This is a genomic window from Oceanobacillus sp. E9, assembly GCF_001741975.1.
Taxonomy (GTDB): Bacteria; Bacillota; Bacilli; order Bacillales; family Amphibacillaceae; genus Oceanobacillus; species Oceanobacillus kimchii.
Window position 1 is genome coordinate 576,715 of record NZ_LSNA01000005.1, and the last position, 94,484, is coordinate 671,198.

Genomic DNA, 94,484 nt, shown 5'->3' on the forward strand with positions numbered 1-94,484 from the left:
ATTCAAAAGATAATCAATTAGATAAAATTAGCGAATATGTAAAACAGAAATTTTCAAATGAGACTACTGGTCATGATTATTTTCATTTAGAACGAGTAGTGAAAAATGCGAATAAAATCGCTATAGAAGAGGATGCCAATCTATTTATAACCATGGCAGCTGCATGGCTTCATGATATAGCTGATCATAAATTAACCACTAATCCAAAAAAAGAATTAAATGAGCTTTTACAGTTCCTTAAACAATTAGGATTACAACATTCTCAAATTGAAGCTATAATGATGATTATCGATACTACTTCATATTCTAAAGGCGTTATACCAACTACTATAGAAGGAAAAATAGTTCAAGATGCTGATCGATTAGACGCACTCGGCGCAATTGGCATAGCTAGAGCATTTGCATATGGAGGTTCGAAGCAGCGTACTATTTATGAACCAACAAAATCAACTGGTTCTACCATTCACCATTTTTACGAGAAATTACTGTTATTACAAGATTCGATGCATACAAATACAGGTAGAATGATAGCAGCAGAGCGTCATCAATACATCGAAAACTTCCTAAATCAATTCTACAAAGAATGGGAAGGGGAGTAACCTTTTACCTTTAGATACGTTTTGCACCAATATACCTCTCTTCCCAGTATGGATTGGATAACTCGGTAATAACTACGCCACTAGATGAACCTGCATGAATAAATTTTCCATCGCCAATATAAATACCTGCATGAGATGGTCCTGAGTGTGTGGTTGAAAAAAATACGATATCACCAATTGAAGGACTGTCAACAGGAGAACTAAAATTCCATATCTCGCTAACCGTTCTAGGGATTACGATATCATTACTTTCATAGACATATTGAATGAAACCACTACAATCAAAACCTCCAGGCCCGTCACCACCATAAACATAAGGGGTCCCGACTAAAGATTTAGCAGCTTTAATAACAGGCTGTTTATTTCCACTTACTTCGAGTTGTTTCGAGTAGTAGGGATCCTGACTCTTCTCTTCGGCTGACTCATTATTATTTTCAGTATTGGATGATTCATCACTCTCAATTGTTTCTACATTTGAACTTTGGGAATCTTCTTCTATAGTTGATGACTCCAAAGCAAAATAGATTTCTTGAATCCTTTCCTCTTGTTGTGTACTTACTAATGATAAGTCATAATCTTTCTCTACGCTAACTAGAGCATCATGGGTTAAAGGGCCATAAATACCATCTATTTCACCTGAATAATAATCCAGAGTAACTAACGCCTTTTGGACTTCTTTTATTTCACCTGACTTCATTCCTGGTTGAATAGAGTTTATTTTATCTTCAATTATAGAAAGAGAATCTGCTTTTTTCATTTCTTCTAATTCAGTAATACTAAGTGCATCATTAAATCCTTCATCATCTATTTGATAAGCTATTTGATCTAGAGTAATACTATATTGTTCCGTGTTCCAATTTTCACCAAACCAAATATCTTCTTTTTTTATTAATGCATTCGATGTTTCAATATGATCACCGCTTTGTACGACTTGTTCAGATATTTCTGTATCGGCTGGTAATCCAGTCATCGCAACAAATGGTTGACTAGCAACATATGTATATACAATAGAATTTTTTATTATTTGTTCTAAAGTGGTATTCAAATTTGAGAACCTCCTTTGAAAAACCTAGCTTTACTCTAGTTTTATGTCCAAATCTAAGAGCTTATGTTTTACGTTTATGTAACAAAAGAGGACTAGTTTCTGTTATAATTAAATCATTTAAGAAGTAATAATCTATATTTCCAATATTGTTAGGAGAGATTACAATGCAAGGTGAACAAGCATACTTAAATTTGTGTAGACAAATATTTGAGACTGGAGAACAACGTGGAGATCGAACCAATACAGGGACACATTCTATATTCGGACATCAAATTCGATTTGATTTAAATAAGGGATTTCCTCTTCTAACGACGAAACGTGTTCCATTCCGTTTAGTTGCAAGTGAACTACTTTGGTTTATAAAAGGTGATACGAATATTCGTTATTTATTAAAACACAATAATAATATTTGGAATGAATGGGCTTTTGAAAAATGGATAAATAGTGCTGATTATCATGGTCCTGATATGACGAATTTTGGCTTACGCAGTCAAGAAGATGAGAATTTTAATAAACAATATCAAGAACAAATGGAGCTCTTTAAAACTCGTATTCTTGAAGATGAATCTTTTGCAAACAAATACGGAGACTTAGGATCTGTATACGGGAAACAATGGAGAAATTGGAAAACAACTCAGAACGATACAATAGATCAGTTAAAAGATGTGATTCATTCCATTAAAACGAATCCTAATTCAAGGAGACATATTGTTTCAGCATGGAATCCTGAAGATATTCCAACAATGGCACTACCTCCATGTCATACATTATTCCAATTTTATGTTTCAAATGGAAAGCTTTCTTGTCAGCTTTACCAAAGAAGTGCGGACGTATTTCTTGGGGTACCATTCAATATAGCTAGTTATGCTTTGCTCACTCACTTAATTGCACATGAGTGTGAATTAGAAGTAGGTGATTTCGTACATACTTTTGGAGATGCACATATATATTCTAACCATGTTGAACAAGTCAAAACGCAACTGGAAAGGGAAATCCGAGATTTCCCTCAACTAACAATCAATAAAGACAAAGAATCTATTTTTGAAATGGACTTAGATGATTTAGTGATTGAAAATTATAATCCTCATCCGAGTATTAAAGCACCGATTGCTGTATAGTAAAAAAATAGATACTAGTCAATGAATCTAAAATAGGAAGTTGAGGATATAATATGATTTCGTTATTACTTGCTATGGATCGCAATCATGTAATTGGAGTTAATAATCAATTGCCTTGGCATTTGCCAAAAGATTTACGTTTTTTTAAAGAAAAGACAACAGGTAATACTATAATTATGGGAAGAAAAACGTTCGAATCAATGGGTGGCGCATTACCAAACCGAAAAAATATTGTTTTAACCAAGCGAACGGACGTGCAGTATGAAAATGTGAAAATAATTCATCATATTGACAAAATAAAAAAATGGAACATGGAGAATCCGAAAGAAGAATATTTTATAATCGGTGGTGCAAACTTATTTAAACAAGTTATGGATATTGCAGATCGGATGTATATCACCTTGATTGATGATTCATTTACCGGAGATACATTTTTTCCTGAATTTAATAAGGAAGACTGGATAGTATCATCTAAAATTAAAGGTGAAAAAGATGAAAAAAATCCGTATGATTACTACTTCATTCAATATGATCGAAAAGTTTAATGAATAACTTGTTTAATTATTTCTAATCGTGCTATGATATGTATAAAGTTAAAGTAGAGAGATGTATTTAATGGATTATTCTGGGTAGTATCGATTTTAATACTGAAATATAATAACAATTGATGTTATTAAAATACCTACGACGGTGGAGTGATGCTTGATGTTTAGTAATATCGGCTTTCCAGGCTTAATTTTGATTTTAATTGTAGCATTAATTGTATTTGGGCCAAATAAGTTACCTGAAATCGGACGAGCTTTTGGAACAACACTAAAAGAATTTAAAAATGCTAGTCAAGATATTATGAATGACCACAATAAAAAGAAACAATGAAATGGAGGTGTAGGGGAAATACCCTTACATCTTCTTTTATGTCGTACATAAGGAGTGCTTGTACATGTCAACACCTGAAGATCAATATACCAATAGTACGGAAAGTACAGAAAAAGAAATGAATGTAGTAGGACATTTATCCGAATTGCGTAATCGATTAATTGTTACAGCCGTAATATTTATCATACTATTTATTATAGGTTTTCTAAATGTGAAAGATATTTACTGGTTTTTCGTTAATGATATAGATCTTGAATTAACAGCAATTAGTCCAACAGAAATTATCTGGGTTTATTTCTCAATGGCAGGTTTGGTTGCCATAGTCGGGACAATTCCTGTTCTAGCTTATCAAATATGGGCTTTTATAAGTCCAGCTTTAACTTCTCGTGAGAAAAAGATATCATTATCTTATATACCAGCATTATTCTTACTATTTATTATTGGACTTATATTTGGATATCTCATTTTCATTCATCTAATATTTCCATTCTTGCTATCACTAAACGAAGACATGTTTAATATCATGTTCACGGTTGATAGATATTTTACCTTTTTAATGAAAATTACTTTACCTTTTGCATTTCTATTTGAACTACCTTTAATAGCAATGTTTTTAACAAGTTTAGGAATATTAACACCACATTTCATGAGGAAAAACCGTAAGTATGCTTATTTTGTATTGATTGTTATTGGTGTATTAATTACACCTCCAGATTTTATTTTACAAATTGTTGTTGCAGTTCCACTTATGGTTATTTATGAAATTAGTATTTATTTATCTAAAATAGTTTATAAAAAGAAACAAGAAAAGCATGAAGCATTTATGAATGAATGATAATAGTAGAGGGGGAGCACAGATGGAACAAACATTCTATCAGTTTTTAATGACCTATCGAGGTAAGTTACAAAAGGATGTTAACTCAGAACTCGCAGAATGGGCGTTTCGAGATCATAATTTCCCTAAACACTCCAATAGCTATGATGAAATTAGTGATTATTTAGAATGGAATAGCCCATTTCCAAGTGCAATAGTAGCATTCGATTCTATATGGAATGAATACGAATGGAAAAAAGCAGCTCATTAAAGAGCTGCTTTTTTATATAAAGAACATCTATTAATAATTCAAACAAACGTTTGATTAATTTTTTACTTTTTCGACAAATAGTTTGCCTGCGCATGCTGAATTTTGTATATTATGCCATTTCATGCGGTTTCCCGGGAAATGTTTCTAAATCAAGCCTACACATTCTATAGTGTAATAGCGTAATCTATAGGTAGAACATCATGATAAGGGGGATAAGAATGGTTTTTCCACCATCCGAACGACAACAACAACCTTTTGAACCTATGCACCCTCAACAAAATAGAAATCCGTTTTTAAACAATAATCAAATGAGAGGTAAAACTAATTCTAGAGGATTTGCTGGTTTATTATCCTCTTTTGGAGGCGGCAAATCAGTAGGTGGATTAGGAACGGCATCTTCTGGTGGTTTACAAACTTTATCTAAAACCTTAGGAGGCGTCCAACAATTTTTAGGAATATTGCAATCTACAGCACCGTTAATTCAGGAATACGGTCCTATGGTTAAAAATCTTCCTAGTATGTATAAAATGATGAAAGCTTTTAAGGAGATCTCCAATGAGGAAGATGAGAATACCTCAAATAAATCATTTGAAAATACAGATTCTAATACAGAAGAGGATATAACTAAAAATATAAATTTAAATCATTCTTTAGATAAAGAGACTGACGCAAATACCAATCCACCAAAGTACGTTAAAGAAAAGAAATCAGGGATATCTACTCCAAAGTTATATATATAATGCTTTGCGCTTGATTTTTTTTATTAAAAAGGGAAAAATAGGGATAAACTGATTTATTAAATATGACTGGAGGAGTTACATGTCTAAACAAACAGAAATAGCTACATTTGCAGGAGGTTGCTTCTGGTGTATGGTAGAGCCATTTGATCAACGACCAGGTGTTATAGATATTCGTTCTGGTTATACAGGAGGACATGTAGAAAATCCAACCTATGAACAAGTGTGTTCGAATACAACAGGTCATGTTGAAGCGGTACAAATTACATTTGATCCTGAAATAATGTCTTATCAAGAATTGGTAGAAACTTTTTGGCAACAAATTGACCCTACTGATGCTGGTGGCCAATTTAATGACCGTGGAGAATCATACCAGTCAGCTATCTTTTATCATACGGAAGAACAAAAAAAGATAGCTGAGGATTCTAAAAAAGCATTAGATGAGAGTAATCGCTTTAAAATGCCAATAGTGACGCCGATTCTTCCAGCTAAACCATTTTATGAAGCGGAAGAAGATCACCAAGATTATTATAAAAAACGCAGCTTCCATTACAGGATGTATAAAAAAGGATCAGGAAGACAAGATTTTATTAAAAATAATTGGCAAAATACAATTAATAAAAGTGATTTAAAAGAAAAGCTAACTCCAATTCAGTATCATGTTACACAGGAGAATGGAACAGAACGTCCATTTGACAATGAATACTGGAACAATACTCAAGAAGGAATTTATGTCGATATTATAAAAGGTAATGTTTTATTTTCATCTAAGGATCAATATGATGCTGGGTGCGGTTGGCCAAGCTTTACAAAACCAGTTGACCCTTATCAAATAGAAGATAAGGTAGATAAAACACATGGAATGGTGCGTACAGAAATTCGAAGTAAACAATCAGATTCACACTTAGGACATGTTTTTGAAGATGGACCTCAAGATAAAGGCGGTCTAAGATATTGCATGAACTCTGCAGCGATGCGTTTTATTCCAAAAGAAAAGATGGAAGAAGAAGGTTATAGTAAATATTTGTATTTATTTGATTAACGATAATAATATTATGTAAACTAGAAAGGAAGAACCTTTATGATTCACTTAAATTGGGAGAACCGACCAACTATAAAACAAATTGAATGTGTGCATGCGAATGCAAAAAAATATATTGTAGAAAACAAATTAACTCCTGGCAAACGTTATGATGTAAAAAATGAAACGGAAGAGTTTTATTTTGTGATTGATAATAGCAATCGAATGGCAGGATTTCATAAAGAATATTTTAAAGAACTATAAAACAGGGGACATGCCCCTGTTTTTTTGTATCTATGTTCCAAAAAGTTGTTTTATTAAATAGTAAACTTTCTTAGTTTTTCATGGTATACTGATGAAGATACGTAACATTTAGAATAATGAGGTGACTTTGCTATGAAGAAAATATATTTCATTCGACACTGTTCTGCAGAAGGACAACATCCTGATGCTCCTTTAACATATACCGGTTTGCAACAAGCAAAAGAGTTATCATTATTTCTTCAAAATACGAATGAATCTTTCTGTGGCATATGGTCAAGCCCTTATTTACGGGCAATTGACACAATAAAACCTTTTTCTAACCAACTAAATATAGAGATAAATATTGATGATCGTTTAAAAGAACGAGTATTATGTGCTGAGCCAACAGAAGATTGGATGGACGCATTAAAACAGTCTTTTGAAGATCCTGAATTCTATTTACCAGGTGGTGAATCTGCATCTATGCTTTTACAAAGAGCAAACGCAGTTTTGACTCCTTTAATGAATAATCCTGGATTAGATACCATTATCATCGTTAGTCATGGCAATATATTGTCTCATTTATTTCAACAATACAATAATGATTTTGGTTTCGAAGATTGGAAAACGCTTGGAAACCCAGATGTATACGTTTTGGATATTAATTCTAGTAAAGATATGAAATTAACATCTATTTATAAATAAAGGTTTGCTATTAGTATACCTAAGGTTTGCTCATAGATTTCATCGAATTGACTGATTGGAAGCGGGTTAGTTCCCTGACCTAATTCTAATGTAAAGCCAGGACGCCTGTATTCCTGGATAAACCAATCTTTATAACCAGCATAACTATCTACATATTGGATCGGGATGTATCCACTCACTCTTTCGAATTCTGTTACAACTGTTAAAGATTCAGGCGGTTCTAATCCTTCAAAACCCCAGAAAATTACTTCTCCTTGGGTATGAAGTGTATTTACTCTACTAAAATCACGTTCTCCCGTTAGTTCTGTGATAGCTATAGCTTCTGGTTCTGTAAGTGGAGCATAGCCTGGAAAATCTCTAGGTTGTGGTGAACTTAGTTTTCTTTCTGCCTCAACACCCCATAGGGCAGGATATTGATTATTTAAATCTACTCCTCGTATATTTGCTTTCCAATCGGAAAAATCAGGGTTTTGGTTATTAACTTTTAACACAGTATCTCGAAACTCTTCTGCAGCATCTGCACCTAAGATTACCAGATCTACCCCGTCAGGATTCACCATCGGAACAATGGATAGTTGCGTTTGTTGATAGAATGGCAACATCGGTAACCCGCGAATTGTTTGACCGTTCGTTAAAGCAAGCACGTAATCATTTATGAACTTCATTAATACCGGGGTTGTAATCCATTCATTTGCATGGGATGAGCCATTCATGTGCACTTGTTTAGAGCCTGACCCAATCTGCAATTCAATAATATCTTTTCCTAATACGGAATTCCCTATATTTCTTAGTTGGATAAATGGATATACTTGTTGTAACATTGTTAAATCCTGTATAAATTTCTCATACGTATATTGATCGATATCATTTATAAGTAAGTCTTGTATTCTTACTGGTACCAATATAGTTTGATTAGGTTGAAGGTCTTGTGGGTTACTATTTGGATTCACAATTTCAATACTATCTATTGGTAATTGATAACGGTTTGCAATAGACCAATAACTGTCACCTGTCTGTACATTATATTCATTTAACATATACCCCGGAATTTCCAATGATTGTTCAATCGTTAAAGATAAAATATTTTTATCAGGATTTGAAGTCTCAATAAGAATTAACGGTACTTGAAATAATTGGCTATAATACCAGGCAGTGTCTCCAGGTCGAATAGTAATTTGCATATTTAACTCCTTTCATACGGCTTTTTATATGTTATGATGCGATTGGATAATGAATGATTCATTTATTTTTAAGACATAATGAGTTATAATAGGATAATATCTGACAACATCGGCAAGAAGGAGGAGAAATTCGTTGGCTTTTATTATTACGTCACCCTGTAAAACGGAAAAAGCAGGAGAGTGCGTTGAAGTATGTCCTGTTGATTGTATAGAAGAAGGCGAAGACATGTTCTACATTGATCCGGATATTTGTATTGATTGTGGTGCATGTGAAGCTGTATGCCCTGTAGAGGCAATTTATATGGAAGACGAAGTTCCAGAAGAAGAAAATGAATATATTTCGCTAAACCGTCTATTTTTTGAAAATCGATAAATAGTAAAAAAACACCTGATTTCCATGTGGAAACAGGTGTTTTTTTGAGTAAAGAATCATTAGAAGGGAATGATATTACATAAATTCTTGAGTAAGGAGACCGAATAATGAAAGAAAAACCATTGTCATCTGCAGAACCATTATGGAGAAAAAATGTTGACCTTCCTAAATTCGATAAGTTGCAGCAATCTGTGAAAACAGATGTTTGTATAGTCGGTGGAGGGATAACAGGGATCACTACTGCCTATTTACTAGCAAAAGAGGGAGTTAAAGTAATATTGGTTGACGCAGATAATATATTAAATGGAACAACTGGACATACGACAGCAAAAATCACAGAACAACATGGATTAATTTATGATGAACTAATTAAAAACCTTGGGGAAGAAGTTGCATTAAAATATTATCAAGCTGCTAAAGAATCGAATAATTTTATAAAAAACACGATACAACAACAAGGTATATCCTGCGGTTATGAAGAGCAAGATGCTTATTTGTATACGAATGATTATTATTATGTAGATAAAATTGAAAATGAATTCAAAGCATATAATGTACTGGATATTAAAGCAGAACTAGTCGATAACTTACCGATTCAAATCCCAATAAAAAAAGGATTATTAATGCCTGGTCAAGCTCAATTTCATCCATTAAAATATTTACATTTCTTACTTCATGATGCAATTAATAACGGATTAGAAGTTTATGAATATACCGTCGCTATGGAAGTAGAGAGAAATAAGCACACAACAGTAATTACAAAAGGAGACCATCGAATCACTTGTAATTATGTTGTTTCTGCAAGCCACTTTCCATTTCATGATAATGAAGGATTATATTTCACACGTATGTACGCAGAGCGCTCCTATGTAATTGCTGGGAAAACCGATTCGAAAGTAAAAGGAATGTATATTAATGTCGAATCTGCTACAAGATCTGTACGATCAGCAACCATTGATAACGAGGATTATATAATAATTGCTGGTGAAAATCATCGAGCTGGACAAGGAAAATCATCGATAGCTCATTACGAAGAGTTGCAATCGTTCGCAAAAACATATTTTGATGTAGATCATATTGCTTATCGATGGTCTGCACAAGATCTTACAACTTTAGATAAACTTCCTTATATCGGTCCAATTACAGATGGGGACCCAAGTATCCTTATAGCAACAGGTTATCGAAAATGGGGCATGACAAACGGAACATTAGCCGCAAATGTATTAGCAAGTTATATATTGAAGCATGAAAATAATCAATACCGTGAATTACTATCACCAAGTAGGTTCAAGGCTGATCCAATGATCAAGAAGCTATTTACCGTAAACGCGAATACAGCGAAGGAATTTATAAAAGGGAAATTCAGTTTTACAGGTGGTACAAAAGTTGACGATTTAAATCAGGATGAAGCTATGATTACACACAATAAAGGAATTAGAATTGGTGTATATAAAGATAAACAAGATAATATTTATAGCGTTGATACAACTTGTACACATTTAGGATGTGAAGTAAATTGGAATCAAGAAGATCGAACTTGGGATTGTCCGTGTCACGGTTCAAGATATAATTACACAGGAGAAGTGATTGAAGGTCCAGCAAAGCAACCATTAAAAAATATATCAATAGATGATTAATCAATTAAAAATTATATCTATTTGAAAATCGCTGTTAAATCCTGTTAAATTTTAATCTTGTCTCACTATCTAGAGTTAACTTTGATTATGAGACAAGATTTCATTGTTTTGCGTTTACTTCCTATAATAAATATTATGTAAACTAGAAAATATATATATACTTTTTTTGTTGCACAAAAAACTAACATTTAATTGCTTTACCCTTGTCATTCAAGTCTTTAAGCTGACGTCCATCTTCTTTAAAACCAATTCCATACTTGTTTGTATATTTTGCTCTTGCTGTACCGTATGTACGATTCTTATAGTAATTTTCATCAAATATTACTTTTTCTATTTTTTAACAAGCTCTCTTATCGTTCTGATCAATTGCCGTTTTAAAGATAAAATTATATGTCTCATTCTCAGATTCTTTTGCTTCCCTACTTGACCAACACCTATAATGTATATTCCTATACTTCTTAATAACTGACTTTCTTCTTAAGCAATCTTGCACATTTCAGCAGCACGTTTATTCAATTACCGCGTCCTATTCTTGAACACCCTAAGGGCTACTAGCTGGTATTGTTAGATACCACCTTAAAATCTCTATATATCCCTAATATTTAACTGTATTTTATCTGATTTAATTGTTCTTAATATGTTATCGAGGTTTGTTATCTGAAATGGAAAGCGTGCACCCGATAAATTATGCTTGAGTAAAATATTGCTAAGCGCAGCTGTTATCATAGCCGTAGTATAGTAGTCTGAAGGTGTAACTAACTGCAAAAGTTTTGAATGTTTAACGTTATTACTTTTCCCTTTAATTTCGACAGTTAAATAGGCATTTTCGCTTTTTCGAGGGTTATGTTTAACGAACTTACTCAAGGTATGTTTGTATTGAGCTTGAGTAATAAAATTTATGAAGCCAGTTTTATTGAAAAGTGATATGGCTTTATTAAATATCGGCTGATCCCATGCTGTCCAATATCTCAAATTATTTATTTTTAGATTTTCTTTCAAGTGCTTCTGTTCAGCATGATGAATTAACCTCACATTACTTTGCTTGTCTTTTTTATAAAACTGCATACGTTTTTTAAAAGAAAAACCTTTAATTATTTGATTGTTCAAATCTACAGGGCCGGATACGATAGACAACATATCAACGATGCCCGTAACACCTACCTTTGCATTTGTGCTCTGCAAAAATCCTAAATTTACTTCTTCCACTTCTTGAAAACCTCTTATCCCCTCTTTTATCATTAATCCTGATAACCCCGGCAAAAAACCTGACATTACTATTGATGCAACTTGATTATTTTCACACTTACTATTTAACATTAGAACCATATCAACGAACGGTTGATATGGAGTTACATCGATACACATAATTTGTTTTTCTATGCACTTTTCTTGTACCATTGGGTGTTTTTGTTCAATGGCTACAATAACTAAATCTAAATTTACTATCGTTTTATGTATTTCTTCTTCATTATTAATATCTAGTTTCTTAAAAAAAGTGTATTTGTGCTTCAAAGAAGAAGCAAATAACTCACCTCGGGTTTCTTTATAGTCTGTAACGATTAGTTCAAATGGTTTATCAAATATCCTTATAATTTCTTTACAAATTAGTTGACCTAACGAGCCAGAAGCACCTACAACCATAATCTTCACCATAAGCTTATACCTGCTTTCGAGAAAAATACTATTACTTTAGTTTATTATACTATATTGAACAATATTGTTAGTATTATTGTGACATTGCTCATTTCTTATTGTGTAGCAAAATTATAAAAGTGCTACTCACCAATTGGCAAGTAGCACACTATTTTAATATGCCCATCCTCCTCTTATTTTTATTTACACTACAGGATAATTAAACGCATATTCTGGATAGCAATAAAACGGTGGACGCATTCCAATTACAGGTAAATAAAATGAAGTATCAAGATATTTTACAGATACTGTTTCTTCTGAATAAGGTTCCAGAAGCCAATAAACTTCTTTTGAAAATGTATATTTCATAAAAAAACCCCTTTTAAGAATTTGTAGACTGCCCCCCGTCCACATGAAGAACCTGGCCAGTTACATAACTGGAATCATTAGAAGCGAGATAAACAAAAGTAGGAGCCAATTCAAATGGTTGTGCGGCACGCTGCATGGGATTATTTGAACCAAATATAGCTACATTATCAGTAGAAAAACTAGATGGAATTAACGGAGTCCAGACTGGTCCAGGGGCAACTGCATTCACTCTTATTCCTTTTTTTACAACATTTAATGCCAATGATCTGGTCCAACCAACAATCGCCCCTTTGGTTGCAGTGTAATCAATAAGATCTGTCTGACCAGAGTATGTTACAACGGATGCTGTACCAATAATTGAGCTCCCTGGTTCTAAATAAGGTATCGCCGCCTTTGTTGTGTAAAAGTGCGAAAAGAAATTCACATGGAATGTGCGTTCAAATTGTTCATCAGATATATCTTCTAATTCATTTTGTTGAAACTGGATACCCGCATTGTTAACGACTATATCAATCCCACGAAATCGTTCCACTGTTTGTTCAACAATTCCTTTTGCATGCTGTTTGTCTTCCAAATCTCCTGGCAACAATAAACATGCTTGCCCCAACTGCTCAATTCGTTTTTTTGTTCTTTCTGCATCATTATGTTCATCTAAATAGGATATTGCTATATCTGCACCTTCTTTAGCAAAAGCAATGGCAATAGCAGCCCCAATTCCGCTATCACCTCCTGTTATGAGCGCTACTTTTCCTTTAAGCTTTTCACTACCTTTATAATTTGGATTTTCTATTATTGGTAAAGGAACCATTAATTCCTCTACTCCAGGCTGTCGTAATTGTCTTTGTTCAGGATTAGATAATGGTACTTCTTCAAATTGAGTAATTTTTCCATAATGTGGATATTGCGGATAAGGTACATTGCGAAGATGATCCAAAAATTCTTGTTGTAAGTCGACTATATTTTTTTCGGGATTACTTTCAGGCATAATTAACCTCCTTTAAATAAAGCGGTTATTTAATATATGCGAACCATTCCTTGTACAATTCACTTACCTATATTCATGTACACTGATAGATAAATAAACCTTGATTATCTAAAAGATAATATATAGTATTTTTGGTGAATCAGTTTTCTTCTTCACTCTTTAATAGCAATCTTATGTATTTTAATTCTTTTGAAAAAATTATTCTAACTTAAATTCATACCCCTTATAATTAAATACATTCTTAAGTCCAATACTTTCAGCAACTGCAATCGAAGGCTTGTTAGATTCCATACAATCCCAATACGGAATCAGATGTTTATCCATACATTCTTCTACAAAAGTTAATGCTACCCTTTGAGCTAGCTTATTACCTCGATGTTCTTCGAGCGTTTCAATATCCATACAATGAATCTTATTAGCTACAAAACCAGAGAAGCAGACACTTACAATTTCATTTTTATAAATAATACAATAACCAATACCGTTACGTAAAAACTTCTCAGGAGAAGACCAAAATTCTAGTATTTTCGAAAGAAAAAAATCCATGTTTTCTATTGAACGAGGACTATTGTTATAGAGCTTTTCACTAATCTTTACAATGCTATATCCTTGTGCAATAGGTTGTATATAGTTGTCCTTGTAATCTTTTTTTTGCAATGAATAAACTCTCTGATTCCAGCTTCCAATATTACGATTTTCAAAGACTCTTTTAATCGTTTCATCCCATTTATTATGATTTCCAATAGCTTCAAACCAATTTAAGCCTACCTTTAGTGCTTCTCGCATAATTACTGTATCAATGAATTGGTTTAAGTTGGAATTAAATTCTTTGTTGCTCTCATTCCCTATAAAGATAAAACCATCATTATTACCTAACCAAATAATTCCTGAAGTGGGAGAATGAATATGATCTACGAAAATGCGACCAGGATTGACTTTTTCAACAACTGCTTTTGCTTCTATTTGTCCGTGATCATTTAAAAGCGCTTTACATCTATAAAATTCTGAACTATTTAATTCTGTAATCATTAATTATTTGCTCCCCTTTTTAACTACAGTTGTGTTCCCACAGTAAATATCACTACCACGTTAATCTATTAATTTTCTTTTTTCATAATCTCTTTGGCAATCACTTCACATTTTTTTATTGCCCATTTGTAATGCTGGGAAGTATTTGCTGCAAAATAAGCATAGAGATTCCCTGTTTTCGTCCACTTATAATATTTCTTTGTCATTATTTCTTCGTCCGAATGCGACTCAATTAATTTCATCACTCTGTCATGACTTAGTTTTAACTTTTTTATCGCATGATTTATTGTTACATCCTGATAGCTATCTCGAATTCGTATATTTAATTGGCTAATATCTCTCCATTTATATCCAGGAGCAGGAATTGAAGGCACATCACTATGCATTCCTTCTCTATACCACCGCTCAAGCATCGCATGCCATTCGTATAAATGTATTAAGACGTCGCGGAAATTCTTATCTCTTTCTTCCGTTTCAATAGAGATTTTTCTTTTTCTGTAAGGTACTGACTCAATTATGTCAAATAACTTCTTAAAATTTTCCTCGCTATCTTTTAACAGAGCTTCTTTTTGGCTATTTGCAGACATAAATAATATCCCTTCCTATATTATTCTTGAACTATAGTTATATCCTTTGCATTTGCTTGTTCTGGGTAAGATGTCATAATATTTCCGTCTAATTTTACTTTTACATAATCACCAAGTTCGAGTTCTTCGTTACCATCATAATTTAGAACAATTAAAGAGTTATTATCATCTAATAACTGTTGGATTGATTTATCTTGATATTCTTTATATTCTTCCTGCGTGATACCGTCCAAAAAATAAATATCATTGTCTTCTATCCCAACAATATAACCCGTTAGATTACTAGAGCATCCGATTAATAATATTATGCAGAAAAATACGGTTAAAAAACTGATTTTCCTTGTCATAGCACTCTTTTCCTCCCTATATCATAAAAAAACAGAACAAACGTTCACCACCCTGAAAAATGGCACTTTGTCGCAATTTTCCATCTAATCTAACAGTTTTGATACAATTAAAATTAGTATGGTAATAATAATTGGCAGTATTAAAAATAAAAATATAGAAGAAAAAATAGTAAGTGTACTTAAAGTAAAATACAGAAAAGCTCTACCCATAATGTACCAAAGAACCGCTAAAACAATGATAAATACAGTAATATCTATTATACGTTGTTTTGTCATTACTTCTATATCCCGATCCCCTAACTTATATTTTACTCATTCATTCTAAATGAAGTCACTTCTATAATTGGCGCTTGTCTTCCTGCGCTTTTAAATTCGAATATATCACAAAAATAGGTTAGCTCATTGTTTGATGTATACGTTCCTTTAACCGCTGCTTCTTTTCCATGTGTAATGACGGATTCTATGTACATTTCTTCTATATCTTTATGTCGCTCAATCAGCCAAACATTTATGATCTCCGCTCCTTCTATGAAAGTATTGTGAATTTCTTTCCATGTAATTGAAGGAGATACGAATTGATTAAGATTACTAGAACGACTTTCTAATATGTTGGCATAAAATTGAACGAGTGATTCTTTTCGTGGTGCATTATTACATCCTCTTGGAAAATGCAATACTTTCTCATCCCTTAACACTATTTTCTCTAACATTTGATTAACTCACCTCATATACATACCAATCTTGTGTCCAGCTAAGTGGTAATTCCTTAGTGATACTTCAAGTTTATTTACATACGGACCATAAATACTATTGTGTTATTCCTTATAATTTCTTTTTAAAAGCCCCATGAAATTGATATCATGCCAGGCCCCATCTCGATAAAGCTGCTCCTTCAATTTTCCTTCTTCCGCAAATCCTAAATTTTTATATAATTTTATTGCTCGATCATTGAAAGAAAAAACTCGAAGATATACTTTATGCAAATTTAATTCATTAAAAGCAAAATCCAATAAAAGCTTGAAAGATTCACGACCAAATCCATCTCCCCAGTAATCTTTATCTCCTATATCAATGATACATTCTGCGTTACGGTTTCCATAATCTATGTTAATCAGCGATGTGACACCAATTGTTTTACCAGTTTTAACTTCTTCAATCATGTATCCTTTAGAATTATGAGATTCAGTTATGCTATTGACGAATTTTTCAGTATCATCATAACTGAAAACATCTAAAGATGGATTGGTAAACTGCATGACCTCTATATCATTTCTCCACTTATGATAGATAGAGACATCTTCATTGGACAATTTTCTTAATCGAATTCTTTTCCCGTAAAATAACATTATAAGTAGCCCCCTATCAGTATCTACATAACTTATATATAATGTTAAAAAATTAATCAATCGATGGCATATCATTTGTCCTTTTCATACCATATTCTAATTCTTTAATCGCTCACCTTTTTTAGTTGACATAATATAGTTACGGTAAATTATTTGCCTAATGGTAATATCGACCTTTCATCCCGATAATTTGAATACATTTCACCATATTTTTCTACTTTGGTACAACGATCATCTTCACAACTAAATATATGAGTCTGTTTATCCATTAACACAGATATATCATAATGATAAGGAAATACTCCTCCCTTATTACGGTCTACTGAAGTTTTAATACTAATAATTTGTTCACTTTCACTGACATCTCTATAATCGTTCGAATTTATTGCTTTTACTACCATTTCTCCAAGTATTGTTTCATCTTCTTCATTTGCTACATACCATTGATCTATTAACAACCATTTTCCTAAAAAATAAATGTTTATACAAACACTAACAATAAGTAAAGTGATAAATATCTTCTTTTTCAATAGTTGGATACTCCTCATATTTTACTTGTACAACCAAATAACATACTTGCCTTAGAAAGCGCTATCTTAAACGGATAGTTCCATAATTAGTTCTCCCTCCGGATCTGTCTCCCCTGTAAGCACAAACCCATACTTCTCGTACAATTGTTTTGCAACATAATTTGTAGATATGATACTTAACTTTATCGTTCTTACTTGATAGGTAGTTTTTATATAATCCAAGATTAACGGTATATATAGATGTGCATATCCTTTTCCTTGATGTGCTGCAGCAATCATAAATCGATCAAACCATGCGCTTTGCTTTTCCTCGGAGTGAAATCCTACCATTGCATACCCTATAGGTGTATCATCATCATACAATCCCAGAGAAATCGTATATTGTTCGATAAAGCTTTCTGCTATACAATAGTACACTCTCCACTAAATGTTGTTGATGAGATCCAACTGATAACGTCGCAATCTCTCGCCAGTTTTCTTTTGTTACCTCTTCAATATGTACATTCATCGTAAAATAACTTCCTTAATTTTTTAATTTTTTCAATATATCCATTATAATAATAATATCATGGTTCACCAATATTTTTTAAAGTTTATTAATACGGGTATAGACTTTTATACTAAACAATAGGAGAATTGCATGCAAAATAAAACGATAATTGTAACCGGCGCAAACGCTGGGATGGGATTAGCAACGACGATAGAACTTGCAAAAGAAGGTATTCATGTAATTATGGCATGTAGAGATACCAAGCGTGGTAACGAAGCAAAAGAAAGAGCAATGGCGGAAAGCAACTCAACGAATATCTCATTATATCAATGTGATTTAGGTTCTATGGAAAGTATTTATAATTTTGCAGATCAAATAAAAGAAAACTTTTATAAGATTGATGGGCTAATCAATAATGCAGGTGTTGTTTCGCTTAAACATACCAGAACAGAAGATGGTTTTGAATCAATGATTGGTGTTAATCATCTCGGTCATTTCTTGCTTACCTACCTTCTCTTAGATGTGTTAAAAAAATCGGATCAAGCTCGAATTATTAATGTTGCTTCCGGAGCCTATAAAGCGGGAACCCTAGATTATAATGATATGCATTTTAAAAATCGTTCATTTAACGTAATTAAAGGTTATGGACAGTCTAAATTATGTAATATACTCTTCACACTTGAGTTAAATAAACACTTAGAAGGTACGAACGTATCTACGTTTGCCCTACATCCAGGTGCGGTTTCAACAAGCCTTGGTGTAGACAGACGAACTGGGTTTGGTGAAAAAGTACACAGCCTACTCCGTCCCTTCTTTCTTACATCAGAAGAAGGTGCAGAAACCGCTATTTATTTAACAACCGAGTCTAAAATTGATCACCTTTCTGGCAGATACTTTTACAAAAAGAAATTACAGCCTACAAAATATAAAAAAGTGAATGAAAATGAAGCTAAAAAATTATGGAATTGGAGCATAAAAGAGCTCGGACTGAATTAGAAAGCTATAGAAGAAGTTAGTCCATAATCAAAATAGAGCTATCTCAAAGTGAGATAGCTCTATTTTGATTATTTCATATTTAACGTTCTCGCGTTAATCGCTACAATAATCGTACTTAACGACATGAGTACCGCCCCAATAGCAGGATCTAATACAACACCCCACGGGGCTAATATACCAGCAGCTAATGGAATTGCAATAATATTGTATCCTGCTGCCCACCAAAGATTTTGTATCATTTTACGGTAAGTTAACCGAGACAACTCGATGATTGAAACAACATCATCGGGATGACTATTGACCAATACGACATCCGCACTTTCCATAGCTACATCTGTTCCTGCCCCAACTGCTACACCTAAATCTGCATTTGCTAATGCAGGAGCATCGTTGATCCCATCACCAGTCATTGCAATTCGTTTATTTTCATTTTTTAATTGTTTTATTTTATCTGCCTTTTCATCTGGCAATACTTGTGCTATAACTTCGTCTATACCAATTTCTTCTGCTACACTATGAGCCACTTTTTGGTTATCCCCTGTAAGCATTTGTACATGGATACCAAGTTCATGTAAACGAGCTACCGCTTCTTTGGAAGAGTCTTTTACCTGATCCGCCAACGCAAGCATACCGATTAACGAATCATTTTCCACTATAAAAATGACTGTTTTTCCCGCTTCTGATAACTCTTGAAACTTTTGATTATCAAAAGGTATGTTTTCCTTCTCCATATAACCAGGGCTAACTGCCAGAATCGATTCATTGTTTAATACCGCTTTTATTCCCGTACCTGTAATAGAATCAAATTCATCAGGAGATTGAAAATCGATATTCCTATTTTTCGCTTCATTCAAAATCCCTGTTGCAATAGGATGTTCAGACTGCGATTCTACCGAAGCTGCTATTCGCAACAAATCTTCTTCAGATTGTTTGCCTTCCGTAATGATATCCGTTACACCAAACTCCCCTTTAGTTAATGTTCCTGTTTTATCAAAAACAACTGTATCAATATTTCTAGCATCTTCAAATCCAATTCTATTTCGGATAAACAAACCTTTGTTAGCAGATAACACAGTTGATCGAGCTACGACTAATGGAATTGCTAACCCTAGTGCGTGTGGACATGAAATGACTAATACCGTAACCATTCTCGTAGTTGCTTCTGCAAGTCCATATCCTAACGCAAGCCAAATGATAAATGTAAGTATACCGGCAATAACAGCGACATAAAATAGCAATTTTGCTGCTCTATCGGATAACATTTGCGTTTTCGATTTGCTTTCTTGCGCTTCTTTTACTAATTGAATAACTTGAGACAGATAACCTTCTTCATTTGTTTTGGAAACTTCCACAGTTAGCGAACCTGATGTATTAATGGATCCTCCAATTACTTCATCTTTGACAGATTTCTCTACTGGTATAGATTCCCCAGTTAACATTGACTCATCTATGGAAGACTTTCCTTTAATAATCACAGCATCTGCTGGAACTTTCTCTCCTGGTTTAATTAAAAGGTGGTCTCCAGTTTGTAATTGAGAAACAGAAATAACTTTTGTATTACCTTCTGCATCAATTTTGTTTGCTTCCTGTGGCATTAAGTCTGCAAGCGCCTCTAATGACTCGGATGCTTTATTAATGGATTTCATTTCAATCCAGTGTCCAAGAAGCATAATCACAATTAATGTTGCAAGCTCCCAGAATAAGTCATTACCCTCGACACCAAATACAGTGGCTACACTATAAATATACGCAACTGAAATAGCAAAGCCAATTAATGTCATCATACCAGGTGATTTTTGTTTTAACTCATTGAATAGTCCAATTAAAAATGGCCATCCACCGTAGAAAAAGATAACCGTTGCAAGAATAAATTCGACCCAATGATCTCCATTAAACGATAATGTATATCCAAAAAATATTTGAATCATATCAGATAAAATGATGACTGGAATGGCTAAAATTAAAGAAATAAAAAATCGTCTCTTAAAATCTGCAATCATATGTTCATGGTGACTATCATGACTATGGGAGCTATGATTATTATATTCATTTGTACTGTGTTGATGGTTATGTTCATGATTCATATTTATCCCTCCTCACTTCATAATATACCCTGTAAGGGTATTTGATAAACAAAACAAAAAATCTCTTCCTCCGTTTATATTTAGAGGAAAAGATTTTTATATACATTACTTATTTAATTGTTCCTGAACCTCATCACGGAATGTTTCTTCTGTAAGTAATTTCACTTGAAAGTTACTTATCTGCTCACTTAATAGCTCAAATTCTTCTGAATTTAAATCATTCGAAAAGAAGGCCATCTCCATTTGATTTCCTTTGTTATCTGTAGCATACATAGACATTGTCAAGACAAATGCTGTTGAACCACCTTTAAAACCAACATGTTCTGCGACAGTTTGATATACAGGATTATTCATCATTTGTTCCATTACGGGATCTAAATAGGAGTGAACTTGTTCTGAATAATAATCTTTACCATTTAGTTTTTTCATAATCTGAGTATAGTCGTTCGTAGATGCTTTTGGTAATCTATCTGACCAAACTCGTTGAATATCCATGGTTAAAACTTCTAAACCGTCCATTTTTTCTTGATCAGTAAGAGGAGTCTTTTGCCACTCATCAAATATCCTTCTCGATGTATTTCGGTATGCTTCATCACTCATATTTCGTAATGATTCAACTAAATCCTCTTCTTCGACACCTTCATTTAATAAATGGTGTCCAATCCACAATGTACTCGTAAATGGATACAGTGGTTCGTGGTGGGTTAAATTCAATTCATTAACTCGATTATTAATGGCATCTAGACCTAATTTTTCAATAAGATAGTCTGTATTTGCATTCGAACTATATCCAATCATTCCTTTAGCAATTTCTTCTAATGAAACAGATTGCGTGCTATTTTCAAATTGATCCAACCAAGCTTCATGAGCACCACCATCGGTATATGGAAGATAATATTTATTCAATTCTTCTAAAGCAATTTCTTCTCTCGGATCAATTATAGATTCCACTGCTTGATTGGCATATTCTATCGCAACGATAATTTTTGCAGTACTTGCTAGAGGCAAAGCTTTATTTGAATTAATATCTACTACATTCTGGTCATTCCAGTGCATTGAAAAAGCTACATTCTCACTTTTCTTATTATCTTGAATGAACTTGATAATCGGATCATTTTCCCCACCATTATCTTTCTTATCCTCTTCTTTAGACTGTTGCGTACTTTCTTTTGAACAACCGATTAACCAAAGCAACAGTAATAAACTAAAAATCTTAAATGTACGTCCCATCCCCACACTCCTTATTTGTTGTAAAAATAATAGTCCAACATATAGAAGTTTGAATGTTGAACTATTACTCTGTTGTTGCTATAGATATGAAATTGTACTATCAAACTAGCTAGAGAAGTTTAATTACCTGCAACATCTCTTTTCGTAAATGAAAACCACGAAATAGCTATAAAAATAATATAGTAAATAATTAACATCGTTATCGAAAAGCCTAACGTCATTCCTTCAATATATGGAGTACCATTTGCGGTATACTGATTTAAATCCATATTTAAGAATAGAATGTATTTCGCCCAATCATATTGGCTTAAAAAGAACGCAATCATTTGATTTGATAGAAGTAAAAAGATCGAGATTCCGATTGCCATTGCACTACTTCGGAATAAAGTAGATATCGTAAATGCCAATGTAGTTATGAGAATAAACGAAGCACTACCTATCACCATATCTTTTTGTATTTGGGCTAAATAGGTAGTTTCTGTGAAACTCATTCCGGATTCGACTACTAAAGTAGGATTGGCCCCATTTATACCAAACATAATTAACCCGATTAGAAATGAGGAAATCATCATAAATATCATAATCGTAATGGCAAATAAGAACACGGAAACATACTTAGATAATAGTATTTTCGCGCGTGTACTAGGGCGTATTAATAATAACTTAATCGTTCCCCATTTAAACTCGTTGGAAATGATACTGGATGCAATAATAATTGTAAATAGACTTATAACTGAAATAAGAAACATATTTTCATATAGAAAGGCCCAAGCATCATAAGCTGGTACTTCACCAAGTGTATTCATGTAATAATCATGTAAATTGGGTTGAAAGTCAGAGCTAACCACACCTTCTTGCCCAAAAAATTTACTAATCAGTGCTCCTCCAATAACAAATACAGCAAGAAGAATATACATTGCCCAGGTAGATTTTAAATGATAGATTTTGATTTGTTCATTTTTGACTAAATTAATAAAATTACTCAATTACATTCTCTCCAATCAGTTCAAAGAATTTATCCTCTAGAGACCCTTTTACTTGTTGTACTTCATAGACAAGTACTCCTTGATTAAGTAGTTCTTTTAAAATAGATGGGATTTCATCTCGTTCACAATTCACTGTAATAGAGTCGATTTCTTTATGAATGGATAATGATTCTTTACCGGAAAGAATTTCTTGCGCTTTATCAGGGTTATCCGTAGTGATTTGCATCACTTGTTTTATATTTTCTTCATTAGACTCATTTCGTACAGATTCAACTGCAATTAATTCTCCATTTTTAATAATACCAATTCGATCACACATTAATTCTATTTCTGTTAATAGATGACTAGATACAATGACTGCTACATTTTCTTTTTCCGCAAGTGCACGTATGTATTGTCTTATTTCTCTAATACCTGCCGGATCTAATCCATTGGTAGGTTCATCTAAAATTAAAATGGATGGACGATGCAACAAAGCTTGTGCGATTCCTAAGCGTTGACGCATACCTAAAGAATAACGTCCTGCTTTCTCGTGAATCGCTTTTTCTAAACCTACTAATCGAATCACTTCTTTTATTCGTTCATCAGTTACATCTGGCATCATTCGGGCAAATTGTTTTAAATTCTTCCATCCAGATAGAAACGGATACATCTCCGGATTTTCTACAATTGCGCCAACTTCTTTTATAGCGTCCTTATACTCCGATTGAATTGATTTCCCTTGAATCAATACTTCTCCTTCAGAAATACTCATCAAGCCAACCATCATACGAATTGTCGTCGTTTTACCCGCTCCGTTCGGACCTACAAATCCAAATACTTCTCCTCTTTCAATGGAAAAATTCAACCCTTTGATGATTTCTTTTTTCTTAATTTGTTTCGAAACATTTTTTAGTTCCATTGCTGCTTTTGACAACATGATACCCCCTAACATTTTTCTACAACTTTTCATACGAAAGACGATTAATAAAAGTTTCAAAAATCAATAAAACCTCTATCTTAAAAAGTAATAGAGGTTATTTTACATCTTAATCAAAATAGGTAGGTTCTTCTGGATTACGATAATAATGAAACATTTGTTTCAATTGTGATAGAGTATTTCTTCCCTCAGATAAACATGGCAGACTATTTTCATCAAAAAAATCCACATCTATCGTTTCTATTCCTTCTGCTAAAGCTCCACCTAAAACTTCACAATGTATAAAAAATTTATAATAATGATATGGTTGGGGTGAGTGTTGATGTTTTTCCATATCATATACAGCCATCAATTTCTTTTTTTGAACTTCTAGTCCAGCTTCTTCCTGAATTTCTTTTATAACATTTTCACTTGGGGATAATCCAACATCACAAAAGCCACCAGGTAAAGACCATTTATTATCAATCTCCTCTTTTACTAGGAGTATTTTATCTTTATTAAAAACCACCCCTCTAACATCTACTTTAGGTGTCTGATAACCTTGTTCTAATAGAAATAACTGTTCAACCGCTTCCATATTATAATCACTATAATCAGCGATTATTTCTGCACTTAGTTTTATAAGTTCCTGATAACGTTCTTGATCAAATTTATCTTGTGTAAAACTAACACCAGATTGTGATATAGCTTGTATCCTTTTTGCCCACTGTAACCATTTATAACTCATTGATGTCTCCTTTTATTTAAATAATTCAACTTTAAACTGATCTATTCTAGTAAAATAATAATCTGGTTTCGTAGTGAAATTAGCAGATTGAACTTCTGCACTCCAATGAACTCCAACTGTAGTTACATTGGCTTCTTTTCCAGCTAAAATATCTGCTTCACTATCTCCAACGAACACTACTTCTTCCGGTGTAACATTTAATTCTTCCATTGCCCGGATTACACCTTCTCCATTGGGTTTCGGATTAATTACATCATCTCCTGTTATGACTACATCAAAATTTGATTGTATTTTTAATTGTTTTAAGGAGACATCTAAACTTCTTTTGGCTTTACCCGTAACAATTCCAAGATTCATACCATTCGTATCTAATTCATCCAATAGATTGTGAAGATCTTCCATCGGATTAACATATGATTGATGTAATACTTCATATACTTCATAAAATCGTTCAATCGCTTGTAATTTATCTGGATGCTTAACATTTAGTTGAATTATTTCTGTTTCAGATGGACCAAACATCTCTTTTATCTCATCATTAGTCAAAGAAATATGGTCGAACTCTTTAAATACTGTTCTAAATACCTCAAAACACAATGGGAGAGTATTTGCAATTGTTCCATCAAAATCAAACAGAATAGTTTTCACCATAGCTATAACTCACCTTTGCTTTCGTTTATTATTGATGTTGTTCGCAGACCATAATCATATTTTTATCCATATCAGAGAAGACAAAAAACGAAACCATATCATCTCTAGAAATCTCTTTTTCGATTATACCATCATTTTCTTTAATCCAATCATAAGCGCTGTCGATATCTTCAGTCAATAACATAAAAGAGGGTCTTATATAATCCGAATTATTTCGGTTATCATCTAATAACACCCCTCTGTTTCCAAGTCCAAACCAATGTACGGGGTGAGAAGTATTTACTTCTGGATTGGGCTTCCCTAAAATTTTCGCATACCATTCTGCGGATTGCTTTAAATCATTTACGTGTAAAAACACATCACCAATTTCTTTAAATAAACTCATGAAATTTCCTCCTTTAATTCAAATGATTATCATTAAAATATTCAACTACTTAAAACTCATAGACAATCCATTATTGTTTAAATTCAATTAGACCGATTCCAATTCCAGTCGGGTCTACAATATATGCTAAATAATAGTTTTCAAACTCCATTTTTTCTCGCACAATTAGAGCTTGATGTTGTAAAGCTAGACTTAACGTTTCATCTATAGAATCTACCTCTATTTGTATACGGGTTCCATGTGGAAAATCACCTGGCCCTTTACTGATTCCACCTACAAATGCACCCGTTTCACCAATAGTATCAGGAATAATTGACCAATAATTCCAATTAGAATCTTCTACCTCCCAACCAAAGACCATCTTATAAAACTCAATTGCTTTTTTTGGATCTTGACTACTAATCTCAAATCCTATCACTTTTGCCATTGTTCATCTCCTTACTTATACTTTTACTCGTTCATCGTTATAAAAAAGTTCATCTAAGTAACGATTGATGAAAATCTTCTCCGGATCAACTAGTTCTCTTAATTGGATAAATCTATCCCATTTTGGATACATTTTACGAAAGTCTTTCGTTTTTTGTTGGTGTATTTTACCCCAATGTGGTCGGCCGTTATATTTTTTCATAATTGTTTCCATGTCACGAAAGTACGTACGGTATTCCATCCCTTTATAGACATGGAATGCAATATAGGCAGAGTCTCTCTTGTACGACGGACTTAGCCATATATCATCATGCTTTACCGTACGACATTCAATTGGAAAATGAACCGTATACTGATTTTTCACGATCGTCTCTCGTATTTCTTGAATAGCTTCTTTAAAGTGCTCTAACGGTATTCCATATTCCATTTCAATAAACCGAACTTTACGAGGAGTTGCAAATAATTGATAACTCTTCGCATTGATAGTAGCTTTATTAACAAGTTTTGCAGATAAACGACTTATCGACCTACTTAAGCTGGGGGGTTAATAAACAAAGATGGGATACTGCTTGAAACATATAATTTTCCAAGATGAGGTTATTCCACTGATGTAGTTTTATGCTCTTCGGAGATGTGTTTGTAGGATTCATTGTTTTCGTTTGAACTTGTTCGGCATAAGGAAACATAAAAAATTCAAAATGTTGATTATCTAGTATATACTTATCTAAGTTATTTAAAAGGTTCGGATAATAAACATGATCACTGATATACCGATATACAGGACTAGGAACCACCTGGAGTTTAACTTCAATAATTATTCCAAACATCCCTAATGAAACTAGACTAGCTTTGAAGAGTTCTACGTTATTCTCCTCATTAAGTGTTAGAAGATTACCACCAGCCGTAACAAAGGTTAATTCCTTCACCTGTGTAGGGATGCTACCGAACTGAATCCCAGTACCATGGGTTCCAGTTGAAATTGCTCCTGCGATACTTTGTAGATTAATATCTCCTAAATTCTCCTGTGCGTAACCCAGTTTTTCCAAAGCTTTACTTAAATCATAAAGCCGAGTACCTCCATAGACTGTGACTGTATGATTATTATCATCGACTTCCTTAACACCTGTTAAATTGTCTAGAGATACAAGCCACTCTTCAGTCATTACTAAGTTTGTAAAAGAATGACCTGCACCAACTACTCGTATTTTCTTATGATTTTTTGTTGCCGCTTCTACAATTGCAACTACATCATGAATGGAGCTAGGATAATACATCCGTTCTGGTGAACAGTTGGAGGTAGAAGACCAATTACGCCACTTGTAATTTTGTAATTGTTTCATAGAAAGCATTCCCCTTCCCCACGATAAGTTGGGTATGTCTGCCTCCACTTGCCATTATCAATTACTAATATTTCAGAGAATCGTTCACAAATTTCTCCTGCTTTTGCAGCCCGAAAAATAACTGAATCTCCTATTGATAAGTTAACTTTTGTTTGAATAGGTGTTTGTACTTCTCCTACTCCTTCCAAAGAAATCAATGTAGAATCAGATGGATACACTGGTTGCGGTTGTTTCTCTTCTCCAATGCTACCAGATCCTATATAGCCACCACCTAAACATGTATAAATGTGCTTCTTCGGTTGCCTAACAATCGGAAGCGAGAAGAATAAAGCAGGTTCATATTGGAAATCTCGATATTGATCGAATAATAATGGTGCAAAAAAACCTGAACCTACTGTTACTTCGGTGACAGCTTTTTCCTGTGAAGTTGTTTGTAAGCTTCCTGTTCCACCTCCATTAAAAAATTCAATTTGCATATTATTTTTTTGAAATAATTGATGCACTTGTTCTCTACGTTTAGCAATAGTAGGAATTGATTTTTTCTTTAACCGCTTAATAATATTACTCCTCATCTTTTCTTCTGAATTACTATCTGTAACACCAGCAATTTGTGCCTCATACCCCATTAACCCTTTAAGAAATACACCTTCTTGAGAATCAATAAATTTTGCCAGTTGGACTACTTCTTTTGGTGACTTTAATGGAGATCGACGTACGCCAAAATGGAATCCTGCCCAATTATTACTCATATCCATTTCAATGCACGTGTAAAATTGTCCGCCATTTTCTTTTTGAACTTTTGTTAATAATTCAATATGCTCTTTACTATCTACCATACATGTGATTGTATTTCCTTGAAGATTAAGCGTTGCGATTTCTTGGAGAGATTTCTTGTCGAATGTTGGATATCCAATTAAAACATCATCAAATCCGTGTTTAACTAAAAACAAAGCTTCTGAAGCGGTAAAGCACATTAACCCTTTAAATGTTGAACTTGATGATAAAATTTTGTGTAAAACAGGGATCGAACGAATTGACTTGGTAGCTAAACGAATATTTTTACCGTTCGCTTGTTTTTCGATGTTAACTATATTTGATTCTAGTGCATTTTGATCTAACAATAGTTGAGGCTTAGCATCTAATGGTACATTTTTTATGATTGCTTTCCAATCCATCTTTTCACCTTCCACTTTTAAAAAAGCTTCTATCAATATACTCTACTGATGGCTAGCATTTCTAATCAGATTATTAGCATCCGTTTCTCCATTCGAAAGTTAAGCGTTTTTACGATCGATAACTTAATACAATAAAGACGATATATTCTGATATTACACATTATTTAAATAGAAGTAAATGGCCTTTCTTCATTCACCTCTTGCAATTGACCTTCCTACGGTTCGACCGCTAAATAAACAGCCGCCGACAAACGTTCCTTCTAATGCTCTATAACCATGCATTCCTCCACCACCGAAACCTGCAACTTCACCTGCAGCATATAACCCTTTGATGAAATTGTTTTGCTGATTAAATACTCTTCCCGATAAATCCGTCTGTAATCCTCCAAGGGTTTTCCGACTAAGTATATGCAGTTTTACACCGATTAATGGACCATTTTCAGCTTTTAATATCGGATGCGGTTTTGCAGTACGAATTAATTTATCTCCAAGAAACTTACGAGAATTATACATGGCAGCTAACTGTAAATCTTTGGTGAATTTATTTGCTAATTGAAGGTCTCTTGCTTCGATTTGAGATATTACATGTTCTACTTTTAATAACGGCGTTTCCGTCAATTGATTCATTTTTTGAACGAGGTCTTCTAAATTTAACGCTGTTACAAAATCTTCACCATGATCCAGAAATTTTTGAACTGGTCCCGGAGCACCAGATTGCGCTCTTTTTAAAACTTCACTTATTCGCTTATTGGTTAAGTCTGGATTTTGCTCTGAACCAGACAAGGCAAATTCTTTCTCAATAATCTTTTGCGTTAATATAAACCATGAATAATCATACCCTGTCTTTTGTATCGCTTCTAATGTGCTTAATGTATCAAACCCTGGATAGTTTGGTGCATTAAATCGATTTCCTTCTGCATCTAACCAAATCGACGATGGCCCTGGTAAAATACGAATCCCATGATTTTTCCAGACCGAATTCCAATTTTTAATTCCTTCTGTATAATGCCACATACGATCACGGTGAACAATTCGTGCTCCCGCATGTTCAGCTATTTCTAACATTTTTCCATCTACATGCTCAGGAACACCGCTCAACATATTTTTTGGTGGTTTTCCAAGCCGCTCCGGCCAATTTTTTCGTATTAATTCGTGGTTTGCTCCAATTCCTCCAGATGTAATCACTACATATTCTGCCTTCAATGAAAAGCTATCTACTATAATTCTGTTACTTGCCTCTCCTCGTTGTGCTGACGAGGCCTTCAATATGGACCCCTCCACACCGTAAACGGTTTCATTTTTAACCAATAGATGTTCCGCGCGATAACGTGGTAAATAAGTGACTAATCCTTGTTTTACATAGGATTGCATGCGCTCTACAAATGGAGTTACAATACCTGGGCCTGTTCCCCATACAATATGAAATCTAGGTACTGAATTTCCATGTCCAGAAGCTAGACTACCACCTCTTTCTGCCCAACCAACAACAGGAAAGAAACGTATTCCATAACTACGTAACCACTCTCTTTTTTCCGAAGCGGCAAATTGGACATACGCTTCTGCCCATTTTCTCCCCCACTTATCCTCTTTACGATCAAAGCTTGAGGTAGATTTCCAATCATTCCAAGCGAGTTCATAGGAATCTTTTATTCCTAATCTTCGTTGTTCTTTGGAATCTACTAAAAATAAGCCACCAAATGACCACCAAGCTTGTCCTCCAAGTGATGATTCAGGTTCCTGATCAATCAGAATCACGTTCTTTCCAGATTGTGCTATTTCTACTGTTGCAACTAGACCTGCAATCCCCGCTCCAATAACAATTACGTCCGCTTTCATTACACTCCCCCTAGCAATCATTTATAGAATTAGTATATCTTATTATCCAAGAAAAAAGACTAATTAACTAGTTTCTATGCGTTTTCACATTTTCATTCTCTGTGGTATATCTAGCTGATGCGATACATGGATGAAAGTGGAAGAGTGGAAGAAAAGAATGGGTGAGCCTTCCGTTACATAAGCTTCCGGAGACTCACCAGCCGCCGCTAGATAAACGGAGTATATTTCTCTGTAGCGAGGTGTGCATACTAATCCATTCGTTTTTTCTTATGAATAATTCTTAACTTCTCAATTTACATGATAGTTCCAAACCATGTTCCTAAAAAAGTGCCTAAATAGTTACCGATGATATAACCCAAAGTTCCGACGATTAATATAGGGCCAATAAGTTGTCTCCAGCCTTTTGCAATTGCAAATGCCGCAGCGGTTGTTGGTCCTCCAATATTTGCGTTACTAGCAAGTAGAATCTCTTCTAAATCAAACTTGAATAATTTCCCGAATAATAAAGAAATAATCAAATTGATAATAACAATAATAAATGCAAAAACTAATAATAAAGGTGCCGTTTCAAAGATTAGAGAAATAGATGCAGGAATACCAATTACTACAAAGAAAATATGAATTAAAAAGGTTCCGATTTCTTGACTGCCATTTAGCTTTTCAAAATAACTCGGGAACAACGCTAAAACGATAAATGTTAGTGTCGTCAACACGAGATAGTGATCTCCGAATAGACCATGTAATAATTGAAAGAAAAATGATGCTTGTTCGCCACTTGGAATAATTCCTGCAAAAAATTCAGCTACTTTTAAAGAAACAATAACTAATAAAAATGCTGTTCCAACAGACATTGCAATATCTTTTAGCGAGATTTCTTTTCTTTCCCAAAAACTCTCTGCTTGTGTTTTTCCTTTATTTTCTGAACTTTGCTTCTCTACTTCTAATACATGCGGTGTAGAGAATCTCTTTCGAAAGAAATTCATCGCCGGTATCATCATTAATAGTAAGAACAATATCGCCATCATTAGATTATCCGCCACTACTGCAGCTGATACCAATTCACCCGGAGTTTCAAATTTAGCTGCCATTGCTGCAAAGTTAACTCCTCCACCTATGTAAGAACCACTAAACATCGCTCCTAATTTATCAAGCATTGGAATGTGATCTTTAAAAATAAAGAAAGCAGTTATTGCCCCTGTAACTGTACCGATCGAACTAAGTAAAAATATGGTTAATAACCTTCCGCTTTCCTTCCAAATTTTCTTGAAATTCACATGAAATAAAAGCAAAGGGATTGCTAGTGGCACAATTACACTCCATACAGCATCATACACGCTTGAGGCTGTTGGGATAATTCCCAAATTAGATAGAATTAGTGCACTCACAAGAGCAATAATTGCTCCAGTAACTTTAGAAGCCCAATTAAAACGCTGTTCTAAAAAAATACTTAATGAGGCTAAGACAATGATAATTCCCCAAAGTGTTATCGTATCATCTGCTTGAATTAATGTATTTTCCAAGGTGAACCCCCCTAATATGAATAATATTTATTTATAATATCACGAAAGTAAATTTTCGTTTAGATATAGATTACCTATTTAAAGGTTTAATCATCAACCAATGTAAAAAAGCCCACAAACACGAAATAAAATGTTTATGAGCTTTTCAGCATTTACCTTATATCATTTTAGAATGTTCGAAATCCGATAATACGGACTGTAAATTTTGTAACTGTTCATCGTTTAACTCTATTAATGGCAAACGAACTTTTCCAACAGGAACAGATTGTATATTTAATGCTGTTTTAACTGGAACAGGACTTGGATTTGCAAACATTTCCTGCATGACTGGTAATACACGTTGATGAATATTCGCTGCTTCTGCAACTTGCCCTTGTTCAAAACGATGAATCATTTCTTGCATATCATTTCCTATAATATGAGATGATACAGATACAATTCCAGCAGCACCAATAGCTAAAGCTGGTAAAGTTAGACTGTCTTCCCCACTATATACAGAGAAATTTTCGTCAGTAAGGCGAATAATATTTGTCATTTTTTCTAAATTCCCGCTTGCATCTTTAATAGATACAATATTATCGATTTGGGATAAACGTACAACAGTGGAAACATCCATGTCCACACCCGTTCGCCCTGGCACGTTATACAACATAACTGGTAACTCGGTGCTTTCAGCAATCACTTTGAAGTGTTCGTACATACTGTCTTGTGAAGGCTTATTATAGTATGGTGCAACCAGCATTACTCCATCTACCCCAGTTTTTGATACTTCCTTTGTCAGTTCAATGGATGCTTTCGTATAATTAGAGCCCGTTCCTGCAATTACTGGTACCGCTCCATTTACTTTTTTTACGACATATTCGAATAATTTCATTCTCTCTCCATGTGTTAACGTTGGAGATTCTCCTGTGGTTCCAGCTACTACTAAACCATCTGAACCATTATTAATTAGATGGTCAATTAAATAGTCCAATGCTTGAAAATCGATTTCTTCATGTTTATCGAAAGGCGTCACCATCGCTGTTAATACTTTTCCAAAATTCATGTAAACACACCCTTTTTATAATTTGAACAAACTTGCTTAAGAGGGTTGGGCCAAATTAAAAAGCACCAACGGAAGCCCGTTGCTGCTGAACAAATTAGTTCCCAGCTCGATAGCCCTCCATATAGTCTCCTATATGACAGCACTGTATTTGTTCAATAGCAGCACCAACGAGTTAATGAATGAGTATTTCACTCGCTTCGGCAGATTCCCCTTTCTATACGCTTCACCAGGGCTCATTCCCTTCCACGTATATACTGATGGTTTCCGCACCTCTATCCAAAACCTATGAATTATGATTCACTTGGTACGTGTATTATAGCAGGAACCATCACGAAAGACAAACATTTTTTCACAATATACAATCTCATCGAACAACTATTTCTAATTATATATGGAGATAATCGCACAGATACGTAACTTTACTAGTTACTGTTATAAATATCGAAAAAAAACACTTTATAAAAAATACAGATTGATTTACTTTTTAGTATAACTTATGCGTAGATTTATTAGTCGTGCGAAATCCTTTCATTTATTCAAGCATAACTTTGCATAAACAGGAAAACCTATATCGTAATATGTCGTAAAGGAGAATTAGTATGGTTATGCATCGTTTTAAAGAAAAAGATGAGCCATTCCACTCAGGTGAAGTATATCATTTATGGAGTTATTTATATCAAGTCAAAACATCCTTAGTATCACTGCAAATTTTTATAAATCATAGTGTCGATCATGACTTTCGAGTATTAGTTGAAGATTTATTAGAAAGTTGTTTTACCCAAGAAAGCGAACAAATCGAAGGCATTTTGAAAGAAGCTGGTATTCGATTACCTCCTTCACCTCCCGATCGACCAAATGTAGATCAACATGATATCCCAGCCGGAGCAAAATTTAATGATAATGAACTGGCTATCCTTGTACAAAATGAATTGATGGCAGGAAGAATACTTGCGAATACAGTTATCTCTGTTGCTCTTAGAGAAGATATACGTGATTTATTTACAGAATGTATTAATCAACGTATGGAATATGAACAAAAAATACTCCATGTAATGAAACAAAAAGGATGGCTGGTTATACCACCAATTAATATAAAATAAAGGGGAACAAATAGCATGGGAAAGAATCATACAGGTGCTGCGATCCTATCACTGGGTTCTATACCTTTTATTACCACTCTCGGTAATTCAACATTAATTCCAATACTACCTGAAATGAAAGAAGCCTTAAACTTAAACAATATTCAAGTTAGCTTAACCATCACTCTTTTTTCTATAGCAGCGGCTATTTGTATTCCTGCAGCAGGCTACCTATCAGATCGCTTTTCTAGAAAGGCGATTATCGTACCTTCCTTAGTTATTTTTGGTGCTGGTGGATTGTTAGCCGGAATAGGTGCTGCGTTTTTTTCAAATGCTTTTATATGGTTATTAATCGGTAGAATTATTCAAGGTATTGGAGCTGCAGGGACGTTTCCGATTGCCATGGCATTAATCGGAGATCTTTTTAAAGGTAGTGAGCAAAGCAAAATGTTAGGGATTTATGAAGCATCTAATGAACTTGGAAAGGTACTATCTCCTATTATTGGTGCTGCTTTTGCGCTTATTACATGGTATTTTGTATTTTTTACATTTCCTGTGATTAGTTTTCTCTGTGCGATACTGGTTTTCTTTTTAATTAAGGAAAGAAGAAATAGACAAACTCCACCTCCTTTTAATCAATACGTTAAAGGTCTGTTTTTGGTATTTAAACAGGAAGGACGATGGTTATTTACTGTATATCTTGCGGGCGGAACGTGTTTACTTACTATCTTCGGTATTCTTTTTTACTTATCCGATAAACTAGAAACAGAGGATCATATTACTGGAGTATGGAAGGGACTTATTCTTGCTATTCCACTACTCGTCTTGGTTACCACTTCCTATCGTACAGGGAGTATAATTGGAAAGAATTTTGTAAAAATGAAGCGCTTAGCTGTAGTTGGGTTTATATTAATGACAGCATCCTATTTGTCTTTAGTTTGGATCGAACCATTAATATGGTTTATATTCGCATTATGTTTTAGCAGTATCGGAGCGGGTTTAGTTTTACCTTGTGTAAATACAATGATTGCCGGTGCTGTTGGAAAAGAAAAAAGAGGTTTTATTACTTCACTATATGGCTCAGTAAGATATATCGGTGTTGCTCTTGGACCTTTATTATTTGGCTGGTTAATGGATTGGTCTAGAACTGGATTATTCTTATCAGTAGCTTGCTTTACTTTTCTTGTAGCAATGTTAGTCTTACTACTGCTCCATGTAAACGGCATGGATGGAAGAGATAAGCGAACGAAGATTACGTATAATTATTACTAACTACTATTTAAGTAGTAAAAATTATGAAATAAAATGACTTAATCTGACTATATTGACACACCAAAAGAGGATGAGACATAACGAAAATATTTGGTCAAAAGACGAATGATAGCTAAAATAAGCGCAGTATATTTCTGAAGCGTATTTTCAATACCCATTCATTCGAATTTCTCTATTGATTAAATACTTTTGTCTCATCCTCTTTTGGTTAATTAAAATTCAACTCTTGTGGACTTTCTCCCTTTTTATTCATTAAGCCAATATGCAATGGTTTTATTTCTAAAATAGTAAGATTTGGGTCATTTGGACCGTCAAAATAAATCTTCATTCGATCATTCCAAAGTTGATTTTTTAATTCTTGCGACTCATTAAACGAAACCTTTCCTTCATATTCTACATATTTGTCACCAACCCCTTCGCCCTCATAACCCAAAATAATATGGGTATATGGATTGATTTCAATGTCTTCTGCTTTATCGGTCTCCTTATTTGTTGGGGTATAAAGCGTTAAATTTTCATGCGAAAAAGTCATATACCTTGAATGAGGCATTTGCTTCTTTACCGTTGCCATCGTTCCTACAGAACTACTATCTAATATTTGCTTGATTTGTAGTTTTAAATTTTCTTGACTCATTATCATATCTCCTTTGCAACCTCGTATATATAATTAATATTCCTTTATCATAAAATCTTAAACACATAGTCTTTATTGTGCATGTACTTTAAAATGCTGTTCAATATAGTGATAGTTTTCGATGTTGCCTGTTATTTTAGCTAGCTTGTATAAGTTTCTTAATAATAATTGGCGATCAATTTCAAAAATAAACTCGGTATAAATATGATCAATCGTATTACTAGCAAATCCCCAAATGACATTATGGTGTTTTTTATCAATGGCCCCTGCCAACCTTGTAAGCGCAGCAATTATATCAGTGATAATTGGATAATTCTTCTGAGCATAATGCCTAATAACACCTAAGCCTTGATATAAATGATATTCAAAATTATCTACCTCTAAAATCAAACGAACTTGGTTATTCTCATCAACTAAATATGGCGAAAACGTCATTTTTTCTTCTAAAGTCAATAATAAATCTGTCACTTGGAAAATGGTATTTGACGCAGTTTTAGGGTCATCATTACCCATAGCTTTAATTGCGATTTCTCCTAGTTTATTTAAACCGAATTTCAAATCCTGAATCTCTGTTTCCTTACGACCAATTCGGATTAATTGAACATATTTCGATTCATCGACGTTATTAGCACCTGGTCCCCAATACGTAAATAGTTGATTTCCATTTAAAATAAAACTGCCTACACGTACTTCCATTTTAATTACAATATTATCTTTTTCTGCCTCTTTAATCAGATCCTTAAAAAGAATTAATTGAATATAACCAGAGTTTGATGACTTTACCGTTTTACTTTTGGGATAATCTTTATCTAATAAGTCTCCCGGTTGATCTCTTCGTAATTCCTCTAATTCTTGTGAAAAGGCACCGTCTATTATTCCTTTAGAAACAGTCTTTCATCATATCGGTGATATTATGGACCTGCATCCACGTTGTTGCATGATTGATGAAATATATAAAGACTATGGCTGTGAAGAAAGCAATCAAAACTGTCACGAAAGGTACGGCAGTAAAATAATCTACCGGTTTGCTGCTAATAAATAAAAACATAATTAAAACATAGACAAAACTACCGTTAAACACTCCAAGGATATGTTGCGTATGCTTGTCTTTCACAAAATTTTGTAATAATCTTGGTGAGAACTGTCCACTAAATGTAGTAAGAACAACAAGTAAAGAGTTCAATGTAAAAGCACTTAATGTTAAAATTCCGCCAATTAGCGAACTAATAAGTAAACGAGTGGTTTCAAATTCCGCCTTAAAAAAAACAGGCACGTATTGCTAACCCTATCCCAACATCAAGATACAAGGTAATTGCTACAAATAAGAATGTTGCAAGTATATAAAGTAATGGTGTCCGCCATAATGTTAAACGAAGTTCATATTGCCTTTCCGGTTTAGACATTTGCAAATACTTACGGATTGAAGGTGGTAATAATTTTACAAACATATCTTTTTCTCCTCTATTTTGTTTTTAACACTGGTGTGTTTCATATAGTTCTTACCCGGAATAGTCAATTCTAACACTAGTAACTTAGCCTAATAAGTAATTTTGATTAACCCTTTAGCCTTTCTTTTATAGACCTTCGTAAATTTTCAATGCTGTTTTGGATTTTAGCACGTCTATTGTACATTCCAATTGAATTTAGAAGCTGTTTTTGGGCTTTATGACAGAGGAATAATAATCTGATAACACAGATCTTCATTCTCTGTTACTATAACTCTAAAAAAAAATAGTGGAAAAGTTCATCATTCACTGATGAACTTTTCCACTATTAATTAAAAGGTATTATTCTTCATCGAATATATCCATTGATAGATAACGTTCCCCTGTATCCGGTGCAATACAAACAAGTTTTTTATTTGGGCCAATTTTCTTTGCTACTTCCATTGCCGCATATACAGCAGCTGCTCCAGATGGGCCTAGAAAGATTCCTTCTTTATGAGCAAGGTCTTTTAATAAAGTAACAGCTTGTTCATCTTTAATTTGAATTATTTCATCATATACATCCGTATTTAAAATGTCGGGTACAAATCCTGGACTTGTTCCAACGAGTTTATGCGGTCCTGGCTTCCCCCCCGATAAAACCGGCGATCCTTCTGGCTCCACTACCGCAACATGTAGATGAGGTAACTTTTCCTTTAGTGTTTCTCCTGTGCCTGTTACTGTACCACCAGTTCCAACAGTACATACAAATGCATCTAATTGGTTATCCATCTGTTCTAAGATTTCTAAAGCTGTACTAATACGATGAACATCCGGGTTAGCTATATTCTCAAATTGTTGTGGAATAAAACTGTTTGGAATGGATTCCTGAAGTTCTAGAGCTTTACGGATCGATCCTGGCATTTTTTCTTCGCTTGGTGTAAGTACGACTTCTGCTCCATAAGCCTTTAATATATTACGACGTTCCATCGTACTATTATCCGGCATAATCATAATCGCTTTATATCCTTTAGCAGATGCAGCCATCGCTAACCCGATCCCTGTATTTCCACTTGTAGGTTCTATAATGGTTGCACCTTGCTTTATTAACCCTTCTTGTTCTGCTACATGTATCATATGGGATGCGGCTCGGTCTTTTACGCTACCACTCGGATTAAACATTTCTAGCTTTACATATATATCAGCTGCATTTTCTGGCTGAAGACGACCCAATTTTACTATTGGTGTTTGACCAATTAATTCAGTTACATCATTGACTACACGCATGAGACATCCCTACTTTCTATCAGTACTTTCTAATAAGCGTTTATCAATAGATATGTCAGGATTAATATCCATTAATTGCTGTAAAAATGATTCTTTCTCTTCAGGTGAGATTGTAACGATATCATACTTTCCACTCTTAATTTGCATTCGATCAAATGAAAGTGCTGGAGAAGTCAACGGAAATTTTGTCTTAAAAATAATTTCTATATCTTTGATTTTTACAGTTTGCTTAACGGGACCATAATAAATAAGTATTTTATCATTGTCAATTCGATAGCCTGTACGAAACCAAAACCACAGTAAAAAAAGTCCAATTATAATCATTAATCCAGAAGCAAACCATTGACGGTTTAACAGAGGAGCAATAACCCCTAGTAATACGATAACCCACAATATAATCGTTAACCATTTGTCTTTTTTTGAACGAAAGTACAATGTAGCTCCTCCTCTTTCCTTGTATCCAATAAGTTTATTATAGACATGTATTGTTATTTTTAGCAAAACTTTCATTGTGTTGTAACTCATAAATCAACCATCGTCATTAAGAACATCAATTGTACAGTTTCTTTACAATATTTCACAAGGAGATCATAAGTTAAAGAGGGTATCCTGCATACCCCTGTACCGTATATAAGATACCCCCTTATGACTATCACAAAAAAGACTGCGCTATGAGAACAGCACAGTCTTTTTAAGTATTTCTATCTTTATTCTTTTAAGAAGTAATAAACCAGCGATCTATATTTTTAAATTCTAGCTCATTCAATTTATTTGTCGCAGTCACATGGTCTACATTCCATTTAGATGTATCTAACGAACAACTTATAGGAACATCGCATTTAATCTCTGCCAATGACCGGGAAAGATGAAGCATTTCTAGATTGGCATTTATTTTAGTTTGTACACCTTTTGGTAAGTTTTCGATATTGTTTAACAAGTCATCAACGGTTTCATATTCTTGTAGTAGTTTAATTGCAGTTTTTTCGCCTATTCCTTTCACTCCTGGATAATTGTCCGATGAATCTCCCATTAATCCCTTTAAATCAATAATTTGCTTTGGCGATAATCCTTTTTTCTCATAAAAATTACCTTGGTCGAACACCTCGTAATTCCCTTGACCCTTACGCATAATAGCAACTCGAATATTTTCTTTGACTAACTGCAAAAGATCTTGATCACCAGTTAGTACGGTAACTTCATTTTCCATACTATACGCATGTGCTAAAGTACCAATACAATCATCTGCTTCAAAATTTTCTAATCCTACATTCGGCATATTGAAAGCTTCTACTACCTCTTTCACTAAATCAAATTGCGGAATCAACTCTTTTGGTGGTTCATCACGATTTGCTTTATAACCAGCATATAACTCTGTTCGGAAAGTTTTGCTTCCCATATCCCAACAACAAATAACATGCGTAGGTTCAAATTTCTGAACGGAATCCATTAGATAGCGTAAAAACTGGTACACGCCATTAGTAGGAACTCCTTTCGATGTATACATAAAATTACCACGGAATGACGTTGCAAAAAAACCTCTAAACAATAATGCCATACCATCTACAAGTAATACTTTATTTGTAGCCATGTAAGATCAATCCTTTCCTCTTATTTCGAGCAATAGCTTTTCCAGCTGCTTAGAACGTTCTACGATCATCTCAATATCAACTGAAACAAACAACCGATTAATATATTGATCTGCAATTTCCTCTAATTCAACTTGCCACTGACTTTTCAATTGGCTAAGCTTTGACGTCCATTGCTCTTTGTAGTCTTTATATAACATCGTATTTCCTTCATCGACATATGCTTTTACATAAGGTTCAATTATAGCATACAATTGATCTTTTATCGTCTCTTTTTGATTTTTAACAAAAAAACTTCTCGTATCTTTATAGTTAGAAAATACTTTTTTCAAACTTGCATTCTTTTCTAATAAAATCGATGGATATTTTTCGGGTGTACTCATTTCCAGTAACTCTACGCTGGATAATTCAAAAATACTATCACTATGGAAAGCAAAAGAAGTAATTTCTTCATGAATCTCTTTCATACATTCATGGATTAGATGCTCCATGCGTAGGGAGATTGCTTGCAATTCTTGTTTTAATTCTTGATTAATGTAGACGGCTAACTCATCAAATTGACGATAAAGTTGATCTCTGCCTGCTGAACCAGATTCCGTAATAGTTGTCGGGTTGTAAATTTCTTTAAATAAATCATGAAAACGAATACCGAAACGTTGGGCAACATAAAATGTTTGTTTTTCTAATTTCTGCTTCAATCGAGTAATATACGAATCATCATTAAATGTTGAAACATATTGAATTATTTCATTTCTAGCATCATTTATTTCTTTTTTGCGTTGCTCTTTTCCAGATTCATCCATTTGTAATGATCGAATGTATTCTATTAAAGCATGGTGCGCTCTTTCTAGATCTCTCACAGCAGCCTGTTTTGTTAAAGAAGTAAGATCATTATGAATAAAACTATAAAACGACTCCTCCAACTTCATCATTTCATCATTTAACGGTTCTTTCGCTCTTTTTTCTTGTAATGACCGTTTGCTCGAAACAGGATATAATCGTGGATGGCGAATTCCTAATTGGATTAATTGTTCTTCTACATAGTTATTCACTATCGCAAGTTCTGTTTGATCTACAGCTAAATCACTAGCATTCACAATGAAAAACATCTTATCTAATTCAAAGACATCCTTCACTCTTCCTAATTGCATTAGAAAATCTTTGTCTGCTCGCGATAAGGCATGATTATAATACGTTACATAAAGGATTACATCTGCGTGCTTAATGTATTCAAATGATACATTTGTATGGCGAGCATTTATGGAATCGGCTCCAGGAGTATCCACTAAAGTTATTCCTTGTTGCGTAATACCACAATCATAGTACAGGTCCATTTCTTTTATAAAGCATGCTTTTGATTCTTCTGTTACAAAAAAAGAAAACTCCTGTAAAGTTATAATCATCTCACTACCCAGATAATCTTTCATTTGCTGATAACCACTTTCGATCGCTGCTAAATAAGAACGATACATGCGCTGAAGATTTTCATCTTTTGTAATTGTTTTTTTGTCTACCCATTCAATAAGTTCCTCTAGTGTACCTTCTGGGGGACGATAGGCTTTTGTTATCCGCTGTATGTCTTGAATCATCGCAGCCTCACTTTTTACTGATACAACTACTTGACCATGCTCATAAGGCTCTTGTACTGGACGAATTCGATTTACAGCTGCCGTAGTTGGATTAGGCGACACAGGTAAAACTTCTTCACCAATCAACGCATTCGCAAATGATGATTTTCCGGCGCTAAAAGCACCAAATAATGCAATCGTATAAGAACGGTTTTTTAAGCTATACTCTCGTTTATTTAGATTATTTTGATAACTTTCAAAACCTGACAGATTCAAAATTGAACTCGCTTCAATCATCGACTTTTGTAATGTTCGTATACTAACTTGGGAAAGCTGAGCACTATTCTGTTCCACATAATTATCAATCTTTTGTATTTCTGATTTCGTATCAGCCATTTGCTCAGTAGTGTCTTCTTCGTTATACGTGCCATTGGGTTTACGCACATGAATTTGATTCTGCATTTCTTCCAACGTTTCTTTAGAAGGCTTAGGATCAACCAGCGTCACTTCTAAAAGATGAAGATACTCTCTTTTCTCTTGAATAATTACTTCTTTATTTTCAACTGTTTCTTTTAACTGATTTAAATGGTTTAGCTCCTTTTCTATGTTAGAAATTTCTTGAGCATTATGTTGTTGTAATTGTTTTGACACTTCATTAAGCATCACTCTCATTTGACGTCTGAATTTGCCTTTTATCTGCTCTGCCAAATCATTCGTATAAAGCAAAACAAAATCTCCGTTTACTTCTGCTCCTTTGCGGATAGCTTTAGCTAAATCCTGCTTATCTAATTGTAATTCTATATAAGGAAGAATTTGTTCGCGAAGACTACTAGGTAACTGTTGTTTATTTATCTCTTCATACCATTTATCACGTATTTTCCATTTTAAAGCTGTTTGTATGGATTCGTTCAGCCCATCTAAAAATTGTTGCTCCCGTTCTTGTTTTGCCTCTTCCGTCTTTTTCTGTGATTTGAAAATACCACCCACTTTAAAGCCAGTTTGTTGCGATTCTAAATACGTTTTTGCTTTCTCTCGAAGTTCAGCAGGCATTAGATAAGCATTTTTTAAAGTTTGCTGAAGTTCTCTTGTAAATGACTCTTTTAAATCTTCACCTTGTTGTGTAAGTTGTTGTAGGCGATCTGACAATTCATTCCATTTCTCCTCTTTTTCTGACCAATTTTCGGTATCCGCTGCAAATAATTCTAACTTCTTATCGGTGTCACTATGTACATAAGACTTATGATCTTCTAAAATATGCATCATGCTAGTGAATGTATTAAGATAGTCTTTTTTATTGGTAAGCATCTGGTAAACAAATGCATATAGCTCATCCCATTGATTATAGTTTGCTTGTGGGTCTTTAAGAGATGTGTAGAAAACCTTCGAAGGATGTAAATTCCATTGATCAAATGTTTGTTTGATTTTTTGTTGGAATTCGTCGAACGTTAATTCTTCATCGTCATGCTTGTCGATTTGATTAACAATTACAACATAAGGAAGCTGTTTCTCTTCCATTGTTTGTAAGAATTGTAAATTAACTTCTGATTGGACATGATTATAATCTGTTATATAAAGCATATAATCAGCTAAATGTAATGCAGATTCTGTAAGCATCCGATCTGAATCATCTGCAGCATCGATTCCTGGGGTATCTAATATCGCTGTTCCTTCTGGTAAGATAGGTGTGCTCGTACTAATATCAATCCTACTAATTTGTCGTTTGTCTGTGGAATATTGCTTAATTTCTTGTAAATCGTATGGTTCTGTATACACTTTTTTATCGCCATTATGGAAATAGACGTTGGCAACCCCTTGGCCGGAAGTAATTTTAACGATATTTGCACTTGTTGGTATTGGACTATTCGCAAGTAATTCTAACCCCATTAAATGATTAATCATCGATGATTTCCCTGCTGAAAAATGTCCCACTAATGCGATAATCAGCTCTTGGTTTTGATATTTTTCTAATACATCAATCATTCGATCCGCATGAATAAAATCACTATATTCACGCATTCTTTCATATAATGCAATAATCTGATTTTGATTAATCGTATTCTGATGTTGAACGACCATGACTGTCTTCCCTTCCTTTTCCCTGCCCGCATTTTACCCCTATTATACGTAATTATAAGAACATTCGCCACCAAAAATCGCATAACATTAGTTTACATAATAAAAATATGGTAAACTTAAAAGTTAATTCAAGTAATAGTTGTAGAACAGCGAACATTCGTATTTCATAAAAAATATCTTGTTATGGAATTAAAATTCATATAAAAAACACAAAAATACCCGAATGTAATTTACTTCATTCGGGATAAATATATACAATATTAAACAGGATAAACACCATGTTTTCTTTCTGTGAATGTCATTCTTTTATTCTCATAAATACTGAAGCGTTGAATTAATTCCTTACGCAGTTCATTTGGATTGATAATATCGTCAATTACCATTTCAGAAGCAAGTCGATATACATCAATATTTTCCTTATATTCATCTTGTTTCTGTTTAATATAGTCAGCTCTTTCTTCTTCAGGTAAATTAGCAATTTTATTCGCTTCTACAGCATTGACTGCAGCTTCTGGCCCCATAACCGCAATTTGTGCGTTAGGAAAAGCTAGGCAACAATCGGGTTCAAATGCTGGACCCGACATTGCATAAAGTCCGGCTCCATAAGCTTTTCGCACGATTACCGATATTTTTGGAACTGTAACTTCACTCATCGCAAATAACATTTTTGCACCGTGCCGAATAATCCCTTGCTTTTCTACTCCTGTTCCAATCATAAATCCTGGAACATCTGTTAAAAATAGCAGTGGTATTTCAAATGCATCACAAAGTTGAATGAACTTCGCCGCTTTATCCGCTGAATCAGTAAAAAGAACTCCTCCTTTTACCCTTGGCTGATTTGCAATAATACCAACACTCTTTCCATTTAATCTAGCAAGACCAGTTATTAATTCTGGTGCAAACTTTTTCTTGATTTCACAAAAGCTATTTTCATCAATCGTTCGATTAATTAATTCATACATATCAAATGCAGCATTCTGGTTTGTTGGTATTATTTCATCAATAGTTTTATCTAGTTTCTTAGGCGCTTTCGCTTCTTTAGGCACTGGTTTTTGACGGAAATTCGCAGGGAAATACTCTAAATAAGTTCTTGCGAAAGCGATAGCCTCTTCCTCAGATTCGACTAGCACATCTCCAACCCCAGAAACAGAACAATGCATATTAGCTCCGCCCATTTCTTCCAGTGTAACTCTTTCACCAATTACTTTTTCCGCCATTCGCGGTGACCCCAAATACATAGAAGCATTGCCATCTACCATTACGACAATATCACAAAAGGCTGGAATATATGCTCCACCTGCAGCAGAAGGACCAAACAATAAACAAATTTGTGGTACCTTACCAGAAAGTTTTATTTGATTATAAAAAATGCGCCCCGCTCCTCTGCGACCTGGAAACATTTCGACTTGGTCAGTAATTCTTGCACCAGCTGAATCTACTAAATAGAGGATCGGCACTTCCATTTTTTCGGCGGTTTCCTGAATTCGCAGTATTTTTTCTACCGTTCGTTTCCCCCAAGAACCCGCTTTTACAGTCGAATCATTCGCCATTACACATACCGTCTGTCCGTTAATCTTTCCGATTGCAGTAACAACCCCATCAGCAGGTAAATCTTCTGCTGAATGATTGGCAAATAACGCATCTTCTACAATAACATCTTGATCGAATAAAAGTTCAATCCGTTTTCGAGCAAATAATTTGCCCTTATCAGCGTTACTGTCGTGATACTTTTGCTTTCCACCTTGTTCTATTTTTTCTATTCGTTGTTTTAATTCCTGAATATAATCCATTTTACCCTCTCCTTTCTTAACTTATCTGCCTTGGTAATCCGGTTTTCTCTTTTCTGCAAATGCTTGAAGGCCTTCTAATCTATCTTGAGTAGGTATTACTTTCTGATAAGATAGATGTTCCATTTCTAGTCCCTTTTCTAATGTTGTGTCTAGACCATTGTTGATAGCATTCTTCGCTAGCTGCACAGCAAGCGGTCCATTAGATGAAATTCTTTTTGCTAATTGAAGAGCTTCATCTATTAATTTATCTTCGTTGACTGACCGCTCAATCAAATGAAGACGTAAAGCTTCCTCTGTAGTTATTGGAACAGCAGAGTATATAAGTCTTTTAGCATGACCGACACCAATTGTTCTTGGTAATCGTTGTGTCCCTCCGGCCCCAGGGATAATCGCTAAAGATGTTTCTGTTAAGCCTAGCTTCGTATTTTCCGCGGCTATTCGAATGTCACATGCTAAAGCTAGTTCTAATCCTCCACCGAGAGCAACACCATTTATTGCAGCAATTACTGGTATTTGTAATTTCTCTATTCGATTAATCGTCTCCCCAATTCGTTTGACTGCTTGAATCACTTGATCATCACTCATACCTTTTCGCTCTTTTAAGTCTGCACCAGCGCAAAAAGCTTTCGTTCCTGCACCTGTTACAATAACACAACGAATCATTTTATTTTGCTCGATATCATCAAGTAATTGATTAAATTCATTTAATAGATTTTGGGACAACGCATTTGCTGCCGAAGGCCGCTGTAAAGTTATAATTCCGGTATACTTCTCTACTATTTCATAATTTAAATATTCCATCGAATCCTCCTAATAACAGTTACTCGACGATCGCTAGGACATCACCTTCGTTTACAAAATCACCTTCATTTATTTTCCATTCCTTCAATGTACCAGCTGATTCAGCGACAATTGGAATTTCCATTTTCATTGATTCTAAAATAACAATATCTTGCCCAGATTCTACTTTACTTCCTTGTTCTACTGTGATCTTCCATACATTTCCTGCCATATTTGCTTTCACTTCCATTGATAATTCCTCCTTATTTTTGATAGTAATCTTGGATAAATGTTGTAGTCGTATTCCCCTCTACATAAGCGGGATAATCAATTATTTCTTTTATCATCGGGATATTTGTTTTAATTCCTTCTACTTTAAATTGATTCACAGCACCTTTTAAGTTTGCAATAGCTTCTGTCCTTGTATCACCCATGACAATGAGCTTTGATATCATCGGGTCGTAAAATGGCGTTACTTGATCCCCTTCCTTTACTGCACATTCGTTTCGAATACACTCTCCTTTTGGTAAAGAGAAGTGAGTAATATTACCAGGTGAAGGGAAAAACGTAATCGGGTCTTCTGCATAAATTCTAGCTTCAATAGCATGGCCAGTTTGCAGTATGTCATTTTGCTTAAATTGCAACGGTTCACCTTGGGCTATTTTAATTTGTTGTTCAACAATATCAATACCCGTTGTCTCCTCTGTAATTGGATGTTCCACTTGTACACGAGTATTCATTTCCAAGAAATAGTAGTTTCCTTCCCCATCAACTAGAAATTCAATTGTTCCAGCATTCGTATAGTTAATTTGTTTTGTTGCTCGAACAGATGCTTCTCCCATTGCTTTACGTAATATATCGGTTACAAATGGAGAAGGGGCTTCCTCGATTACTTTTTGGTTTCTTCGTTGAATGGAGCATTCTCTTTCGAATAAGTGAACAACATTCCCATGGTAGTCAGCCAAAACTTGAAATTCGATATGTCTTGTTTCTTCTATTTTTTTCTCTAAAAACATGGAACCGTCACCAAAAAAGTTTGCAGCTCTTTTTGAATTGCTATCAAATGCTTTAACTAATTCATCATTATTATGAACAATTTGCATTCCAATTCCGCCGCCTCCAGCAGCTGCTTTAAGCATAATTGGATAACCAATGTCCGTTGCATACATTACAGCCTCTTCAACAGAGGAAATCGCCTCTTCTGTACCCGGAACAATCGGTACACCAGCCTGTTTCATTGTCTTTCTAGCTGCTATTTTATCCCCCATTAAATCAATGATTTCAGGAGATGGCCCTATAAAAGTAATATTCTCCTTAAAACAACGATTAGCAAAACTTGCATTCTCACTAAGAAAGCCATAACCAGGATGAATAGCATCAACGTTTGCTTCTTTGGCTATTTCAAAGATTTTATCTACATTTAAGTAACTTTCCTGTACTCGATTTCCACCAACTAAATAAGATTCGTCTGCTTCTTTAACAAATAAAGTATCTTTATCGGCTTCCGAGTAAATAGCGATTGTTTCAATATTTAATTGTTTACATGTCCGAATGATTCTCCGAGCAATTTCACCTCGATTGGCAATTAACAATCTATTAATCATAGAATCCTCCTCACATTAACATCCTAACTGTCTAGCAATTACTAGTCTTTGAATCTCAGATGTTCCTTCACCAATCTCTAATAATTTTGCATCACGTAAGTATCTTTCTACTTCATACTCACGCATATATCCGTAACCACCATGAATTTGGATTGCTTGATTAGCTGAACGTGTAGCTGTTTCTGTAGCAAAAAGTTTTGCATACGCAGCTTCTTTAGAGAAGTTCTTTCCTTCATCCTTCAGCCAAGCTGCCTTAAATACCATATTTCGGGCCAGTTCTACTTCCATTGCCATATCTGCAAGCTTAAATTGAATCGCTTGAAAGTTAGATATAGATTTTCCAAATTGTTTACGTTCCTTTGCATATGCTAATGCCTTATCTAACGCTGCTTGAGCAATACCAACCCCTAATGCTGCTATGGAAATTCTCCCCCCATCTAGTGTTTGAAGAAATTGAGGATGTCCTTTATGCTCTGTACCTAATAAATTACTACGTGGTACACGAACATCATTTAGTACGATTTCTGCTGTATCGGATCCTCTAACTCCCATTTTGTCATAATTACTTGTAATAGTTACTCCGGGTGTATCTGTTGGAACCAAAATTGCTGAAATTCGATTTCGACCATTAGCATTTATTTCGGTTACTGCAGTAACGGTTATGAATTTAGCATAGCTTGCATTTGTAATAAAACATTTTTCCCCATTGATGATATAGTCGTCACCATCAACTTTAGCTGTTGTTTTTGTACCACCAGAATCAGATCCAGCATTTGGTTCAGTTAATCCAAACGCTCCAAGACCCTCTCCTGATGCAAGCGGTTTCAAAAAATCCAGCTTTTGTTGCTCCGTTCCGAAATAATAAATTGGACTTGCACCTAAGGAGACTGCAGCAGCATAACTGAGTCCTGTACTTCCACAAATACGACCAATCTCTTCCACTGCAAGTGCATAAGATATCGTATTTCCACCTGAACCACCATATTCTTCAGGAAAAGGGATTCCAAGTAATCCTAACTCTCCCATTTGTTTAAAGATATCTTCTGGAAATTCAGCTTTCGTATCAATTTCGATAGCCCTTGGTTGGATAACGCTTTCTGCAAAATCACGAACCATCTTTCGAATCATGATCTGCTCTTTCGTAAGCTCAAAATTCATGTACATCCTCCTTTTTTCAAGCAACAAGCTGTTACTCAGTCATAAAAATCAAATGGTTAAGAATTATCATACATTCGATTCTACATTCTATTTTATCAAAAGGAATGAAATAGGCAAATGTAGATTTCCTACATTTGCCTAAAATTTGTAGTTATTTAATTATTCATCGAACGGTTTTTCATAATTTGCTTGTTTCCATACATGAATGACTTCTCCTTCATGATCCGTATCAATAATAAAGGACCCATTGTTATACCGATCTGTGGCCTTTAATGTTAGTGGCACAATTTCGTGGATACTTCCATTTGCTGTCTGGAAACAAACCGGTTGTCCCTCATGATCTTGTAAAGCGAAAAAGCCTTTTACACGATGTGCTTTGTTTTTCAGCTCACGGAGCATCATTACACCCCGTTTTGCACGGGTAGTTTTTTCAAAGTCTTTCAATTTCATTCGTTTGCAAGAGCCTCGTTGTGTAATTAATGTTAAAGATGGTTCTGATAAATCATCAAATACTTGTCCATTTACAACTTCATCATCGTCTTTTAGTGAAATTGATTTAACTCCAGCTGCTCGTTGTCCGACTATCGATATTTCTGACTCATGGTACCATAACCCATACCCTTTATACGTAGCGATAAATACATCCATATTTCCATTGGTATGGCTAACATGAACAACTTCATCGTCCCCTTTAAGGTTTAGAGCAATTAATGCTTTTGACCTCCGCTGAGCATTATATAACTGGAACTCACTTCGCTTAACCATACCGTTTTTCGTAAAGAAGATCAGATATCCATCAGCTGTTTTAAAATCTCGGACCGGCATGCACCGAATCAGGTATTCTTCTTTATCCAACGGAACGATATTAGAAATATGCTGACCCATATCCTTCCAACGAATATCTGGTAATTCATGAACAGGACATAAAATGTATTTACCTTTATTTGTAAATAACAGCAAGTTGTCCGTTGTATTTACTTCTAGTAAAGATATAGGATAATCATCGTCTTTTACCGGTAACTCTTCTTCATTTGAAGCAGCATAGGAACGTAAACTGGTTCTTTTTAGATAACCGTCTCGCGTCACTGAAACAAGTACATCCTCACTAGCGACAGTTACTTCAATATTAATTTTTAGTTCCTCTATTTTCTCTTCGATAACTGTTCTACGAGGATCAGCAAATTTCTTTTTAATTTGTCGTAACTCTTTTTTGATAGTTTGGAAAAGCTTTTTCTCACTATCTAAGATCGACTCATATTCTTTGATTTTTTCTTGTAATTCAGCTGCTTCTTTTTCTAATTCAACGATATCAGTATTCGTTAGACGATATAATTGGAGCATGACGATTGCTTCTGCTTGTTCTTCTGTAAAGTCGTATTTTGCTTTAATTTGTGCTTTCGCGTCACCTTTATCTTTTGATGCACGAATAGTAGCAATCAATTCATCAAGTATTGAGATGGCTTTAATTAACCCTTCTACGATATGCGCGCGTGCATTTGCTTTGTTTAGATCAAAGGTGGTTTGTCTTGTTACAACTTCTTTTTGATGAGCAATATAAGCATCGAGCAAAGAAGGTAATGATAATAGTTTTGGTGTTTTATCTTGAATCGCTACCATATTAAAGTGATACGTAATTTGTAAATCCGTATTTTTATATAAATAGTTGAGAACACCTTCACTATTGGCATCTTTTTTGAGTTCAATTACCACCCTTAACCCAGTTCGGTCTGTCTCGTCGCGAACTTCAGCGATTCCTTCCACTTTACGGTCAATACGTAATTCATCCATTTTCTTAACCATTGTAGCCTTATTTACTTCATATGGTATTTCGGTGACGACAATTTGCTCTCTGCCGCCTTTCATAGTTTCTACAGTAGCTTTTCCTCGGACAATAACTTTTCCTCGTCCTGTTTCATACGCTTTTCGAATTCCTTCGACCCCTTGTATTATTCCACCAGTAGGAAAATCTGGTCCTTTCATTAACTTCATTAAATCATCTATAGAAGCTTCAGGTTTATCAATTTTCAAAATTACCGCATCCATGACTTCCTCTAGATTATGAGGTGGTATGTCCGTAGCGTAACCTGCTGAAATACCCGTAGATCCATTCACTAGTAAATTGGGGAATTTTGATGGTAATACAACCGGTTCATCTGTTGTTTCATCAAAGTTGGGTATATAATCTACTGTTTCTTTATCAATATCCCGTAATAGCTCTGCAGAAATACTGGATAGACGCGCTTCTGTGTAACGCATTGCTGCAGGTGGATCGCCGTCAATACTTCCATTATTTCCATGCATCTCGATTAATCCATTTCTTACTTTCCAGTCCTGGCTTAATCGAACCATGGCATCGTAAACAGAAGAATCACCATGTGGATGATAATTACCAATTACGGTACCTACAGTCTTAGCTGATTTACGAAAATGTTTATCATGTGTATTTCTCTCCATATGCATAGCATATAAAATACGTCGTTGTACAGGTTTCAACCCATCCCTCGCGTCAGGAAGGGCACGGTCTTGAATAATGTATTTACTATATCTACCGAATCGATCTCCGATTACTTCTTCTAAAGGTAGATCGAGATATTTTTCTGTTTGAGACAAATTGAATCCCCCCTATTATTGCGTGTTCAAACGGACCTTCATCTATAAGTCAGGCACATTACTCTTCTGTATGAATATTTTCGTTCTCAAGTATAGTCGCATCTTCTTCAAGTCCAAATTTAACATGTCCTTCTATCCATTTTCTACGAGGCTCAACTTTATCACCCATTAAAGTAGTTACCCTACGTTCTGCACGTGCAATATCATCGATAGACACTCGGATAAGCGTTCTAGAACTAGGATTCATCGTAGTTTCCCATAATTGGTCAGCATTCATCTCACCGAGACCTTTATAGCGTTGAATAGTATATCCTTGTTTTAATTCTTGAATGGCAACTTTTAATTCTTGTTCATCCCATGCATAACGAATCTTTTCTTGTTTCCCTTTTCCTTTGGATACTTTAAATAAAGGAGGTAATGCAATAAAGATTTTTCCTGCTTCAACAAGTGGACGCATATATCGATAAAAGAAAGTAAGTAATAATACTTGAATATGCGCTCCATCTGTATCAGCATCAGTCATGATGATTATTTTGTCATATTGAACATCAGCAAGATTAAAATCTCCACCAACACCAGCGCCTATCGTATGGATAATTGTTGAAATTTCTTCATTCTTAAATACATCTTGCAATTTGGCTTTTTCCGTATTGATTACCTTACCTCTAAGTGGTAAAACAGCTTGAAATTTTCGATCTCTTCCTTGTTTTGCTGATCCACCAGCTGAATCACCCTCCACTAGATATAATTCATTTTTTTCTGGGTTTCTGGACTGTGCGGGTGTAAGCTTCCCACTTAACAGGGCATCTTTACGTTTCCTTTTTTTTCCTGATCTTGCTTCTTCTCGTGCTTTTCGAGCTGCTTCTCGTGCTTCTTTTGCTTTAATTGACTTTTTAATTAGCATTCCAGAGATATCAGGATTTTCTTCTAAAAAGTAATTTAGATGTTCGGATATAACAGAATCTACAGCAGATCTCGCTTCTGTTGTACCGAGCTTTCCTTTTGTTTGCCCTTCAAATTGAAGTTTATCTTCAGGTACACGAACAGAAACAACCCCTGTCAATCCTTCACGTATATCTGTACCTTCCAGATTTTTATCTTTTTCTTTTAATAAGCCTTGCCTTCTCGCATAATCATTAACCGTACGAGTGATAGCCGAACGAGCTCCCGATTCATGTGTTCCTCCATCTCGAGTACGCACATGGTTAACAAATGAAAGCATGTTTTCTGCAAAACCATCATTAAACTGAAAAGCAAACTCTACTTCAATTTCTTGTTGTTCACCTTCGATAAAGACAATTTGGTGTAAAGAATCCTTTTCTTCATTCAGATATTCTACGAATGACTTCAGCCCTTCTGGATATTCATATACGTCATGTTTTTCATTTCGTTCATCAATTAATTCTATTTTTAGACCTTTTAATAAAAAGGCAGACTCACGTAATCGTTCGGATATTGTTTCGTAATTATAAACAATTGTTGAGAAAATAGTTGGATCAGGCTTGAAGCGAATAATTGACCCTTTTTTTCGAGTAGAACCTTTTTTTTCTAGTGTAGTTACCGGTCTACCACCATTTTCAAAACGTTGTTGATATTGGAAACCATCACGAAACGTCGTAATTTCTAACCATTCGGATAAGGCGTTTACTACTGAAGCACCAACACCATGAAGCCCTCCACTTGTTTTATAACTTCCTTGTCCAAACTTTCCACCTGCATGGAGTACAGTGAAGATTACTTCAGTAGTCGGCTTTCCGGTTTGGTGCATTCCAGTAGGCATTCCTCGCCCACTATCTTTTACTGATACACTTTCATCTTTATGTAAAGTTACTTGAATTTCATTACCATAGCCAGCAAGTGCTTCATCTACTGCATTATCTACTATCTCATACACTAAGTGATGAAGACCTCGTATATCCGTACTCCCGATATACATACCTGGCCTTTTACGAACAGCATCTAACCCCTCTAATACTTGTATGGAGCTGTCTGAATATTGATAATCACTAGTCACGTGCCATCTTCTCCTTCCCCAACTTACCTTAACAATCATCTTAGAACAACTGTTCTTTTTTGTAAATATCTCTCGATGTAATTTCACTTTTACATTAATATTACCGTAAACGATGCTACTTAGTATACTATAATTGGCAAATTCATGCATGAATAACCATATCACATAACATTTTAAAATAATAAATAAAATTAACTTTGAATAGAAAACTGCTTACCGTTACTAGATTTTTATACTAGTACGGAAAGCAGTTTTTTAATGATTTATTTTACTTCACTAAAACTGAATGAACAACCTTTATGCAAAGATCCATAACCACTTCGAACCCTTGATCTTTCAGGAAATGATAAGCATCTTCGTTTACTATCCCTTGTTGTGCCCAAAACATTCGACAGTCCGTATTTGCGGCATCCTTCGCTACGTCAGGTAAATGTTCTGGCCTTCTAAAAACATTAATAATATCTATCTTCTCTGGAACTTCAGCTAAAGTTGGATAAGCTTTTTCACCTAACACTTCATCAACAGTAGGATTTATAGGGATAATTTTATAACCTAATTGTTGCATTCGCTGTGAAATTTGATACGCTGTCTTATCTTGATTATTGGACAAACCTACTACTGCAATCGTTTTAGCTGCTTGTAAAATACTGCTTAATTTTTCATTGGTTGGATTTTGCCAAGTCATGTTTTCTCCTCCTTCTTTTATTCAGACAATAGACCTTCTTGCAGGAGATAATCTCTCGCTACATCATTTGCTGAGGCATCTTCGTAATCAACTAAATAGTTCATTTCTCGCATCTCTTGATCAGTGATTTTTCCACTTAATTGATTTAATATATCTTCTAACTCTGGATATTGTTCTAACGTATCTTCTCTCATGAGCGGTGCACCTTGATAAGGTGGAAATAAATTCTCTGGGTCTTCTAGTGTAATTAATTCTAAGTCTACCATATAACTATCGGTAGCATAAGCATCGATCACATCCACTTCTCCACTTTCTATTGCACCTTGTCTTAAACCTGGATCCATTGTTTTAACATCAGAGAAGTTAATGTCATATACTTCTTGCATGCCTACATATCCATCATATCGATCATTAAACTCTAGTGTAAAACCTGCTGTCAAGTTATCCTGGTATGTTTCTAAATCTCCAATCGTTTCTAAATCATACTGATCTGCTAACTCCTGTGTAACAGCAACTGCATACGTATTATTAAACTCCATTGGTTCTAATAATTCTAAGTTGAATTCTTCCTTTATACTATCTCTTGCTTGTTCATATACTGCTCGAGAATCATTCGATTCTGCCTGTTCATCTAATAGAGAAACAATAACTGTTCCTGTAAATTCAGGATATATGTCAATACTACCTTGTTGTAATGCATTAAATACCATTGGGGTCTTTCCCAAGTTCGGTTCCAACCCGACTTGAAGATTTGTTTCTTCTTCTATAAGTAACTTATACATATTCATAAGAATTTCTGGCTCCGCACCTAACTTTCCGCCGATTACTATATCTGGTTCTCTTTCTTGTTGTAATATAAATGGGGCTACTGAAATAATTATAACTCCTGCAAGCATAACCAAGAATGCCTGTATTCCATATTTCTTTGATAGCTTTTCAAACAATCGTAAGATAACATCTAAAATAATTGCTAATAAGGCTGCCGGAATTGCTCCTAGTAATACTAAAGGAATGTCTCCACCTCGATCAAGACCTAGTAAAATTATATCCCCAAGTCCTCCAGCACCAATTAATGCTGCTATTGTCGTTGTACCAACAATTAATACCATTGACGTACGTATTCCTGCCATTATTACAGGCATTGCCAGTGGTAATTCCACCTTAAGCAGGCGCTTTACTGTATTCATTCCCATGCCTCTGGCAGCCTCACGTAGTGCAGGGGCCACTTCAACAATCCCTGTGTACGTATTTCTTAATATCGGTAATAGTCCGTAAAGTACTAATGCTATAATTGCTGGGGTAGTACCAATACCGTAAAAAGGAATTAAAAACGCTAAAACAGCAAGACTTGGAATGGTTTGTAAAACGGCAGATACACCAATGATTGGTTCTGCTAAACGTTTATATCTGGTCAATATAATCCCTATCGGAACAGCAATTATAATTGCAATTGCTAAAGATAATAAGGATATTTGTAGATGTTGCCAAACGGCATGGTAAAACATCTCTTGTCGATTTTGAAATACCTCAATAAATTCATTCATGATGGAATTCCTCCCCGACTCTTTTCCTGTTCATACAGATATTGAACAATCGCTTGAGAACTAACTATACCTACTAGTTTTTCATTCTCATCAAGTACAGGGAATCTTGATTGATCTTGACCTTGCATTAAAGCGGAAGATTCTTCTATCGTTGCATTTTCTGGTATTGTTATCGGTTCTTCCAATACTTTCCCATTTTGAATAACACCTTGAAAGATAGAATCTTCATTTAAAAGAACTTTAAAACCTAACACTTCAGAATAGTCGTTTGTAGGAGCGGTAATCATGGTATATTTAGAATCTTGCGAAACAAGTTCTTTCACATTCATAACCCATGGCGACTGATAATCTCCCATAAATTCTTGAACAAACGATTTTTCCTGTGACTTCATCAATTGTTGCGGTGTGCCAACTTGAACAACTTCTCCGTCTTTCATTAAACAGATCCGATCTGCAAGTTTTATGGCTTCGTCCATATCATGTGTAACAAAAACAATCGTCTTTTTAATTTCTTTTTGTAATTTTAATATATCTTCTTGTAATTGTTCTCTGCTGATTGGATCTAAAGCACTAAATGGCTCATCCATCAAAATAATCTCTGGATCAGCAGCAAGTGCTCTAATCACACCAATACGTTGTTGTTGTCCACCAGATAATTCACTTGGATACCTATCTCTAAATATGGCAGGCTCCATCCCAACCATTGTTAATAATTCATCAATGCGCTTATCAATTTTCTTCTTTTTCCATTTTCTTAATTCAGGGACTATAGCTACATTTTCTCGAACTGTCATGTGTGGGAATAATGCAATTTGTTGCAGCACATAGCCGATATTCCAACGAAGTTCATGAATCGAATAATCCGACACAGGCTTATCATTTATGTATATGTAACCTTCAGTAGGATCAATTAGTCGATTAATCATTTTCATAGTAGTTGTTTTACCACAACCACTTGGTCCAATTAAAGTAACTAGTTCCCCTTGTTTAATCTGTAAATTAAAATTACTTACAGCAGTTGTACCATCTGGATATGTTTTCTTTATATCTTTAAATGTAATCATCTCTTACCTCCTTCGGTTAAATATTCCCCCATTAAAATTAATATAAACACCGTAATCAACTATTTATTTTTGATTTTTTGTTCTTAATCTTAGTAGTTCGTGCTAAAATAGCGGTAGAGCGTTTGCAAGCTAACATTGAATGAGGAAAGTAGGAAAAGGAATGGATTATGTTATCTTTGGACTTGTTGCATATTTATTAGGCTCTATTCCATCTGCATTAATTGTTGGAAAAGTAGGCTATAACATAGATATTCGCGAACATGGAAGTGGTAATTTAGGTGCAACGAATACCTTTCGTATTTTAGGAACAAAAGCCGGAGCAATTGTTACATTGGCAGATATATTAAAGGGTACCCTTGCAACTGTATTGCCACAATTATTTGATGCCAATGTATATGTGCTAGCAATTGGTCTATTAGCAGTAGTAGGGCATATGTATCCTATCTTTGCAAAATTTAGAGGTGGAAAAGCTGTAGCGACTTCTGGAGGAATGATCCTTGGAATGTATCCATTACTATTTGTAATAATGGTAGCTACATTTTTACTAACCTTGTATTTATCGAAATATGTATCACTTTCTTCCATTATTACAGGACTAGTGTCTTTACTTGTTACAATCTTCTACCAAGACTTAGGACTTTCTATCGTAGTATTCTTATTATCCAGTGTCGTCTGTTACCGTCACAGAGAAAATATTAAAAGAATTAAGAACGGTACTGAGCCCAAAATTAGCTGGATGTAAAAAGCAATAGAAGACCGATAAATTGAATAATTGTTTTCTATTAAGTATACTAAACCCTAGTCAATATGTTTGACTTCATACGACAAAAACAGCACTTCTTTGCTAGGAAAGGGTGTTTCACCATGCAACAAATGAAATCAATACCGAAAAAACAACTTCCACCAAAGGAAGAACGACATAAATTATTCGGTTCTGTACCACCAATTGAAAAAACGAAACCAATTGAAAAAAATAAAATGGCTGATTTACAAAATACCAAAAAAGACTTTTTATTTAAGCTAGATGCAGTCGGAGTATCAAATGTTAAATATCCTGTTCTTATTTACAGTGATTTAGCACCAAAAGAACAAACAAGTATTGGTACATTTGAATTTTCATCTAGCATTCCTACAATGTCCAAAGGGACGAATATGAGTCGTTTTATGGAGTTACTTCAAGAATATAGTTCTAATAGAATGAATATTTCTATATCAGAATTAAAACGATTCACAAAAGAGCTTTCTGGAAAATTAGAACAAAATGATGCAACTATAGAAGTTGCCTTCCCTTGGTTTTATGAACGTAAAGGTCCAGAATCCCAATCCACTGGAATGAATCATGCAGATGCTAAATTATCTATTACCTACGATAAAGATTCTGGATACAGCCTAAAAGTTTCATTATCAGCTTGGATTACGACGTTATGTCCATGTTCAAAGGAAATTAGTGAATATAGTGCACATAATCAGAGAGGTAATGTTACTCTTGAGGCTACTTTAATAGAAGACTTTGACGAAGATAATATTGATTGGAAATTAGCATTATTAGAAGCTGCAGAAAGTAATGCAAGTGCAAGACTCCACCCTGTACTCAAAAGAACTGATGAAAAGATGGTAACGGAACAAGCATATGAGAACCCACGCTTTGTAGAAGATATGGTTCGTCTCATTGCAGCAGATTTATATGAGATGCCATTTGTGAGTAAGTTTCACGTTTCTTGTCGCAATGAAGAATCCATTCATATGCATGACGCAATCGCATCAATAACATATGATAAAAGCTCCGAATAAAGGAGATTATTTCATGAAATTTATTTTTATCGGACTAATAAAATTTTATCGAAGTGCTATTAGCCCCTTCACTCCTTCTAGTTGTCGTTTTTATCCAACTTGTTCAGAGTATGGATTAGAAGCAATCAAACGTTTCGGTGCCTTCAAAGGTGGTATATTAACTATAAAAAGGATTAGTAAATGTCACCCTTTTCACCCTGGTGGAGTGGATGTTGTTCCAGATAAAAAAGAAAAAAACAACAACGAAAATGAGCTAGAAAAAGGAGTTGTTCGACATGAAGATTAATGTATCGGAAGAAGCAGCAATTTGGTACAAAGAAGAATTAAATTTATCAGAAAAATCATCCCTTCGATTTTTTGTACGGTACGGTGGAGTCGGTGGTCGGATTGCTGGATTCTCATTAGGTGTTAAAGAAGAATCTCCTAAAAATGCGCATGCCTCTACGACTTTAGATAATATCCAATTCTTTGTAGAAGAATCGGATGCATGGTATTTTGAAGATAGTAACCTTTCCGTTTCCTTTGATACCAAAAACGGCGAACCGAAAATAGAATACCCAGACGCTTAATCAATATTTTAATGAAAATGCTGCTAAGATTCCATTAGCAAGGTCCATTTATAAACAAATATGCAGTGATAGTTAAATATTTATATTTAGGATTACTGGAACAACTCCCTGCTAAAAAAGTCCGACTGCAATGGAAATCAAATAGAGCAGCATTCGGATTTCATGCAAAATATATTATAATGAATTTGATCTACTTAAAAATCCGAGTTCTTGTTAAAAAGAACTCGGATTTTTGGTATGGTAAACTTTCTATTCTAATTTAAACCTCTGGATTTGATTCCATTGTTCTTCTTCTCTCAGAATTTTAATTTGAAAATCTCCAAACAAATCATAATGAGGAAATTCTTCATTCATATCAATCCAGTTATCTTGTAGGCCATGCTTTCTTCCCCATGCTTTTAACTTGTTTAGATCGCTGCAGCCTACTTTTGTAACTGTATTACACCCGGGAAAACGATCGTCTAACCAATAATGCGTTAAAAAATCAATTTTTCCTGACCGGACATTTTCTTTCCAACTTTGAAGTTCTTCTCGCTTTAAGCCAAAAGCCATTAACTATTCCCCTTCTAATTGTTCTTGATATGCTTGATGCCATTCTGGAAAAGTCCTGCGAACGGATAAAGGTCGGAATGTTTCTTTATTGACAATTGTATGTGTAGTTGTTCCTTCTACAGCTACTTTCCCTTGTTCATTAATGATATTATAGCCATAAACCGTTCGAACTCCATCATAAGATTCTAACCAGGTTTCAACATACGTTTCTTCTGCATAGCGTATTGGTCTTTTAAAAGATATATTTGCATCAATAACAGGTGAAACTACCCCATGATTTTCCATATCATTATATTTTAGGCCTATTGCTTCTATATACTTGGTTCTTCCTATTTCAAACCAAACTAAGTAGTTTGCATGATATACGACTCCCATTTGATCTGTTTCCTGATAACGTACTTCTATTGGTGTTTTTACTGTTAACAATGTCCTTCCCCCTATTCATCCTGATATTATCCTATCACAACGGATTTGGAAGATGAAATAATTAAACTCATTTATTCTATTTGTTGCTTTAAAAACCAGGCCAGGAATCCACTTAATACAAAATTAGGTAATAGTAATAATAAAATAGACTGCTCTATAAAAAAAGGCTCCAACATTATGTTGTCGGATGCCCCCCTTTTATTAATCTTGTACTTTCTTAATGGATTGTTCCATTCGTTGATCCATTGATTGTTCAATTTTCTCCATTATTAAACGATCTGCTAATATTTGTTTTCTATTTTCTGCTACCAATTCTTCAAAATTCAGTTTCTTTTTTAAAGACATGGCAATACCTCCTTTTTGTGAAGTATTACCAATTATTTAAACAATTATAATCATGTTATCAATTTAAACCTTCAACCATTTCTTGCATAAATTCATAATCCATTGGTCCGATCTTTCTTGGTTGTTGAACTGTACCATCCGTTCCAATAAAATATGTAGACGGTGCAGCATATATCGTATATGCATCTGCCACCTCTGAATTCTTATCTAATGGAACAGTAAAAGTAAAATCATACTCATCAATAAATTCTTGAACATCCTGTTGTTTTTTTTCATATTCTGTCATATTAATCGTTACTATTTCGATTTCGTCTTTATAATCATCATAAAACTGTTGCATCTCTGGCATTTCTTCTTTGCACGGTGGGCACCATGTATACCAAAAATTAAGGATTACCTTTTTGCCCTGATAATCCGACAAACGAAATGATTCCCCGTCTAATGTTTCTAGCTCAAAATCAGGAGCTTTATCCCCTGGTTCAAGTCCAACACTTTCTACAGGTGCAATAGTGCCACCCTGCATATTATCATCACCTGTTACATGATAATCGGGTTCTGAATGGTTTCCCTCGTAATTACTTTGAATGATATTGCTAAGTAATATTCCTATTAATACTAATAGAAGCATGAATCCAAAAATCTTCTTAAACATGTTTGCCAACTCCATCTTATTTTCCAGTTAATTCTATCCTAAGTTGGTAATTACGCTTTGTAAAGTAAATACATAGCAGTTAAAAAAATAGACATATTTTATCAACAATACAGTGAAAGAAAAAACAGGTTCATAATAAAAAAGAGCCCCCGCAATTCTATGCAAGGACTCCTTTTTAGTTATTCATTCAATTATACTTGAACTTTATCACGTAATACCATTCTCAAGATACCACCATGACGATAGTAGTCAATTTCTACATCACTATCAAAACGTGCAACTGCATTAAATTTCGTTACTTTACCTTCTTCATCTGTAGCAGTTACTTCTACAAGTTCTCCTGGTTTAACTGATTCATCAATTGTCACATCAAATGATTCTTTTCCAGTCAGACCTAATTTCTTCGCACTATCCCCTTTTTCAAATTGCAATGGTAATACACCCATCATTACTAAATTTGAACGGTGAATACGCTCAAAACTCTCAGCTATAACCGTTTTGATACCTAATAGATTTGTACCTTTTGCAGCCCAGTCACGTGATGACCCCATACCGTAGTCTTTACCACCAATAACTACTAGACCTGTACCATCTGCTTGATACTTCATAGCAGCATCATAGATTGGCATAATCTCTCCAGTTGGCCAGTAAGTAGTATAACCACCTTCTGTCCCAGGAGCTAAAAGGTTACGGATTCGGATATTTGCAAATGTACCTCTCATCATAATCTCATGGTTACCACGTCGAGAACCATAAGAGTTAAAGTTTCTTGGAGATACACCTTTATCTTGCAAGAACTTACCTGCAGGCATATCTTTTGCAATCGCACCAGCAGGTGAAATATGGTCAGTTGTTACAGAATCCCCAAATAATCCAATCGCACGTAAATTGTTTAAAGCTTCCACTTTACCGGCTTCTGCAGATAACCCTTCAAAGAACGGAGGATTTTGAATATACGTAGAATCATCATCCCATTCGAATAATGGTTCATCAGTCGTATCAATTTCATTCCACTTATCATTAGAAGTGAATACATCTTCATATTCTTTACGGAATATTTCCGGCGTAACTACTTTTTCAACCTCTTCTTTAATTTCAGTTAATGTTGGCCAGATATCATTCATGTAAACATCGTTACCGTCTTTGTCTTTTGCAAGAGGTTCTTTAGATAGGTCGATATCTACTGTACCTGCTAGAGCATAAGCAACCACTAATGGTGGAGATGCTAAATAGTTTGCTTTTACAAGTGGGTGAATACGACCTTCAAAGTTACGGTTACCAGAAAGTACAGAAGAAGCAATTAAATCACTATCCATAATAGCTTGCTCTATTTCTTCACGTAATGGACCAGAATTACCTATACAAGTCGTACAACCGTAACCTACTAAGTTAAATCCTAGTTGGTCTAGATAGCTTTGTAATCCGGCATCTTCAAGATAACGAGTAACAACCTTGGAACCAGGAGCTAACGAAGTTTTTACGTATTCTGGCACATGAAGTCCTTTTTCTACAGCTTTTTTCGCCACTAAGCCCGCACCTAACATTACATAAGGGTTAGATGTATTTGTACAAGAAGTGATTGCAGCAATAGCAAGCGCACCTGTTTTCATCACAGATTCTTTACCATTTGGATGATTTACAGTAACTTCTTTATCAAACTCAGATTTGTCCATGCCAAAGCCTTGATTACCCTCTGGAGCAGTAATCGCTTTATTAAATTCTTTTTTCATATCAGATAATGCAATCAAATCTTGTGGACGTTTTGGTCCGGATAGATTTGGCTCAAGATCAGAAAGGTCAATTTCAATGACTTGTGTATACTCTGGATCTTTTTGATCTGCATCATACCATAAATCATTTTCTTTACAATACTTTTCAACAAGTGCGATTAGCTCATCGTCACGACCAGTAAGCTTCAAGTAATCTAATGACTCCTGGTCAATTGGGAAGAAACCACAAGTTGCACCGTATTCTGGAGCCATGTTAGAAATGGTTGCACGATCTGCAAGTGGCATATCTTTTAATCCTGGTCCAAAGTATTCCACAAATTTACCAACTACATTTTGCTCACGTAATACTTGAGTTACTTTTAAAGCAAGGTCTGTAGCAGTTGTTCCGTTAGGGAACGTACCAGTAAATTTAACACCAATAACCTCTGGTGCTGGGAAGTAAGAAGGCTGTCCTAGCATTCCAGCTTCAGCTTCGATACCACCTACACCCCAACCAAGAATACCAAGACCATTAATCATTGTCGTATGCGAATCGGTACCAACTAAAGTATCTGGAAATGCATCATACGTGCCATCTTCGGTTTCTAAAGCATGCACAACGTTCGCGATGTACTCTAAATTAACTTGGTGGACAATACCAGTTGCAGGTGGAACTGCGCGGTAATTATTAAATGCTTTTTGTGCCCAGTTAAGGAATTCATAACGCTCTGCATTCCGCTCAAATTCAAGATCCATATTTGCTTTTAATGCATTTTGAGTTCCATATTGGTCTACTTGTACGGAGTGATCAATAACTAGATCTACTGGAACTTCTGGATTGATTTTGTTTGGTTCGCCACCTAGATCTACCATTGCTTTACGTAAGGAAGCAAGGTCTACCACTGCAGGAACACCTGTAAAATCTTGCAATATTACACGTGAAGGTTTAAAAGGAACATCTGCCCCACTTGCCTTTTTTGTTCCCCAGTTCGCTAGGGACTCCACGTGTTCGTCCTTAATTTGATGCCCATCATGTTGACGAAGTAAGGATTCTAAAAGAACTCGAACAGAAAATGGTAAACGATCTAATTTGCCCTTACCAGCTTCTTCTAAGTTTCTTAAACGGTAGTAGTTATACTTTTTACCGTTTAATTCGAACTGCTTCCTTGCGTTAAACGCATTGTTGTCAGTCATATATGTTACCCCTTTCATTTGCTCAGCCTCATTAAAATTAAGTTAATGAGGTATTACTTTTTTTAATCAAACACATATTTTAAATTAGTCGACCTTACATACTTATAATATAGGAATCTAAACAATAAAACAATTATAAATCCTTGAAAACTATATTCGAATTAGTTATGTAACCCTATAACATAAGCTTATATTAGTACTATAAGGAAAGTTATAATTTATCAGAATACAAGTTTAAATGTACTACCCTTCCCTTTATTATTGGACACCTCAAAATTTGCGTTATGCGCTTCTAAGATTTGTTTCGTAATTAATAATCCTAAGCCTGTACCAGTTTGTTTTGTAGTAAAAAAAGGTTCCCCTAGCTTATGTAGTATCTCCTCTGGAATACCAATTCCTTCATCAATAACCGATACAATAACATTATCTCCTACTTCCTCACTAGTTAATATTATTTCCCCACCTGTTTCCATCGCTTCGAGTGCATTCTTCACTAAATTAATCAACACTTGTTTGATTTGTGAACGGTCACATTCGATTGCTTGATTACAAGAACCTACCTTCATAATACTTATATTTTTTTGTTTTGCCTGAGGACTTAATAACATAATAACGTCATTGATCATGTCACTTATAATTTCTTCCGAACGATTATCTGTTAGTGGTTTTGAAATAAATAATAACTCAGAAGTTATCGATTCTATCTTTTCTATCTCTTCTATCATAATATTAAAGTATTCTTCTTTATGGTTAACTCCAGCTTGAAGTAATTGTAGAAAACCTTTTAATGATGTGAGTGGATTTCTAATTTCATGTGCTATGCCGGCAGCTAATTGACCTGCAACATTCATTTTTTCTGAACGAACCATCATATCTTCTAATTCCTTCTTTACGGTAAGATCTTTCAAATAAACTAATACATAAGTTTGATTATCAACATTTCTATAATATTCGAATTCGCAAGTGAGTGGAACATAATCTCCATCGTTATTAAGAACATTTAGATTGAAATCTCTCATAGTCTTCTTTGTTAACTCAGCTTTTCTTCTAGCGAATTCTACATCCTTTCCAGAAACCATTTCATCCCAATGTAATCCCACTAATTTTGATGGAGAAAAACCTAAAATCCGTTCGATAGATTCTGTAATATATAATATTTCACCAACTGAATCTAATAAAACAAATATTCCATCACTCTTCTTATCTATCCAATTTATAATTTCGTCAGGCAAGTCTGTTGCATGCTGTATATTTTTAAGACTTTCAGGAGTTTTCGAGTTCCGTTCTGTTACATAGTTATCTTTTTTATTTTTCATAACTGTGCTCCTTCCAGAATTACCTTTTACATAATATGTATGATTATGACGATTGATATATGACACTTGTTATTAAGATTAATTGACATTATAATGAAATCAAAGACAATTTTATCCAATGATTATGTTTATGTTACTACAAAAACATTAAAAAATAAATTAATTATTATAATATTAAACAATATTCATAAGTTTTTTTAATTTAAGAACAGGATGCGTTATTATGATGTCTATTATATTAGTTATATGGGGATTTTTGCTGATTAGCCTTATGGCTATAGGTGGTTACTTTATGTTTCGTAAGTTTTTGAAACGTCTTCCAAAAGAAGATGGAAAGTCCATTATGGACTGGGAAGAACACTATTTAGAAGAGACTAGACATAAATGGAAAGATGAAGAAAAAGAATTCTTGGAAGAACTTGTTTCACCCGTACCCGAACTATTTCGAGATGTGGCAAGACAAAGAATTGCCAGTAAAATCGGTGAGCTATCTATTAATAAACAAGAAAATATCATTCAACGTTCAACCATAATCGAAGGATATATTATTGCTACACCAAAACGCGATCATAAATTTTTAAGAAAAAAATTAAAGGAGAAGAGTATTGATACAACTCCATATGAACCACTTTTCCAACAGTCAAAAGATAATTATGACTTCGATTGGAGAGAAAAATATCAAAAATAAAAAACAATGTGCCACTATCTTAAGCACATTGTTTTTTATTAAGCTGCAAATATTGATAGAGCATTGCAAGCCTCCAAGTTCCTATCATTCCAAGTGCTAATAAGAAGAACATTCCTGTTGTTTCTCCTACAGAAATCGTGCTTCCTATAATAATCTTAATAGTAATTCGAATCACTAATAACCCTATTAAAATAAAAGGAAAAACTTTAGACGGTTTCACATAAATATCGTTACCGATTATTTCAAGACGTGAGGTTTTAATTAAAAATATAGAAAATATCATTCCTACAACAAGTGCTTCTAACACCTGCAACCATGAAATATGAAATATTGGTAGAACAAACATTAACGCTCCTGTACTCATAAAAATTGGAGGTAAAATAATCTTCTTTATTGTCGCAGGTTTTTTTGACGCACGCATTCTTACGAAAACCATCGTAATTGCCATGAGAGCAAATACGACGGTACTTGCTATTGCCCAATACATGGTATCACTCTTCCCTAAGCTGAACTAAAATGTTTACTATGGTTATTCTACAATCTATTATACATGATATAGTATGATTAGAAACCCGAAAATCCAAATAATGAAGCTAAATAAGAGGTTAGCTTCGTCATCCAATCAAAGAATAATGCTATCCCCATAAAAATCATCACCCAGCCACCTATTTTTACTAATAACTGACTATGTTTTTTAAACCAAGTTAATTTTCCAATGAAAAAAGCGAGTACAAAGAAAGGAATAGAAAAACCTAATATGTAACTTATCATCATAACCATACCAATATCAGGTTGTGTAGCTGCTAGTGATAAGACTATTGCTAATATTGGTCCAGTACATGGTGTCCACCCTAAAGAAAAAGCCATCCCAATTAAAACAGAACCTATATAACCTGCCGGACGATTTTTAAATTGAATTTTTCGATCCTTCATTAAAAACTCAAAATTTAAGATACCAACAATTACAAGTCCAAAGAAAATAATAAGTATTGCTCCAACTTGTCTAATTGTTGATTGATAGGTCATTAAAAATTCAGAAATAAAAGTTGTTGTAAACCCAATCATAATAAAAATACTAGAAAATCCGATTAGAAAGCAAAGCGTGTGTAATATTGCTTTTTTATCCATTCGTTTATTGTCATCTGTAATTTCATTCATACTCATACCAGTAATGTATGAAAGAAACACTGGATAAAGCGGTAACACACAAGGCGATATAAATGATAGAAATCCTGCACTAAAGGCAAGAAAAATATTAATTTCTGACATAAGCTAACTGCCCCCTAACAAGTCATATTCTATTCTAACAGATGTATTACTAATTAAAAGAAGATAATATGACAATATATATACATTTTATTCATTTTTAAGTAAGAACATGCGATTCATTTTTCTAAAACAAAATAAAAAACCACTTATTATAAAGTGGCTTTCTGCGAGTCTAGATCACATAATACCAAATGAACTCTATGTAATCATTCACTTACATGGTAAGTGAATTTATTCTTTACCAGATTGGTTATTCATGGCACGCATCATTTGATTGATTTTCTTTTGTGATGGCTTTTGACCCATTTGCATCATTAACGTACGAAGCATTTGCTCATTAATAGGTGGATTCTTTTTAAGATAGCTCATCATATATTTTCTAGCAATAAAAAATCCTAGAGCAACACCTGCAACCAATGCTGCGATTGCAATTAATACTACCCATATAGTACTCATGTTACTGAATTTCCTCCTTCGTGTTGTCTCTAATACAGTATATTAGATTACAGTTAAGAATACAACGGTTTCGCAAAAAATACTATTTACTATAATATCCTAACTAAACTATTTCATAATACCTTATTAATGATATCTACTATCACTTTATATTGTTACTTTCAAATTTAAATCGATTTATTATTTTAGTTAATGAACTAGACAATTGTATGAGATCCATTCCTATACTAAGAGTACTACTCGTCTGCTCATTTTGTAATTTATTATTTGTAAGCATTTCTTCCGTACTTGCCAAAGTTTGTTGCGATAAAGCCACAAGCTGTTCTGAAGATTCTTTTTGTACAGGTAAGTAAGACTCTAAAGAATGAAGTTCACGTTGAATATCTACAATAGTTGTTATCGTATCAGTAATATCCGACATTAAATAATTCAATTCATTTTTGGATCCCGTAGCAATATTTAAATTATCTTTTGAATTCATTAGCATTTGCTTACATTCATCGGATGCATTCGTCGTTAACTCTTCCATATGAGCTATTGAATTAGTGATCTTATTAGCCGCTTCAGATGATTGTTCAGCTAATTTACCAATCTCATTAGCTACTACTGCAAAACCTCTACCTCTATCACCTGCATGTGCTGCCTCAATAGAAGCATTTAATGATAATAATTTTGTTTGTTCTGAAACTTTTTGGATTAACTGTACTAGTTCAGAAATATACAATGATTGATGAAATACCGCTTCTACAGTCTTTGTTAATTCATTTACATCTTTTTCATAGTCTTCAAAAGTAGATATTAACTTCTTTATACTTTTGTCTCCTTTATTTGCAGTACTATTCATTTTCTTAGAAGTATGAAGGATATTGTTCATATTATTAAACAGCTCTTCAATTTTATCTTTCATCTCCACCGTAGTTTTCAAGTTATTTTCCGAACTGCTTGCTGTTTGTTTTGCTCCCTTGTTTACAATTGAAATGGAATTCGTTAGTTCTTTACTCGATTGTAATGTAAGTGTAGATGAACTTTTCAGCTGGTTTCCAGTTGCTTGTAATGAGGTCATACTTCTTTTCAATTCTTGAAGCATCTGCTGAATATATTTCATCATAATATCATAACTGCTATGTAAGGACTTAATTTCAGGAATCGTTGTATTAGGTGAAGAAATTATGAAATTCCCCTTTTTTACTTCCTTCATCGTTTCCTGTAAATCAATTAATGGAGTCGTTAATGATTTGATAAACTTTATTAATAAAATCAGAGAGATAAGAACACTGGCAATAATTATTAATACTAATATATTTCCCATATTTGTAATTGGAGCCATAAAAGAAGCATTACGAACTAACACAACATAACTTCCACTCACTTCCTCCATTGTTTGAAAAGAAATGGTAAATACTTCTCCATCAATATTTCTAGTAATCTGCCCATTTCCATTCTCTTCTATTTCAGTCACAAGTGAAGTAGGTATGGATGGTAGTTCACCTTCACTAACTGGAAAAGCAGTAACATCTCCATTACGAATATACAGATATTCTGAATCAATCCCATCTGACTCCAGCCTTTCCCTCTGCGTTCGTATATTTGAATTCAGTTGTTGCATAAAGTAATCGGGGTCACTTATGTATGTAAAGTGTAAATTTTCAGCAATATAACCCATTAGTTCCGTTTCACTTATCAATCGTTCTTCTATTGTATTTAAGGTAATATTTTTTGCTTGATAATAAGAGATAATTCCAACCATGGATACAGAAAGCACAGTTAAAATGATAAATAATATAAGTAATCGCAACCTAAATGAAGTCTTTTCTAAAATTCTTTTTAAATATGATAACATGCAGCTCATCTCTCTCCTTTTAATAGTTCTATAGTCCTGATACTTACGTATTGTACCAATATATTATTAATTTAATGTTAAAATTTGGTATATAAAACTATATAACTAAAATTGATGAGCATTTTGGAGTTACAGATGTTTCTTAATATCTATAATTGCTTGTAAATGCATTCCTTCGTGAAAAATCGTACGAATTAATACTTGTTCAATTGTATACATCTCCATTTCAATAGGAGGGTACTCTTTTGAGAGCTGGTGTCTATAACAATTTTCAATTTCTATAGGTTGTTGCTTTAGCAAATATTTTAATTCCTCAAAACTTGGGGTTTCAGAAGTAAAGTTATCGGGTGAAGTTCCAAATCCAAACCACTTCATTAAATTTTTTGTAATACTTGAATACTCTTTCGTTAATGTCTCTATCCACAAAAATTGGTCTAAATAGATATGTCCTAAATTCCAACGAATATTGTTTTTAAAATATTTGGGTATGATTTCTGATTCATACTCCGATACATCTTCAACAACTGATAGAACATCATTACGATACGTTTTTACTTGATTAAACAATACTTCATGCTCATTTTTCATAAGGATAACCTTCCTTATCGTTATTAATAATAGATATTATTCTACATAATTTAGATTATCCCTTCTTTACCAGTACTAAAAAACGGAATTACAATCTAAATTTACTTAGATTGTAATTCCGTTCTTCAATTTTCACTAAATCAATTAAAAATATGAATACAATACCTGTTGTAGCTCATTTTTATTATCATGAGTCATTGGAGAAATCCATCCAAAATGCTTATTATCTTGTCCCTGTACAAAAAAGAATGGATGAATGTCTTCTAGTACAGGAAATAAAATCGATACAGCAGCTTCGAGATTGGAACAACGTAACGATAATCCCCCATTTTCTACATAAAGAAATAACACTTCTTGATCCCGTTTTATTTGAATTCGATTGCCTATTCGCTTTACATAAATGTTCGGTGATGAAAACTGTTTTAAATGCATAGCAAATTTATACAAGTGAAACCTCTGAGTTATAAATGAAAACTGTTTACTCAAATAATTTCTTTCGGGGTCGTTCTCATATTCATTAAAAAATCGATGCAATAAATCACTCTTATGAAAATAGCTTTTTGCCACTGGTTCTTTAATCCAATAAATAGAGTATGCATTCATACCGTATTCCCCCTTCTATTAACTATTATAGAAAGATAGACATTCAAATGTTGTCAAATTAGTTCGCAAATAACTTCTTCTTTTGTCGAATTCAACTAAAATCATAAAAAGAAAGACGAAACCTTAACGGAATCGTCTTTCTTCTAAACAGAAATATTATTTTAACAAGTCTTCCACATGTTTTACAACATTATCTACTGTAAATCCATATTCTTCAATAACTTTTTCACCTTTTGCAGAAGCACCAAAGCGATTAATACTGATTACTTTTCCATCAAGACCTACATAACGTTCCCATCCAAATGAAGTTGCCATTTCAATTCCTACTCTAGCTTTCACTTCTTTTGGTAGTACTTCATTCTTGTATGCATCTTCTTGAGCTTCAAAACGATCCCATGAAGGCATGCTAACGACTTGAACATCGATACCTTTTTCTTTTAATGTTTCTTGCGCACGTACTGCCAATTGAACTTCTGAACCAGTAGCTAGTAATAATGCATCTGGAGTTTCTTTCTCAGATTTACTAATTACATAAGCCCCTTTTTTCACACCTTCGTACGCATTTTCCTTCGTACCTTCTAGTGTTGGAAGGTTTTGACGAGTAAGAACAAGCGCTGTTGGCTGATGTTCAGATTCAAGAGCTAATCTCCACGCAGCTTGTACTTCATTAGCATCCGCCGGACGAATAAGTGATAAGTTTGGAACTGCTCTTAATGATGCTAACTGTTCAATTGGTTCGTGAGTCGGCCCATCTTCACCAACTGCAATTGAATCATGAGTAAATACAAAATTCACAGGCATATTCATAATTGCTGCTAGTCGAATAGCAGGGCGAAGATAATCACTAAATACGAAGAACGTTCCAGCAAACACTTGTAACCCGCCATGCAAGGCCATACCATTTAACGCCGCTCCCATAGCATGTTCACGTACACCAAACCATACATTACGACCAGAATAATCTTCTTTTGTAAAGTCGCCTTCTTCATTAATTGTTGTTTTGTTTGAACCAGCTAAATCTGCACTTCCGCCAAAGAAGTTAGGTATTGCTTTAGCTACTGCATTTAGTACTTCACCAGAAGATGCACGAGTTGCAATACTGCTACCAGGCTCATATACCGGAAGTTCCTCTTCCCATCCTTCTGGAAGTTGACCATTAATTGCTAGATCAAATTGTTCTCCTAATTCAGGATAAGATTCTTTATATTCTTCAACAAGCTTGTTCCAAGCAGCTTCCTTCTTCTCTCCATCGTTTACGATTTTTTCTTGGAAATCAGCATATACTTCATCTGGTACATGGAATGATTCATGATTCCACTTATAAAATTCTTTTGTTAATATTATTTCATCTTCTCCTAATGGAGCACCGTGTGAAGCAGCAGAAGCTGATTTATTTGGAGAACCGTATCCTATAATAGTCTTCACTTCAATAAGTGTTGGTTGTTTCGTATTACTTTGCGCTTGTTTAATCGCTTCACGAATTGCGTTTACATCGTTTCCATCTTCCACTCGTAATACTTGCCAACCATAAGCTTCAAAACGTTTTTCTGTTTCCTCAGAGAAAGAACGGTCTAAATCTCCATCTAGAGATATATCATTAGAATCATAAAGTGCGATTAATTTACCTAATCCTAAGTGACCTGCTAAAGAAGCTGCTTCATGAGAAATCCCTTCCATTAAATCGCCGTCACTCACAAGGGCATACGTGTAATGATCTACTACAGAATATCTGTCTTTATTAAACGTTGCACCTAAATGCGCTTCTGCCATAGCCATACCTACAGACATCGCAATACCTTGTCCTAATGGTCCTGTAGTTGCTTCTACACCATCGGTATGATGTACTTCCGGATGTCCTGGAGTTTTTGAATCCCACTGACGAAATTCTTTTAGATCTTTAATAGATACATCATAACCGGAAAGATGCAATAAGCTGTATAATAGCATTGATCCGTGTCCCGCAGATAATACAAAGCGATCACGGTTAAACCATTTTGAGTTTTTTGGATGATGATTCATAAAATCTGTCCATAATGTGTACGCCATTGGTGCCGCACCCATTGGTAATCCTGGGTGTCCTGAGTTTGCATTCTCAATAGCATCAATGGATAACGTACGAATCGTATTTATTGATAATTGTTCTACATTGCCTGACATTTTGTCTACCCCTTTCAAAATAAAGCCTTTACTTCTTCATTCTATATTGAATTTATCATGACAACAAGCATGACCAATAGAATTTAATGTTTTTTGTTTCGGTCTTGGTAATCACGAAGCTTCTGGGGAGTAACGTCATTACCTTTTGGATCAATAACTGTCATTGTACTTAATTGGTTCTTAAAAGAGCTACGTACATTCTTTAAATACTCTTCACGAAGCTTCTTTTGTTCTGCTTTTTCTTCTGTTGTTAATCCTTCTTCTTTAGATTTTTTAGACAGAAAATTAATTCTCTCTAATTTATCTTTAGATAACATAGTGTCAACCTCCCCACTATTAAAAATGACAAAAAGACAGGATTTCATATCCTGCCTCTTATCGTACTCTACCTCGAATCCAGATTCAAGTATTTTGATATTCTTGATATCTACGGTGTACAGTAGCTTTTGAAACGTTATAATCTAAACCATTGAGCACCTTTGTAATTTCATTAAATGTTAACCCATTCTGCCGCAATCGAACAATTTCTTCAATGGGCACTTCCGTTCGATCTCTACCAGGAGACTGATTAATTTGTTTTAAATTTTTTTCAGGTCGATATCCTTCACGTACTGCTCTTCGCATTCCTCTTCTTATTTTCATATTTTGAATTTTTCTCTGATATTCTTCTACAATTCCAACAATTTGTAATACCATCGAATCGGCTTCATTCAGTACCAATTCACCTTCGTGAGCTACAGTATATATAGGGATATTTAGCTTAGCTAATTGATGAAAAAGTGCAATTTTTGTATTCCCTCTACCTAAACGAGTTTCATCTTGAATACATAAACAATCCGCTTCTTTACTTGAAAAATATTCGAGAAGTTGAAAGAGTCCTTCTCGTTCGATATCGTACCCGCTTGCCTGCTCTTCAATACAATCAATAACCGTAAAGTTTAGCTTGTTTGCTAATGATTGCAATTCCTCCCGTTGGCGTATAAGGGAAGACTCTTGTGTATGTTTATCCGTGCTGACTCGACAATATACTACTGCTTTCAATCCTAACTTCCTCCTGTTTAATTAACCGCTCGTTACCATAGAGAAATATAAAAAAGCGAGCGCTAAAGCAAATGCTATCACATAGAATGCATCGGTTCTAGTAATTTTCTTCAGCATAATTAAAAGCTCCTTTCATCCGTTTATCGAACAATTGTTCCTATTTGATTCAAAGTATATACCGAACATATGATCTTGTCAATAAAAATTAGAACGAGTGTTTGCTTATTTAATAGTAAAATGATAAACTATCATTAATAAAAACCTATGCTAGAGGTGAACGTTTGATGACGAAACTATCAAAAAGACAACAAATGATTTTTGACTTTATTAAAAGCGAAGTAAAGTTAAAAGGATATCCACCATCAGTTCGAGAAATTGCTGTAGCAGTTGGACTCGCTTCCAGCTCAACTGTTCACGGGCATTTAGAAAGGTTAGAAAACAAAGGATACATACGAAGAGATCCTACTAAGCCAAGAGCAATTGAAATTATTGATCCAGAAATGGAACAACAGCTTCCAAAAGACGAAGCACGTTATGCACCTGTAATTGGTAAAGTTACTGCAGGGATACCAATTACAGCGGTTGAAAATATCGAAGAATTTGTTCCAATTCCAAGTTCGAGTGCCGGTCCAGACGATAATGTATTTGTACTTATAATTGATGGTGAAAGTATGATTGAGGCAGGCATTTTAGATGGAGACATGGTAATTGTTAAACAACAAAACACAGCATTAAATGGAGAGATTGTTGTAGCAATGACTGAGGAAAATGAAGCAACAGTAAAACGATTTTTTAAAGAAGAAAAACGTATACGACTACAACCGGAAAACGCTACAATGGAACCTTTATTTTATGAGAATGTAACAGTTCTTGGAAAAGTGATTGGTCTATATCGAAATATTTTCTAATAAAAAGAGTTTGGCTTTCTATAGCTAAACTCTTTTTATATCGATAGAATTTATCTGTCTGCATAGTTTGTACATAAATCTAGAATTACACTAATATTATAATATTAAGAAATGAACTAATATTATAATATTAAGAAATGAAAGGAGAGAAATGAAATGTCAGATAAATTCTATCAACGACGAAGTTTTTATATTCCAACTGCCCTTATAGCAATGGTTCTAGGGATATATTATCTAACTAAGTATGTAGATTTTTTAACATTACCTTTCTTATGTATAATCTTAATCATCGTTACTACGTTAGAAGTAATCGAAACTAAAAAAATTAAGTCAAAAGAAAATATTCTAAAATTAGGATCTGCCGGATTATTAATCGCTTTGGCTACATGGTACCAAATCACCGTATTCATTCTATGAATTTATTAAATAACTAATAATATAAGTAAGTTAGATTACTGTAATAACTATATAAAAACTATTTTTAATTACCGCAAGTTATTAATATCTCCCTCTAAAAATCAGAAACAATGGTAATAAAACACATTTAGCTCAGTAATTCTATTTTATAATTCCCACACTAAACGTCTAGTAAACTGGACTACCGGTATCAACATTCAAATTATTTTCAAAGAGATATTTTAATCTTATACAACTTCTCCTTATACTTAAAATTTATTGTGTAACAATGTGTTTAGTATAGAATATTAGACTTTTTATCTGCATATACTTAATTGTTTATTATATGGAGGGAGGAATAAGCATTGTTTTATCATTTTAAAGAATTGCAATTCGAGGCAAAACCAAGTAGGCCTGATCCCGTATTTGCTAGAAAATTACAAGAGGTACTTGGTGGACAGTATGGAGAAATTAGTGTAATGATGCAATATTTATTCCAGGGATTTAACAGTAGAGCAGAGCCTAAATATCGTGATTTGTTATTTGATATTGGAACAGAAGAAATTGGTCATGTAGAAATGTTAGCTACAATGATAGCTAGGTTATTAAACGATGCACCATTTGAGACGCAGCAGAATGCTTATGACACAGATCCTGCTCTAGCAGCTATATTAGGGGGTTCTAACCCACAACATGCGATTGTTAGTGGACTTGGAGCAATGCCAGCAGATAGCAATGGAAATCGATGGACTGCAAATTTCATCATTTCCAGCGGGAATTTATTAGCGGACTTTCGTGCTAACCTTACTGCGGAGTCACAAGGAAGATTACAAGTCACTCGCTTATATAATATGACCGATGATCCAGGTGTAAGAGATATGTTATCTTTTCTTATTGCAAGAGATACATATCATCAAAATCAGTGGTTTGCTGCGATACGAGAGCTCGAAGAACGTGAGAATGATATCGTGGTTCCTTCAACTTTCCCTAGATCAAAAGAATTTCAAGAAGTATCATATACACTATTTAATTTCTCAGAAGGCGAAGAAAGTAAAAAAGGTAGGTGGGCACATGGCCCAAGTTTTGATGGAAGAGGAGAATATAAATATGTAAGTGAACCCGTTTTTTGGGGAAGTGCACCTAAATTACCACCAGCTCCTCCACTATATTACAATACACCCCCATCTAAAATGTAGAAAACCCCTACTTAAAATAAATTACATGTAATTAATAAACATCAAAGTTAATATTCACCAAACTTTGATGTTTATTAATACAATTTAGACTTATAAAAATAATTTCTCCCAAGTAACTTTTCCTGCTTTCCCATCAATGAGGATACTTTCCTTTTGTTGAAAAGATTTCACTGCATTATTTGTATTAGTACCAAAAATACCATCTAATCCTTTTGGATTCTCTCCCTTAATATAAAGCATCGCTTGAAGTATCCAGGTAATATTTCCTTTAGCGCCACTTGCTATTGTAACTGTAGCGGCTTTTGTTTTTTGCCCCCATATACCATCAACATTTAGTTTTGCATTGAATTGTTTATTTAATTCTATTTGATATCCTTTGATTGCTGCTTTAATTGTTAACGGACCTGATATACCGTCTATGGATAAACCTGTTTGATATTTAGTATTTAACCCAGACTGAATATCCTGAATAATATGCTTGTTATCCCGATAGTTTTGTAAATATTTCGTAGGATCTAAACAGTTATTCGTCCTATCTGAGGTCCAGCCGTATGGAGGTTGAGTCTCAGCTTTTTTACGCACTTCATAGTGCAAATGAGAACCAGTTGTCTTTCCTGTATCCCCTTGTTCTCCTATTACTTGCCCTTTCTTTACATATTGACCACGCTGTACGGATACACTATCCAAATGAGCATATAATTGCCCTCGGTTATTTTTATCCTGAAGAAGTACTACTTTTCCAAAACCGCCTAAACCAGTTCCAGTTCTACCCATACCAGCAAAAATAACTTCCCCATCTGTAAATGCTTGAATACTTGCTTTATGATACTTAACTAAGTCTATCCCTGTATGAAAAGTGAATCCGATTCCTGTCCACACATCTCTTCTATAACCAAACTTAGATGTTACTCTATAATCTCGAAATGGCATATAATATAACTCTCCTCCCTTTTCTACCATTTATATGAAAAAAGTGACTTGCCCGACAGGACTAGCCACCTAAATAAATTGTCTATTTTTTCCTCTTTTGTTAACATGATTTATCCGGTAAAGACATCTCCAGCCTATATTACCTTTAGAATTTCTCCAATTCTTCCTGCTAACATCAATATATATAATAACAATTTTCCTCTTTCACTTAAATCAGCAGTAAACCCCATGGATAACCCCACTGTGCCAAATGCAGAAGAACGCTTTTAGCAAACACAAGCTTCATTTTCAACTCGTGCCTTTGATGTATTGCTTTTCTTTCAAATATTGAATAATCATTTGAACGGATTCTTCCAGCGTCTGATTTTCCGTATCTACTATAATTTCTGGATGAAGTGGTTCTTCATATGGAGCATCAATTCCAGTGAAATTGTTAATTTCACCCAAACGAACTTTTTTGTATAACCCTTTCGGATCCCTAACTTCACATATATCTAGACTACACTTCACGTAAATCTCAATGAATTCACCTTGTGCAAGAGTTGCTCTTACACGATCCCTGTCTTCCCGGTAAGGAGAGATAAATGCTGTCAAAGTAATCAATCCCGCATCAACCATCAATTTGGAAACCTCTCCTATACGACGAATATTTTCTGTCCGGTCTTCCGGACTGAAGCCAAGATTCTTATTTAACCCATGCCGGACATTATCCCCATCAAGACGATAGGTGTGTGTCCCAATTGAAAACAATTCACTCTCCAATGCCGAAGATAAGGTAGATTTACCTGATCCCGATAATCCAGTAAACCACAATACAGCACTTTTATGATTGTTCAAATGTTCTCTGTCTGCTTTCTTTACACTGGATTGATGCCATACGATATTAGTAGATTTATTCATGGTTTTCCTCCTAATACCACCAGTAAATGACAATGCTAACAGTCAAAACCATCACTATCAGACTGAGTGGTGTCCCTATTTTTAGATAGTCTATAAATCTATAGCCTCCAGGGCCATATACAATCATATTTGTTTGATAGCCGATTGGCGTAATAAAACTAGCTGAAGCTGCAATAGCAATTACTACTGCAAATCCCATTGGTTCAGCATGAAGGCTCCTTGCCATTTCCATCCCAACAGGGAACATCAAGACTGCTGCAGCACTATTCGTAATTATCTCTGTGAAAATATTTGTCAAAATATAAATCAATAGTAAGAGCAAAATCAGACCTGCTGATTTTCCCAACATCAACATGCCTTCCGCAATATACTCAGCCAAACCTGTTTTCGACATGGCCAATCCGATGCCAAATGAACTTGCAATCAATAGTAATACGTCAAAATGGATATATTTCTTCGCTTCCTCTGGAGTTATTACCTTGAACAGCAGCAACAGAACAACTGCCATGGTCATAGCTTTAAACATGGATAGCGCACCTAATGTCACGAGTGCTATCAATCCAAAAAACAGAAGGAGAGTAAACCACCCTTTTATAGGGTCTATTCTCAATGTCTCCGTAGTACCTGGAGAAGTTAAGATATAAAAGTCTTTGGAATGCTTATACTTTTCAACAAAATCCTTGTCAGCTAATAGTAGCAACGTATCTCCTGGTTTTAGGACAATGTCTCCTATTTTACTTTCAATTCGTTCATTTTCTCGATGAGCGGCTATCACACCTGCATTAAATCTTGAACGGAACTCTAATTGTTTAATCGTTTTTGATTGCAGCGATGACTGATGCGCTATAACTACTTCCACAATCTCAGTATTACCATTTTTCAGTTCACTAAGTTCCAGATTTGTACCTGTTCGTAATGTTAATCCTTTTATCATTTGCACATCTCTAAGAGTCTCAATTAGTCCGGTAAAGATTAATCGATCACCTGACTGGATGATTGTTGTCGGCCTTACAGGGGAAATTCGTTCATTTTCTCTGATGATTTCGATTAGGTACAAACCTTTTAAATCCCTTAATCCAGCAGATTTAATACTTTGATTGGCGAATGAAAAAGATTGATCCACAATTAATTCTGCCAAGTATTCTCTGGGATCATCATCAATTTGTTGCTGAAGACCTTTATTCTCCGGAAGAAACCTGTAGCCTATCGTAAAAATATATATAAGACCAACTATAGTTATCGGTATACCTACGATTGCTAGTTGAAATAAAGTAAAACCGCCATAACCATAATCGATTAGCATTCCGTGAACTACTAGATTGGTAGATGTTCCAAGGACTGTTATAGTTCCCCCTAGTATTGTTACGTAAGAAAGGGGGATCAAGAACTTCGAAGGTGCAATCCCCTTTTCTTCACACCAGCCTTTTACTATCGGCATAAAAGTGACGACGATTGGTGTATTATTCAGGAATCCTGAAAGAAGTGAAACAGGAATGAAAAAACGCACAACAGAACCGATCATTCTATCGCTTCCAGCCATCCATGATTTCATAAGGTCTTCAAGAATTCCACTTTTCCTTACTGCTCCTGCCATAACAAAAAGGAGACCAACAGTAATCATCCCTTCATTGGAAAATCCGCTCAAAGCTTCAGACGGATTAAGAATACCCGTTATCAGGAATATAGTAAGGACCGTAAAAACAACAATCGATGGACTTGCCATTTCAAAAAGCAAGGCTCCCAGCATGGCAATAACCATCAGGAGTACGAATATCATTTCTGCTGACACGGGAAACACCCTTTAATTTGTATTGTTCTTGCTCAATCCTTTCATAAGTACGGATGCAACTTCTGGTCTGGAAAATTCCTTAGGTAGCTGCTCTCCATTGCGAAGCTTCTCACGGACCTTGGTACCACTCAAATGGATATGGAATTCTTTTCCATGCGGACACGTTTTTTCAGTGCCCATATTCTCGCATTTGGCACAATAAAAAGCATGTTCAAATTTAAATATCTGGATACCTAGTTCTTCTTCATAATGGGAAATCAATTCCTGTGCTTCATACGTTCCATAGTAATCTCCTACACCAGCATGATCTCTACCGACAATAAAGTGCGTACATCCATAGTTCTTTCTAACAATCGCATGAAGAATTGCTTCCTTAGGTCCGGCATATCGCATAGCGGCTGGATAAATGACAAGTCTTGCACGGTTTTTTGGATAATAATTTTTTAGAATAACCTGATAGCTTTCCATACGTATTTCCGCAGAAATGTCATCTGATTTTGTTTCACCCACCAATGGATTCAACAACAATCCATCAACAGATTCTAAAGCACTTTTCTGAATATATTCATGGGCGCGATGAACTGGGTTACGTGTTTGGAAACCAACAATTGTTTTCCACCCTAAGTCAGCAAACATTTCCCTTGTTTCTTTCGGATCATAATAAAACTTTTCGAAATTACTATGACTCGGACGATTCAACATGAAAATCGGCCCAGCAAGGTACACATCTCCTTTTTCGTAAAGTTTTTTAACGCCAGGATGAGCAGTGTCTGTCGTACCATAAACGAGATTTGCTTCTTTTTCCTTGTCATAGGTATACTTTTCTTCCAACTCAAGCACACCATATAAAATATCGTCCTCTCCAAACAAAGCTATCGTCGTACCAATATCATAGGAGGTTGCTTTCTCTTTATTTACGGCCAATGTAATAGGAATGCTCCAGACTGTTCCGTCTTTCAAGTGTACATGTTCGATGACACTTCGATAATCCTCCTCTCCCATAAATCCAGTTAACGGGCTGAAACCACCATTGGCAATGAGCTCCAAATCTGATAAGCTCCATGCGTCTAGTTTTAATGTGGGCAATGATTTTGATTTATGTAGATACGATTCCTTTTTCTCACTGGTTATTACCCTATTGATGAGCTTGCCACCATGAGGCAGGATGTTTACCCGTTCTTTCTTTTTTACAGATTTCATATTCAAAACCTCCATCAAGTTATTGATTTGGATTTGCCGATAGATAATCCCTAAGTTCGATTATCATGGCGCCCATCTTTTGATTTGCGGGCTGAACCACACGCCCGATACCATATTGATTCAATTGATTGGCGGTCACTTTACCAACGGCTACAGCAGTTACATGATTATTAAATGCTTCTGCTAATAATTCTGTATCAATAGCCGTTCGGAATAAATTCTTGACCTGGGTTTTACTCGTGAAAATTACGGCATCTAGATTTTGCTCAACTATATTTAACTCCAATTTGTCTATGGTTTCTTTATCTGGATTTCTGTAACGATATGGCTTTGACATATATACATTACAGCCGATACTTTCTAGTTTTTCTTTCAATACCAAATCGTCCTCAGTATATGTCTGAAGAAAAACTTTATTGCTCTCTCTTCCTATTAACGGCGTCAAGGAATTTAGCAGATTTTCCATTGTTCCATCTTTTGAAACAACTTTTGCATTCAAGGAATGCTTTTTAAGCCATTTCTCAGTTTTACTTCCACGTATTGCCAACGGTATACTACTTAGCTTTCTGATAAATTCGGGGAAACGATTGACACGCCATGAAGCTTCTTCCAATGTTGAAGCTCCTATTCCGGTAGTAAGCACAACGAAATCAAAAGCGTTGGCAATTAATTCCTCCACATCTCGTTCACTCGTTTCATCATTTAAAACCTGTTCTCCTTGAATGGAAAACACAACAGGTGTGCCATTAATCTTTTTAACAAGTGTTGAGATTTCATTCGATCTTCGGCTCGCTGCAATGCCAATTCTTTTAGAATCATTATCCATCATTCTGATTCACTCTTTCGATCATTTTTCCATTTTTATTCAACGACTCAATAAAACTTCTCTGTCTCTCTCTGTCTAAAAATTCTTCTGACAAAATCTCTTTTAACAACAACTTCTGTTGGTATCTATCTAAAAATGATTCCTTAATAAGCTGACGGCACACAGATAAAAAATCGACATAATCTCCGTAGTCTTCATTATATAAACATTCAAGCTCTTTTTTCATTTTGACAGCAAATTGCGGACTCGCTCCGTTCGTTGATACACTGATAGAGAGATCTCCTCGTCTAAAAAAAGATGGAAATGCGACATTTCCCTTTTCTACATCTGCGGCAGCGTTGATTAGTGATTCTTCTGGTGCCCAGTTGATTACATTGTAATTAACAATTGGATCATTCGTTGCGACAATAATAAGAAAGGCACCTTTAAGATCCGTGGATTCTATATACTTTTCTTTCCAAAGCAATTGTCCTTTTGTCCACAGATATACAATATCTTCCACTGCTTTCGGACTAATTACTGTTACTACAGCATCATTTTTCAAAAGTGTTTTTGCTCTTCGTAGGGCTACTTTGCCTCCTCCAACTATCACCACATGCCTGTCATATAAATCAATCATCATTGGAGTGAAAGCCATCATCTAACCTCCCTTGTAGAGTTATAAATTTTGTTTGAGTGAATTGCTTCCTGAACCCGGTCTTTCAATGCTTCGACCATAATCGGATGTTTAGATAACTCACTACACAGAATGAAATCCTTACCCTGCTTTTCCATCACGTTGATTTCTCTTTCCATCGACTGAAGCAGTACTCCTGTAAACCATAGATAAGGAACGACAAAAACACGTGAGTAATTTTCCTCCAATGAGGACCTTAATCCATGTTCAAAGGAAGGACTGCAAGCAGCCAAATAACATACATCGACATGGAGGTTCATTTTCAGCTGTAAATTCGATGCAATTTGCTCAATATCTTTTTGTGTTTGGGGACTACGGCTACCTCGGCCTACAAGCAGGATTTTTGATCCTTCATCTGGCTGGATATTAGTTTCTTCAATTCGTTCTACCAAAACATTCGTCAAACGATTTTGTACGCCAAGTGGCTCCCCATAGATGAATTGTATGAGTGGATATTTATTTTTAAGTTGTTTGATTTCTTCTGGAATATCCTGATAGTAATGCCCCGCTCGCAACAGGAAAACAGGTACAATAGCAATCTTCGTAGCTCCTTGTTTGATCAAATTATCTACCCCTTGCCCGACGTCTGGTTTGGAAATCTCTAGAAAACAAATTTCCTGCAATGGGATATCAATCTGTTTTTTCACTTCGTTGATAAAAGCAATTGCACCTGCTGTTGCTTCGGGTATACGACTGCCATGACTGACATAAAGTACTCCTTGCACAACTGCACCTCCCAACTAACCAATCACCACTTCTGGATTGAAATCATGTTCAGTGGTTTCCTCTTCAAACCATTGAATCTGTTCCCTTAGCCGCACTACATCTCCAATAATTATCATGGAAGGATTTTTTAAGCTGTCTGCAGCATGAACGATATTTTCCAACGTCCCTGTCACGGTTTGCTGCATTACTGTCGTTCCCCAATGGATTACTGCAATCGGAGTTGTGGAATGACGGCCATAGCGTATTAAACGTTCACAAATCTCAGGCAAGCTTTTTACTCCCATGTAAATACAAAGGGTATCCGAACTCTTCGCGAGATGTTCCCAATATTTTTCATGATCCTCACCAGTTTTACTAACACCCGAAACAAAAGATACGGAGGAACTGTAATCCCGATGCGTTAAAGGTATTCCTGCATAGGTAGGTGCTGCGGAACCAGAAGTTATTCCAGGAACGATTTCAAAAATGAATCCATTTTCTTTTAGAATCATCGCCTCCTCTCCACCTCTTCCAAAAATAAACGGATCGCCGCCTTTCAGTCTTGTAACAATTTTATCCTCTTTCGCATATCTGCAGAGTAATTTGTTTATATTGTCCTGTGAAAGTGAATGGTGTTCCGGACTTTTACCGCAATAAATCAATTCGGCTTTTTCCGAAGCATAGCCTAATAACTCCTCATTCACTAATCGATCATATAAAATAATGTCAGATTGCTGAATCGCTTTTAAGCCTTTAAGCGTAATCAGTTCCGGATCACCAGGACCGGCTCCCACCAAATAAACCTTTCCCATTCTTTCACTTCCCTCCTGGAGTCTCTACTACATTCGTGCTATTTGTATGAAAATCTAAACCTGATTTAACTTCTTTCACATAACCCGCACGAATCACAAAATCACCAAAGTGTTCATCTTTCTGTTTATCCCTGGCAAAGTCTAAAAATATAGGACGCAAGGTTTCCAAAATCTCCTCTTCGCCGATATTTTCCTTGTAAAGCTTGTTGAGTCGACTTCCATTAAAGCTACCACCAAGATACATATTGTATTTTCCAGGAGCTTTGCCAATAAAGGCGATTTCTGCCAATGCAGGACGTGAGCAACCATTCGGACAACCTGACATGCGGATGACTATTTCTTCTTCTTTAAGACCTGACTCGTCAAGTATGACCTCGATTTTGTCCAAAAGTTCCGGCAAATATCTTTCCGATTCCGCCATGGCAAGCCCGCATGTTGGGAAGGCAACACATGCCATTGAATTTCTTCTGAGCCCGGAATAAGTCTTTCCCTCAGTAAGTTTGAATTTTTCTACCAGATCATTGACTTGTTTCTTGTTGCTACTGGATACATTTGCAATTATCAGGTTCTGATTCGGAGTCAGACGGAAATCACCTTTATGGACCTTTGCAATTTCTCGCAAACCTGTCATTAGTGGATAGTTCTCAAAATCCTTTATCCGACCATTCTGAATGAATAAGGTTAGATGCCAATAGTCTTTTCCTTTTATCCATCCATAACTATCACCATTAGCTTCAAATTCATAGAATCGTTTATCTTCCAAATCCCAGCCTAACCTTTCATTCAATTCTTCTACAAACCAGTTAATTCCTCTGGCATCTATCGTATACTTGAAACGGGCATTCTTTCTGTTCGAACGGTTACCGAAATCCCTTTGAATCGTTACTACTTTTTCAGCTACCTCTGTAACTTTCTCAGGCAGACAAAAACCAATTACCCGAGATATTTGTGGGTAGGTATTTGTATCACCATGTGTCATTCCCATTCCACCGCCAACAGCAATATTAAAACCTAACAATTTTCCTTCCTCCACGATTGCTATAAATCCCAAATCTTGAGAATAGATGTCGATATCATTCGATGGAGGAACCGCAATACCAATCTTGAATTTCCTTGGAAGGTAAGTAGATCCATAGATCGGTTCATTTTCCTCACGACTGTCTACAATCTTTTTGTCATCTAGCCAGATCTCATGATAAGCATTTGTCTCCGGCAGCAAGTGATCACTGATTTTTTTCGACCATTCATATACCTCAGCATGTACATCAGACTGTTCGGGATTAACATTGCACATGACATTCCTATTAATATCCCCGCAGGCTGCAATTGTGGTCATCAAAGCCTGGTTCATTCCCTGCATAGTCTTTTTCAGATCCCATTTCAAAATACCGTGTAGTTGAAATGTCTGTCTGGTTGTTAATCTCATCGATCCGTTAGCATATTTATGAGCTAAGTCATCCATCACCAGCCATTGTTCCGGCGTCGTAACACCTCCTGGAGTGCGGACTCGAATCATAAATTGGTAAGCAGGCTCTAGTTTTTTCCGACGTCTTTCATCTCGTAAATCCCTATCATCCTGTTGATAACTTCCGTGAAACTTTAATAGTTTATTATCATCATCAGAAATCGCTCCAGTAATTCGGTCTTCCAATCCTTCTGCAATTGTACCCCGCAAAAAGTTACTTCTTTCCTTTATGTCCTCCACTTCATCCAATGGATCATTATCTTTTGAAATATTAGACTTCGTCACTCTTTCAGCCCCTTTTTCGTATGCTTATTTCAATAAACGTCGCGTTGATACCGTTTCTGTTTTCGCATATCAGTCAAATACGCTTCCGCTTCCTCAATACTGAAGCAGCCCTCCTTCTGAATAATTGTTGAAAGTGTTTGGTGTACATCATGTGCCATATGCTTTTCGTCACCGCATACATAGATATTTGCTCCATCTTGCAACCATTGATAGAGTTCCTTGCTATGCTCCAACATTCGATGTTGCACGTAAACCTTATCAGCACTGTCTCGTGAGAAGGCCACATCCATCTTGGTCAGTACTCCGTGTTTCAGCCAGTTTTGCCATTCCACCTGATAGAGAAAGTCAGTGGCAAAATGCTGATCTCCATAGAACAGCCAGGTTCTGCCTTTAACTCCTGTTTCTTCACGCTCTTCCAGAAAGGATCTGTAAGGCGCGACTCCTGTACCAGGTCCAATCATAATTACAGGTGTGTCAACATCATTAGGAAACTTAAAGTTTGGATTGTGGTGGATGTAAATCGGCAATAGATCTCCAGGCTTTACCCTTTCCGCACACTGGCCAGAACAAACACCAGCCTGTTCCTGCCTTTGACCTGTATAAATGGCTTTTGCGACAGTGATATGTACTTCATCCGGATTCGCCTTAAAACTGCTGGAAATAGAATACAGTCTTGCCGGCATTTTTCTGAGAATTTGAATAAATTCTTCTGGTGTCATATCTACTGGCGGGTAATCCGTAATCAAATCGATGACATCCCTCCCTTGTATATAGGCTTTCTGTTCTTCAACTTTTTCCGGAGCCATAAGTTCTTTTAAGTTATCATTATTAAAAAACTGTGCGGCTTTATCCAATAATGGTTTTGTGATTCTTGATATCTCAAAATTGGACAACAATGCTTCTCGTAACGATCGTCTTTCCCCATGCTTATTGATCGAAACACTTTCTTCAGGTTCGAAATTCAAACTAGTGATAAGCTGTTCCACCATTTCAGGATTATTTTTAGGATAAATACCAAGACTATCACCTAGCTCAAATTCAAGGTTTGCATCCTCAATAGATAACTCCATATGGTAGGTCTCTTTATTCGATCCTTCACCATTAAGATTCAAATTTTCCAACACTTCCGCATGGTATGGATTGGTTCTTGAATAAACGGGGCTTTCCGTAACAATACCAGCGGATTGCACGTTCAGAACTGTGTCATGGGTGGGTTTTGCTTTAGACAGTTCATGAAGAATGCCGTCCACCCATTCAGCTGTGGGTTCATCAAAATCCACATCACAATCAACTCTCGGATAGAGCCTATCCCCTCCCAGCTCTTCCAAACGCTTATCAAATTCTTTTCCAGTCTGGCAAAAGAATTCATACGACTGGTCGCCAAGGGAGAGAACAGAAAACCTAACATCTTTCAGCTTTGGCGCCTTTCTGCCATGTAGAAATTCATGGAAAGATATTGCATTTTCAGGAGGTTCTCCTTCACCATGTGTTGCTGTAATGATGAAGAGATCTTGCACTTTCTTGAGGTCTTTTGGTTTAAAGTCATCCATAGAAGAAATAGTGACTTTAAATTCTCTTGATTCTATTTTTTTGCCCAAGTCCTTTGCAATGGTCTGACCATTGCCAGTCTCCGACCCGTAAAGTATGGTTACATCCCTTAATTTTGTTTCTTTGACTGGCTTAAGTAATTCTTCATGGTCTGAAATCAAATTGATTGGTTGGGCCTCGGTATTACTATCAGCTAACTGTGTAGCTGACAGATAACCACTTAACCAAATACGCTGACTTTCCGTTAACGTCGGTAATAGCTTATTAAGATAATCAGATTGTTCTTTATTAAACGGACTGTTTGTTTCCTGTAGCAGCAAAATATTTCACCTCACATTATAGATACATCAAGTAAATACTACTTTTATAAGTTTGCGGACCAATTTACTAGGAATTAATTAAACAATCAATCCCTCTAGATACAATAGAGGGTTTTTAGTAATTAATCAGAGGTATGAAGACCACATTCCGTCTTTTGAATGCCCGCCCATCTTCCAGCACGTGAATGATCGGAATCACTCACTTGTGAAGTACAAGGAATGCATCCAATACTTGGGTAGCCATTATCATGCAATTCATTGTAAGGCAAGTCGTTGTCTTTAATATAGTCCCATATCTCATCCCACGTCCAATGAATCAAGGGACAGACTTTAATTGATTTAAATCGTTCATCTTTGTTGACAAAATCTGTCTTGCTTCTTGATACCGACTGTTCTCTCCGAAGTCCAGAAATCCAAGCAGGTGCACCACTTAATGCATCTTCCAACGGCTTAATTTTTCGAATATAACAGCATTGGTCAGGCTGACGTTTCCATAAGGCTGAACCATACTCTGCCGCCTGCTCATCCAAGGATAAATCGGGCTTTTTGATATGAATGTTCAGTGCTGGGTATTTAACTTCCATATCTCTTATCAAGTCATATGTTTCCTGAAAATGAAGATCAGTATCTAGAAAAACAATATCAGCATTCTTTTGTGTCTTCGATATAAGATCAATCAGAACAATTCCTTCTGCCCCAAAGCTACAAGCATATACGATATTAGTTCCGTACTCTTTATAGGCCCATTGCAGAATTTTCGAAGCACCCTTTGTCTCATCATCAGGAACCCAGTCTTTATAAGGGTCTTTAACAAAATTACTATAGGTAACTGAATAGCCACCCATTTAACATCCCTCCCAGACGTTATAATACATTCAGCTTATTCCCGTTTTCTTAGTATTTTTTAGAGAAAATTATTCATAGTAATACAATATGAATTGTAAGCATTTTACCGCTAAAAACCAACGAAGTCAACAGTAAATTTAAAAAAGTTTGATAATTAGCACTAAATAACTGTATAGACTACGTTACCCACATTTCAAAAATGCTATTTATGGATATTAATTAACAAACGTTCCTTTTTCCAATATTAATGGTTACAGACTGGATAGGTGTTAGCCAAGTTGTTATATCGAGTTGGATAATAATAATTCATTTCTATTACTAAACTGTTATAAACTTGTTAAATTGTATAGTAGACGAACTATATTTTAATGAGAATGATGAAAAAAGCCACTCTTAATCTTCGAGTGACTCACCAAAATTATATTTAAGTATAATATCTTCTGCGTATCCTCTGTCAATCTCTTTTTCTTTCCAAGACAATCATAAGTTATATGCATCATTGTTCTTACTTCACCTACCATTACTCCGTCTTTTGGTTCTAATTCTCTTCTACATGTACCGCACCAATAATAACCTAGTAAAGTAGCCACAAGCACCTCAAACTCTAGAAATACTAGATGAAAGAACCAATGGTTGGATTAAAGTAGATACTTAGTTGGGTGAAAAATGGATTGCTCCTAATGGAGTAGAAGTTGAACTCAGCTTTGCAACTAGAATATACAATGAAGCAGATCTTTTAAAAAGTACTTCTGCTTTTATAGAACAACAGACTATAACAGTATATGAACAAAAAGACAATGGTTGGTGGAGAGTTGATACATGGCTAGGAGAAAGATGGATTGCACCTAATGGTATCAAAGAAAATTTAAGTAAGACTGTAAAAATTTATAACGAACCTAATTTCACAAAATCAACCGGAGCCTCTATTAAGCCGCAAGAAATCACTGTAATCGCAAAAAGAGAGAGTGGTTGGTGGTTAGTAAAAACTTGGTTAGGGAATAAGTGGATAGCACCTTACAGACAAAATCTAACTTTAGATAAACAATATAAATTATATGACGAGCCCTCTTTCAATTCTAAATCACCGGCATCTATTGGAGCTCAAACTGTAAAGTTTTTTAATGTAACGTCTGATGGATGGTATCAAATTGAAACATGGCTTGGCAAAAAATGGATTAGTCTAAAAGACAATCAGTCAAAATTTATAGTACCGGTAAACGGTGGTTATACCGTAACCAGTACTTATGGACCTAGGGGAAGTGGTTTTCATTATGGGATTGACCTTGCAGCTAGAGGAAATGGTGGCCAAATAGTTTCATCAGCTTCTGGAAAAGTCACAAGAGCTGATTATAGCTCCAGTTATGGATACGTGGTTTATGTAGAACATAATATTATTAATAAAAAATACACTACTGTTTATGCACATATGAGAAGTAATTTACAAGTACGCGTCGGACAAACTGTCCCACAAGGGCAGTTATTAGGTTACATGGGCAATACAGGTAATTCTACCGGACAACACTTACATTTTGAAATACATGAAGGCTCTTGGCAATCACGTAATGGAATTGATCCAGAACTATTTATAAACTTTTAGATTAAAGAAGCCACTCTAAGTGGGTGGCCTTTTTTATTTTTTGTATGAAATAAAAATCCCCCAGATAGGGGACTTAATTTTGAGTCGCATAGTCATCCTTAATAGTAAGTGAGAGTACAAATCCTGATAAGTTAGAAATAAATGCTGTTCCATATAATATAACAGAATATACGTTATTAAATTTAATACCTATATATAGTGCGAAAATACCCAGCAAAAGATAGCTTACTACGTAATAAAATCTAAACTTTTTCCTCTTTGATAAAATGGCAATAATTATAATTGTCAAAAGCATTATAGATAAAGTAATTAACTCCATTGAATCACTCCTTTATAGTGCAATAATAACTGGACCTTAGTGATTGTACAATGTATATTGAACACTCTTAACCTGCTTTTTACACTATTTTAAAATAAAGAAATAAAAATTCCCTTAGCTGTTTTTTGAGGGCTAATGTATCATAAATCAAATTTAAAGGTCTTTTGTAAAATCTCTCACCATTTAATTCACCCTGTATTTATATCAGGTTATATTTTAACTTTAAAATAGTATCAGTTCTATTTAAAAAGACACCTCATTATGAGATGCCTTAATAAATTATTCTTTATTTAATTTCGTAATCTTGACTTCCTATTTCATCACCCATGATTCCTTGAGTAGCAACCAATGTTACTGGTGTTTCTAAATCATCTAGTTCATAAGCTATAGAATTTTCTACTGTACCGTTCTCTTTAATAGTTGCTAACTGTGTGTCAGAATGAGCTTGATCAGGTAACATACCGACGCCTAATTCATTTACTGCATTAGGATCATTGTCTTGTATAGCAGTAAACATTGCCATCCAAGCAGTGGTAGGATCTAGCTCTTTGTCAGAAAGATTAGTTACTTCATACCAGATAGCGAACACTGGTTTCTCTCCATATTCATTTCCTGGTTCGCCTACATCTATTACTTTAGTATCTTTGATTTGGATTTTTAAATCTTCAATTTTAGCTTCATTGTCTTTAAAATATACTTCGGTATTTTCTTCCCCCGCTTCTTCTTTGTCGTTGGTAGAACTTTCTTCTGTAGTCTCATTACTTGTATCACTTGCTTCTGCTGTAGCATCTTCACTATCACTAGAATCACCGCAAGCAGCTAAGATAAGTAACAATCCGGCAATTAAAGTAAACAAATATTTTTTCATGTATAAAACCTCCTTGTATGTTAATTCTTTTATCGGTTAGTTATAAACAAAGTTTAATAGTTTTTTTCAAAAAATACATATCAATATAAATTAAAAAAACATCTCCCTTTGAGAACTTTTGAGATGTCTATTCCCGAATATTATAAAATCCTCTTTGAATACTTAATCAATGACCACGATTATATAATAAACTCACTTATATACAATTTAAACTATTTATGGTAATAGTTCTAAATGGCAAAAAAGTATGGGCATTAAATAATCCCTTGCTTTTTTACTATCTCCATCCTAAAACTTCCACAGCGGCTTGGAAGATTGCATTTCTCCACCTCATACTCTGTCTTTTACTTCATCTGACAGAGCGTTATACTCAGTCCTTTCCATTACTTTGACTACTTTTGTTGTCATTGCGTTTTCGTTGTGATGTCTTAATGTCATCATTAACTCCGAAGTTATCGTTGATAAGCAGGTATTCAGTGCATCTGGATCTGACTTCGACAATTGCTCTCTTATTATTTCTTCTCCTTTTCAGATAGCATTTATATCCACCAATAAACATAGTACAAATGAATTTAGATACTTTTGATAAGGAAATTCTTTTATTTAATTGTCTACTTTTGGTCATAAAGCTTTAAAAAATTATCTGTTTCTTTCTTTGTTTCGCTTACTTCATACTCAGAGGCCCTTAAAAAACTTACGCAGGTTTGCCTTATTATATTTTTCACCTAATAACGCTTCATTCAATCTTTCTTCCGGTAAAAACATAAGTATTCTATATATCAATTATTTTTGTGCCATGAAACTTTCTCCTGTTTATCTTGTATTTCACTTGCACATATTATCGAAGAATATAGCTAGCGGTATGGAAGCAGATCCTAAAAGTAAATATGCAGCTGTAATTTGATTTTTTGTTCTTTTCTCTTTGAAGATGCCTCTATTAAAATCAAAGCTGAAGCTAATAGAAGAGAAGCAATTATCTCCACATTATTCACCTACCTTATATCAATTATATCCAACTTCCAGCTATACAGCCTGAAACAGTGACCGCATTAAATACTAATACACCAGCTGCACATGCAAGACCACAAACAGATGATATAAGAGAAGTTGCTACACCTGTAATGCCCATACATGTTAGAAAGGCATTCCAATCCACTCCAGCAGGTTGAATAGCTCCCTCTTGATTTTTTTGGTAATTTTCAGCGGTGGTGAATTCCTCATTTGTAACTCCGTGTTCTTGAACTTCACCATTAAGTAATAGTTCAACTTAAATGTGTTTTTTCAGATTTTCAAACATAAAGCTCTGAATAATGTAAGATTTCCCCATTACTTTCAAAATAAACTGAGATGTTACTAATTTCATTTTAGTTTTTCCCATCAGAGGTGGGTACAGTTAAGGTTTTGATATCAGAGTCTTTTTATATGTGAAAGCTTATAACGTATAAACTAATTTCCTAATACTTAATTATCTCATACATAGTTTTTTTAGTAATATAGTATTTTTCATGTAATAGATAAGTAATATACAAATAACCCCCTGCCTCTGGTAATTTACCAAAAGCAGGATTTTTATTTTAATTTATCTTACCCGTAATCTCTGACCAGGCCGAATAATATCACCAGTCAATCCATTAAGGCTTCTGATTGCGCTAACCGTTGTATTATACTGCTGTGCAATTCCCCAAAGCGTTTCACCGGATTGAACTGTATGATAAACAGCCCCGACACTGCTAACAATTAAAACTTGCCCCGGATAAATAGTGTCGTCAGTTAATTCGTTTAAGTCTTTTAATTGTTGCACAGTCATATTGTGGGCTTGGGCAATGCTCCAAAGAGTATCTCCTGATTGTACCGTATAGGTGCTACCTCCACCAGATTTTCTTCTTAACCCTAACGCTTGTGCAATACCATTGGCATGACCTAGCGCAATACGATTAAGATAAGCATCTGATTTCAACTTATTTGCATCAGCTACTGTGTCAATGAATCCATTCTCTGTTAATACAGCAGGCATATTTGATTCACGTAATACATGGAAGTTAGCACGCTTTTTACCCCGATTTCTAAAATCCACTTGTCTCATAATTTCTGCATGAACTCTATCACGGTAAGTCACTGTGTTATTGGAAACACTGCCATTGTAAATATAATCCTCGTAACCAGTTCCACCACCAGCATTAATATGAATACTCACAAAGTAATCAGCGCCCCAACTATTCGCATCATTTGTACGTTGTGCAAGACTCCGAGTCGTGTCGCTTGTCCTACTCAT

General features: G+C 34.8%; 99 protein-coding genes, 2 pseudogenes and 1 riboswitch (1 of these 102 running past the window's edge). Of the genes and pseudogenes, 24 read left to right on the forward strand and 77 right to left on the reverse strand.

The genetic code is table 11. From position 1 onward, the window contains the following. On the forward strand, positions 1 to 599 hold the 3' portion of the coding sequence (locus tag AQ616_RS06590; protein WP_017796860.1) for an HD domain-containing protein. 4 nt of this gene lie to the left of the window's left edge; only the last 599 of its 603 coding nucleotides appear in the window; the start codon falls outside the window, past its left edge; it ends in the stop codon at positions 597 to 599. Between the two features lie 10 nt (positions 600 to 609). Here AQ616_RS06590 and AQ616_RS06595 read toward each other — a convergent pair whose 3' ends face one another. Next, positions 610 to 1,644, reverse strand: coding sequence for a C40 family peptidase (locus AQ616_RS06595; RefSeq protein ID WP_069685317.1), 1,035 nt, complete (start codon positions 1,642 to 1,644; stop codon positions 610 to 612). Between the two features lie 164 nt (positions 1,645 to 1,808). Here AQ616_RS06595 and AQ616_RS06600 point away from each other — a divergent pair, with 164 nt between their 5' ends. From AQ616_RS06600 to AQ616_RS06640, 9 genes are all read left to right on the forward strand, one after another. After that, the gene (locus AQ616_RS06600; RefSeq protein WP_017796858.1) at positions 1,809 to 2,762 is read left to right on the forward strand and encodes a thymidylate synthase; all 954 of its coding nucleotides are present in this window, start codon (positions 1,809 to 1,811) and stop codon (positions 2,760 to 2,762) included. A 53-nt stretch (positions 2,763 to 2,815) separates the two neighbouring features. Then, positions 2,816 to 3,307 (forward strand): dihydrofolate reductase, encoded by a 492-nt coding sequence (locus AQ616_RS06605; protein WP_017796857.1) that lies wholly within the window; start codon positions 2,816 to 2,818, stop codon positions 3,305 to 3,307. A 160-nt stretch (positions 3,308 to 3,467) separates the two neighbouring features. Continuing rightward, a complete protein-coding gene (locus AQ616_RS06610; RefSeq protein ID WP_017796856.1) occupies positions 3,468 to 3,638 on the forward strand; it encodes a twin-arginine translocase TatA/TatE family subunit in 171 nt (56 codons plus the stop codon). A 64-nt stretch (positions 3,639 to 3,702) separates the two neighbouring features. After that, positions 3,703 to 4,473, forward strand: coding sequence for a twin-arginine translocase subunit TatC (gene tatC / locus AQ616_RS06615; RefSeq protein ID WP_017796855.1), 771 nt, complete (start codon positions 3,703 to 3,705; stop codon positions 4,471 to 4,473). 22 nt (positions 4,474 to 4,495) lie between these two features. Continuing rightward, positions 4,496 to 4,723 carry a YozE family protein gene (locus AQ616_RS06620; RefSeq protein WP_017796854.1) on the forward strand — a complete coding sequence of 76 codons (228 nt, stop codon included), beginning with the start codon at positions 4,496 to 4,498 and terminating at the stop codon, positions 4,721 to 4,723. A 218-nt stretch (positions 4,724 to 4,941) separates the two neighbouring features. Then, entirely contained in the window at positions 4,942 to 5,463 is a 522-nt protein-coding gene (vrrA, locus tag AQ616_RS06625) for a VrrA/YqfQ family protein (protein WP_069685318.1), read from the forward strand. Between the two features lie 79 nt (positions 5,464 to 5,542). Further along, entirely contained in the window at positions 5,543 to 6,502 is a 960-nt protein-coding gene (msrA, locus tag AQ616_RS06630) for a peptide-methionine (S)-S-oxide reductase MsrA (RefSeq protein ID WP_069685319.1), read from the forward strand. 39 nt (positions 6,503 to 6,541) lie between these two features. Further along, positions 6,542 to 6,745, forward strand: a complete 204-nt coding sequence (locus tag AQ616_RS06635; RefSeq protein WP_017796851.1) for a DUF6501 family protein — start codon at positions 6,542 to 6,544, stop codon at positions 6,743 to 6,745. Positions 6,746 to 6,877: 132 nt separating this feature from the next. Next, a complete protein-coding gene (locus tag AQ616_RS06640) occupies positions 6,878 to 7,429 on the forward strand; it encodes a histidine phosphatase family protein (protein WP_017796850.1) in 552 nt (183 codons plus the stop codon). On the opposite strand, the gene AQ616_RS06645 is transcribed toward AQ616_RS06640, so the two are convergent. Beyond that, complete coding sequence (locus AQ616_RS06645) at positions 7,420 to 8,610, reverse strand: M14 family metallopeptidase (protein ID WP_069685320.1); 1,191 nt, start codon at positions 8,608 to 8,610, stop codon at positions 7,420 to 7,422. The genes AQ616_RS06640 and AQ616_RS06645 overlap by 10 nt on opposite strands. A gap of 133 nt (positions 8,611 to 8,743) precedes the next feature. Between AQ616_RS06645 and AQ616_RS06650 the strand changes: the two genes are divergently transcribed. Further along, positions 8,744 to 8,983: a 4Fe-4S dicluster domain-containing protein gene (locus tag AQ616_RS06650; protein ID WP_017796848.1), complete on the forward strand. Its 240-nt coding sequence runs from the start codon at positions 8,744 to 8,746 to the stop codon at positions 8,981 to 8,983. Between the two features lie 107 nt (positions 8,984 to 9,090). Next, positions 9,091 to 10,620 carry an FAD-dependent oxidoreductase gene (locus tag AQ616_RS06655; protein WP_069685321.1) on the forward strand — a complete coding sequence of 510 codons (1,530 nt, stop codon included), beginning with the start codon at positions 9,091 to 9,093 and terminating at the stop codon, positions 10,618 to 10,620. Between the two features lie 585 nt (positions 10,621 to 11,205). Here the strand turns inward: AQ616_RS06655 and AQ616_RS06660 are convergent. The 12 genes from AQ616_RS06660 to AQ616_RS19865 form a co-directional block, all read right to left on the reverse strand. After that, on the reverse strand, positions 11,206 to 12,273 hold the full coding sequence (locus AQ616_RS06660) for a saccharopine dehydrogenase NADP-binding domain-containing protein (RefSeq protein ID WP_017796846.1): 1,068 nt from the start codon (positions 12,271 to 12,273) through the stop codon (positions 11,206 to 11,208). 183 nt (positions 12,274 to 12,456) lie between these two features. Beyond that, positions 12,457 to 12,621 carry a hypothetical protein gene (locus AQ616_RS19565; protein ID WP_017796845.1) on the reverse strand — a complete coding sequence of 55 codons (165 nt, stop codon included), beginning with the start codon at positions 12,619 to 12,621 and terminating at the stop codon, positions 12,457 to 12,459. Between the two features lie 13 nt (positions 12,622 to 12,634). Continuing rightward, a complete protein-coding gene (locus AQ616_RS06665; RefSeq protein ID WP_069685322.1) occupies positions 12,635 to 13,606 on the reverse strand; it encodes an SDR family oxidoreductase in 972 nt (323 codons plus the stop codon). Between the two features lie 198 nt (positions 13,607 to 13,804). Further along, complete coding sequence (locus AQ616_RS06670) at positions 13,805 to 14,635, reverse strand: GNAT family N-acetyltransferase (protein ID WP_017796843.1); 831 nt, start codon at positions 14,633 to 14,635, stop codon at positions 13,805 to 13,807. 68 nt (positions 14,636 to 14,703) lie between these two features. Next, complete coding sequence (locus tag AQ616_RS06675) at positions 14,704 to 15,222, reverse strand: ClbS/DfsB family four-helix bundle protein (protein WP_017796842.1); 519 nt, start codon at positions 15,220 to 15,222, stop codon at positions 14,704 to 14,706. Positions 15,223 to 15,242: 20 nt separating this feature from the next. Further along, complete coding sequence (locus AQ616_RS06680; RefSeq protein ID WP_017796841.1) at positions 15,243 to 15,569, reverse strand: DUF3221 domain-containing protein; 327 nt, start codon at positions 15,567 to 15,569, stop codon at positions 15,243 to 15,245. 84 nt (positions 15,570 to 15,653) lie between these two features. After that, the gene (locus AQ616_RS19405) at positions 15,654 to 15,845 is read right to left on the reverse strand and encodes a hypothetical protein (protein ID WP_139136328.1); all 192 of its coding nucleotides are present in this window, start codon (positions 15,843 to 15,845) and stop codon (positions 15,654 to 15,656) included. A gap of 32 nt (positions 15,846 to 15,877) precedes the next feature. After that, on the reverse strand, positions 15,878 to 16,279 hold the full coding sequence (locus AQ616_RS06685) for a hypothetical protein (protein WP_069685323.1): 402 nt from the start codon (positions 16,277 to 16,279) through the stop codon (positions 15,878 to 15,880). 105 nt (positions 16,280 to 16,384) lie between these two features. Next, entirely contained in the window at positions 16,385 to 16,915 is a 531-nt protein-coding gene (locus AQ616_RS06690) for a GNAT family N-acetyltransferase (RefSeq protein ID WP_017796839.1), read from the reverse strand. Positions 16,916 to 17,064: 149 nt separating this feature from the next. Then, positions 17,065 to 17,445 (reverse strand): hypothetical protein, encoded by a 381-nt coding sequence (locus tag AQ616_RS06695; protein ID WP_069685324.1) that lies wholly within the window; start codon positions 17,443 to 17,445, stop codon positions 17,065 to 17,067. Positions 17,446 to 17,511: 66 nt separating this feature from the next. Continuing rightward, positions 17,512 to 17,808, reverse strand: coding sequence for a GNAT family N-acetyltransferase (locus AQ616_RS06700; protein ID WP_240490473.1), 297 nt, complete (start codon positions 17,806 to 17,808; stop codon positions 17,512 to 17,514). Next, a complete protein-coding gene (locus AQ616_RS19865; protein ID WP_240490474.1) occupies positions 17,801 to 17,953 on the reverse strand; it encodes a hypothetical protein in 153 nt (50 codons plus the stop codon). The genes AQ616_RS06700 and AQ616_RS19865 overlap by 8 nt, the downstream gene beginning before the upstream one ends. Positions 17,954 to 18,085: 132 nt before the next feature. Here AQ616_RS19865 and AQ616_RS06705 point away from each other — a divergent pair, with 132 nt between their 5' ends. Next, positions 18,086 to 18,931: an SDR family oxidoreductase gene (locus AQ616_RS06705; protein ID WP_069685325.1), complete on the forward strand. Its 846-nt coding sequence runs from the start codon at positions 18,086 to 18,088 to the stop codon at positions 18,929 to 18,931. 68 nt (positions 18,932 to 18,999) lie between these two features. Here AQ616_RS06705 and AQ616_RS06710 read toward each other — a convergent pair whose 3' ends face one another. The 13 genes and pseudogenes from AQ616_RS06710 to dapA form a co-directional block, all read right to left on the reverse strand. After that, positions 19,000 to 21,015, reverse strand: coding sequence for a copper-translocating P-type ATPase (locus AQ616_RS06710; protein ID WP_069685326.1), 2,016 nt, complete (start codon positions 21,013 to 21,015; stop codon positions 19,000 to 19,002). A 105-nt stretch (positions 21,016 to 21,120) separates the two neighbouring features. Then, positions 21,121 to 22,245 (reverse strand): serine hydrolase, encoded by a 1,125-nt coding sequence (locus AQ616_RS06715; RefSeq protein ID WP_069685327.1) that lies wholly within the window; start codon positions 22,243 to 22,245, stop codon positions 21,121 to 21,123. 119 nt (positions 22,246 to 22,364) lie between these two features. Then, positions 22,365 to 23,231: an ABC transporter permease gene (locus AQ616_RS06720; RefSeq protein WP_017796833.1), complete on the reverse strand. Its 867-nt coding sequence runs from the start codon at positions 23,229 to 23,231 to the stop codon at positions 22,365 to 22,367. Continuing rightward, a complete protein-coding gene (locus AQ616_RS06725) occupies positions 23,224 to 24,147 on the reverse strand; it encodes an ABC transporter ATP-binding protein (RefSeq protein ID WP_017796832.1) in 924 nt (307 codons plus the stop codon). The genes AQ616_RS06720 and AQ616_RS06725 overlap by 8 nt, the downstream gene beginning before the upstream one ends. 112 nt (positions 24,148 to 24,259) lie before the next feature. Then, positions 24,260 to 24,877, reverse strand: coding sequence for an NUDIX hydrolase (locus AQ616_RS06730; protein ID WP_069685328.1), 618 nt, complete (start codon positions 24,875 to 24,877; stop codon positions 24,260 to 24,262). A 12-nt stretch (positions 24,878 to 24,889) separates the two neighbouring features. Further along, positions 24,890 to 25,528 (reverse strand): HAD family hydrolase, encoded by a 639-nt coding sequence (locus AQ616_RS06735; protein WP_069685329.1) that lies wholly within the window; start codon positions 25,526 to 25,528, stop codon positions 24,890 to 24,892. Between the two features lie 28 nt (positions 25,529 to 25,556). Further along, a complete protein-coding gene (locus tag AQ616_RS06740) occupies positions 25,557 to 25,913 on the reverse strand; it encodes a VOC family protein (RefSeq protein WP_017796829.1) in 357 nt (118 codons plus the stop codon). A 70-nt stretch (positions 25,914 to 25,983) separates the two neighbouring features. Further along, entirely contained in the window at positions 25,984 to 26,340 is a 357-nt protein-coding gene (locus AQ616_RS06745; RefSeq protein WP_017796828.1) for a VOC family protein, read from the reverse strand. Between the two features lie 15 nt (positions 26,341 to 26,355). Next, positions 26,356 to 27,679: pseudogene (locus AQ616_RS06750) on the reverse strand (D-arabinono-1,4-lactone oxidase). Continuing rightward, a complete protein-coding gene (locus AQ616_RS06755; protein ID WP_069685361.1) occupies positions 27,676 to 28,854 on the reverse strand; it encodes an amino acid deaminase/aldolase in 1,179 nt (392 codons plus the stop codon). Before AQ616_RS06755 ends, AQ616_RS06750 begins: the two are co-directional and overlap by 4 nt. 189 nt (positions 28,855 to 29,043) lie before the next feature. After that, positions 29,044 to 30,690: an FAD-binding dehydrogenase gene (locus tag AQ616_RS06760; protein ID WP_017796825.1), complete on the reverse strand. Its 1,647-nt coding sequence runs from the start codon at positions 30,688 to 30,690 to the stop codon at positions 29,044 to 29,046. Positions 30,691 to 30,983: 293 nt separating this feature from the next. Beyond that, complete coding sequence (locus AQ616_RS06765; protein WP_017796824.1) at positions 30,984 to 32,210, reverse strand: DUF819 family protein; 1,227 nt, start codon at positions 32,208 to 32,210, stop codon at positions 30,984 to 30,986. Between the two features lie 157 nt (positions 32,211 to 32,367). Then, the gene (gene dapA, locus AQ616_RS06770) at positions 32,368 to 33,255 is read right to left on the reverse strand and encodes a 4-hydroxy-tetrahydrodipicolinate synthase (RefSeq protein WP_069685330.1); all 888 of its coding nucleotides are present in this window, start codon (positions 33,253 to 33,255) and stop codon (positions 32,368 to 32,370) included. 102 nt (positions 33,256 to 33,357) lie between these two features. Then, positions 33,358 to 33,538: riboswitch (Lysine riboswitch) on the reverse strand. 316 nt (positions 33,539 to 33,854) lie between these two features. Here dapA and AQ616_RS06775 point away from each other — a divergent pair. Together AQ616_RS06775 and AQ616_RS06780 are read left to right on the forward strand one after the other, a co-directional pair. Continuing rightward, on the forward strand, positions 33,855 to 34,355 hold the full coding sequence (locus AQ616_RS06775; protein ID WP_017796822.1) for a DUF3231 family protein: 501 nt from the start codon (positions 33,855 to 33,857) through the stop codon (positions 34,353 to 34,355). Positions 34,356 to 34,370: 15 nt separating this feature from the next. Then, positions 34,371 to 35,606, forward strand: coding sequence for an MFS transporter (locus tag AQ616_RS06780; RefSeq protein ID WP_069685331.1), 1,236 nt, complete (start codon positions 34,371 to 34,373; stop codon positions 35,604 to 35,606). A gap of 208 nt (positions 35,607 to 35,814) precedes the next feature. On the opposite strand, the gene AQ616_RS06785 is transcribed toward AQ616_RS06780, so the two are convergent. From AQ616_RS06785 to AQ616_RS06860, 18 genes are all read right to left on the reverse strand, one after another. Next, positions 35,815 to 36,240, reverse strand: a complete 426-nt coding sequence (locus tag AQ616_RS06785; RefSeq protein WP_069685332.1) for a pyridoxamine 5'-phosphate oxidase family protein — start codon at positions 36,238 to 36,240, stop codon at positions 35,815 to 35,817. A gap of 72 nt (positions 36,241 to 36,312) precedes the next feature. After that, positions 36,313 to 37,116, reverse strand: a complete 804-nt coding sequence (locus tag AQ616_RS06790) for a DUF2254 family protein (RefSeq protein ID WP_346421660.1) — start codon at positions 37,114 to 37,116, stop codon at positions 36,313 to 36,315. Between the two features lie 4 nt (positions 37,117 to 37,120). After that, positions 37,121 to 37,513 (reverse strand): DUF2254 family protein, encoded by a 393-nt coding sequence (locus tag AQ616_RS20040; RefSeq protein WP_272030573.1) that lies wholly within the window; start codon positions 37,511 to 37,513, stop codon positions 37,121 to 37,123. After that, a complete protein-coding gene (locus AQ616_RS19870; RefSeq protein ID WP_240490475.1) occupies positions 37,497 to 37,688 on the reverse strand; it encodes a DUF2254 domain-containing protein in 192 nt (63 codons plus the stop codon). Before AQ616_RS19870 ends, AQ616_RS20040 begins: the two co-directional genes overlap by 17 nt. A 339-nt stretch (positions 37,689 to 38,027) precedes the next feature. Then, a complete protein-coding gene (gene cysK, locus AQ616_RS06795) occupies positions 38,028 to 38,951 on the reverse strand; it encodes a cysteine synthase A (RefSeq protein WP_069685333.1) in 924 nt (307 codons plus the stop codon). Positions 38,952 to 38,960: 9 nt separating this feature from the next. Then, complete coding sequence (locus AQ616_RS06800) at positions 38,961 to 39,386, reverse strand: PH domain-containing protein (protein ID WP_017796817.1); 426 nt, start codon at positions 39,384 to 39,386, stop codon at positions 38,961 to 38,963. A 280-nt stretch (positions 39,387 to 39,666) separates the two neighbouring features. Continuing rightward, positions 39,667 to 40,539: a 5'-3' exonuclease gene (locus AQ616_RS06805; protein ID WP_017796816.1), complete on the reverse strand. Its 873-nt coding sequence runs from the start codon at positions 40,537 to 40,539 to the stop codon at positions 39,667 to 39,669. Between the two features lie 6 nt (positions 40,540 to 40,545). After that, complete coding sequence (locus AQ616_RS06810; protein ID WP_069685334.1) at positions 40,546 to 44,181, reverse strand: dynamin family protein; 3,636 nt, start codon at positions 44,179 to 44,181, stop codon at positions 40,546 to 40,548. Between the two features lie 260 nt (positions 44,182 to 44,441). Then, positions 44,442 to 45,971, reverse strand: coding sequence for an acyl-CoA carboxylase subunit beta (locus AQ616_RS06815; RefSeq protein WP_069685335.1), 1,530 nt, complete (start codon positions 45,969 to 45,971; stop codon positions 44,442 to 44,444). Between the two features lie 21 nt (positions 45,972 to 45,992). After that, entirely contained in the window at positions 45,993 to 46,772 is a 780-nt protein-coding gene (locus tag AQ616_RS06820; RefSeq protein ID WP_017796813.1) for an enoyl-CoA hydratase, read from the reverse strand. A 19-nt stretch (positions 46,773 to 46,791) separates the two neighbouring features. After that, a complete protein-coding gene (locus AQ616_RS06825) occupies positions 46,792 to 47,001 on the reverse strand; it encodes an acetyl-CoA carboxylase biotin carboxyl carrier protein subunit (protein ID WP_017796812.1) in 210 nt (69 codons plus the stop codon). Between the two features lie 13 nt (positions 47,002 to 47,014). Further along, positions 47,015 to 48,355 carry an acetyl-CoA carboxylase biotin carboxylase subunit gene (locus AQ616_RS06830; protein WP_069685336.1) on the reverse strand — a complete coding sequence of 447 codons (1,341 nt, stop codon included), beginning with the start codon at positions 48,353 to 48,355 and terminating at the stop codon, positions 47,015 to 47,017. 15 nt (positions 48,356 to 48,370) lie between these two features. Next, complete coding sequence (locus tag AQ616_RS06835) at positions 48,371 to 49,513, reverse strand: acyl-CoA dehydrogenase family protein (protein WP_069685337.1); 1,143 nt, start codon at positions 49,511 to 49,513, stop codon at positions 48,371 to 48,373. Positions 49,514 to 49,672: 159 nt separating this feature from the next. After that, positions 49,673 to 52,123, reverse strand: a complete 2,451-nt coding sequence (gene parC, locus AQ616_RS06840) for a DNA topoisomerase IV subunit A (RefSeq protein WP_069685338.1) — start codon at positions 52,121 to 52,123, stop codon at positions 49,673 to 49,675. Positions 52,124 to 52,181: 58 nt separating this feature from the next. Then, on the reverse strand, positions 52,182 to 54,137 hold the full coding sequence (gene parE / locus AQ616_RS06845) for a DNA topoisomerase IV subunit B (RefSeq protein WP_084822437.1): 1,956 nt from the start codon (positions 54,135 to 54,137) through the stop codon (positions 52,182 to 52,184). A gap of 268 nt (positions 54,138 to 54,405) precedes the next feature. Further along, on the reverse strand, positions 54,406 to 54,822 hold the full coding sequence (locus AQ616_RS06850) for a CoA-binding protein (RefSeq protein ID WP_069685339.1): 417 nt from the start codon (positions 54,820 to 54,822) through the stop codon (positions 54,406 to 54,408). 17 nt (positions 54,823 to 54,839) lie between these two features. Beyond that, complete coding sequence (locus AQ616_RS06855) at positions 54,840 to 56,366, reverse strand: ABC transporter permease/substrate-binding protein (protein WP_069685340.1); 1,527 nt, start codon at positions 56,364 to 56,366, stop codon at positions 54,840 to 54,842. Then, the gene (locus AQ616_RS06860) at positions 56,363 to 57,430 is read right to left on the reverse strand and encodes an ABC transporter ATP-binding protein (RefSeq protein WP_069685341.1); all 1,068 of its coding nucleotides are present in this window, start codon (positions 57,428 to 57,430) and stop codon (positions 56,363 to 56,365) included. The genes AQ616_RS06855 and AQ616_RS06860 overlap by 4 nt, the downstream gene beginning before the upstream one ends. A gap of 160 nt (positions 57,431 to 57,590) precedes the next feature. On the opposite strand from AQ616_RS06860, the gene plsY reads away from it, so the two are divergent. The 4 genes from plsY to AQ616_RS06880 all read left to right on the forward strand — a co-directional run bounded on the left by plsY (position 57,591) and on the right by AQ616_RS06880 (position 59,790). Further along, entirely contained in the window at positions 57,591 to 58,172 is a 582-nt protein-coding gene (gene plsY / locus AQ616_RS06865; protein ID WP_017796804.1) for a glycerol-3-phosphate 1-O-acyltransferase PlsY, read from the forward strand. 122 nt (positions 58,173 to 58,294) lie between these two features. Continuing rightward, entirely contained in the window at positions 58,295 to 59,221 is a 927-nt protein-coding gene (gene folE2 / locus AQ616_RS06870) for a GTP cyclohydrolase FolE2 (protein WP_017796803.1), read from the forward strand. Positions 59,222 to 59,234: 13 nt separating this feature from the next. Further along, positions 59,235 to 59,507, forward strand: a complete 273-nt coding sequence (gene yidD, locus AQ616_RS06875; RefSeq protein ID WP_017796802.1) for a membrane protein insertion efficiency factor YidD — start codon at positions 59,235 to 59,237, stop codon at positions 59,505 to 59,507. Further along, positions 59,497 to 59,790 (forward strand): HesB/YadR/YfhF family protein, encoded by a 294-nt coding sequence (locus AQ616_RS06880; RefSeq protein WP_017796801.1) that lies wholly within the window; start codon positions 59,497 to 59,499, stop codon positions 59,788 to 59,790. The genes yidD and AQ616_RS06880 overlap by 11 nt, the downstream gene beginning before the upstream one ends. 249 nt (positions 59,791 to 60,039) lie before the next feature. On the opposite strand, the gene AQ616_RS06885 is transcribed toward AQ616_RS06880, so the two are convergent. The 6 genes from AQ616_RS06885 to AQ616_RS06905 form a co-directional block, all read right to left on the reverse strand. Then, positions 60,040 to 60,342, reverse strand: coding sequence for a hypothetical protein (locus AQ616_RS06885; RefSeq protein ID WP_017796800.1), 303 nt, complete (start codon positions 60,340 to 60,342; stop codon positions 60,040 to 60,042). A 3-nt stretch (positions 60,343 to 60,345) separates the two neighbouring features. Continuing rightward, complete coding sequence (locus AQ616_RS06890) at positions 60,346 to 60,768, reverse strand: acyl-CoA thioesterase (RefSeq protein ID WP_017796799.1); 423 nt, start codon at positions 60,766 to 60,768, stop codon at positions 60,346 to 60,348. Positions 60,769 to 60,969: 201 nt separating this feature from the next. After that, positions 60,970 to 61,113, reverse strand: coding sequence for an FbpB family small basic protein (locus AQ616_RS19175; protein WP_017796797.1), 144 nt, complete (start codon positions 61,111 to 61,113; stop codon positions 60,970 to 60,972). Between the two features lie 58 nt (positions 61,114 to 61,171). Continuing rightward, positions 61,172 to 61,765, reverse strand: coding sequence for a peroxiredoxin family protein (locus tag AQ616_RS06895; protein ID WP_017796796.1), 594 nt, complete (start codon positions 61,763 to 61,765; stop codon positions 61,172 to 61,174). A gap of 191 nt (positions 61,766 to 61,956) precedes the next feature. Continuing rightward, a complete protein-coding gene (gene acnA, locus AQ616_RS06900; protein ID WP_069685363.1) occupies positions 61,957 to 64,668 on the reverse strand; it encodes an aconitate hydratase AcnA in 2,712 nt (903 codons plus the stop codon). Positions 64,669 to 64,889: 221 nt separating this feature from the next. Continuing rightward, positions 64,890 to 65,984 (reverse strand): ATP-binding protein, encoded by a 1,095-nt coding sequence (locus AQ616_RS06905; RefSeq protein WP_069685342.1) that lies wholly within the window; start codon positions 65,982 to 65,984, stop codon positions 64,890 to 64,892. A 226-nt stretch (positions 65,985 to 66,210) separates the two neighbouring features. Here AQ616_RS06905 and AQ616_RS06910 point away from each other — a divergent pair, with 226 nt between their 5' ends. Then, on the forward strand, positions 66,211 to 66,672 hold the full coding sequence (locus AQ616_RS06910) for a DUF2621 family protein (RefSeq protein ID WP_077596621.1): 462 nt from the start codon (positions 66,211 to 66,213) through the stop codon (positions 66,670 to 66,672). A gap of 19 nt (positions 66,673 to 66,691) precedes the next feature. Here the strand turns inward: AQ616_RS06910 and AQ616_RS06915 are convergent, their stop codons facing one another. The 9 genes from AQ616_RS06915 to AQ616_RS06955 all read right to left on the reverse strand — a co-directional run bounded on the left by AQ616_RS06915 (position 66,692) and on the right by AQ616_RS06955 (position 74,626). Continuing rightward, complete coding sequence (locus AQ616_RS06915; RefSeq protein ID WP_017796792.1) at positions 66,692 to 67,159, reverse strand: CcdC family protein; 468 nt, start codon at positions 67,157 to 67,159, stop codon at positions 66,692 to 66,694. A gap of 77 nt (positions 67,160 to 67,236) precedes the next feature. Further along, positions 67,237 to 67,941 (reverse strand): cytochrome c biogenesis CcdA family protein, encoded by a 705-nt coding sequence (locus tag AQ616_RS06920; protein WP_017796791.1) that lies wholly within the window; start codon positions 67,939 to 67,941, stop codon positions 67,237 to 67,239. A 231-nt stretch (positions 67,942 to 68,172) separates the two neighbouring features. After that, a complete protein-coding gene (locus AQ616_RS06925; protein WP_011066077.1) occupies positions 68,173 to 68,397 on the reverse strand; it encodes a YneF family protein in 225 nt (74 codons plus the stop codon). 142 nt (positions 68,398 to 68,539) lie between these two features. Then, positions 68,540 to 70,237 (reverse strand): methyl-accepting chemotaxis protein, encoded by a 1,698-nt coding sequence (locus AQ616_RS06930; RefSeq protein ID WP_017796790.1) that lies wholly within the window; start codon positions 70,235 to 70,237, stop codon positions 68,540 to 68,542. Between the two features lie 129 nt (positions 70,238 to 70,366). Beyond that, positions 70,367 to 70,825: a DinB family protein gene (locus AQ616_RS06935; protein WP_017796789.1), complete on the reverse strand. Its 459-nt coding sequence runs from the start codon at positions 70,823 to 70,825 to the stop codon at positions 70,367 to 70,369. A 144-nt stretch (positions 70,826 to 70,969) separates the two neighbouring features. Further along, the gene (sirA, locus tag AQ616_RS06940; protein WP_069685343.1) at positions 70,970 to 71,428 is read right to left on the reverse strand and encodes a sporulation inhibitor of replication protein SirA; all 459 of its coding nucleotides are present in this window, start codon (positions 71,426 to 71,428) and stop codon (positions 70,970 to 70,972) included. Positions 71,429 to 71,584: 156 nt separating this feature from the next. After that, the gene (gene tkt / locus AQ616_RS06945; RefSeq protein ID WP_069685344.1) at positions 71,585 to 73,585 is read right to left on the reverse strand and encodes a transketolase; all 2,001 of its coding nucleotides are present in this window, start codon (positions 73,583 to 73,585) and stop codon (positions 71,585 to 71,587) included. A gap of 83 nt (positions 73,586 to 73,668) precedes the next feature. Beyond that, the gene (locus AQ616_RS06950; protein ID WP_017796786.1) at positions 73,669 to 73,902 is read right to left on the reverse strand and encodes a DUF896 domain-containing protein; all 234 of its coding nucleotides are present in this window, start codon (positions 73,900 to 73,902) and stop codon (positions 73,669 to 73,671) included. A gap of 85 nt (positions 73,903 to 73,987) precedes the next feature. Continuing rightward, entirely contained in the window at positions 73,988 to 74,626 is a 639-nt protein-coding gene (locus AQ616_RS06955; RefSeq protein WP_017796785.1) for a YneB family resolvase-like protein, read from the reverse strand. Between the two features lie 284 nt (positions 74,627 to 74,910). Here AQ616_RS06955 and lexA point away from each other — a divergent pair, with 284 nt between their 5' ends. The 3 genes from lexA (at position 74,911) to AQ616_RS06970 (ending at position 77,126) form a co-directional block, all read left to right on the forward strand. Then, a complete protein-coding gene (gene lexA, locus AQ616_RS06960; protein WP_017796783.1) occupies positions 74,911 to 75,534 on the forward strand; it encodes a transcriptional repressor LexA in 624 nt (207 codons plus the stop codon). A 156-nt stretch (positions 75,535 to 75,690) separates the two neighbouring features. Beyond that, positions 75,691 to 75,951 (forward strand): hypothetical protein, encoded by a 261-nt coding sequence (locus tag AQ616_RS06965; protein ID WP_017796782.1) that lies wholly within the window; start codon positions 75,691 to 75,693, stop codon positions 75,949 to 75,951. A gap of 344 nt (positions 75,952 to 76,295) precedes the next feature. Continuing rightward, positions 76,296 to 77,126, forward strand: a complete 831-nt coding sequence (locus AQ616_RS06970) for a manganese catalase (protein WP_017796781.1) — start codon at positions 76,296 to 76,298, stop codon at positions 77,124 to 77,126. 90 nt (positions 77,127 to 77,216) lie between these two features. Here AQ616_RS06970 and AQ616_RS20045 read toward each other — a convergent pair whose 3' ends face one another. The 13 genes and pseudogenes from AQ616_RS20045 to AQ616_RS19180 form a co-directional block, all read right to left on the reverse strand. Beyond that, positions 77,217 to 78,056 (reverse strand): peptidoglycan DD-metalloendopeptidase family protein, encoded by an 840-nt coding sequence (locus AQ616_RS20045; RefSeq protein WP_069685345.1) that lies wholly within the window; start codon positions 78,054 to 78,056, stop codon positions 77,217 to 77,219. Positions 78,057 to 78,205: 149 nt separating this feature from the next. Beyond that, positions 78,206 to 78,316 (reverse strand): annotated as a pseudogene (locus AQ616_RS19410) (potassium transporter TrkG); the annotation flags it as partial. 28 nt (positions 78,317 to 78,344) lie between these two features. Continuing rightward, on the reverse strand, positions 78,345 to 78,956 hold the full coding sequence (cysC, locus tag AQ616_RS06980; RefSeq protein ID WP_069685346.1) for an adenylyl-sulfate kinase: 612 nt from the start codon (positions 78,954 to 78,956) through the stop codon (positions 78,345 to 78,347). Positions 78,957 to 78,966: 10 nt separating this feature from the next. Continuing rightward, the gene (locus AQ616_RS06985) at positions 78,967 to 80,745 is read right to left on the reverse strand and encodes an SLC13 family permease (RefSeq protein WP_069685347.1); all 1,779 of its coding nucleotides are present in this window, start codon (positions 80,743 to 80,745) and stop codon (positions 78,967 to 78,969) included. Between the two features lie 12 nt (positions 80,746 to 80,757). Continuing rightward, positions 80,758 to 81,945, reverse strand: coding sequence for a sulfate adenylyltransferase (sat, locus tag AQ616_RS06990; protein WP_017796777.1), 1,188 nt, complete (start codon positions 81,943 to 81,945; stop codon positions 80,758 to 80,760). A gap of 19 nt (positions 81,946 to 81,964) precedes the next feature. Next, positions 81,965 to 82,774, reverse strand: coding sequence for a uroporphyrinogen-III synthase (locus tag AQ616_RS06995; protein ID WP_017796776.1), 810 nt, complete (start codon positions 82,772 to 82,774; stop codon positions 81,965 to 81,967). Further along, on the reverse strand, positions 82,764 to 83,408 hold the full coding sequence (locus AQ616_RS07000; RefSeq protein ID WP_017796775.1) for an NAD(P)-binding protein: 645 nt from the start codon (positions 83,406 to 83,408) through the stop codon (positions 82,764 to 82,766). The genes AQ616_RS06995 and AQ616_RS07000 overlap by 11 nt, the downstream gene beginning before the upstream one ends. Next, a complete protein-coding gene (locus AQ616_RS07005; RefSeq protein ID WP_069685348.1) occupies positions 83,408 to 84,172 on the reverse strand; it encodes a sirohydrochlorin chelatase in 765 nt (254 codons plus the stop codon). The genes AQ616_RS07000 and AQ616_RS07005 overlap by 1 nt, the downstream gene beginning before the upstream one ends. A gap of 15 nt (positions 84,173 to 84,187) precedes the next feature. After that, entirely contained in the window at positions 84,188 to 84,964 is a 777-nt protein-coding gene (gene cobA, locus AQ616_RS07010; protein WP_017796773.1) for a uroporphyrinogen-III C-methyltransferase, read from the reverse strand. Positions 84,965 to 84,968: 4 nt separating this feature from the next. Beyond that, positions 84,969 to 86,714, reverse strand: a complete 1,746-nt coding sequence (gene cysI, locus AQ616_RS07015; RefSeq protein WP_069685349.1) for an assimilatory sulfite reductase (NADPH) hemoprotein subunit — start codon at positions 86,712 to 86,714, stop codon at positions 84,969 to 84,971. Positions 86,715 to 86,743: 29 nt separating this feature from the next. Then, positions 86,744 to 88,582 carry an assimilatory sulfite reductase (NADPH) flavoprotein subunit gene (locus AQ616_RS07020; RefSeq protein WP_069685350.1) on the reverse strand — a complete coding sequence of 613 codons (1,839 nt, stop codon included), beginning with the start codon at positions 88,580 to 88,582 and terminating at the stop codon, positions 86,744 to 86,746. 122 nt (positions 88,583 to 88,704) lie between these two features. Then, positions 88,705 to 89,427: a phosphoadenylyl-sulfate reductase gene (locus AQ616_RS07025; protein ID WP_017796770.1), complete on the reverse strand. Its 723-nt coding sequence runs from the start codon at positions 89,425 to 89,427 to the stop codon at positions 88,705 to 88,707. 366 nt (positions 89,428 to 89,793) lie between these two features. Continuing rightward, a complete protein-coding gene (locus tag AQ616_RS19180) occupies positions 89,794 to 90,018 on the reverse strand; it encodes a hypothetical protein (protein WP_230199324.1) in 225 nt (74 codons plus the stop codon). Between the two features lie 65 nt (positions 90,019 to 90,083). On the opposite strand from AQ616_RS19180, the gene AQ616_RS07030 reads away from it, so the two are divergent. Continuing rightward, the gene (locus AQ616_RS07030) at positions 90,084 to 91,025 is read left to right on the forward strand and encodes a M23 family metallopeptidase (RefSeq protein WP_069685351.1); all 942 of its coding nucleotides are present in this window, start codon (positions 90,084 to 90,086) and stop codon (positions 91,023 to 91,025) included. Positions 91,026 to 91,630: 605 nt separating this feature from the next. Here AQ616_RS07030 and AQ616_RS07040 read toward each other — a convergent pair. The 4 genes from AQ616_RS07040 to AQ616_RS07045 form a co-directional block, all read right to left on the reverse strand. Beyond that, positions 91,631 to 92,212, reverse strand: coding sequence for a DUF5067 domain-containing protein (locus AQ616_RS07040; protein WP_017796766.1), 582 nt, complete (start codon positions 92,210 to 92,212; stop codon positions 91,631 to 91,633). 330 nt (positions 92,213 to 92,542) lie between these two features. Further along, positions 92,543 to 92,713: a hypothetical protein gene (locus AQ616_RS19570; protein WP_154648744.1), complete on the reverse strand. Its 171-nt coding sequence runs from the start codon at positions 92,711 to 92,713 to the stop codon at positions 92,543 to 92,545. 505 nt (positions 92,714 to 93,218) lie between these two features. Further along, the gene (locus tag AQ616_RS19575) at positions 93,219 to 93,368 is read right to left on the reverse strand and encodes a hypothetical protein (protein WP_154648743.1); all 150 of its coding nucleotides are present in this window, start codon (positions 93,366 to 93,368) and stop codon (positions 93,219 to 93,221) included. A gap of 423 nt (positions 93,369 to 93,791) precedes the next feature. Continuing rightward, the coding region (locus AQ616_RS07045; protein WP_069685353.1) for an N-acetylmuramoyl-L-alanine amidase at positions 93,792 to 94,484 on the reverse strand (693 nt) is incomplete at its 5' end.

What these genes read in the sequence shown, in the direction of transcription:
- AQ616_RS06600 (WP_017796858.1), top strand. Translation starts at nt 1,809, where the DNA reads ATGCAAGGTGAACAAGCATACTTAAATTTGTGTAGACAAATATTTGAG.
- AQ616_RS06605 (WP_017796857.1), top strand. Translation starts at nt 2,816, where the DNA reads ATGATTTCGTTATTACTTGCTATGGATCGCAATCATGTAATTGGAGTT.
- AQ616_RS06610 (WP_017796856.1), top strand. Translation starts at nt 3,468, where the DNA reads ATGTTTAGTAATATCGGCTTTCCAGGCTTAATTTTGATTTTAATTGTA.
- tatC (WP_017796855.1), top strand. Translation starts at nt 3,703, where the DNA reads ATGTCAACACCTGAAGATCAATATACCAATAGTACGGAAAGTACAGAA.
- AQ616_RS06620 (WP_017796854.1), top strand. Translation starts at nt 4,496, where the DNA reads ATGGAACAAACATTCTATCAGTTTTTAATGACCTATCGAGGTAAGTTA.
- vrrA (WP_069685318.1), top strand. Translation starts at nt 4,942, where the DNA reads ATGGTTTTTCCACCATCCGAACGACAACAACAACCTTTTGAACCTATG.
- msrA (WP_069685319.1), top strand. Translation starts at nt 5,543, where the DNA reads ATGTCTAAACAAACAGAAATAGCTACATTTGCAGGAGGTTGCTTCTGG.
- AQ616_RS06635 (WP_017796851.1), top strand. Translation starts at nt 6,542, where the DNA reads ATGATTCACTTAAATTGGGAGAACCGACCAACTATAAAACAAATTGAA.
- AQ616_RS06640 (WP_017796850.1), top strand. Translation starts at nt 6,878, where the DNA reads ATGAAGAAAATATATTTCATTCGACACTGTTCTGCAGAAGGACAACAT.
- AQ616_RS06645 (WP_069685320.1), bottom strand. Translation starts at nt 8,610, where the DNA reads ATGCAAATTACTATTCGACCTGGAGACACTGCCTGGTATTATAGCCAA.
- AQ616_RS06655 (WP_069685321.1), top strand. Translation starts at nt 9,091, where the DNA reads ATGAAAGAAAAACCATTGTCATCTGCAGAACCATTATGGAGAAAAAAT.
- AQ616_RS06660 (WP_017796846.1), bottom strand. Translation starts at nt 12,273, where the DNA reads ATGGTGAAGATTATGGTTGTAGGTGCTTCTGGCTCGTTAGGTCAACTA.
- AQ616_RS19565 (WP_017796845.1), bottom strand. Translation starts at nt 12,621, where the DNA reads ATGAAATATACATTTTCAAAAGAAGTTTATTGGCTTCTGGAACCTTAT.
- AQ616_RS06665 (WP_069685322.1), bottom strand. Translation starts at nt 13,606, where the DNA reads ATGCCTGAAAGTAATCCCGAAAAAAATATAGTCGACTTACAACAAGAA.
- AQ616_RS06670 (WP_017796843.1), bottom strand. Translation starts at nt 14,635, where the DNA reads ATGATTACAGAATTAAATAGTTCAGAATTTTATAGATGTAAAGCGCTT.
- AQ616_RS06675 (WP_017796842.1), bottom strand. Translation starts at nt 15,222, where the DNA reads ATGTCTGCAAATAGCCAAAAAGAAGCTCTGTTAAAAGATAGCGAGGAA.
- AQ616_RS06680 (WP_017796841.1), bottom strand. Translation starts at nt 15,569, where the DNA reads ATGACAAGGAAAATCAGTTTTTTAACCGTATTTTTCTGCATAATATTA.
- AQ616_RS19405 (WP_139136328.1), bottom strand. Translation starts at nt 15,845, where the DNA reads ATGACAAAACAACGTATAATAGATATTACTGTATTTATCATTGTTTTA.
- AQ616_RS06685 (WP_069685323.1), bottom strand. Translation starts at nt 16,279, where the DNA reads ATGTTAGAGAAAATAGTGTTAAGGGATGAGAAAGTATTGCATTTTCCA.
- AQ616_RS06690 (WP_017796839.1), bottom strand. Translation starts at nt 16,915, where the DNA reads ATGTTATTTTACGGGAAAAGAATTCGATTAAGAAAATTGTCCAATGAA.
- AQ616_RS19865 (WP_240490474.1), bottom strand. Translation starts at nt 17,953, where the DNA reads ATGAATGTACATATTGAAGAGGTAACAAAAGAAAACTGGCGAGAGATT.
- AQ616_RS06705 (WP_069685325.1), top strand. Translation starts at nt 18,086, where the DNA reads ATGCAAAATAAAACGATAATTGTAACCGGCGCAAACGCTGGGATGGGA.
- AQ616_RS06710 (WP_069685326.1), bottom strand. Translation starts at nt 21,015, where the DNA reads ATGAATCATGAACATAACCATCAACACAGTACAAATGAATATAATAAT.
- AQ616_RS06715 (WP_069685327.1), bottom strand. Translation starts at nt 22,245, where the DNA reads ATGGGACGTACATTTAAGATTTTTAGTTTATTACTGTTGCTTTGGTTA.
- AQ616_RS06730 (WP_069685328.1), bottom strand. Translation starts at nt 24,877, where the DNA reads ATGAGTTATAAATGGTTACAGTGGGCAAAAAGGATACAAGCTATATCA.
- AQ616_RS06735 (WP_069685329.1), bottom strand. Translation starts at nt 25,528, where the DNA reads ATGGTGAAAACTATTCTGTTTGATTTTGATGGAACAATTGCAAATACT.
- AQ616_RS06740 (WP_017796829.1), bottom strand. Translation starts at nt 25,913, where the DNA reads ATGAGTTTATTTAAAGAAATTGGTGATGTGTTTTTACACGTAAATGAT.
- AQ616_RS06745 (WP_017796828.1), bottom strand. Translation starts at nt 26,340, where the DNA reads ATGGCAAAAGTGATAGGATTTGAGATTAGTAGTCAAGATCCAAAAAAA.
- AQ616_RS06755 (WP_069685361.1), bottom strand. Translation starts at nt 28,854, where the DNA reads ATGGATTGGAAAGCAATCATAAAAAATGTACCATTAGATGCTAAGCCT.
- AQ616_RS06760 (WP_017796825.1), bottom strand. Translation starts at nt 30,690, where the DNA reads ATGAAAGCGGACGTAATTGTTATTGGAGCGGGGATTGCAGGTCTAGTT.
- dapA (WP_069685330.1), bottom strand. Translation starts at nt 33,255, where the DNA reads ATGAATTTTGGAAAAGTATTAACAGCGATGGTGACGCCTTTCGATAAA.
- AQ616_RS06775 (WP_017796822.1), top strand. Translation starts at nt 33,855, where the DNA reads ATGGTTATGCATCGTTTTAAAGAAAAAGATGAGCCATTCCACTCAGGT.
- AQ616_RS06780 (WP_069685331.1), top strand. Translation starts at nt 34,371, where the DNA reads ATGGGAAAGAATCATACAGGTGCTGCGATCCTATCACTGGGTTCTATA.
- AQ616_RS06785 (WP_069685332.1), bottom strand. Translation starts at nt 36,240, where the DNA reads ATGAGTCAAGAAAATTTAAAACTACAAATCAAGCAAATATTAGATAGT.
- AQ616_RS19870 (WP_240490475.1), bottom strand. Translation starts at nt 37,688, where the DNA reads ATGTTTGTAAAATTATTACCACCTTCAATCCGTAAGTATTTGCAAATG.
- cysK (WP_069685333.1), bottom strand. Translation starts at nt 38,951, where the DNA reads ATGCGTGTAGTCAATGATGTAACTGAATTAATTGGTCAAACACCAATA.
- AQ616_RS06805 (WP_017796816.1), bottom strand. Translation starts at nt 40,539, where the DNA reads ATGGCTACAAATAAAGTATTACTTGTAGATGGTATGGCATTATTGTTT.
- AQ616_RS06810 (WP_069685334.1), bottom strand. Translation starts at nt 44,181, where the DNA reads ATGGTCGTTCAACATCAGAATACGATTAATCAAAATCAGATTATTGCA.
- AQ616_RS06815 (WP_069685335.1), bottom strand. Translation starts at nt 45,971, where the DNA reads ATGGATTATATTCAGGAATTAAAACAACGAATAGAAAAAATAGAACAA.
- AQ616_RS06820 (WP_017796813.1), bottom strand. Translation starts at nt 46,772, where the DNA reads ATGGAATATTTAAATTATGAAATAGTAGAGAAGTATACCGGAATTATA.
- AQ616_RS06825 (WP_017796812.1), bottom strand. Translation starts at nt 47,001, where the DNA reads ATGGAAGTGAAAGCAAATATGGCAGGAAATGTATGGAAGATCACAGTA.
- AQ616_RS06830 (WP_069685336.1), bottom strand. Translation starts at nt 48,355, where the DNA reads ATGATTAATAGATTGTTAATTGCCAATCGAGGTGAAATTGCTCGGAGA.
- AQ616_RS06835 (WP_069685337.1), bottom strand. Translation starts at nt 49,513, where the DNA reads ATGAATTTTGAGCTTACGAAAGAGCAGATCATGATTCGAAAGATGGTT.
- AQ616_RS06850 (WP_069685339.1), bottom strand. Translation starts at nt 54,822, where the DNA reads ATGACTTGGCAAAATCCAACCAATGAAAAATTAAGCAGTATTTTACAA.
- AQ616_RS06855 (WP_069685340.1), bottom strand. Translation starts at nt 56,366, where the DNA reads ATGAATGAATTTATTGAGGTATTTCAAAATCGACAAGAGATGTTTTAC.
- AQ616_RS06860 (WP_069685341.1), bottom strand. Translation starts at nt 57,430, where the DNA reads ATGATTACATTTAAAGATATAAAGAAAACATATCCAGATGGTACAACT.
- plsY (WP_017796804.1), top strand. Translation starts at nt 57,591, where the DNA reads ATGGATTATGTTATCTTTGGACTTGTTGCATATTTATTAGGCTCTATT.
- folE2 (WP_017796803.1), top strand. Translation starts at nt 58,295, where the DNA reads ATGCAACAAATGAAATCAATACCGAAAAAACAACTTCCACCAAAGGAA.
- yidD (WP_017796802.1), top strand. Translation starts at nt 59,235, where the DNA reads ATGAAATTTATTTTTATCGGACTAATAAAATTTTATCGAAGTGCTATT.
- AQ616_RS06880 (WP_017796801.1), top strand. Translation starts at nt 59,497, where the DNA reads ATGAAGATTAATGTATCGGAAGAAGCAGCAATTTGGTACAAAGAAGAA.
- AQ616_RS06885 (WP_017796800.1), bottom strand. Translation starts at nt 60,342, where the DNA reads ATGGCTTTTGGCTTAAAGCGAGAAGAACTTCAAAGTTGGAAAGAAAAT.
- AQ616_RS19175 (WP_017796797.1), bottom strand. Translation starts at nt 61,113, where the DNA reads ATGTCTTTAAAAAAGAAACTGAATTTTGAAGAATTGGTAGCAGAAAAT.
- AQ616_RS06895 (WP_017796796.1), bottom strand. Translation starts at nt 61,765, where the DNA reads ATGTTTAAGAAGATTTTTGGATTCATGCTTCTATTAGTATTAATAGGA.
- acnA (WP_069685363.1), bottom strand. Translation starts at nt 64,668, where the DNA reads ATGACTGACAACAATGCGTTTAACGCAAGGAAGCAGTTCGAATTAAAC.
- AQ616_RS06905 (WP_069685342.1), bottom strand. Translation starts at nt 65,984, where the DNA reads ATGAAAAATAAAAAAGATAACTATGTAACAGAACGGAACTCGAAAACT.
- AQ616_RS06910 (WP_077596621.1), top strand. Translation starts at nt 66,211, where the DNA reads ATGTCTATTATATTAGTTATATGGGGATTTTTGCTGATTAGCCTTATG.
- AQ616_RS06915 (WP_017796792.1), bottom strand. Translation starts at nt 67,159, where the DNA reads ATGTATTGGGCAATAGCAAGTACCGTCGTATTTGCTCTCATGGCAATT.
- AQ616_RS06920 (WP_017796791.1), bottom strand. Translation starts at nt 67,941, where the DNA reads ATGTCAGAAATTAATATTTTTCTTGCCTTTAGTGCAGGATTTCTATCA.
- AQ616_RS06925 (WP_011066077.1), bottom strand. Translation starts at nt 68,397, where the DNA reads ATGAGTACTATATGGGTAGTATTAATTGCAATCGCAGCATTGGTTGCA.
- AQ616_RS06930 (WP_017796790.1), bottom strand. Translation starts at nt 70,237, where the DNA reads ATGTTATCATATTTAAAAAGAATTTTAGAAAAGACTTCATTTAGGTTG.
- AQ616_RS06935 (WP_017796789.1), bottom strand. Translation starts at nt 70,825, where the DNA reads ATGAAAAATGAGCATGAAGTATTGTTTAATCAAGTAAAAACGTATCGT.
- sirA (WP_069685343.1), bottom strand. Translation starts at nt 71,428, where the DNA reads ATGAATGCATACTCTATTTATTGGATTAAAGAACCAGTGGCAAAAAGC.
- tkt (WP_069685344.1), bottom strand. Translation starts at nt 73,585, where the DNA reads ATGTCAGGCAATGTAGAACAATTATCAATAAATACGATTCGTACGTTA.
- AQ616_RS06950 (WP_017796786.1), bottom strand. Translation starts at nt 73,902, where the DNA reads ATGTTATCTAAAGATAAATTAGAGAGAATTAATTTTCTGTCTAAAAAA.
- lexA (WP_017796783.1), top strand. Translation starts at nt 74,911, where the DNA reads ATGACGAAACTATCAAAAAGACAACAAATGATTTTTGACTTTATTAAA.
- AQ616_RS06965 (WP_017796782.1), top strand. Translation starts at nt 75,691, where the DNA reads ATGTCAGATAAATTCTATCAACGACGAAGTTTTTATATTCCAACTGCC.
- AQ616_RS20045 (WP_069685345.1), bottom strand. Translation starts at nt 78,056, where the DNA reads ATGCCATTTCGAGATTATAGAGTAACATCTAAGTTTGGTTATAGAAGA.
- cysC (WP_069685346.1), bottom strand. Translation starts at nt 78,956, where the DNA reads ATGAATAAATCTACTAATATCGTATGGCATCAATCCAGTGTAAAGAAA.
- sat (WP_017796777.1), bottom strand. Translation starts at nt 81,945, where the DNA reads ATGAAATCTGTAAAAAAGAAAGAACGGGTAAACATCCTGCCTCATGGT.
- AQ616_RS06995 (WP_017796776.1), bottom strand. Translation starts at nt 82,774, where the DNA reads ATGATGGATAATGATTCTAAAAGAATTGGCATTGCAGCGAGCCGAAGA.
- AQ616_RS07000 (WP_017796775.1), bottom strand. Translation starts at nt 83,408, where the DNA reads ATGGCTTTCACTCCAATGATGATTGATTTATATGACAGGCATGTGGTG.
- cobA (WP_017796773.1), bottom strand. Translation starts at nt 84,964, where the DNA reads ATGGGAAAGGTTTATTTGGTGGGAGCCGGTCCTGGTGATCCGGAACTG.
- AQ616_RS07025 (WP_017796770.1), bottom strand. Translation starts at nt 89,427, where the DNA reads ATGGGTGGCTATTCAGTTACCTATAGTAATTTTGTTAAAGACCCTTAT.
- AQ616_RS07040 (WP_017796766.1), bottom strand. Translation starts at nt 92,212, where the DNA reads ATGAAAAAATATTTGTTTACTTTAATTGCCGGATTGTTACTTATCTTA.